Raw genomic sequence first — 115,343 nt, forward strand, 5'->3', positions numbered from 1 at the left:
ACAAGTGACAACTGCTGAAACATCAACTGATTGCCCATAGTTGTGCTTGGCTTTAAATTATTTACCGTAACATTCGGATTATTATTCTGCATCACATTCAGGGTGATGGAATTGACATTGGAAGAAAGATCTCCGCCCCCGGAAACAGCTTTTACTTCTACCCTTTGATTCGCATCAGGATTTCTGGCATCAGCAAACCGCGATACGCCTACAGCAAGTGTTGCAGCATTTTCTACCAGATAAAATCTTCTTTTAAATAAAGGTTTATCAGCAGAATCTTTATAAACGATAATTTCATAATTCCCGGAGATTTTAAGCTGCATTTTATCATTCGGGAAATTCAGTTTATAATGGGTGTAAGACTGAAGCGTGTTGAACGAATACTGAAAACTGTCCAGCAAGCCGTTTAAACTTCCTGTCGCATATTCTGTGAAAAACAAATTGTCATCTTCCCAGTTTCTGTTGTAATGCTTAATGGTATACCTGTAAATCTGGCTCGAATTGGTAAGATCGTCAAAACTTAACACCAACTGCTGATTCAAATAGATCACCGGAGTTTCATCGTTGGTCTGTGGATTAAACAGCTGGATGCTCTGGATGTTTTGTCCAAAAACAAATCCGCTCAGTGTAAGTAAAAGTATTCGCAAGGTTTTCATTATGACGAAGATAAAGAAAAATCGTTTTAAACCATAACAGATGAGAATCTTTATTTCCTAAAATATCAAAGTTCTCAGCGTTGAAAATGTCTGATGCTATTTTTAAACTCAAACTTTTGTGCCTAACTTTGTTTCTGTAAAAAATAGACATCATATGCTACAGATTCAAGGTTTCGTATTCAATTTTGCGAGCGAAAACACCTATATTCTTTATAATGGAAATAAAAATGCCTGGCTGATCGATCCGGGAAACATGAGCGAACAGGAAACGAAAGTTATCGGAGACTTTATTGAAGAAAACCAGTTGAAAATCGAGAAAATCCTTTTGACCCACGCTCATATTGATCATGTTCTTGGGCTTCAGTGGGCTTCGGACACCTTTAAAGTTCCTGTCTATATGCACCAGGAAGATCAGGAGATTTTAGATATGTTCCAGATCAGCGGCATGCGGTTCGGGATGAATCTTGAGCACATCCATGCGGACATCCGTTACATCAGTGAAAACGATGAGCTGGATCTTGATGGGGAAAAATTCAAAATCTATCACGTGCCGGGGCACTCTCCGGGAAGCGTGGTGTACCATAACGAAGACCAGAAGTTTATGATTTCGGGAGATGTTCTTTTTGAGGGAAGCATCGGCAGAACCGATTTGTTTAAAGGAAATTATGAGCAACTGATCGAAGGTATAAAAACAAAACTTTTCATTCTTGATCCCGAAACAAAGGTTTTCTCAGGCCACGGAAATCCTACCACCATTGGGTTTGAGAAAGAGTATAATCCGTTCTTCAGGTAATAAACGATCAAAGTCCGGACTGTCCCATCCGCACCGTCCGGACACTGCCATCAGTACTGTCCGTTTAGTGCCACTCGGGCGGACCGGTCAGTACCATAGGTATGAGGTCTAATTATTAGTATAATGAACTCCGGTTTGGAAAACATTTCCTGCCGGAGTTTTTTTGTTGGGAGGTGCGTAAGTATTTGAGATTGGGAATACGAATAGTCTTGAAAGCCTTCATTTTTCCGGACAGAATATTTCCCTATAAAATCTTAAAAAATGTAGTCTGGGTTGGACTACTTTTTCTCTGACAAATGTAAACAAATTCTCATAATTTCCAAATAATAAGCTATTGTTTTTTAATATGTTAATCAACTCAAAACGCTAATTCTCTTTAAAAAATAGACGTTTAAGAAGAAGAGAAACTGCCCTCGTTTTTACCATGAAAAAATAAAAGAATCCTGATTCCTAGATCATTGGTTCTGAAAGTAGTCCAACCCAGACTACCTTTTTGAACACAATGAAAATACAAATGATGACCCTTATACAGTTCCCTCTATCCCTGCGTTTTAGCGTAAGGATGCTGTGTTTGCAGGTATTTTTCATTGCTGTTTTTATCAGTTCCCAGACTCCTTTTTCCTATTCCGACTCAACAATTTTTATCTCCGAAGATTCCTATTTGTATGTTGAATCACCAGTTGACATCTCTGATGCAGCCTCTTTTTCAGGGACAAATAATGAGGTAAAAAAGGGCAATATAACTCAACGTAAAGCCTTCTGTAAGTTATACTCATCTACAAGCAAAAATCATATCAATCCATCAACCCAGACTTGCTCCACAGTTCCGAAGAGTTCCCATTATGTTGGAAACTTCACCAACCCTTTATCAACAGCTGTTCTGGGAAATCCTTCTCCGGTAAAACAACATCAGAAAATGATGGGCTCCGCTCTAAGATTTTTACTGAATATAAATTCTTCAGAAAAAAAACTTCTATGTAAACATATTAACCATTTCAACCTTTTAGAAATTATCACCAACCACTTCAGCCGTCCTCCGCCTATAATGGCGATATTTTATTAAACACAAATGACACGAATTATTTAAACACAAATGAGCACAAATATCTTTGCACGAATAACACGTATGATTTACACAAATAACAGAAAAACCCTAATGCACAGGCCACTTCCCACGCCGTTTGTCATCCCGTAGGGATCTAAGCAAAGCATTTTCACACAACGTTTGTGAAATTAGTGTCCATCCATTAGTGCCATTCGTGTTTAAGAACAATACCGCACTCTTATAAGTGAAATCGAAGATTCGACGTAGTCAAACGTCTTTGTGAAACTCAATAAGCATATCATATTAAAGAAATCTCTGTGTGCTCTGTGTTACCATAAGCTTACATTATTAAACAACAAACAAACTCATAAATACAATACAATGAAAAATATACTAACAACTGCTGCTCTGCTATTCAGCATGATTGCATTCGCACAAGTGGGGATTAATAACACTTCCCCAAAAGCGACACTCGACATTACTCCCAAAACAACTGATGGAAGCAAGCCCGAAGGACTTTTAATTCCACAATTGGATGGCAATTCGCTCAAAACCACAGCTTACGGAACTTCTCAAAAAGGAGTGATTGTCTATGCGAAGTCAGCAGCTAGTCCCACCGATACCAAAACCGTGAATGTTACTGCGGAAGGCTACTATTATTTTGATGGAAGTGTGTGGCAGAAAATGACCGGGGCTTCCGCCGCCGATGCTACTACAACGGCCAAAGGGATCGTAAAATTGGCAGGAGATTTATCCGGAACCGCTGCATCACCAAGTATTGCCAGCAGTGCCGTGACCTCTGCTAAAATAGCAGACGGTACCGTAGCCAATGCAGATTTGGCTTCAGGAGCAGGTGGAATTTACAAAGGGGACGGCTCCTTATCCGGGAATACAACTGTAACCCAAGGGACCAATACTTTGGCTTTTACTTCTACAGCCAGTACGGGAACCAGCCATTTTACTGTGGATGGAACTACGCTAAATGTAGATGCCGTCAATAATAGAGTGGGAATCGGTACTAATACTCCGGCAGCAACATTAGATGTTGTTGCGAAAACAACAAATGGAACGCAGCCAGAAGGATTTATCGCTCCTAGATTGACTGGTGATCAAATTAAGTCAGGTGATGGACAATATGGTACATCTCAAAAAGGAGCAATCATTTATGCTTTATCAGCAGTCACAACAGCTAGTACAAAAACAGCTAATATGGATGCTGAAGGATATTATATTTTTGATGGTTCAAAATGGATTAAATTATTATCTCAAGCTCAAAGTGTACCGCAGCAAATCCTCAATGTATCTGTACCAGGAACTCAGAATATTAAAAATACAACTGTAGTTACAGAATTTACTACTGAGAATATAGATACATACAATGCATGGAACAATAATATATTCACTGTGCCCTCGAATTTAGGTGGCATTTATACTGTTAATTTTCAAATATCAAATACAAGAGTTATGGGAGGTACTGGAAGTCCTTCATGGTTTGTAATATCAACACTTCAGAGAAGTGCTGATGGAGGTGCTTCTTGGACTGATTTAATTAGAGATACAAGAACTGCTCCATCTCTTTATGATGTAGATAATGGAAATATCCTTTTCTGGAGTGGAATTTTAAATGGTGGCGATCTAATGAGAGTTTATACGCAATGTAGCAGTCCAACTGATAATATCATTGGTAAAGGGAGTCTAGTCATTACAAAACTTTAAGCTCACAATATTTTGTTGTGCAATCGCAATCCATGACTCCGGCTCGTACCAGTTTAAGCAATGCTCGGATAGGTTTTGGTTACAAGCAGAACGTTTTAGCCAGCCAGCTGATCTTACTTATAATCTATGACCGAAAATCATAAACCAACAATAATTTTAAAACCAATACTAATGGCAACAATTCTTCATCGCATCAAAGCGTATTTGTACGATAACGTTTTAACCAAAGACAATCCCAATGATTTCACGGCGCGCACGGCGAGCGAGCGCAGCCTTACTGTTCAGCAGATCTGCCAGGCAGCCGTGTCCCGTGGCGGGGCAGACATCTCTGCCTCTTCCATGGAGCACGCCACCGAACTTTTCCTGAAAGAAATGGCCTACCAGCTTTGTGATGGCTTTTCAGTCAATACCGGTTACTTTACTGCAAGCACAACTATTAGAGGTGTATTCGACAGTCCTTCGGAGACTTTTAACAAAGGCAAGCACAGCATTATTTTCCAGTTCAACCAGGGAGAAAAGCTACGCGCAGAGATTCCCAACATCGAGGTGAATATCTTAGGCGTCGCAGAAGCTTCAGCAGTGATCTTACAGGTTACGGATGTCAAGAGCGGTTCGGTCAACGACCTGCTTACACCAGGAAGAAATCTGAAGATTATGGGCAGCAAGATTAAAGTCGCAGGTGATGATGCTTCGGTAGGGATTTATTTTGTAGACACTGCTACACAGGGAAGAACGAAAGTAGAGCAGAGTGATATTGTGACCAATAATCCTTCGGAGGTTATGGTGGTAATTCCTGCATTAGCAGCGGGAAGTTATATTATTGAAGTGCTGACGCAGTATTCAGGCAGTCAGACTTTAAAAGAGTCCCGTACTGCTACCCTGGATAAGCAATTGACGGTAGAGTAAGAACAAGAGGCTTGCTTCGGTGCAAGCAAGGTGATTGTTAGGTAGCAAGCAAGAGTCTTACTTCGAGGCTAACAAGACACTTGTTTGGTAGCAAGCAACCGGCTTGTTCTGACAAATCTATCCTAATCCTGAAATTCTATTATACAGTTAAGGTATATATCAGCGCAAAAGCATTCCATCATGAGGGATGGGTATTTTCATCAGTGTGTGATACTCCGGTCTGGGAACTCTTTCCCAGCCGGAGTTTTGGCTTCGGCTCCGCTCAGCCACCATTGGGTTGGAGGGTTTGAGTTGAAGGACTGGTGGCTGAGCGGAGCCTCAGCCACTGGGAAGGAAAGCGTAAGGGCTGGTAGCTTCGTGTGTGGCAGCGTAATAAACCACCCCGTCGCAAATTCCGTTGGAATTTTCGCCACCCCTCCGGAGGATGGGAATTGGGAATTGGGCGGTTTTAGATAGCGAATGCTCCTGCTACTGTGGCTTCGGCTCCGCTCAGCCACCATTGGCCTAGAGAGTTGAGAGTGGAGTACTGAAGGGGTTAAGGCGGTACAAAATTCCCCTCAGTGGAGGGGTGGCAAAAATTCAAAGAATTTTTGACGGGGTGGTTTAAGAAGAATTGCGGGACTGGTGGCTGAGCGGAGCCGAAGTCACCATTGAACAAATGTCATTATTTGTATGCCATGATAATTGATAACTACCAGAAGTAAACCAAGGTTAAAGCAAATGCTTTGCATTCCGATAGCGTAACAGACCACCCCGTCGCAAATTCCAATGGAATTTCCGCCACCCCTCCGGAGGAGGGGAATTTAGAAGCGGTCGAATGGCGGCGCCTGAGCGGAGTCGAAGGCCCGCATTACTCTGGAAGGACTGGTGGCTTCGGCTCCGCTCAGCCACCATGGGTTTGCAGTGTTTTCAGGATTCGATATGAGAGTTTAAATAAGATTCGCTATCATTTGCTGAGTGTTTAAGTTTATGCTGAGCCTGTCGAAGTACCTTTGCGCTCAAAAGAATATGCATAATATAAAATCTCTTGCAGACATAGCGTTAATGATAAAAGCTAACAGTTACAAAAGATGCCGAGATTCCTACGGAACGACAAAAGTGTGTGGTAGTGTGTGAGGGATTAGAGAGTTTTAGGAGTATATGAGTATAGATATTCTACTGAGCGACAAAAAGTAGTCGAATGCCGGCCAACCACTGGAGTATGTACAAAAAAACCGTCGAAATCTTCCGACGGTTTTCTGATTGTATGAAAAAGATTTATTAAAAATCTAATGTAATCGATCCTCTTACTGCTGCTCCCATAATCGGTCTTGCCATGATTATGGTGCTTCCGGCTGCTTGTATTGAAGGTGATCTCGGATCCCCTTCGGTAATGCCGATCGTATTGAAGATATTGGTTCCGTCTACTGCAAAGCGTATTTTTCCCAGCTGATAAGACATTCCCGCACCCACTTCACCAAATGCAGGCAATGTATCCTGATTGGTCTGATCCTGAAAACGTTTTCCATAGTAATTGTAGCTGACATACGTTCTCCATTCTTTTGTAATGTTGACTGCCGGTGAGATATTAAAATACAGCTTCGGCATTCTTCTTACCACATTTCCTTCCAGGGTACTTGCTGATTCCAGCCCTTTATATTTAGGATTCTGAATGGTTCCGTTGAAGGTAAGCTCAAGGATGTTATTAAATAACCTTGCATATCCTTCCAGCTCTACCCCGAAGTTTCTGGTATTGGCAAAGGTATTTTCAGAAGTTCCATCAGAGAAAACATCGGTAAAAGAAAGATTCTTCAGCGTAGAATAAAAAGGAATTACCCCGATATCAAACGTTCTTGAATAATACTTATATCCGACTTCCAGCTGATTGGTAGATACAGATTTTAATGGCTGATCCGGTGTAGGGTTTGAAAAATAATTATAATATGCCTCTTCGTTTGGAGATCTGAATCCGTTTGAGAAACGGGCATATACTGCATTTTCCGGATTGATTTTATAATTAGCAGCAACAGTGAACGAAACTTTATCTACGTTAAAATTCCAGTAAGTATATCTGTTTCCCAGCACACTCATATTATCATCCGCTGTAGTTGTCGCAAATCCGTGAGTTCCATCCGTTGTCAGCCCTGAATTGTTGAGATTGGAAGTTGTGGTATTGACAAAATTTCCTTTATAATAATCATGGCTGTAACGGATTCCTGCATTTAAGCTTAAATTATCCGTTACATTATAATCAAGGTTTGCATAGAGATCATTGAGGCTTCCCTGTGTTTGCGTATCTCTTTGCAGGAATGTCATATCAGTAACTCCATTATATGTTTTGGAATATCCCACACTGGTCGGCGTAAGTGAAGTATCCACAAGGTTAAGCAGTTCCGGTCTGTCGGTTGCCGTGGTTAAAATATTACTCCAGTTCCAGTATTGATGGGATTTCCAGTTAGATTTATAGAAGCCAGCCGTTACATTTCCTTTATCAAATTTATAGCTGAATTGCAAATCATTCACAAAATTATTCATTTGCTTATCAATAGCCCAGAATCCTAGTTCCTGAACGTAAGCCGGGTTGACTACCGCTCCGGAACTCACTAACGAATACTGGAAAGTATTTCCTGCAATCCCATTGCTGTTAGCAAATGCTGCTGCCGTTTTAGGCCCGCCTGCCGGGAAAATTCCGGTATAATTCATATTGATATTGGTATATCTTGTCTTGTTTAAAACAGAGAAATTATTTCCAAGATCATATTTGAATTCCGCTCCTACGACATCCACTTTCGGATGAATTCCGTCTTCAAGATTTCTGCTGAAGAATCCTCCACCGGCCTGCGGTATATTGAGCTGACTGATATTTCTGTAGCTGTACGTTCCGTAATTGGCATCAAAACCGGAAAACTCTTTCACATCATTTCCGTCCCGTACCAAAGGAATCGGAAGGAAGAATGTATTTCTGTCGTCCAGCTTTTTATAATAAACTTTAGCATATCCTTTATCGAAAACATATTTCAGATTCATTCTGATTTGTCCGCCCTGATTGGCTTTAAATCCTGTTTTCCTGATTCCGTCATCTGTTCGGTAAAAACCTCCGACGTTGAAAAATAATTTATCCTCCACCAAAGCTCCGCCAAGGTTTACATCCGTACGCATCAGCCCGTATGTACTGGTTTCGAGTTTTGCTGTTCCCCTGAACTCATTCCCTCCTTCTTTGGTAATAAAGTTAATTAAACCTCCCGGTGAATTGTTCGCAAAAATAGAACCTGAACCTCCTCTTAAAGCTTCCAGCCTGCTTACCGAATTATCGACACGGAAGAAATTATCTGCGTTGGCAAACTGTAAAGCGCCGTCTTCAAACACAGGAAGGCCGTCTTCCTGCACCTGTACAAATTCATAAGCCCCTGCGGAAGGAATCCCTCTTGCAAAAAGGTTATTCCCCACTTCGCCTCCTGAAGTTTCTACCGCAAAACCAGGCACTCTCTGCAGCAATGCAGCAGCACTGATCGGGTTTTGCTTTTGAATTTCTTTTGCGGTAAAAGTAGAAATCGCCGTACTCGATTCTATCTTTTTCTTCGGATTCGAGTTCCCGGTAATAACGACCTGCTCGATAGATGCCGATCTTGTGGAATCCTGTGGAGTTTCCTGAGCATACGCATTATTGAAATACAGCGTTGCAATCCCGGCAAGTAAGAAAATCGATTTTTTTTTCATAGCCATATGATTTTATTGTTAGTTTTAAGTTTAGTTATTTTTCAATTTAAGATAAACGCCATTCGTCCAGCCAAAGCCATCCTGATTAGGATATTCTCCACCTCCCGCAACCGTTTCTATATCCAGGGCATTGTATTTTTCCATTAATTTTCCGGTGTTTTGATAGACTCTTTCTACATTCGCACACCAATTATTTTTAATTTTTACCGCTAAATCATCAAAGCCATAGTTTTTCATTGCTTTAAAGCCCATCCACTGATACGGCGCCCATGCATTCGGAAGATCCCACTGTTGTCCGGTTTTCTTAGTAGTCGTCACCAATCCTCCTGGAAAAAGAAACTTCTGCTCGATATGGTCTGCGACAGATTTTGCCTGCTCCGGTGTCGCTAAACCAAGAAATAGAGGATAAAGAGCAGCAATATGTTCAGACGAGGTTGTTGTGTTTTTTTTCGTATGATAATCTTTATATATCCCGGAATTTTCGTCCCAGAAATACTTAGTTATCAATTGTCTTCGGTTTGCTGCTCTTCCAGAATAATAATCTTCCTTTTCAGCCAAGTTCTGAAGTTTTGAAGATTTTGCCAGTGTATTTTCCAGATGCCATAACAGGCAGTTCAGATCGACCTCAGCCAGATTCAATGTTTCAATGGTCTGTATATGTTCACCGTCTGCAAACCATCTGCTTGAAAAATCCCATCCTGATTCACAGGCGCTCCTGATGTTTCTGTAGAATTCTTTCCCTGCATTTTCACTATCTTCAATATCAATCAAATAACTCTCTGGGCGTGGTTCGTTTTCAGCATCATAATACCTGTTCAGAATGTCACCGTTAATTGTTTTCACCACTCTTTTTATACCTGAACCATTTTCAAGATGCCCTATCCCACTCATCCAGAAAGCATATTCTTTTTCCAACGTGTCATAATATTTGAGATAAATATTTTTGTCCTTTGTCGTTTCAAAAAGCAGATCCAACATCAATGAAAAGTAGGGTGGCTGGGAGCGGCTTAAAAAATGAGTACGGCTGGCATTCGGTACAAACCCGACCGTCTGAATCAGATAAGAACAGTTCTCAATAATATTTTCCATCATCTCCATTCTTCCTGAAACCTGAAGTCCCAGCATGATAAAATAGCTGTCCCAATAGAAGAATTCATTAAAGCGTCCCCCCGGAACAACATAAGGTTTAGGTAGTTTTAGTAATGTACCTTTTTCCTCGTAAGCCGTTCTGGTCAGTTCATCCCAAAGTTTTTCGATATGCTCTTCTATTGGCAAATGATCTTCTCTTTGTATAGAAATTTTCGCCCCTAAAAAGTCGAAATTCGATAATACGAATGCTTTCAGGTTAAATCCGTTTACCTGTTTTTCATCTTCATATTTTGCATTGATTTCTTCGATTGGAAATAACGGAACCGCGTCGGTCATCATCTTCTGATCTTCAAAAATTTCCGATCGCTGAACATCGTCAAAAAGTGACTGAATATCTTTTATGTATAATTGCTTATTCATTATTGTTTAGGATTTATTTTTAATTTATTCATGAACATTGCCGAAATTATCAGTAATGAAAGTGGAATTAACGAAAGGTAAAATGCCTGCTGACCGCTGAACTCCTGAAACACAAAGCCAGTAATAATGGATCCTATCGTTCCGCCGATGGCAGAGAAAACCACGATCAGTCCCGACATTGCACTATGTAAATATTTGGGAATTGATGCTAAAATGACTGAATTGATGCTTGGATAAATGGGAGCTAATAAACCACCCATCAACGGAAACAGATACACGACAAGCGGAGCATTCAACCACGTGGTATTGATGTCAATATGAATATTATGCGTTAAAGGCAATACCAATACAATACTCACGGCGAAACCAACCGCACAGAAAGAAACCATATAAATCCAGCTGAATTTTTTCGAGAAAAAGCCTGACAGAAATCTTCCCAGCGCAAAGGCACCCGCTAAAACGGCACCCGCCTGAACACTCATCGAAGTTGGAACTTTTAGAATTTCCTTATAGAAAGTCGGTGTCCACGTCTGAAAGCTCTGTTCTACCAAAACAAAAAGGAAGGCGCATAATAAAAAGAACAATACTTTTTTATAACTAAACAGACTTGCACTGTTCTTCAGATCGCCAAGCAGATCTGTTTTTTCACTTTTTGCTTCGTGTTCGTCTAATTTTGTAAAGAATAAAAACAGGAAGGAAAATGCGGAGATTCCTCCTAACACCCAATACACATTCAGCCAATGGGTTGATCTTGGATTATGGTCATCGATGAATAAGCTGAATAAAACATTTCCCATTAATACGCCGATCATGAAAAACCCTTCCAGATAACCCATAAAACTTGAATGTTCTTTATCGGTATTCGTCACCAATCCGATGGAGGTGAAGACTGATATTTTAATTAACGCAAAAGAAACTCCGACAATGGTAAATAATAATTTGAAAAACCAGAAATCGTTGGCAAAAGGCATTACAAAACACATACAGCTCACGAGAAATAAAGCGGTAAGCATAGAATTTTTGATTCCTATTTTGGGTAAAAAAGATGCCAGAATGAAAGAGCAAATTGCAATCGGCAGATCTTTAAATCCTTCAAGAACGCTTGCCCCGGATTTTGATATTCCGAAATTTTGCTGCACCTGCAGGATCACTGTTCCCACGGAATTCAGCAGAATAGCAAAAACGAAATAGTTTAAAAACAATACCGCTTTTATGTTTAAATTTTTCATTCAGTTATTTTCTTGTGGGCTAAGATAAAGGCATTTGACTTAACGTTAATTTAACATGGTAAATGAATATTTGAACTATATTAATATAATTATTATTTTAGGGGAATATATTTACATTAATTCAATGAAAGTTACTTTTGAGAGAGTGATCCCCGATGAAAAGAGCTCATTCCGCACGATTCATAACAACTCGCCTATTTCAGAATTCAAATGGGAATATCATTATCATCCGGAAATCGAGCTTGTGTGTGTAATTTCCGGGAGCGGAACCCGCCACGTGGGATACCATAAAAGCAATTATACCAACGGAGATCTGGTGCTCATCGGCTCGAATATTCCGCACTCCGGATTTGGTCTGAATTCTATTGATCCGCATGAAGAAATTGTACTTCAGTTTAAAGAAGAAATTTTGCAGTTTCCCCAGCAGGAAGTGGAAGCAAGATCCATCAAAAACCTCCTGGAATTATCAAAATATGGGATTCATTTTCATCATAAAATCAAAAAGGCCATGCTGCCGAGACTTAAATTAATGCTTGAATCGGAAGGTTACAAAAGATATTTATTGTTGCTGGAGATTCTTTTTGAGCTTTCTAAATGTACAGATTATGAGCTTTTAAATAAGGAAATTATGCCCTACACGATTATTTCTAAAAATAAAACCCGACTGGAAAACATTTTTACTTTTGTTGAGCATAATTATGATAAGGAAATCAATATCGAAGAGGTTGCAAAATTAGCCAACCTAACGCTGCCTGCTTTCTGCAATTTCTTTAAAAAAGCGACACAGATTACGTTTACGGAATTTGTAAACCGATACCGAATCAATAAGGCCTGTCTGCTGATGGCTCAGGATAAAAGTATTTCAGAATGCAGTTATAGCTGTGGTTTTAATAATGTAACGTACTTCAACAGAATGTTCAAAAAATATACAGAGAAAACGCCTTCGGAGTTTATGAAGAATTTTGCACCTAAGGTGAATGTTGATTTGAAAGTGGAGAATGAGGTGAAAATTAAGGCTGGTTTTTAAGATATTGAGATGCTTCGACAAGCTCAGCATGACAGCTCTAATACTAAGTGTTTTTATTAGCAATTAATATGTAGCGTTGTCATCCTGAGCGCAAAGCAGTCGAAGGATCTCATCAACCAAAAAAGCTGTCCAAAAACAGCTTTATATATTATATAGTTAAGTTGCAAAAAACCATCAATCAACAGCTTGCAATCATCAACTAAAATCACTTCCATTTAATATTACAGCCCATGCTCGGTCTTTGAATTTCTTCCTGTGGTTCTCCTGCCAGAAGATTCTCAAAAGCAATAATTAAATCTTCACCAGTCACATCCTTATGATTTCCCGGTCTTGAATCATCCATTTGCCCTCTGTAGATCAAATCCAATTTTTCATCAAAGAAGAAAAAATCAGGGGTACAGGCAGCATCATAAGCCTTCGCAATAGCCTGGCTCTCATCATATAAATATGGAAAATCAAATTTTCTTTCAATCTGAAACTCGATCATTTTTTCCGGTGAATCTGCAGGATATTTTTCTACATCGTTAGAATTTATAGCAATAAATTCGATCCCTCTTTCATTATAGTCTTCGTATAGCTCATTTAATTTATCAATGACATGAAGAACGAACGGACAATGGTTGCACATGAAGATCACCAGTGTGCCCTTCTCTCCTTTAAGGTCATCCAATGACTGAATTTCATTACTTTTTGACGGGTTCGGCAGCTCAAAAAAAGGTGCTTTTGTACCCAAATCAATCATATTTGAGGGAGTATTCATAACTTTTTTATTTGATCACAAAGATAAAGATTTTCTTGATTATTTGGATATGGAAGATGGATGCGGGAAGTTGAAAGTTATTAATTGAGCTAGCCTATAAACCTCATTAATTTTTACAATAATTTTAAAAATAATAACAAACATACCAGCAAGCCCCCATTCGTCCGGCTTTCAGCTAAAATGAAAAATTTATCAAAGCTCTCCCTTAAAAGTTAAACTCTAAAATTTGTTTGGAAGTTATGTTAAAAAGTTTGTAGTTTTGCTAACACTGTTAGTAAATAAAAATCATGGGGTTACATGAACGTCGTCAAAGAGAAAAAGAAAATATACGTACCAGTATTCTGGATGCGGCTTTTTCTTTGGCTAAAACCGAAGGTTGGGCTTCACTTTCCATGAGAAAAATTGCTGATGCTATTGAATATAGTGCACCGGTAGTTTACGATCACTTTGAAAATAAAGAAGCTATTTTATACGAAATTTCGTTGAATGGTTTTCATTGTTTACACATCGAATTGTTGAAAGCTCAGAGAGGACACGACAATCCGGAAGACCAGCTGAAAGCTATTGTGGATGCTTATTGGAAGTTTGCATTCAAAAATAAAGAATATTATCAGCTGATGTTTGGATTGGGAATGCAATGCAGCGGAAAGGGAATGATGAAAGAAGAATTTTCGTCGTTTCAGGATATGCTTTACGATTGCACGTATAAAATCATTAAGAAAAACGGATCAAATCCTGACAATGCCTGTCATATGTCGCATGCTTTATTTTCTGCCGTACATGGATTGATCTCAATTATGATGATGCGTAATGATGATATTCCTTCTACAATGAACAAGACTACTTTGGATGAAACGGTTTCTGCTTTCATTAAGTCTTTATAAATTTTTTTACAATTAAAATTAACACCGTTAGGATTATTAACACTGAATTAATGTAAGTTATTCATTTTAATTAAATTTAAATTAAACTACTTTATGTAAGATTAGAAAATTAAAATTTTTTTTACCATAGCAATTAACACCGTTAGTAAAAATAACACGCCTTACACCTCATCTAATATACTTAAACCAACATTAAAAGCAACCTCAATTATGAAAACAACGATCTAAATCGAGTATTAAGAATTCTGAATTTTTTTTTGAATCAATCATTAACACTGTTAGAAAATATAACGGAATTCGAATTAAAAACAACATTATTTAATTTAACACTTCATTAAAAATTTAAACTCAAAATGAAAATATTTGGAAAAACGAGGATCATTGTACTTATGGCAAGTATTATCCTTTTACAAAATTGCACGAAAGCGGCCGAAGGATCAAATGCTGCTCCGCCGGCTCCAGAGTTACCGGTTTATACTGTTATCACCTCTCCTGCTACTGTTTACCAGGAATTCCCAACAGCTTTAGAAGGAAAAAACAATGTTGAGATCAGATCTCAGGTTGACGGATATTTAGATAGAATTTATGTAGAAGAAGGCGCTTATGTAAGAGCGGGACAACCTTTATTTAAAATAGATTCAAGAAGTTATGGCGAGCAGATGAATATGGCAAGTGCTAACTTACAAGTTGCTAATGCGAATATTCAGAGAGCAAAAGTTGAGGTAGACAGATTAGAACCTCTTGTTGCTGCAAAAGTAGTTTCAGATGTACAATTGAGAACGGCAAAAGCAAATTACGCAGCCGCAGTGGCAGCCGCCTCACAGGCAAGAGCATCCGTTGGAAGCGCTAAAATCAATGTAGGATTTACAACCATTACAGCACCGGTAAGTGGTTATATCGGAAGAATCCCGTACAAAAAAGGAAGTTTGATTTCAAGAACAGATCCTAATCCATTGACTCTATTATCTGATATCAGCGAGATTTATGCGTACTTTTCTTTAAGCGAACTGGATTTCATTGCTTTCCAGAATAAATATCCGGGAGCAACATTAAACGAAAAACTGAAAAATATGCCGATGGTAGATTTGGTTATTGCAGACAACAGCACGTATCCCGAAAAAGGAAGAATGAGCATCGTTGACGGACAATTCGACAAAACGACCGGAGCCATCAGTGTCCGTGCCGTATTCCCGAATGCCAACGGCGTATTGAGAACCGGAAATACGGGTAGAGTTCGTATGCCTCAGTTATTTGACAAAACACTGGTTATTCCGCAGGAATCTACTTATGAGATTCAGGATAAAACGTACGTTTATGTAGTTGGAAAAGATAAAAAGGTAACCGGAAAACCTGTAACAATTTCAGGGAAAACGGATAACTACTATTTCATTTCTGAAGGACTTTCTGCAGGCGATAAAATCGTATTCACAGGAATCGGCGTATTGAAAGACGGAGTTGCCATTCAGCCAAAAGTTATCTCTTCTGATAGTTTGCTTAAAGCAAGACCTTTGTAAACTCCTTCCAGGACTATTTATAAGAACTGTTTAAACCTTTCTTTTTTTTAAACACAAAAGTCACAAAAGCTTTTTGTGTTTAAATAAAAAAGTTTAAGCAACATTAAAAAATAAACTTCTTATGTTAAAACAATTTATAGAAAGACCGGTACTTTCAACGGTCATTTCCATCATACTCTTATTATTGGGTGCCTTGTCACTCTTTAATTTACCGATCGCCCTCTTTCCGGATATTGCGCCGCCAAGCGTTCAGGTGACGGCCTTCTATCCCGGTGCGAATGCGGAAGTGGTAGCCCGTTCGGTAGCAACCCCGATTGAAGAGGCCGTAAACGGAGTGGAAAACATGACCTACATGACTTCCAACTCCAGTAACGACGGTACCATGACGCTGAGCGTATTTTTCAAACAGGGATCTGATCCTGATAATGCGGCAGTAAACGTTCAAAACCGTGTATCGAAAGCCATGAGCCAGCTTCCACAGGAAGTTGTGCAAGCGGGAATTTCAACACAGAAAGTTCAGAACAGTATGATCATGTTTATGGGATTAACCAGTAATGATCCTAAACAATACGACGAGCTTTTCTTACAAAACTATTTGAAAATCAATATCATTCCGCAAATCCAACGTATTCCCGGGGTTGCACAGGCACAGGTTTTCGGAACGAGAGATTATTCCATGAGACTTTGGCTGAAACCGGACAGATTAGCAGCTAACGGACTTTCGCCTCAGGAAGTTTTAAATGCTGTAAAAGATCACAACTTGGAGGCTGCTCCGGGACGTCTGGGACAGGGAAGTAAGGAAACTTACGAATATATTTTAAAGTATAAAGGTAAATTAAACAAAAACGAAGACTACGAAAATATTGCCATTAAAGCCAACAGCGACGGTTCTTTCCTGAGACTGAAAGATGTGGCAAGGGTAGAATTCGGTTCGTATACGTATACCGCAGCCAACAGAGTTGATGGCAAACCGGTTTCAGGTTTTGCAATAATGCAGACGGCAGGATCTAATGCCAATGAAATCTTAACTGAAATTGAAAAGCAGGTTGATCAATTTAAAACCACCCTTCCAAAAGGTGTTGAGCCGATCATCATGTACAACTCCAAAGACTTTTTGGATGCTTCAATCCATCAGGTTGTTGAGACATTGGTCATTGCATTTATCCTGGTATTTATCGTAGTATATATTTTCCTTCAGGATTTCAGATCTACTTTAATTCCTGCGATTGCCGTTCCGGTAGCTATTATCGGTACCTTCTTTTTCCTTCAGCTATTTGGATTCAGTATCAACATGTTGACCTTATTTGCTTTGGTACTCGCCATCGGTATTGTGGTGGATGACGCAATTGTTGTGGTAGAAGCCGTTCACTCCAAAATGGAACATACGGGAATGCCTGTAGAACATGCCACAATGAGTTCAATGAATGAAATTTCCGGGGCTATTATTTCCATTACCTTGGTGATGTGTGCCGTATTTATTCCGGTTGGTTTCATGCAGGGTCCTGCGGGAGTTTTCTACAGACAGTTTGCCTTTACATTGGCTATTGCGATCATGATTTCTGCGATTAATGCCTTAACATTAAGTCCGGCTTTATGTGCCATGTTCTTGAATGATCCTCAGGGTGAACACGGAGAACACGGTAAAAAAACAGGCTTCGGAGCAAGGTTCTTCAATGCATTTAATGTAAGCTTTAATAATTTAACTAAAAAATACATTTACAGTCTTAAGTTTTTAATTAAAAATAAATGGGTTGCCGTAGGAGGATTAGTATTGATTACTGCTGCAAGTATTTTCTTAATTAAAAAAGCACCATCAGGATTTATTCCTACAGAAGACCAGGGATTCATTTTATATGCGGTGAACACGCCTCCGGGAAGTTCATTGGACAGAACGCACAGAGCGACTGAGCAAATTGATAAAATCATCAACGGTGAAAAGGCTAAAAATCACCTTTGGGTGGCAGATGGTCTGAATTTTATCAGTAATGCCAATGCATCACCCTATTCTGCAGGTTTTATTAAATTAAAAGATCATGACCAACGTGGTGAAATTACCGATCCGGATCAGATTGCAGCAGGATTGACAGGAAAAGTCTCCCAGGTAAAAGATGCCAGTGCATTCTTCTTCAACTTCCCTACGGTTCAGGGATTTGGTAACGTTTCCGGTTTCGAATTTATGCTTCAGGACAAAACGAACGGTTCTCTGGAAAATTTAGGAACAACAACACAAGCATTCATCGGAGAATTGATGAAACGTCCGGAGATTGCATTTGCTTTCACAACCTATGCAGCCGGAAATCCACAATTCACGATCGAGGTTGATAGTGATAAAGCCAATCAGCTTGGAGTTTCCATTACAGAATTGATGCAGACGATGCAGATTTATTACGGAAGTAGCTTCGTTTCGGATTTCAACAGATTCGGAAAATACTACAGAGTAATGGCTCAGGCGGATATTCCTTACAGAACAGACGCGAATTCTCTGGAAGGAATTTATGTTAAAAATAAATCTGGCGAAATGGTTCCTGTAAAAACATTGGTGACTTTGAAAAGAGCTTTTGGACCTGAAACAGTGACCAGAAATAACCTGTTCAACGCAGTGACGATCAACGGAACACCAAAACCTGGTTACAGTACCGGAGATGCGATTAAAGCAGTAGAAGAAGTTGCGGAAAAATCACTACCAAGAGGTTTTGGATACGAATGGACAGGAATTACCCGTGAGGAAATTAAGACCAGCGGACAGACAGCATTCATCTTTATGTTAAGTATCTTGTTTGTGTACTTCTTATTAGCGGCTCAATATGAAAGTTATATTCTTCCGTTCGCAGTTATTTTAACGATTCCGACAGGTATTTTTGGGGTGTTTGCATTCACAGGTTTAGCTGGAATTGATAATAATATTTACGTTCAGGTTGGTTTGATCATGCTCGTCGGATTATTAGCGAAAAATGCGATCCTAATTGTAGAATTTGCGGTTCAAAGAAGAAACGCAGGAAGATCATTATTAGAATCTGCACTTCAGGCTTCAAGACTACGTTTGAGACCGATCTTAATGACATCATTTGCCTTCATTGTCGGAATGTTGCCGCTTGTCTTCACACAGGGAGCTTCTGCCAAAGGAAATCATTCCATCGGATTCAGTACGGTTGGCGGGATGTTGACGGGCGTTGTATTTGGAATCTTCATTATTCCGGTGATGTTTGTGATTTTCCAGTATCTACATGAAAAAATGCCGAGCAGAAAAAAGAAAAGACTTCAAAGACAAAAATTGGAAGCCGAACTTTTAGCTACAACTCATTAATAAAAAATGAATGACAAAACTTTGAGAGATTTGATTCAATTTTAACGTAAAGCTATTTAAACATTAAGAAAATTAAAGGATTAAGATTAGTTAAAGAAATATCAAAGATATTTATAAAGCATAACGCTTATTATTTGACTTGTCAATTTCTTAATTCTCCTTTTAAAGGAAAAGATTCTAAACTTCTTAATGTTAGAAAATAAAAATATTATTCTGTTAAAAACCAAAAATAGAGAAGCAAACTATATCATAAAGCAAGGCATTATCCTACTAAAGACACTTTGCAACAATAACTCTCAAAGTTTTGTATTCAATTAAAAATTAACTTATGAAAAAAGTAAAAAATATCATCATCACTTTTGGACTGGCTTTAGCTTCGGTCTCCTGTGTGTCCAAACTGGCATACAAGGAGCCTGAGCTCGAGCTGCCCGAAACGTTCAAATATACAGTAACAGCCGATACGGCAAGTGTTGCAAACCTGGAATGGAGACAATTTTTCAACGATCCAATGTTACAGTCATTGATTGAAAAAGGAATTAAAAACAACTACGATTTACAAATTGCTTTAAAGCAGGTTGCTTCGTCACAGGAAAAACTCAAACAGGCAAAATATCTTCAGTATCCTGATGTTGGTTTCGGCGTTTCTGCACAGATCTCAAAGCCTTCGAAAAACAGCATGAACGGGCAAAGCTTAAATTTATTTTTAGGAAAAAGCTATGTTGAAGATTATAATGCAGCGTTCAATTTATCCTGGGAAGCTGATATTTGGGGTAAAATAAAAAACCAGCAGGAAGTCTCAAGAATGCAGTACCTGCAAACGTATGAAGCGACAAAAGCCATTCAGACACAGGTTGTTGCAGCAATTGCTCAGGGATATTACAATTTATTAATGCTTGACAAACAATTGCAGATTGCAAATTCAAATTTAGAATTAAGTAAAAATACCCTTGCCCTTACAGAAAAATTGTGGCAGAGTGGTGATACAAGTTCTCTGGGAGTTCAGCAGGCCACTGCTCAGAAGCAGTCTACCGAATTGTTGATCACCCAATTGGAACAAAATATTGCCATACAGGAAAATGCATTGAGTATTCTGGTGGGAGAAAATCCGGGGAAAATCAGCAGAACGATTGAAATGTCTGAAACCTCTTTACCACAGGATATTTCCGCAGGGCTTCCGGCTGCAATGGTAAGCCGTCGTCCGGATGTCCGTCAGCAGGAATTGGTTTTATTGGAATCAAATTCAGTAGTGGGAATTGCCCAGGCCAATATGTATCCGTCATTGAAAATAACAGCCAACGGAGGCGTAAACTCATTTAAAGTTGATAACTGGTTCCAGATTCCGGCTTCATTGTTCGGGTCTGTTTTGGGAGGTTTGACACAACCTATTTTTCAGAAAAGACAATTGAAAACAGATTTGAATGTTGCTAAAATCCAAAGAGAGAAAAATGTATTGGCATTCCGTCAGTCTGTTTTGAATGCAGTGGGTGAAGTTTCTGACGCTTTGGTTTCAAACGAAAGCTTAAAAGTTCAGGAGCAAAAAGCAACTGAGCAGGTTGCAACCTTAAAAGACGGAATTAAAAGTGCAGAAATGCTTTACAAAGGCGGAATGGCAAATTATTTAGAAGTAATAACAGCTCAGGGAAATTCTTTGCAAGCAGAACTGAATCTCGCATCCGTAAAAAGACAGAGATTAAGCAGTATTGTAGACTTGTACCGGGCGTTAGGAGGCGGTTGGAAGTAGTAAATTTAATTATATTGTTAATGGAATGCAGTCTTTCGGGGCTGCATTTTTTTGTTTTTGAATTAAATCTTTAAACGAATGCTTTTCCGTTCTGTCATTCTGAACGGAACAACGTGCAGTGAAGAATCTATAAGTATTAACAAAGATTCTTCCTTCGTCAGAATGACAAAAAATGCTACAAAAAATTATCCACAAAGTTTGTCATTCAGAGCGAAACGCAGTGTAGCGTGGAATCTAAGCAATATTTATAAAATTTTAAAATTCTTGTCGAGATTCCTACGGAATGACAAAGTGTGTGTTACATTTATTTTTGGAACTGTTCATTAATATACCCAATCAACCCGTTAAAATCCTCCTGCGAATATCCCAACGGCAAATAATGAATATCATCCGCTTTCCGGTACCAGGTCAATTGACGTTTTGCATATCTTCTACTGTTTTTCTTAATTTCAGAAACCGCAAAATCCAGATCCCATTCGCCATCAAAATATTTGAATAATTCAGCATAACCAACCGTATTCAGAGCAGTTAGGTGTTTAAATTTTTCTAAGCTTTTTGCTTCATCCAACAAACCTTTTTCCATCATCATATCCACTCTTCTGTTGATTCGGTCATACAATTCTTCCCTTGGTGCTTCAATTCCGATTCGGATGGTTTTAAAATCTCTTGAATCTTGCGAAACAGCAATTAATTCAGAATATTTTTTATTGGTTTGCCAGATCACATCGATTGCACGCAAAAGCCTTCTGTGATTATGAATGTCAACAACTGAAAAGTATTCAGGGTCGAGTTCCTTTAAAATTTCCTGAAGTTTATCGATTCCTTGATTTTCAAAAATTTCATTTAATTTTTTCTGATTTTCTTCGTCAGCTTCCGGCAAATCATTTAAGCCCTCAATCACAGCTTTTTCATACATCATGCTTCCACCAACCAAAATGACCGTATCATGATTTTCAAAAAGTTTATGGAGTTTTTTTAAAGCATCTTCTTCATATTGCCCGATTGAATAATAGTCTTCAACCGAGAGATTTCCGATAAAATGATGAGGTGCTTCCGCCAGTTCTTCCTCTGAAGGTGAAGCGGTTCCGATCTTCATTTCTTTAAAAAACTGCCTCGAATCACAGGAAATAATTTCTGTGTTGAAATGTTTAGCCAGATTAATTGCGAGTCTCGTTTTACCAATTCCGGTGGGTCCTACAACAGAAATTAAATTTTTCTTTTTCACGGGGCTAATTTACAAAAATGAGTTTACTTAATTGGCTGGAAGATGGAGGCCTGAAGATGGAAGTTAAAATTGGAGGCCATTTATATCCAAAACGATCTTCCCGCTTCCTGCATCCAACTTCCAGCCTTATTACTTTAGCTAAACTATACACTTAAATGTTTATCTTTGTACAACAATAAAAAACTATGATTTTATCAATGACCGGCTTCGGTAGAGCCGAAGGTGTTTTTGAAGGAAAAAAAATTACCATAGATATTAAATCACTGAATAGCAAAAGCTTTGATTTGAATATTAAAATTCCTTTGCGTTATAAAGAGAAAGAATTCGAGATCAGAAAAATTCTTAACGACAGGATCATTCGTGGAAAAGTAGACTGCTACATTAATCTTGAGAACCTTGAAGAGTCTACCGATGTAAAAATTAATAAAAATTTAATTGATTCTTACATCAGCGAACTTCGCCATATTGCTGCAGACGGACCGGATTTCGAATATCTTAAAATGGCAATCAGGCTTCCGGACGCGATTACTTCAAGACCGGATGAGCTGTCAGAAGGAGAATGGGAAGCATTGGCAAAAATTGTAAATGCATCACTTGACCGTTTTGAGGAATTCAGAAGAACAGAGGGAAAAATTCTTCACGAAGAACTGGAAAGAAATTTACAGAATATTGATAAAAATCTTTCTGAAGTTATTCCTTTTGAAGAAGAAAGAATCAATGCGGTGAGAGAGCGCTACCAAAAGTCATTAAAGGAATTTGAAAATGTAGATGAAACCAGATTCTACCAGGAAATGGCTTATTTCACAGAAAAGCTTGATATTTCTGAAGAGAAGGTAAGACTTGCCCAACACCTGAAATATTATAAAGAGGTAATGGATAACGAAGATTTCAACGGGAAGAAACTGGGCTTTATCTCTCAGGAAATCGGCCGTGAAATCAATACGTTGGGATCAAAGGCTAATCATGCACAGATCCAGAAACTGGTGGTGATGATGAAGGATGATTTGGAAAAAATTAAGGAACAAACACTTAATGTTTTATAGAACCAGGTAAAAAGAATCAGGTAAAAAGTGAAATATTTAGTAAATCAATCATCATTTATCGCTTATCATTCATGAATAAAGTTATTATATTTTCAGCGCCGTCGGGAAGTGGAAAAACGACATTGGTAAAACATTCTCTGGAAGTATTTAATGAATTGCAGTTTTCAATTTCCTGCACTACAAGACAACCGAGAGGCAGTGAAATGCATGCGGTGGATTATCATTTTTTAAGTCCTGATGAATTCAGGCAGAAAATTGCAGAAAATGCTTTTGTGGAATATGAAGAAGTTTATACCGATAAATATTACGGAACCCTGAAGTCAGAAGTTGAAAAAATCTGGAGCCAGGGAAAAGTAGTGATTTTCGATGTTGATGTGAAAGGCGGGATTTCGCTTAAAAAATATTTTGGTGAACAGGCTTTATCTATTTTCATCGAACCACCATCTATTGAAGAACTGGAACGAAGATTGATCTCAAGGAATACGGATGATGCTGAAACCATCAGAACACGTGTAGCAAAGGCAGAAGAAGAAATGTCTTACGCGAAAGAATTCGATAAAATCGTGATCAATTCCGATTTAGATATTGCAAAAAAAGAAATAGAAAGTTTAATAAAAAATTTTATTGGAAGTTAGAGAAATTTGATGATGGAAGCTGGAAGCATGAAGTTTAAAGATATGAAGTTCCAATTTCCACATTTCGATTTAATTTCCATCTAAAACATTGAGGTAAATATGAGTACCGAAACATTAGAAAAAGCTAAATCTACAATTCCGGTAAAGGGATTTTTAGATATAAAAGATCTGGTGATTCCTCAAGGCGAAGAGCTGGTGAAGGCCATTCTTCAGTTGAAAGAAGAAAAAAATGCTGTGATTCTGGCGCATTATTACCAACCCGGAGAGATACAGGATATCGCTGATTTTCTTGGAGATTCCCTGCAATTAGCAAGACAGGCAAAAGATACGGATGCAGATATGATCGTATTTTGTGGGGTGCATTTTATGGCTGAAGCGGCAAAAATCCTGAACCCTACCAAAAAAGTAGTTCTTCCGGATACCATGGCAGGATGTTCTTTGGCAGACGGCTGCTCCGGAGAAGGATTGAGAAAAATGCGTGAACAGCACCCAAATGCTTTAGTAGCAACATATATCAACTGTAACGCTGAAACAAAAGCAGAAAGCGATATCATTGTAACAAGTTCAAATGCTGAAACTGTGATTGAAGCACTTCCGAAAGATAGACCAATTATTTTTGCACCAGATAAGAATCTGGGAAGATATTTATCTCAGAAAACCGGTCGAGATATGATCCTATGGGCCGGAAGCTGTATTGTCCACGAGGCTTTTTCAATGGAGAGAATCGCAAAACAATTGGCAGACAACCCGGATGCTAAACTTATTGCTCATCCGGAAAGTGAAGAGGCTGTATTAAAATTGGCCCATTTTATCGGCTCTACTTCTGCACTTCTGAATTATGTTGAAAAAGATGATTGCCAGAAATTTATCATTGCTACGGAAGAAGGAATTTTGCACGAAATGAAAAAACGTGCACCTCACAAAGAATTGATTCCGGCATTGGTTTTTGATGAAACCTGCAACTGTTCAGAATGTTTCTACATGAAACGCAATACGATGGAAAAGCTGTATTTGTGTATGAAATATGAGCTTCCGGAAATTATTCTTGATGAAGAATTAAGATTAAAAGCATTAAAACCTATTGAAGCAATGCTTGAACTTTCGAAAAGTATAAAATAAAACTAAAAGCCCCAACAAGTCAAGACTACTTATTGGGGATTTTTATTTTCATCGAATTTCATATTTAAAGATCATTCGGAACAGGAACATAACATTCCGAGTTAATAAGAACACAGTTTCTGCAAAACTCCGAAAGTGCCCAGTATTCTTCACAAGTAAAATTAGAACCCGTAGGGCATTCATTACAGCTCTTAGGGCCTGCACCTCCATTAATTTGCTCTAAATTTCTTCTGTTTAATTTTTTAAAATTTTTCATAATAAACTGATTTGGTTTCTTTTATAAATTTAATATTATTTTGATAAATCAGAACATGATGACAATAATAATTGAATTATAAATTATTTTATATTTCAAAATAATTTGTACATTTGTTCAAGTAACAATGAATTTTTTAAGAAACATATCTGATATTTCTGCTCCGAATTTCTCTATTTCGGAAGTATCTTCTGTTTCCATTATTACTACAACAACTACAACTACCCCATAACGGGGTAAATTTTCACATATCAACCACGGCATCTACTCTTTTTCTGAAGAGTAAAGTTTCATTTTTCTTAACTTAAAATAAAACATAATGAAAGTTTTAAAATTTGGCGGAACTTCTGTTGCCAATGCCCAAAATATATTACTGGTCGAAGATATTATAAAAAAAGAATCTCTCAAAAATAGAATTGTTGTTGTAGTTTCAGCGCTTCATGGCGTAACCGACCAATTGATAAAAGCAGCAGAATCAGCTTCTCAAAATGATGAAAATTATCTTCAGATTATTAAAAATCTTGAGGAAAAGCATTTGAATTTAGTCAAAGAATTAATTCCTATTCTGGATCAAAGCTCGTGGCTGAGTTTTGTTAAAAAACATTTTAACGACATCGAAGATATCTGCAACGGAATTTTCGTATTGGGAGAGTTTACCGATAGGATCAAAGACAAAATCACTTCCTACGGCGAATTTCTTTCATCAAATATTATTGCAGCAAGATTACAATTAAAAGGCCTTGATGTAGCGTGGATGAATTCTGCTGAAAACATTGTAACGGACAGCAATTACACTAACGCAAAAGTAAATTTTGAAGCCACAGAAAAGAATTTGATACACTTTATACATGAAAACAAAAATCAGATTATCATTGCTCCCGGATTTATTGCTAAAGATGGAAAAGGTAATTCCACAACATTGGGACGTGGTGGCTCAGATTACACTGCCTCAATCATTGCTTCAATCATCAATGCTGATGACCTTCAGATCTGGACAGATGTAAGTGGGATGATGACTTCCGATCCGCGACTAGTTTCCAACGCAAAACCGATTCCTGAAATTTCGTATGCAGAAGCAATGGAACTTTCTCATTTTGGAGCAAAAGTTCTGTACCCTCCTACCCTTCAGCCAGTCATGGTAAAAAATATTGATGTAAGAATTAAAAATACTTTTGAACCAGATGCATTCGGAACATTAATTTCCCATCAATTACAAAAGAGCGACTTTGAAAATCAGCAGATTGCAGTCGGAATTTCAAATATGAGCAACATTGCCTTATTGACTTTAGAAGGAAGCGGAATGATTGGAATTCCGGGATTTTCCGCAAAATTATTTCAATGTTTAAGCAGTGAAAAAGTGAATGTTATTCTCATTACGCAAAGTTCATCTGAGCATTCTATAACCGTAGCCATTCACGAAAAAGATATTATTAATGCAAAAAATGCAATTAATTACGCTTTTGAAGATGATTTAAAACTCAAAAAAGTTGAACCTGTAAAAATCGAAACCCATCTTTCGATTATTGCCTTGGTCGGTGAAAACATGAAAAGCAGAAGCGGAGTAAGCGCAAAAATGTTTGGATGCTTAGGAAATAATGGCATCAATATCCGTGCGATTGCACAAGGTTCGTCGGAGAAAAACATCAGCATAGTCATTTCAGAAAAAGATATTAGAAAAGCCGTGAATGTTTTGCATGAAGAATTTTTCGAATCGGAAATCAAACAGGTTCATCTTTACATCTGCGGAACGGGAAATGTCGGAAAGAAATTAATTCAGCAAATCTATAATCAGAACGAATATCTTAAAGAAAATCTTTCCGTTAATTTAAGAATTTCAGGACTTTCCAACAGCCGTAAAATGATTTTCTCTGACAAAGGAATTTCAGAAAATGAATGTAAATATTTTAGCCAAAATGGTGAAGATGCTTCTGCAGAAAAATTTGCTAAGGAAATTATTTCAAGAAATTTAAGGAATTCTGTTTTTGTAGATGTTACAGCTAGTCCGGTAGTTCCTGACATTTATGAAAAATTGTTGAAAAAGAGTGTAAATATTGTGGCTTGTAATAAAATTGCAGCCTCATCAGATTTCGAAAATTATAAAAATTTAAAAAATATTGCCAGAAATCACAGCTGCAAATTTTACTTTGAAACCAATGTCGGAGCCGGACTTCCCATCATCGGGACGATTAATGATCTGATAAGAAGCGGTGATAAAATTACCTCTATTCAAGCGGTTTTGAGTGGGACTTTAAATTTTGTTTTTAACAATTATGATGGTGAAAAGTCTTTTTCTGAAATTGTTGCACAGGCTCAAAAAGAAGGTTATACAGAACCCGATCCAAGACTGGATTTGGCAGGAACTGATGTTGCCCGGAAAATTTTAATTCTGGCGAGAGAAGCTGGTTATCCTTTGGAATTTAATGAAATTGAAAATGAAAGTTTTCTTCCGGAAGAATGCATGAAAGGTAGCGTTGAAGATTTTTACAATTCCCTTTTTAAATATGAAAATCATTTTAAAAATTTGCTTGAAAAAGCTAAAAATGATGGAAAGATTTTAAAATATGTCGCCGAATTTAAAGATGGAAAAGCGAAAGTCGGATTACAGCACATCGCGCCTGAAAGTGATCTTTTTCATCTGTACGGAAAAGATAATATTGTGATTTTTAAAACATTGAGATATTCTGAACAGCCTTTGGTGGTAAAAGGTGCCGGCGCAGGAGCCGAGGTTACGGCAAGTGGAGTTTTTGCCGATATTGTTCGTTCTGTTTAAAAATTTAATTATGAAAAAAGTGAAATTACAAGTTCCCGCAACGGTTGCTAATTTGGTATGCGGATTCGATATTTTGGGAATGGCCATTCATGAGCCGTATGATGAAATGGAAATCAAATTATTGGAAACTCCTGAAATTATTATCAAACACCTTGACAATTTTGGATTACCTGAAGATCCTTCAAAGAATGTTGCCGGCGTTGTTTTATTAAAAATTCAAGAGTATTTAAATCTGAAAAATGGCTTTGAAGTCATCATCAATAAAAAGATAAAACCTGGAAGCGGACTGGGATCAAGTGCGGCAAGTGCGGCTGGAGCAGCTATCGGAGCCAATGCATTACTGGGAAAAATTTTTACCGAAGAAGAACTGGTTTACTTTGCCATGTTTGGTGAAGAACTGGCTTCCGGCGTGAAACATGCGGATAATATTGCACCTTGCATTTTTGGTGGGATAACTTTAGTTAAATCTTCAAAGCCTGTTGATATTATTCCGTTGAATGCTCCTGATTTATTCGTGACGGCAGTTCATCCGCAGGTTGAGGTAAAAACTTCCGATGCAAGGCAGATTTTGAAGAAAAATATTCTTCTGAAAGATGCCATAGAGCAATGGGGAAATATCGCCGGATTGGTTGCCGGAATTCAAAAAAATGATATTGCGTTAATTGGCAGAAGTTTAAATGACGTGATTGTAGAACCAATTAGAAGTATTCTGATACCGAAATTTAATGAAATCAAAGAAAAAAGTTTGCAATTAGGAGCTTTGGGTGGGGGAATTTCAGGTTCGGGACCATCGATTTTTATGCTTTCTGAAAAACAAGAAACTTCACAGAAAATAGCAGAAATGATGAAATCTGTTTATGATGAAATCGATATTGAAAGCTTCGTATATGTTTCAAAAATAAATCCGTCAGGAATTAAAATCATTGAAAATTAAATTTAACCCATGAAGTATTACAATTTAAAAGATAAAACAGAAGTTGTTGATTTTAAAACAGCTACCATAAAAGGACAGGGAAAAGAGAAAGGTTTATTTTTTCCTGAATTCATTCCGCAATTTGATGAGGATTTTATTGAAAATTTACATCAATATCCCGACGAGGAAATTGCTTTTCAATGCATGAAAGATTTTGTTGAAGATGAAATTCCGTCTGATATTTTAAAGCAGATCGTTTCAGAAACCATCAATTTTGAAATTCCTTTGAAAAAAATTCATGAAAAGATCTATTCCTTAGAACTTTTTCACGGGCCGACGTTAGCTTTTAAAGATGTCGGCGCAAGGTTTATGAGTCGCTGCCTTTCCTATTTTCTGAAAGATGAGGACAAAAAGGTAACGGTTTTGGTTGCAACTTCAGGAGATACAGGAGGTGCGGTTGCCAATGGATTTTACAAAACTGAAAATATTAATGTGGTCATTCTTTATCCTAAAAACCGGGTGAGTGAAGTTCAGGAAAAGCAATTGACAGCTCTTAGCGAAAATATTTCCGCACTGGAAGTCGACGGCAGTTTTGATGATTGTCAGCGTTTGGTAAAACAGGCCTTCTCGGATGAAGAAATAAACTCAAAACTGTTTTTAACTTCAGCTAACTCTATAAATGTAGCGAGATGGCTTCCTCAGCAGATTTATTATTTATTAGCTTTAAAACAATGGAAGAAATTAGAAAAAGAAAATCCTGTAATTTGTGTTCCCAGTGGGAATTTCGGAAATATTTGTGCCGGAATTCTGGCCCATTTCAGAAGACTTCCTGCTGAACATTTTATTGCTGCCTGCAATAAAAATGATGTTGTTCCGCAATATTTAAAAACACAAAAATTAGAATCGAAAGAAACGGTTGCTACTCTTTCTAATGCGATGGATGTAGGAAATCCGAGCAATTTTGTGAGAATTTTAGAACTCTTTAAAAATCAATTTGAAGATTTAAAAAGTAAAATTTCAGGCTATTCTATCAATGATGAGAAAACGATACAGACCATTAAAGAAGTTTACGAAAAATATAATTATCTGCTTGAGCCTCACAGCGCAGTTGCCTACAACGCGCTGCAACAGTATTTGAGTGAAAATCCGGGTAAAAAAGGTATTATTTTGGGAACCGCACATCCCGTAAAATTTCCTGATGCAGTGGAAAAGGCAATACACATAACGATCGACTTTCCGGAATCTTTAGAAAATTTAATGAAAAAGGAGAAAAAAAGTACCGAAAAACAAGCGGATTTTGCAGAATTAAAACGATTTTTGCTGTATAAAAATTAACAAAATATGAGTAAAATATTTCTCGAAGACGTAAAAATATACGCCTATCACGGTGTTTTACCTGAAGAAAATATAATCGGTACGTACTACATTTTAAATCTGGAAATTCATACAGATCTTTGGAAAGCCGCGGAATCTGATGACTTGAATGATACGATAAGTTATGCGGATATTAATGAAATCATCCATAATGAGATGAAAATTAAATCTAAATTGCTGGAGCACGTTGCCGGGAGAATCATTGCCAATATTCATGAAAATTTTTCACAGATTGATTATATTAAATTAAAAATAACCAAAACAGCTCCGCCAATGAAGGGCGAAATGAAAGGCGCCAGTATTGAGCTGGAAAAAAGTTTTAAGCCGAATAATTAAAAAATATTACTATTTTCGTTTAAATATCTTATAGAATTGAAATTCATTAGCATATTATTTCTTTTAGCTTTTGTCAATATTTTCGGACAGACAGAAAATCAGGTTGCTTCCTATAATTTTCCGAAGATAAGATCCAGCATAACCATGCCGGTGACTATTCCTCTTTCGGAGATCAGCAATATGGTGAATGCTTCAGTAAAAGATCTCATTTATCAGGATGATTCTTACACCGACAATAACAATGATCAATTCAAAGTAAAAGTCTGGAAAACCCGACCGATAAGGCTTGTAGGCGGCACCAATCAAAATATCCTGATTGAAGTTCCTCTAAAAATATGGGCAGAGAAAGGAATCGGAACACTGGGACTCTATACCTACCAGAGTACGACTTTTGAAACCGTCATGTCTTTCAATACTTCGATAAATTTAAAAAATAACTGGACAATCCAAACCCAAACCCAAACCAATGGTTTCAGATGGGTAACTCAACCCGTTTTGGATTTTGGAAGAATAAAAATCCCGATCACCTCTTTGGTTGAAAAAAGCCTGAAGGAACAGCAGGAGAAATTCTGTAGAACCATCGATCAGCAAATGGCCGGTCAGCTCAATTTTCAGAATTACGCAGTAGCAGCATGGAATGCTTTTTCCAGCCCTTTTCATATTTCGGAAGAATTTAATACATGGCTTAAAATCACACCGATCAACGTTCATATTACACCATTGAAATTTTATGGCAATCAGATCAATACCAGCTTAGGAATTGATATTTTCTCTGAAACATTTACAGGAAGCAAACCGGAATCTTCACAACTTGTAAAATCTGCTTCTGATTTTGGTTTTGTTTCTTCGCTTGCAAATCAGTTTTTGCTTCAGACAACAGCTAATGTTCCGTTCACAGAAGCGACTTCTATAGCCCGTACTATGTTTTTAAATAAAGAATATGATGTGAGAGGCTCATCTGTTAAAATCACTGACATCAAAGTTTACGGTGTTGATGATCGTATTATGATTGAAGCACAAACAGAAGGCTATGTTAACGGTACCGTGTTCATTTCAGGAATCCCTGTTTATAGCGATCTCAAAAAGAAAATAGTATTATCCGATACCAAATTTAAACTGAAAACTTCAAATATTCTACAAAAGACTGCCACTCTGCTTTTCCGTGGAAAGATTATAAAAATGATCGAAGAAGAATACGGAATCCCTACTCAGGATCTTGAGAATAATTCTAAGAAAAGTATTGAAGAGGCATTCAACAAAGAATATTATAAAGGATTAAAAATGAGCGGACAGGTTTTTAATTTAAAGCCGGGAAATATCCTGATGAATCCTTCAGGAATCACCGCTGTTATTGATACCAATGCCTCTTTGAAACTAATGTTAAACGGAATGTAAAAACTAATATATTTAACCATGAAAAAAATATTAAGAGTTGTTGAAAACAACAGAGCAGGCTCGTGGCTTCGTTTTGGTAATCTTATCATTGACAGGATTGTTGTTCTTATCCTTTTTATGATGTTCGGATTTTTTGCTTCTTTAAGTTATGAAATTTTCGGAATCGAATACTTTATTAACCTGGCTACAGCTTTAGGAGCGGTAAATAAATTTATGGATATAGTCATTACCTCAACTGTGTATTTTTTATATGCTTTACTGATGGAATATTTTACCAAAGGAAGAACAGTCGGAAAGTTTATTACAGGTACCAGAGCTATTTCAACAGATGGTACAGAACCAACTTTTATGGACTATTTTATCCGTAATATTTCCCGTCTTGTACCTTTTGATGCACTTTCATTTTTAGGAGGAGGAAACGGATGGCATGACAGCTGGAGTGATACACGGGTAATTAATATTAAAAATTATAAAGCTGAAACCCAGATCAAAAGCGAGATTGAAAGCATAGGCACAAAAGAAATTGCCTGAAAAATTTTTGTTAAATCATATATTTTGTTATATTTGCACACCTAAAAATGGTAAAGACAGGGTACTTTGGCCGAGCGGCTAGGCAGTGGTCTGCAACACCATCTACAGCGGTTCGAATCCGCTAGGTACCTCTTCGCTTCTCTATATAAACTGATGATCAGTGATTATAGAGAAGCTTTTTTGTTTTGTGTCTATTTCTGTGTCAAAAACTCAGAAATTAATATTTACTAACATTTAAAACTAACAACTATGGAAGTCATTAAAAATGGAATAAGAACATAACTGATTCTATCAAAGATAACTTCAACAGCTTCAACTTTAATTTTAGACCGACTAAAACATCCATTAATTGCCGCTTTTCAATATTTGATCATTTTTAACTGGAAACCTATGAAAGTGGGACGACTAATTTGATGAAATTAACTTAACTTCTTTTGCTTTGCAAATGCTAGACAAATAAGATATATCTAACTAGAAGTATATAAATTACAATTGCGTCAATGGATTTAGATTTTTTGTATATTAGCTCCTAACTACAAAAATAAATAGCTATGACAAAACATTTTGAAGAAAAAGATTGGATACAGGTATCTGACGGGTTTAAGTTTGAAGTTGAAATGCAAGAACATGACAAAAAACCGATTATTCAAACCTATCAAACAGATGGGAATACTTTTAGACATATGACAGTCCCGACAATCATAGTTGAAAATATTATTAGATTAGAGGTTAATCGTCCATTCAACGGCTATGTTGTGGTTATTTTTGACAAAGAATAATAGTAAAAAAGGCTGGCTTACTTTTGAGCCAGCCTTTTTTATTTTGCAAAGAATAAATCTGCTTCTGTTTTTCTACGGCGAATCAAACCCTTAGTTATACTCTATTTATATCTAATATTCTTTTTAGCCCATTGTATTCGTTGCAGTTTGGTGTTCTGAATTGTAGCCCTGATGTTAGGTTTTGAAAGGTTTTCTGAAGCTATTTGCGCATTATAATTGTAAAAAATCTTCTATAAGCCAGTACAAAATACATAATAAAAAATTATACTAGCATGATCTACTTAAGATATAACCAATTCACTTTCAAGACATTCTTAAAAAGATTGATCTCGACTCGGAAAACAATTTTTATTTCGATGCAGATTGAAAATATCCCCACCTAATAAAATGGGGAATTTAATTTAATAGCAACTGCTACAGTTTTTTTTATCTACATATTCTTTATTGCCTGAAGAATTAACATAATAGCAGCCTCCTTTTTCTCCGACATATAATGTGTGTCCTTTATAAGAACATCCTCCTGAACCATCACTACATGATATTGCAATTAAAAAAATTGCACTAAGTAAAATTATTTTTTTCATGATAAATTATTTAATGATACAAAAATATTCTATCATCTTATAAAAAAATTACGGCTTCCCGTAGTGATATTCGTAAAGAACAAATCCGTTTTTACTTTTCTATATCCTGAAACAGATCTTATCAGCCTAAAAGTTTGTATAAAAAATCCCCGAACTACTCCGGGGATTAAAAACTTATAACCATGAAAAACTCAAAATTGAGCTGTAATTTTAATAATTTAAACCTAATTTATCAGCCTTTTAAAGGCTAAAGATATTGCCTTTGGTTTTATATACGACAAATCGATGAAAACGGTTTTAATTTTTAACTCAGTTCTTTTGAATTTCTGTTATACTCTGTTATTAATGCCTATTTGCTGTAATGCTGAAGGAGTAAGCTCAATGCCCAAATCTGCATAAGCCAAGGCTTCAGTTGTTTCTCCAAACAAATCTCCACCCCCTAAACAGTTTTGCCGAACTTGCACAAATTGATACATAGACAGAAATAGGGTGAGTTTTAGTGAATTATTCTTAACTTCATTTGCAGCACTTAAATGGAATCCATGAAACAAAACTTTCTTTTCCGCTTCATCATATTTGTAAAAATGTAATTGATTAGTTCCGTCGAATTCAAGAGGTTCCGGCTCTATAATATTTCCATCTTCAAGACATGGCACAAACATTTCCTGCTTTAGGGGTTGTTTTAAAAGCTTTGTATAATTTGTTACTCTAACGATGAATTCACGCCGCGCAAGATCCAATTCATCTGATTGGTTGCAATTGTCGCAAACTTTTAGAAGGTCGTCTGCTTGTTCCAGAACGAAATCTGAAAGAGGCATTAGTTTCATGATTAATAATTTGAGTTATCTTACAAATGTATACGACATTGGTATACAATCCAAACTTTTTTTTATTAAAAACACAATTGTGGTACCTGTTTTTTATCTATCTTTACGTAAAACTAAGAAATGGCAAAAAAGCAAACATCCGTTAGAATGACCGATGAGGTCAGAATGCTTTTGGAAATATTGTGTGAAAAAAGAAATCACAACCAGGTTGAAGTTATTGAGGCGGGAATTCGAAGCGAGGCACGGAAAGAAAAGATAACAGCAAAGGAAATTCAGAATTTTAAGAATAAGAATAAAATATAACCATGTACGAAATTAATATTTATACCATTTTAGGAAGCATAATTATTGGTGCTGTTATGGGACTAATAGTAAAATACAACCTTTCGAAAAAAAACTAAAAAATAGAATTCTACATTTCAATAAAATATAAAATATTTAAAAAAATAGCTGCCGTTCAAGAAAACTATTTTTTTAAATATTTATTAACGTATGATCTTTTCTATACCGGCTTTAGCAGCATTGAATGCTTCTTCTGCTTCTTCATAAAGTATATTTACGGAAATTTCAAAGCCGCTTGCCATAAAAAAAGTCACATTACCATCAATATTAAAACTAAGGAAACCAATATGATTTACATTAATAACTAATGGTTTACCTAATACTTTTGCACCTTCAATAGAGTTCGGCTTTTTTACATTGATGATGTTAGAAGCCTTTATATATATTAACCCTTCTGATGTTGTTTTTGTGATATAAGACACTCAGTAATTTTTATGTAAAGATAGATATTTCAAGATTATCAAAAAAAATCCCCAGCCACGGCAGAGGATTAAATGAAAAAATTAATATTTAAGTGATGGTGTTTTTCTTTAAAATATTCTCAGATTTCTCTGAGAATATTATAAGTTTAAGTTCCTTTAAGGATTTTTTAATAGTTGTTTTTAGATATTCAAGTTTTATGCCATGATATTATAATCTTTGATATTGTTGATTATAATTAATTGTTGATTATAATTATACGATATAGATGAAGGATAGTAATTGTTATATCAATAAAAAAGCCCCTGAGTAACAGGGGCTAAAAACTAATAACCATGAAAACTCAATTAAACATGAGAATCAGTGCAAATGTAAATATAATTTTCTTTAAAATTGATGATTATAATCTATATTTTTTTTCTCTTTTTTTCATAGGATTTATATGGTTTTAATTACATTTGTAAAAAAACTGATAACATGACATTCAGCAAAGCCTTAAAACACAAGAAAACGATGTTAAAAACTCGAGTAATTTTACCAAAACCCTTTATGATTTTATCATCATTCCTTCTATTGAAGAAGAGGGAAAAAAGTATCTTGATGATTTTAGAAAATGTCCATCTTCATTTGTTGACGAAAGCTGTAAAGACTACAGCAGTGATTCCAGATTTAAATTATATCTATACTGTAAAAATCAAAACAATGCATCATAATGCACAGGATGGTATAGGAACTTTAAAAATTATTTTCATTAAAAAAAGTCCTCATATTTCTATGAGGACTAAAAACTAATAACCATGAAAACTCAAATTAAACATGAGTGACTGCAAATTTAATAAATGTTCAGGTTATAAAAAGTCTTTATCATTATATATTTTTTTGATTTAACAAATTTTATTAATAATTAAGAATGGCTTTAAATTACATTTAAGCATGAATCGACCTGTGTAAAAGGGATTCCACCAGATAATCCATTGTTTAATTCATCTAATAAAATTAAACAAGCATTTAATATATGTTAAAATTTATCCATAAAAATAGCTCTCATTTTGAGAGCTATTGTAAATTTATAAGTTGAATAATAAGATGCTATTCTTTAATAAATTTCTTTTGTGCAGTTACCTGATTATCGTCGATATCAATTACGTATACCCCGTTGATAAGATTATGCACATCAATTTTGTTGTTTAGTATAATTCCTGAAGATACCATCTGTCCGGCAGTATTATAAATTTTATAATTCGCCTTTTTACTGATGTTTTTCACGTTCAGTACAGTTCTTACTGGATTTGGATAAATAAGAATATCAGTCTGATTAACCGGATTCGGAACTATAGGTTTAGAAATTCTTACTGTATAATCTTCAACTTCACCATCAGGGAAATTTGTACAGTTCACAGGAATTCCATCCTTTTGCATAGCCACTCTCATCACTACATATTTGAAGTCTGTCAGACTGACAAATGCATCAGCAGGTACAGAGAAAGTTCCGCTTACAGTCTGTTCGTTATTTGGTCCCGAAACAAAAACTCTTTCATTGATATCAAAATATCCGTTTCGGTTGAAATCAATCCAAACAGCTACTCCTGCATTTGTATTACCCGATATTTTCTTTTCAATAGTAATTTTGTTATCAGAAGACCCTTGAATCATTTCTATAAACTTATCTGAAATTCCGGTATAATCCGTATAATTTGAAGCTAGAGATGCGTTGATCTTTTCAGGTTTCCCATTTGGCGTTACAGTTACTTTTGAAATATATTCAGAAGTAGAACCTGTGGAGGCCATCTGGCAATATACAACTGTTGGTGTCGTAAATAAGTATGGCAATGTATACGTACCTGTTGTACCGCTACAAACATTCGCAACCTGCATTTCATACTGTGTTAATTCTAATAAGCCTGACAAAGTTACTGTATTGGTATTAGAAGTAATGGTTGTCCAGCTAGGAATACCTACTTTTCTATATCTAAGTACATAAGTAGCACCTGGGAAAGGATCCCATGTTACCTCAGCAGTTGTCGTTGTAAGATTAGTAATAGTCAATCCCGGAGGAGCAATATTACAGGTCCTAAGAGTTGTAAATACTTTAGGGTTAGACCAAGGATTTAATGTACTCTCGTTATCACACATATTGGCAATCTGCACTTCATAAGTAGTATATACATCCAATGATCCAAGAGGATATGTATTGGCAGGCGCTGCAGGTAGAGGAATATTAGGGCTCCATCCTCCGGCACCACTTCCTACGATTCTATATCTCATGAAATAATGCGAACTCGCTGCTAATGGAGACCAGGTAATTAAAGCAGAGTTCGTAGTGATATTACTGATCATTACATTTGGCGGCGTAGGATCACATCTCGTAGTGAATGTATTATTGGAAGGTACTCCCTGACTGCCATTACAAACTGCAACTATCTGTACTTCATATAATGTTGCAGATAAAAGATTGTTTAATGTAGTTGTATTTGTAGGCTGAGGGTAAGGAGCTGCAGCAACACTTACTGTTTGCCATGCTGCACCGGATCCCTGTGGTCTGTAGCTAACGATATAACTTGCCCCACCACTATCCTGATTCCAAGTCAATACTACCGAGTTATGCGTTGGGGTACCCACTGTTACAACAGGAGTAGCTTTGCTACACACACGTAAATTAATATTGTCAATTGCCGCAGGTGGTTGTGTACCGCCACCGCCGTCATTTCTCCATTCGAAAACAAGACGCATTGTGCTACCTGCAAAACTTGAGACATCCAATGTTGGATTAAGGACGTTTTGCCATGTCGTCTGCTGTTGATAATTACCTCCAATCTGAATTCTTCCTGTTCCGGCAGTAATTTGTACTCCCGAAGTAGGCATAAACGTAGCAGGTACCAACCAAACTCTTAAATAATCCCAGTTATTTTCACCAGCTGATTTCCAGTCGAAAGAGAAGGTTGCTGTAGTTGTTGCTGCGGGAATAGCAATATCCCTGTATGCATGCACTACACTTGTTGAGCTCGTATTATATGCGTTCGTTGTACCGTTGGTATTGGAAATATAAAGTGAATTGGCAGGATTTCCTGTTGCACTTCCGTAAGTCCATTTATTTACCTGTGTACCGTTGGTATATCCTAGGTCGCTTCCTGTAGTAAATTGCTGTACATAAGGGAGTGTAGCAGGAATCTGAGTGGTTGTAAAGCTAGGCCCAGCAACCCAGAAGCTTCTGTCTGATCCTGCACAAACTGAACGTACCCAGAAGTAATAAGTTGTGTTTGGTGTCAGAGGAGATAATGTTGTAGAAGTACCGGTAGCACTTGAAGTTGGTATACTTGAAGACGTTGGAGGAACGTTAGTCGTTGTCAGGTAGATCTGATATCCTCCAGCTGGTGCCGGTGAAGGTGCCGTCCAACTTACTGATGCTGTATTTGATCCTACACTTGTAACCTGAATATTTTGAGGAACCTTACACGTAGGAATACTTAAATTAATATTATCAATAGCAACAGGAGGCTGCGTACCACCAAATCCATCATTTCTCCATTCAAAAACAAGACGCATTACACCTCCTGCAAAAGAGCTTAGGTTAAGCCCTGGATTGAAATAATTTTGCCATGTAGTCTGTTGTCCAAAGTTACCTCCGATCTGGATTCTTCCCCCTCCGGTAGTAATCTGAGCTCCAACAGTCGGCATATAATTTACAGGTACCATCCATACTCTTAAATAGTCCCAGTTATTTTCTCCGTCTCCTTTCCAGTCAAACATTAATGTTGCATCGGTAGTTCCTGCAGGTACAATTATATCCCTAAATGCATGAACCACACTAGAAGAACTTGTGCTATAAGCATTGCTTGTACCGTTTGTGTTGGAAATATATAATGAATTGGCAGGATTCCCTGTTGCAGAACCATAGAACCATTTATTGGTCTGCGTTCCGTTAGAAAGCTGAAGGTCATTTCCTGTCGAAAAATTCTGAGTATAAGGTATCGTCGCAGGTATCTGAGTTGTAGAAAAGCTAGGTCCTGCTACCCAAACACTATTGTCGGTCCCACTACATACAGATCGCACCCACCAGAAATACGTAGTGGCAGTTGCCAAACCACCTGGACTTGCTGTTGTTCCTGCAACAGCTGTTCCTGAAGTTGAAGAAGTTGGTGGTGTATTTGTCGTACTAAGGTAATACTCATATCCTACTCCCGGAGCAGGCGTAGGAGCCGTCCAGTTTAAAGTGGCTGTATTTGGTGCTACTGCAGACACGGTCATACCTGAAGGCATTATACATGTAGGAATACTTATATTAATATTATCTATTGCAATTGGAGGCTGAGTTCCGAATGAAGTATCATTAGTCCATTCAAATACCAGTCTCATCGTTACTCCTGCATATGAATTTATATTCAAACTGGAAGTACTATAAGTTTGCCATGCAGACTGCTCACCAAACTCACCTACCTGAAACCTTCCTGTTCCCGTAGTAATTTGATTACCTACAGTAGGTGTATATGTAGCTGGAACTAACCATACCCTCAGGTAATCCCAGCCACCTTCTCCTTCACCTTTCCAGTCAAATGAAAAGTTAGCAATCGAAGATCCTGCAGGTATTGTAAAATCTCTGTAGGCATGTACTATACTCGATGATCCGGTAGAGTAAGCATTACCAGTTCCATTGTTATTGGAGATGTAAATAGAACTTCCCGTATTCCCCGTAGCAGAACCATAAAACCACTTATTGGTTACAGACCCGTTTACGAATGTGAAATCATTTGAGGTATTAAAGTTTTGTGAATACGGTAATGGCGCAGGTGTTTGTCCGTAGGCATCTGGTATGGCGCCGAGATTTAACAAACACAGAAGAAGTACTAAAAAAGTAGAAATTTTCTTCATAAGTTATCATTTAATATTAATCATTGCAAATCTATTTGTTTTTTGCTAATAAATAGCATATAAGATGATGTTTTTTTATATATATACTGTTAAAAATTATCAGGAATTTATAAAAAAGAATAAAATCTTATCTTAAAACGAACGGTTTATTTTATACTTTTATTATATAATGGCCAATAATTACAAATAAAATAAGGTCTCCAAAAATGGAGACCCTAAAAAAACACAAATGATGAAAAAAAATTTTTATAGAATCAATTAATTAATTCTGAAGCAAAATTAATTATGAATTTTAATTGAATTTTATGACCCGAATCACAATATATTATAATATATAGAATAACTTTACTAGATGACAAAAAATAAACTCCTCAAGGGTTGTGAGGAGTTTAAAAGGGTATATGGGGTCTAAAAAAGTATCTTATCTTGCGGAATCAGTGCTGCTGCCCGAACCTTGTGCATTACGGTTAGATCCGCTTGTCGGTGTTGTAGCCTGACTGCCATTTCCGGATCCCTGATTCATCGCACTGTCTCGTACGCTGGCTGTTGTATCCATTGATGTTCCGGTACTTGTATTATCAGGAGAAATTGTTCCTGTAGTTGCAGAATCACTCATTGAGTTTTCATTCTGTGTTTCCTGCTTTTTGCAACTTACTGCAAATAGACTTGCTCCCAGCATTAATAGCATTACTTTTTTCATATAATAATTTTTGATGTGTGATATATTTTTCAAAATTAGACACTATTAAATGATAATTATATGAGTAAGATCATAATATGATGAAATCTTTGCAATTCTATTAAAATGATCGTATTCTTTTTAATAGATAATATTCTTAACCCTTTATTCATAGGATGTCTACAATGATAAACGCATATTATTATGATTATTTTTAAAATTTTAACATTACTTAACTGAATTTTGGCTTCATAATTGAAAATACCATATTACAAAAGTTAAGTCTTTTGGACCCTATTAAAATTTGAATTATGAAAAGTATAGTGTTGACAGGTTTATTATCAGTTTTTTTACTGACAGCCTGTAAAAAAGATGATCAGATCGCCGAAAAATCATTGGAACAACAGAAAATGGAATTCCAGATGAGACAACTTGAAATTGAAAAGCAGAAATTAGCTATTGAAAAAGAAAAAATGGCTTATGAAGCGCAGAAAAAGGCAGACAGCATCGCTGAAGTTCAACAGGCTAAAACTGCTGCAGCCAATTCAAAACCTCAGGTAATCAGAGAAACACATACAGTGTACAGAGACAGACCGAGCTCAAGTTCAAGTAACGGAACTTATGCAAACAATGGAAGCAGTGCCTCTCAGGGTACTACCCAGAAGAAAGGGATGAGTGAAGCTGCTAAAGGTACTATTATCGGTGCCGTAGGTGGAGCTGCGCTGGGAGCAATTGTTAATAAGAAAAGTCCGGGTGCGGGTGCCGCAATCGGTGGTGTAATTGGTGGTGCAACTGGGTACACACTTGGTAGAGCACAGGATAGAAAAAGCGGAAGAGTACAGCCACGTAATTAATTATTTTTCACAATAATTTAGAAAGATTGCTTAATTTTAAGCAATCTTTTTTTATGTTTTTAATTCTCCTTTCCAGTATTTTTCTGATTCCGGTTCTGATAGGTTGCGGAAAAGTATTTGATTGTGTTTTACCCAATCCTTTCGATGGGGTTTATGCTAAAGCTTTACACGGAATTTTTGGCATTTGCATTATCTGGACTATTCTGGCATTTTTTACTCCTTTAAATTCACCTGTAGAGATTAGCACAATGTTGATAGGTTTATTCTTTTTCTTTAAAGGAATAACTTACAAAGAATTTAATATTTTTTCTAAAAAAGATTATATTTTAACAATAGTCATTTCAGTGATCATTTTATTTTGCGGATCTTTTTATCCCTTCATTTTAGATCATTTCGGATATTACGTTCCAACCATAAAATGGCTGACTGAATTTGGAATAGTAAGAGGAATTTCAAACCTTGACCTTACTTTAGGACAAATATCTGTCTGGCATATATTTCAGGCTGGATTTTCAAATATTTCAGATCCTTTTCTGAGGATGAATTCAATATTACTCATCATCTATGCTTTGTATATTATTAAAGAAAAAAGCTGGATTCAGTTATGCTTCCTGCCTGTTTTGCTGTTATTTTGCCAGTCTCCAAGTCCTGATCTACCAGTCATTGTGTTTTCACTTATTATTTTAATGGAAATTTTAAAAGGAAACCAATCAACGGCTTCATTGTTTGCATTTTCTGTCTTTGTATTTGCCATCAAACCAACAATGATATGGCTGCCGATAGTAAGCTTCCTGTATTCTTTATTCATTATAAAATCATCATTAAAGATATTGATACCCGGCTTTTTGATCCTTATATTGTTTTTCGTTAAAAATATCTGGACATTCGGCTATCCTATTTTTCCAATTTCTATAGGCGATGTTTGTGTAAGCTGGAAACCCAATAAAGAAGTTTTACGGATTTCCTCCCAGTTTGCCATTCAGAAAACGTATGATATGCAGTACTCTTATCAGGAAATTTCCCGGTTTACTTTTGCAGACTATATTAAAAACTGGCTTTTTTTAGATGGGATAAAATCCGTAATTAATATTTCTTTTATAATAAGTATTATTGCACTTATCATTTTTAGCTTTATTAAAAAGAATAAGATCATTAGCCTGATTTGTTTTTCTATAATCATTAAAAGTATTTTGGTTATTTTATTCTCAGCTCAATACCGATTTTTTATTGATGTATTTTTTGTCATTTTCCTTCTGTTCTTTTTCAATTTCTTTAATAAAAAAAGATCAATTATAGTCTTCTCGATATTCAGTATAATAATCATCGGATTTCTTACTGTGCCCTCTATTCTTCAGACATATATTCCCAGCTTCAGGCTTGGAAATTTTATGGGGAGGATGAAAAAAGAACAGATTTACGTTCCTTCACAATATTCAAATCAGGAATTCAATAATTATAAAGTAGGAAATCTTTCATTTCACGTTTCTAAAAGATATCCATATAATTTTGATACTAAATTACCCGCTATTTCCGAAAGTTATATTTTTGATGATATAAAGGCCGGTATTTTCCCACAGCTGGCAGATAAAAAAAACATAAGAAAAGGTTTTACCTGGAAAACACTAGACGCAAAGGAAAGAGCACAAGCCGAAAAAGTAATTAATTCTATAAAAAATACCTATCAACAGAACAAATAGCCTTCATTCTATTTCTAAAGAAAAAGCTGTAAATTTGTATCATGTTAAATACTTTAGGTAATCTTCTCAGCCTTACAACATTTGGAGAAAGTCATGGCCCGGCTTATGGGGGTATCATCAATAATTTTCCGGCAGGTTTAGCTGTTGATCTTGACAAAGTACAATATGAGCTTGACCGTAGAAAACCGGGACAATCAGCCATCGTCACGCAAAGAAAAGAAAGTGACACCGTACAATTTCTTTCAGGTATTTTTGATGGAAAAACAACTGGAACTCCTATTGGTTTTATTATTGAAAATGAAAATCAGAAATCAAAGGATTATGATCATATTGCCAACTCATATCGCCCGAGCCATGCAGATTTCACCTATGACCAAAAGTACGGATTGAGAGATTATCGCGGCGGCGGAAAATCATCGGCACGTGAAACGATGAATTGGGTTGTTGCCGGAGCATTAGCAAAACAACTTTTAGCAGGAATTGAAATTAATGCTTACGTTTCTTCCGTAGGCGAAATTTTCTGTGAAAAACCTTATCAGGCTCTTGATTTTTCGAAAACGGAAAGCAATGAAGTGAGATGTCCGGATGCAGAAACTGCGGAGAAAATGATCGAAAGAATCAAAGAAATCAAAAAAGAAGGAAATACCATCGGTGGAACGATTACCTGTGTTATCAAAAATGTTCCGGTGGGAATCGGGGAACCTGTATTTTCAAAGCTTCAGGCAGAACTAGCCAAAGCAATGCTGAATATCAATGCCGCAAAAGGTTTTGAATACGGAAGCGGATTCTGCGGCGCTAAAATGACAGGAAAAGAGCACAATGATCTTTTTAATGAAGATTTTACCACAAAATCCAATCTTTCAGGAGGAATCCAGGGTGGAATTTCAAACGGAATGGATATTTATTTCCGGATAGCCTTCAAACCTGTTGCCACAATTTTAAGACCTCAGGAAAGCGTAGACAAAGACGGAAATCCTGTCATTGTTGAGGGAAAAGGGCGCCATGATCCTTGTGTACTTCCACGAGCAGTTCCTGTGGTGGAAAGCCTGGCAGCCTTTGTACTGGCGGATCTGTTTCTGATCAACAAAACAAGAAATATCAATCATTTTTAACATATAAATAGTAATGAAAAATTACTGGGACCAAAGTATTTCTTTTGAGGAGTACATAAAGATCGGAAAGCAAAGATTAGAAAATCCTGCCAATCAGCAGGATGTAGAATATAAAAAATATTACGAACTGGGGTTGCAGAGAATCGACCGCACATTAAAGAAATATATTCCGGACGAAGACCAGCTGAAAGAACTGGACGCAAAAAACTTTGACGGAAAAATTCTCATTATCTCTGAAGTTTGGTGTGGTGATGCGAGTGCGACCGTTCCGGCTTTGGTGAAATTTTTCGAAGGAAGAAACGAAGTTAGAATTTTCCTCAGAGACCGTGATAAAAGTTTAATTAATCAATTCCTGACCAACGGAACAGAATCGATTCCGAAAGTGATTATTCTTGACAATGATTTTAATGTTAAAAATTCATGGGGTCCGCGTCCTAAATTCGGTCATGATTTGTTGATGAAATATAAAGCTGATCCTGTAGCCTATCCGAAAGATCTTTTTTATAATGATCTTCAGATCTATTATGCTAAAAACAGAGGGAAAGATGCCGTGCAGGAAATTTTGGAATTGCTATAGTTTAAATCATTTAAAATGAAAAAAAATCTCATTTATCTCATATTAATCGTCATTATTGCAGTGATCGCTTTTGTTCCGGGAGTTAAAGAAAAAATTCAGGATACCTTCTTCCCTATTGCCACGATTGAAAATGCCGTTCATGTCAGTGATGAAGATTATGACATCGACCTTCAGGGAATCAATGTGCCGAGTACAAATCTTAAGGCATTTAAAGATAAGGCTGTATTCCTGAACTTCTGGGGGACCTGGTGCCCACCATGCAGAAAAGAATGGCCTTCGATACAGAAACTGTATGACACCCGAAAAGATCATGTAGATTTTGTTCTGATTGCCATGAATGATCAGGAAGACGCCGTAAGAAAATTTTTAAAGGAAAATAATTACAATGTTCCTGTTTATATTGCACAAAGTCCGATTTCAGAGAAGATCCTTCCGAAAGCGTTCCCAACCACTTACCTACTTGATAAGGACGGAAGAATCATCATCAAAGAAGATGCATCCAGAGACTGGAATACAGAATCTGTACATCAGTTTATCGATAATATCATAAAATAATTTAACTTTTAATAAGAGTTACTTGGTATAAATTTTGTGAAATCTGTACCATTGCAGAATTATTAAATTAAGCACAAAATGAAATATTCAAAATTAAGCCTGGCGAAAGAAGCCATTAATCATAAAGGTTTTGTAAGAAAAATTCCTGACATTTTCAGAATGGTAAGAATGTGGAGAAAAGGAGAATACCCAATGAGATCCATTGATATTATCCTGCCTCTTTTGGGAGTTTTATATATTATCTCACCGATTGATCTTCTTCCTGAAGTAGCAGTCCCTGTAATCGGAGTTTTGGACGATCTGGCAGTATTGTCAATTACGATTCCAAAACTTATCAAAGAAGTGGATAAATTTCTGCTTTGGGAGGCCGAACAAAAATTCAACGGCGGCAATACGAAAGTAATCGACGCCGAAATCGTAAAATAATCAAAACATCCTTTGGGATGTTTTTTTGTGACTAATGAATAAATTTATTATTTTAAAATTTACAATTCACTTACGAAGTAAAATTCACAATTGACTTTCAAGTTCATTTCCTTAAATTTGCAACATCTAATAAAAAATAATGGAAAGTAAAAAAGAATTCTTTTTAGAGTGCTATAAACTGGGCATCATCAAATTTGGAAGATTTACATTAAAAAGCGGCATCGAAAGTCCTTTTTATGTAGACTTAAGACCTTTGGCTTCAGATCCGAAAATTTTAAAAAACTTAGCCAATTATTTACTGGAAATGCTTCCTTTAGATAATTTTGATCTGATTTGTGGGGTTCCTTACGCTGCTCTTCCAATGGCTACAGCAATGTCTCTTGAAAGCTATATTCCATTAATTATAAAAAGAAAAGAAGCCAAAAATTACGGCACCAAGAAACTGATTGAAGGAATTTACCAGAAAGGACAAAACTGCCTTTTGGTGGAAGATGTTATCACTTCAGGAAAATCTTTAATTGAAACAATCGCAGAAGTTGAGCAGGAAGATCTAAAAGTTGCGGATATCGTTGTCGTTCTTGACAGGGAACAAGGCGGAAAAGAACTTCTGGAAAGCAAAGGATACAGAGTTCATACCCTTTTCAACATTTCGGAAGTGTGCTCGATTCTTCAGGAAAACGGAGAATTATCTGACGATGAAGTAAAAAGAATACAGGATTTTTTACAGGGAAATCACATTCAGTTTGAAGAGGTTACAAGAGCATCTTACGAACAGAAACTCAATACGGCACAGCATTCCGTATCTAAAAAACTACTGGAAACAGCATTGTCAAAGCAATCTAATCTAATTGCTTCTGCCGATGTCACAACAACGCAGGAATTACTGGATTTAGCTGAAAAGGTTGGGCCTCATGTAATTGCTTTAAAAACTCATATTGATATTATTTCCGATTTCGAATACGAAAAAACAATTACTCCATTAAAAGCTTTGGCTGCAAAGCACAATTTCCTGCTTATGGAAGACCGAAAATTTGCAGACATTGGTAATACGCAGGAACTTCAGTTTACAAGTGGAGTTTTCAAAATTACAGACTGGGCAGATTTTGTAACATCCCAGGTTATCGGAGGGTTTGAATCTTTGGATTGCTTTAGAAATGTAGGTGTTGTGGCTATCATCGGAATGTCTTCGAAAGGAGCCTTAACGACAAGTGCTTACAGAGAAGAAGCCCTGAAAGTAGCGGCATCTCACCCCAACGTAATTGGAGGTGTTTCTCAAAACCCGCTTCCTGAAGAAATGCTGTTGTTTACCCCGGGTGTTAATCTTGCAGATTCAGGTGACGGAAAAGGCCAACAGTACAATACGCCTGAGCATGTATTCAAAACACTTCATACAGACTTTATTATTGTAGGAAGAGGAATCTACAAATCTGAAAATCCTGCCGAAGCCGCAGTTACTTACAAAAACGAAGGCTGGAATGCTTATTTGAATTCTTTGAAAAAAAACTAACTGAGAGTTAATTTAAATTCAACAGACTTTCTGCAAAATACGTTATATTTGAAACCATATCACAGTTAATTGAGAAATATTTGTATTGGTCTTGCTTTGTTTTTGGGTGTTGCAGAGATTTCTGCACAGAAAGACAGCATTTATATTGAAGCCAGACTTTCTCCTGACAAAAAGCGGCTCAGCATCAATCAGGAGATGGTGTATTATAATAACTCGAAGCATGACCTTAATACGGTAAAGCTTCTCAACTGGGTTTCTGCCTATAATAAAAGAGGAACTTCACTGGTTTACCGAAAACTTGAAGACCGAAATACAGATCTCCATTTTGCAGAAAAAAGCGAACTGGGAAAATTACTGAACTTAAATATTAAAAACGCTGATCAGGAAATTCCTGTAAACAATATTTCAGATGAAAATTTTTTCCTGCCATTAAAAGAAATTTTAAAGCCGGGAGAAAAGGTAAAACTAAAGCTGCAGTATGAAATTCAGCTTCCTGATAAAAAATTTACAGGATATGGAACTTCTAATACCAATGTAGCCCTAAAATATTTCTTTATTGTTCCGGATCACTTTGATCCGGACAATATTTCCAAAAGGGATTATCACGATATCGAAGAATCGGTAAGTTTTAATACGTACTGGACCGTAAATTTTGATCTTCCGGTCAATTCATTTATTGAAAGTAATCTTCAGCAGTTTCAGATGAATTCTTTTAAAGGATATCTTGATTCTGATCCTGAATTCCTTATTTCACAAAACGAATATCCTTCGATCAATATCAACACAGAAGATATCAGGACGGAAATAAAATTCGGATACAATTTAAAACCTGAAGAGAAACAAAATCTGGAATTTTACCTTCCTTTACATTTAAAATTCATCAAAGACAGGATAGGCAGTATTCCTGAAAGAATTTTTATTTCAGATAAATTCCGGGCAAAAGAAGATTTTTTCGGTAATAACGATATTACATTCTGGAAATTCAGGTTCCAGCTCTTTACTGATGAGCAGAAAACAGATCTGGATTATTTTGGAATTGTCGCCAAAAAGGTTTTGGATGAAAGCATTATTACAGACAAGCAGAATTATCACTGGTTTAAAAATGGTTTAAAATCTTACCTTGAAATTCAGTATTTAAAGAAATTCTACCCAGAGACCAAATTATTAGGCACATTGCCGGAAACAAAAATTTTCGGAGTAAAACCTCTGAAATTATTTCACGCCTCGGATGTAAAGCTGATCGAGCGTTACGGACTTACGTACCAATATATAATGTCCCAAAACCTTGATCAGAAGATTGCTGAGAAATACGCAGTTCTGAGCAATTTTAATGACATGGCCATCAGCAGTTTTGAAACCGGAACATTATTTAATTATTCTGCCGACAAAATGGGCTATGAAAATTTTGATGCTTTGGTTCAGAATTTCATTGCAAAAAACACAGATAAAGAAGTCAATCCGAATGATTTTATAAAAGAACTGGCTGAAAAAGATAAAAGAACAGCTTACTTATCAGAGTTTTTACAACATAAGAACAGGGTAAATTTTAAGCTTAAAAGGTTTAAAAAGGAAGGAGATTCTCTCACGGTAAGAATTCAGAAAAATACACTTTCCAATATTCCTGTAAAGCTTGAAACCGAGTCGGAAGAAGGAAATAAAAACGAATATTGGGTAGAAACTGAGGAAAATAAAAAAAATACAACAATATCAATTCCTGATTTCAATACGCATAAAATCACACTTAACAACGAGTATATTTTCCCGGAAGCGAATTACAGGGATAATTTCCTGTATGCAAAAGGTTTTTTTTCCAACATGAGAAAAATTAAGCTTAAGCTGATCAAAGACATTCCGAATCCTGAATTTAATGAAATATACATCAGCCCGAGAGTTCGTTTCAATAACACGTATGATAAATTTTTAATTGGATTCAACTTTAAAAATCAGTCTTTTTTTGATCAGAAGTTTTTATATTCTTTTACACCAACATACAGTACGGGAACAGGACAGCTTACCGGTTCGGGGGCTGTCGCCTACTCTTTTCTTCCTGCAGAAAGTATTTTCAGAAGTCTGACCTTCGGAGTTTCAGGATCGTATTTCCACTATGATTATGACCTGGCTTACCGTAAAGGTTCAGTATATTCAAATTTAAATTTCAGAAAAAATCCGAGAAGTACTGTGGGCAGAAGCATCGGAATATCTTACAATTATTTTGAGAGAGATCTGAGTCCGCTTATGGTCGCCAATAATGACTATGATAAGTACAGCCTCTGGAGTGTGGGATATGGATACAACGACAGCCAGAGTATTCATGAGAAAAGCCTCGGTGTAAGTACACAGTGGATGGAAGATTTTCAAAAAGTAACTGCAGAAGGTTTTTACCGTTGGGAGTTTGCTCCCAGACAAAAGCTTAGTGTAAGATTGTTTGCCGGATATTTTGTGAAGAATAATACAAGAAATAATACCTTTAACTACGGAATTTCCAGGGTTTCAGATTATTCTTTTTCCTATAATCTCCTGGGACAAAGTGCAACTGGCGGAATTCTTTCACAACAGTTTATTCTGGCTGACGGTGGCTTTAAATCTTTTATTCCGGGAAGTGTCAATAAATGGATCACTTCAGTGAATGTAGATACCAGCGTATGGAAAATTTTTCACGTTTATGCAGACGCCGGAGTGTATGACAATAAAAATCAGTCAACCAAATTTATATGGGACAGTGGTATAAAAGTACGTGTCATTCCTGATTTCCTTGAAATCTATTTTCCCGTCCAATCTTCGTTAGGATTTGAGCCTGGTTTTAAAGATTATGCAAGACGCATTAGATATACATTAGTACTTAATTTAAATTCTATTATCAATGCCGCCAGAAGAGGCTGGTACTAAAAGAACAAAAACACCTCAGATTAAATTGTCTGAGGTATTTTTTTAAGTTTAAAGATTAATCTTTCAGTATTTTTTGAGAAACCGGCTTATTGTTTACAGTTGCTGTTACGATGTAATTTCCTTTTTGTAATTCAGCAATATTTAGTGACTCATTTTCTTTTGCCGAAGCTGTTTTTACGACCTGTCCGTACATGTTGAATATTTTCACATCGTTAGCCTGAGCTCCAAAAGTTATTTCTTCATTATTCACGAAAGTATTTTTCAAGACAGAGCCTTTTGTCTTTGTCAGATTATTAACTGCCAGACTTCCGGAATACTGCGTCCATAAAACATCGTCCAGAACAATTTGTTTTGATCCAGTTGACCTGAACTCAATAAGAACATCACCGGAAACATTTACATTTACCGTTCTGGTGTAGTTTGTATTCATTAGTGCCAGCGTATAAGTATCGACATTAATTCCATTTACATAAACCCCTATAGTTCTGTTAGAAGCAGTACCTGATGTAAAATATGACCGGACGGTATATGTCAGGGTACCTACTCCATTAGCTCCGGAATTTGCACTTAATGTTCTTGTCCCGCTATCACTGAATCCGATTGATGTTGCAGTAACATTATCAGTACTTGTTACTTTTCTAGCGCCAGAAAAAGCCCAGGTTACCCCATTATCTCCTGTGTAGCTGCCACTGGTGTATGAGGAAGAAGTAGCTGATAAATTAGTAAATGATTCGGAACCTTGTGCAGATAGAAAAGCCGTAAATGCAATAACGGCAATTAGAGAATAACTTTTTTTCATGTGTTAAAATTTAATTATTATTAATTTTCGGCGCGAAAATACATCAATTTTTCAATATTATACAATAAATTCATTAATTTTTTGTTAATAGCATTAAAACCAATTACATAAGCAATTTTTAAGTATTTTTACCGATTATTTCTAAAGGCTTGCGGAATTACATTCTGATATTCGTGTTATTTTTTATGGGTATATTCTCCGGAAATGCTCAGATATTCACGTGGAAAAATCCCAACCTTCCCCAAGACAGTCTGAAACAAGACAACATCAGACAGGACAGTATACTTGCCGCTAAATTTGAACAGGATATTTTTGCAAAAGACACGATGGATTTTGTAAAAACCAGCAACAGAATTATTGTTGACGAAGCTGTTCTCGCCAGAAATGATAAAAAAAGATTTTTAGGAGAATTAAACTCCAAAGGTTCCATCATCCGCGGAATTACGTTTGGTAATAACCAGGGACAGTCGGTACAAAGCTCTATGGATCTCCAGATTTCCGGAAGGCTTTCCAAAGACGTAACCATTCTTGCCAGTATTTCGGATCATAACCTGCCGATTCAGGCAGATGGATATACACAGACCCTCGAGGAATTTGATAAAATTTACATGCAGCTTAATATTAAGGATAAATCTATATTAAGAGCAGGACATCTGGACCTTGTTGAAGCCAAGAATTATTTCGCAAAATACCAGAGACGGAGTATGGGACTTGAGTTCCAGACAGAATTCGGGAAAGACAATAAAACATTTGTCGATGTATCGATGGGTGTTGCACGGAGTGAATTTCACCGAATTCGTTTTCAGGGTGTTGAAGGAAACCAGGGACCTTACCGTCTGACCGGTAAAAACGGGGAACAGTTCATCACGCTGATTTCCGGATCTGAGCAGGTTTTCATTGATGGGATTTTAATGAAACGTGGTGAAAACCAGGATTACATCATCAATTACAATACAGGTGAAGTTACTTTTACCAGTTTCCGCCCTATTTTCCAGCAGAATTTCATTACCATTTCCTACAATTACACCAACAGGAATTATTCAAGATATCTATTCACCGGAAAAGTTGAGCATAAAAGAGAAAAATTAAAGCTCGGACTCAACTGGTTTATGGAGAATGATAATAAAAATGCTCCGCTTGCTTTAAACCTTTCGCCGGAAGATCAGCAGATTCTGGCAGATGCAGGAAACGATCCTAACCTGATGTATGCGCCTTCCGGCGTCGTAACTGAATATGATGTGAATAAAATTCTTTATCGATTGGTTCAGAATTCTGGTGGAAACTACTATCAGTTCTCTACAGATGCATCCCAGACATTATACACGGTTTCCTTTACCTATTTTGGAGCAAATCTGGGAGATTATAAAATTACACAAACCACTAATAATGGTCGTGTTTTTGAATATGTAGGACCAAATATGGGAGATTACCGGGCGGTAAGAAAACTTCCTTCCCCGGAAAAATCACAAGTCTTTTCTTTCAATTCCGAATATGCATTAAAGGATGGAAAAATCGGAGCAGACATCTCATTAAGCAACTATGACGTCAATCTTTTTTCTTCTAAAGATTCCGATCAGAATATTGGATATGCATGGCGGATTTTCGGAAATAAAACTTTTACCAAAAACAACTGGAAAGGTACCCCGAACTTTGAATATCAATATATCGACAGGCAGTTCCATATTTTAGACAGGATCAATGATGTAGAATTCTCCAGAGATTTTAACCTTGCACAGGAATTCAGCGGAAGAACACAAAACAGATTTATTTTCAGTTTTTTAAATAAATGGAATAATAAATCGACCTTAAATTACAGGATAAATTACCTTGACGAACAGGATTCTTATAAAGGGATCAAAAACGATCTCGATTTCGGCTGGATCAGTGGAAAGTTCTTTACAAAAGGAAACCTGTCTTATCTGAATACAACTGCCATTCTTCAGGATACAAAATTCATCAGAGGAGGAGTTTCAACAGAATTTACAGGAAAAAAAGGCAGCTGGGCCGTCGGCGGAAGTATGGAGCACAACGAGAAAAAATATAATGATACCCAACTGATGGATGTAACGAGCTTTAGTTGGAGAGAAATTTTCGTTCAGAAAAAAATTGGAGACAGCGCCAGAACAAAATTACTGACCAAAGTATATATGCGGGACAATGACTCTGTACGCGACAACAGGCTTCAGAGTATGAATAATATTTTAGGTTTTATGGCAGAAAGCCAGATCATTAAAACTGAAAAAACAACGCTGAACGCACTCCTTCACTACCGTAAGTTCTTTTATCAGAATCAGGATATTGATGCTTCTAAAAATAATGACTTTGTGGTAGGAAACATCCTTTACAATCAGCAGCTTTTCAGAAACGGAATGCGGCTTCAGGCTTTCTATGAACTAGGAAATGGTCAGGAAGCCCAGCGTGAATTTCAATATATAAAAGTAACCGATGGTCAGGGTATTTATAAATGGACCGATTATAATGGCGATGGAATTCAGCAGCTTGACGAGTTTGAAATCGCGGAATATTCGGATCTGGCACAATATATCAGGATTTACACCAATTCTGTCCGGTATATTCCTTCCAATAAAAATAAAATTCAGCTGGCTTTATTTGTCAATCCTTCGATTGTTTTTAATTCGGAAAATAAATTTTTAAAGCGCTGGAATTTTAATATTTCACTCAATTCACAAAACTCATTTTACAAAAAGGATAAAGTTCTGGTGCTAAATCCTTTCGAAAAGAATGATGATCAGATTCTGAAGAATCAGAATATTCTGGCATCCGCACAATTCAGTCCGACGGAAAAATCCGGTTGGAACGGAAACTACAGGTTTATATCCAATGACAACCTCATCAATGCCAATTTCAGTAATGAAGAGCGGGAACAGATTTCACACTTTTTAAATATTGGATATTGGTTTAATAAAGAATTCAGGATCGACTGGGAAAATTCCGTACATGACATCAGAAACTCTTCGCAATTATTTGCAACGAGAGATTACCGTCTGAATAATTTTGAAACCAAGCCTAAAGCCACCTATAAATTCACTGATGCAATACAGGCCGAGCTTTCTTCTGCTTTCCGGCAAAAAGACAGAATTGACGGGGAAGAACTTCTCAAGGCTTTCGATATTACCGGAACCATCCAGTGGGAACGCCGGAAAACTTCTATCCGGGGAAACTTTTCATTTATCAATAACAATTTTACGGGAAACAATTTCAGTATCGTAGGAAACCAGATGCTGGACGGACTTAAACCCGGAAAAAACCAGGTTTGGAGTGTATTTATCCAGCAGGCGATCAATTCTTTTCTTCAATTAAACTTGAACTATGAAGGCAGAAATTCCGGAGATCGAACCATTCACATAGGAAGCATGCAGGTGAAAGCGAGCTTTTAAGTTTGAGAGTATCAGGGTTTGAGAATTTGATCGTGGATATTTTACTTATGGCTTTATCATCATTTACGCTCATAGATATTATCATATTTTCAAGTGGCTGGAATTTTGTAAATTTGTACCATGATAAAAATTGGCAACATAGAACTGCCGGAATTTCCGCTTTTACTGGCACCAATGGAGGACGTAAGCGATCCACCTTTCAGGAGGTTATGCAAAATGCATGGTGCAGATTTGATGTATTCTGAATTTATCTCTTCAGAAGGGTTAATTCGTGATGCCATCAAGAGCAGAAAAAAACTGGATATTTTTGATTACGAAAGACCTGTCGGAATTCAGATCTTTGGCGGAGACGAGGAAGCAATGGCCATGTCAGCGAGAATTGTCGAGACCGTAAATCCTGATCTGGTAGATATCAATTTCGGATGTCCTGTAAAAAAAGTAGTTTGCAAAGGTGCCGGAGCCGGAGTTTTAAAAGATATTGATTTAATGGTTCGCCTTACAAAAGCTGTTGTTAGCTCAACCAGCTTGCCTGTAACCGTTAAAACCCGTCTGGGCTGGGACAGCACCTCCATTAATATCGATGAGGTTGCTGAACGTCTTCAGGAAACCGGTATTAAAGCTTTGACGATTCATGCCAGAACCCGTGCGCAGATGTATAAAGGTGAGGCAGACTGGGAACATATTTCACGAATTAAACAAAATCCTAATATTGAGATTCCGATCTTTGGAAATGGTGATATTGATTCTCCTGAAAAAGCTTTAGAATATAAACAAAAATATGCCTGCGACGGCATCATGATTGGCCGTGCAGCTATCGGATATCCTTGGGTATTTAATGAAATCAAGCATTTCTTTAAAACAGGTGAACATTTACCAGCGCCAACCATCGATGACCGATTATTAGCGGTTCGCCAACATGCAGAGTGGAGTGCGGAATGGAAAGGGGAAAGATTAGGATTAATTGAAATGAGGCAACACTACAGCAACTATTTCCGTGGAGTTCCTCATTTTAAAGATTTCAGAAAGAAGTTTTTGGAAGTATTTACTTTGGAAGAAATGGATGCATTAATTCATGAGACAAAAGAATTTTACTCAGAATATTTAGCCTCACAACAAGCATAAAAAACAAAACCATCAGTATATTTCTGATGGCTTTTTATTTTAATATCCTTCTTCCGAGGATTTATTTTTTATTAGCGCTAACGCCGAGGAAGTTCCTATTCTTTTAACGCCCATGCTGATCATTTTTTCGGCATCTTCAGGCGTTCTTACCCCGCCTGCTGCCTTTACGGGAAGTTCCCCGGCATTGTCAAGCATAATTTTTACACCTTCAAATGTAGCACCGTTTGGTTTGCCGTTTTCTGTTTCGAAGAATCCCGTAGAAGATTTTACAAATATTTTAGGCCATTCATTTTCGGAAAAATTTTCTTTCGCCCAGTTTGAAATATTTTTAGTGAGATCCGCAATCTGATCATCATGCAATGCTGCAATTTCTATAATCCATTTTGCAATTTTATGATGCTGCATGCACAATTGTGTACACTTTATAAATTCCTCTTTTACTAGATTCAATTCTCCTTTCAGATAGGCATTATAATTAATCACAAAGTCCAATTCATCAGCTCCGTCGGCAATCGCCTTTTCAGCTTCCGCAATTTTTTCGTTTATGGAATATGTTCCTTCATGGAAACCGATTACCGTCCCTACTACAACATTTGAATGCCTTTCCTGAATATACTTTTTGATTTCAGATACATAATCCGGACGGATCATGACGGCGAAAATTTTATTGTCGATCGCTTCCTGTGCAAGATCTTTATCTTTCTGTAAAGTTTCTTCAGCTGAAAGTCCTGATTGTTCCGGAGTTTTCAGATAGGTTGAATCCAAATATTGAGCAATGTTCATCATAATTTATACTTTCAGTTGTCTGTAAATACCTTGTTCCAAAGATATGAAAGTTTCTGTTCTTGTTACGCCTTTCAGCTTCTGAAGTTTGCTGAGGATCTGCATCAGGTGATCATTATCCTTACAGAGCACTTTCAGGAAAATGGTATAATTTCCGGTGGTATAATGAGCTTCAACAACCTCATTAATTTCCTTTAATGCTTTTACCATATCAGGATAATGACTTGGTTTATCGAGAAATACGCCGATATACGAAATAACTTTATAGCCGATCTTTTTAGGATTAAGAAACGAAATAGAATTTTCAATCACGCCCGCCTGCTCAAGTTTTTTTATTCTTTGATGCACTGCAGTTGTTGAAATGCCTACGCCTTTAGAAATATGTGATAAAGATGTTTTGGAATTATCCATCAACATATAAATAATTTCTTTGTCGATCGAATCTAACTGATAGCTAGTGTTGTCTGAATTTTTCATTCTCTACTTAATTTATATTTTCACATTTGTTTTTTCTTTACCGAGTGTCACAAAAACCGGAAAATGGTCGCTGTAACCACCCAAATACCGTGTTCCGGAATAGGTACGGAACGGCCTGCCCTCAAATCTTTTGTCACGGCTGCTGATTTTTGCAGATTTAAATATTTCAGCGCTTTGAAAAAAAAGCGTATGATCTTCCGTAAAAAAAGATTCAGATAATATGATCTGATCAAACAGCAATCCTGATTTGTAATGAAAAGTAGAATAATTTCCTGTAGAAAACAATTGCTGAAAAGGATTTTCTAATATCTTTTCTTGCGCATTGCCATAGAGAATTTTTGCTAAATTTTCATCATCTGGGTTTTCGTTAAAATCACCACACAGGATCACATTCCCATTATCATTCGCAATATCCAAAATCCTTTTACGGATCTCATTGAGTATAAAAAGTCTTTTAGGTTTATTGATATCTTTTTCGCGCTTGGAGGGAAGATGCACTACAAAGACATGGATAACCTCTTCTTTATACTTTAGTTTTGAATAAAGCACATCCCTTGTCGTATCGTAATTTTCTGTGTTTTTATTTTCTATTTCAAAGAAGAAAGTAATAGCTTCCGAGCTTATCACCTCCACTTTGTTTTTATCATACAGCAGGGCTACATCAACTTTTCTTTCGTCCCTGGAATTGTAATGCACAATGCCATATTGTGAATTGAAAGGCTCCAGCTGTATAAGCTCCTCCAGAACCTTCCTTCCGGAAACCTCTGAAAGACCGATAATAAAGGGGAGAACGGCACTCTGTTCCTTTATCATCTGAAAAACATGTGCGATTTTAAAAAGTTTGTTTTTATATTTTCTCTCATCCCAGTTCCTCAATCCTGAATTGGTAGGATCCAGTTTGTGCTTAGGTTTAGGATCAGGTAAGAATAAATTTTCAACATTATAAAAACTAAACAGTTCCATCAACACGCTTTTCTAATTATTAAAACTTTCATTTTAATTTTCAGGATGTAAATTTATTATTTTATTTAATAAATCATTAATTATTTCGTAAAATTTTCGCATTAATTTTAGATTTAAATAAACACATTTAGATGAAAAATTTAAATTATAAAGCACATAAAGCATTAAATATTTAAACTTTTAAAAACTTTCATTCTAAAAAAACAAAACAATCAAGTACGTAAATTTAACATTTTATAGAATAAAATACTATTAAAAATTCAAAAAGATTAATATTTTAAACTATAAAACACTCAAAAGCAAATATTATTCCGATTTAAATCATTTAATTAAACATAAAATTTATAAACGGTAATATTTTAATCAAATAAGTACTTTTAAAGTAAATCCGGCCGCTTTTCTTTTGTTATCCTTACTGCTTCATCGTGACGCCATTCCTCTATTTTTGCAAAATTTCCACTGAGAAGAACTTTCGGTACTTCAAGTCCTTTATAAACTTCGGGCCTTGTGTAAATGGGAGGAGACAGAAGATCATCCTGAAAACTATCAGTAAGAGCACTCTGTTCATCATTTAAAACACCGGGAAGCAGACGGATTACAGAATCCGCAAGAACACAGGCCGCGAGCTCGCCACCCGTAAGTACATAATCCCCGATCGATATTTCCTTTGTGATGTGAAGATCTCTCACACGCTGGTCAATTCCTTTGTAATGACCACATAAGAAAATAAGATTCTGTTTAATAGAAAGTGTATTGGCAATTTTCTGATTCAAAGTAATGCCGTCGGGAGTAAGATAAATAATTTCATCATACGTTCTCTGTGATTTTAACTCAGAAATGCATTTATCCAGGGGTTCCACCATCATCACCATACCTGCACCACCGCCATAGGGTTCATCGTCGATTTGTCTGTGCTTATTAATTGCCCAGTCTCTCAGATGATGGAAATGTACTTCTGCAAGCCCTTTATCCATTGCTCTTTTTAAAATAGAAGTTTTAAAGGGGCTTTCCATGAGTTCCGGAAGCACGCTTATGATATCAATTCTCATTGTAAAGTTTCGTTTTTCTTATTTGGCGAAATTATTAATCGTAAGGAAGAGTCTTTGTTGAAATAGCTCCACATCCAGTTGAAGAATACGGCAAGTTTGTTTCTGACGCTCAAAATTAACATTAAATGTAAAAACATCCAGAAATACCAAGCCAGAAATCCCTGAAATTTAATGAAAGGTAAATCGACAACCGCTCTGTGTTTTCCGATAGTTGCCAGAGAACCTTTATCAATATATTCAAATTCTTCCCAGTCGGCTCTATTTTTCTTTAAAAGATTTTTACCTAAATTTTTCGCCTGATTAATCGCTACGTTTGCTACCTGCGGATGGCCATGCGGATATTTCGGAGTTTCCATATAGGCAATATCGCCAATCGCAAAAATGTTTTCGTAGCCTTTTATTTTATTATATCGGTCGGTTGTATATCTGTTTTTTACCAATATTTCCTGAGGAAAACCGTCTACAACATTTCCTGTTACACCCGCCGCCCAGATCACGTTGTTGGAAGGGATTGTTTTTCCGCTTTTCATATACACTTTATCACCATCATAATCGGTGACATATTCCTGGCTCAGAAAAGTAACTCCAAGATCTTTAAGATATTCTTCGGATTTATTCTGCGCTTCGGTGCTCATCACGGCAAGTGGCTTTTCTGTAGAGCTCACCAGGATGATCTGAAGATGATTGAAGTTCATGTAAGGATAATCTCTCGGAAGAATTTCTTTTTTCATTTCCGCGAAAGCGCCGGCGAGTTCAACCCCTGTCGGGCCACTTCCTACAATCACGATATTCCAATTTCCGTCGTCACTTCTGCTTTTTTCAAGAATCAGCTTTTCGAAGGTCATCAGCACATGATTTCTAATTCCGATCGCTTCCTGTGTATTTTTCATTCCGAAAGCTCTGCCTTCGAGATCTTTATTTCCGAAAAAATTGGTTTTGCAGCCGGTAGCGATAACGAGCTTATCATAACTGAATTCCGCTTCGTCTGTGATTACCTTATTATTGACCGTATCAATTTCTTTAACTTCCGTAAGCCTGAACTGTGTATTTCTGGAACGCTGAAAGATTTTTCTGAACGGAAAAGAAATATTGGAAGGCTCAATCCTCCCACACGCTACCTGATAGAAAAGAGGCTGAAACATATGATGGTTTACTCTGTCTAAAACAATTACTTTTTTGTTTTTGTTATTCAATGTTTTCGCAAGTTGCAGCCCCGCAAAACCTCCTCCTATGATGATGATCTTTTCGCGTGTTTCCATAGTACACAAATTTACTGATTTTATTTTAGCATTTGGCAGCGAAAAAAGTTAGTTTTGCAAAACTTTATGCCACCCAAAAAGTACAGCAAAAAAACCGCCAAAAAGATTCATCACAACCGACGGAAGAATTATTTTTTCCGGCGCAAAGTGGTATTGGCAATTTTAATCATTGCCCTTATAGGAACAGGTTTTTATCTGAAACAAACAGTAAGCTATTATTATGCGCTGTATTTTAATAAATTCGTACACAAAAAACTACATAATACAGAAACAGAAACGCAAAGAATCCAGAAGATCATTTCTGACAATTTGGATAAAACGTATGGCTTTGACATCTCTCATTATCAGAATAAAGAAGATATCAATTGGGACAGCTTAAGCATCGGCAATAAGACCATTCCTTTAGAATTTGTTGTCATGCGTGCAACAATGGGAAACCGCCACGCAGATAAACATTTTGATGATTTCTGGGAGATTGCCAAAAAGCAGAATCTGATCCGGGGTGCTTATCATTTTTACAGAGCAGACGAAGACCCCGTGATGCAAGCCAATAATTTTCTTGAAAATGTAAAGCTTGAAAGCGGCGACCTTCCACCAATTCTTGATATCGAAAAAATTCCCAGACGTAAAACCAATAAAAAATTGATTGAAGACCTTAAAGTCTGGTGTAGGATTGTAGAAGAAACTTATGGTGAAAAGCCTATCATTTACACCTATTATCATTATTATAAAGATTTTCTGAAAGGAGAATTTGATGATTATCCGCTATGGCTGGCCAATTACAATGATGTTCCTACTCCGTCGCCTGATAGTGACTGGAATTTCTGGCAGTTTACTGAAAACGGAATCGTTCACGGAATTAATACAAAAGTTGATTTGGATATCTATAACGGAAGTTCCTGGTCACTGAAGAGACTTACTTTGGATTGATTTAGTTTTTCAGCAGATTTCAAGAAACTTACCCAGAGTTATTTAGATCATTTGAACGGTTTTCTCTGAATCCACTCTGTTTTTGGGGCAAATGAAGTGAAAATTTTACCTATATATTTATTTAGTATTCCATTCCGGTGTTTCATTAAAACATAAATTTCTGTAGGTTCTGCTCCGATTGTAGATTTTATTTCTAAAGCTGTTCTCCCGAAAATAATTGTTTTAAACCGATGATTAATCCCAAATTTCACCATATCCAGCAGCATGTTTAGGTAAACTTGTTTTTCTTTCTGACAGTTTTTATCATATCCTAAAAAATAGGTATTAGCATCATTATTATTTAAAATTAAAGTATAAAATCCGACAAGCCTCATCTCAGAAAAATATCCGAAAACTTTAAATTTCTCTGCTAAATTTTCCTTCATTTTTTCAAAATGATTTTCAGCAAGAAAAAAAGTGTTGAAAGTTGCATTTTCTACAACATACTGATAAAGAGCATTCATTTCCTGCTGGTATTTCTTTATTAAATCCAAGCTCAATTCAACCTTTTCAATATCGTTAAGCTTCTTTTTTGCGGTTCTAACGCGCGCCCTGTATTTTTTAGAAAAGTCATTTACATAATCATCAAATGTTTTCCAGTGTTCCTTTATTTCTAATTTCATATCAGGCTGAACAGAAAACCGGAAATATTTTCCACATAGATTTTTTTCGAAATGATCTGCAAATCCCTGCTGATAATCTTTACAAACCACTAAAGATGTTTTTCTGATCTCATTCTGCATTTTTTGAACCGCTTTGTCCAAAAGCATAGTAATATGGTCTGAAGAGATTTTCGAAAGGTCAAAATAGAATCCGTTTTGTCCGGTAAGCATATTGTTACCAAGAATCATCGTATCTTTTAAAAAGATTCTTGCAAACAAATTTTTGATAAATAATGTAATTTTATTTTCCTCAGCTCTCTGATAACTTATAAAATCAAGATATTGAAAAACTGCACCGCCAATCAGCCCGTCTTCATTAAAAAAACCAACCATAAAACACTCCATATTTGAAGGTAAGGACTTCTGAAGAGCACGAAAATATTCTACGGAAAGCAAAATATTATGTTCCCCTACTATCGATGTCCAACTTTCCGGTAAATCAGAAGCTGATCCGTATATTTTTAAATAATATGACATATAAAAGGCTACAAAAGTAGCCTTATCTTTTAATTCCTTACAATTTATTTTGGAGTTACCCAATGAAAACCATCAGCCGCGTACCATCCACAGATGATTCCACCCATTATGGTAATAGTGACCGTCCAGTATCCTGCAGTGATCATTGTGTACTTCCATGACTTTCTTTCAAACATAGCATTAATAGCAACAATAGGAAAAACAAACAAAAATCCTGTCATGAAAGAATGTAATGCTCCATGCCCAAATGACCGGTAAGCCTTGCCATAATCTTTCATAAAATCATAATAAGACTGATTGGCATTCATTTCATCACCTCCAATCATTCCCAGCGCACCAAACTGATGTATGGAAACAAATTGAAGAAAGAACGCCATCAACAAAGATAAAATAACAGAAAATACAAAAACGCCTACCATCTGTCCTTTCATTTTATCTTCAGACAAACCTGATTCCTGCATCCATATTTTCCCGAAAAGCCGGGGATTATACCATATAAATCCTGTTATGAGTGGTACAAGGGCTGCTAATAAAATAGCCCAAAAGTTAATTTGCATCATAGTTATAAATTTTTAGATTAAGAAAGTGAAATTAATAAAAAATCCAAAACAAATGCATTAATCACAAAAAAAATCTAAAATAATTTACATTATATTAAATATTACACTACTAAATGATTAATAATTTAAAAACTATAATGTTTTATTTATAAAAATTAAATACATATTTCAGCGAATATGTTATTTGTTAACCAAGAAAATTTATTATTACAATTTCGTACTTTTGCGGCCTGATAAGTTTCAATCTAAGTATAAATCATCATGAATTACGTTTCTGCAGAAAATCTTACAAAATCCTACGGCATAAAAGTTTTATTTGAAAACATTTCTTTTCATGTAAACGAAGGTGATAAAATTGCCATTGTTGCCAAAAACGGAAGCGGAAAGTCTACTCTGCTCAAAATTTTAATGGGGAAAGAAATTGCAGACAGCGGAACCGTGATCATTAATAAAGATATTCAGGTTGTTTTATTTGATCAGGAGATTGATTTCGATCCCAATCTCAGCATAGACGAATTTATGATGACCCTGGATTCTGCACCCATTAAAGCTTTAAAGGATTACCATAAATCACTGCATTCTACTGATAATGATTTTATCGAAAAAGCTTTAGCCGGAATGGAAGCTCATAAAGCATGGGATCTGGAAAATGAAATGAAGCAGATTCTGTCTCAGCTTAAAATCACTGATCTTGATGCTAAAATGGGAACGCTTTCCGGAGGACAGATTAAACGTGTTGCTTTGGCCAAACTTTTAACGGAAACCAGAGCTGAACACCGCCACACTTTATTGATCATGGATGAGCCCACCAATCACCTTGATGTAGAAATGGTGGAATGGCTTGAGAATTATTTAAACAAAGCAAAAATTACACTTCTGCTGGTAACCCACGACCGATATTTCCTAGACAGTGTCTGCGATATCATCTGGGAAATGGAAGATAAAAATCTGTATGTTCACAATGGTTCTTACGCGACTTATCTCGAAAATAAAATGATCCGCGAAGATAATTTAAACGCCACAATAGACAAAGCAAACAACCTTTACCGAAAGGAGCTCGAATGGATGCGCCGCCAGCCAAAAGCCAGAACGACCAAATCAAAATCTAGAATTGACGCCTTTTACGATACAGAGAAAGTTGCTAAAACTGACACCCGAAAACAAGGTCTTGAACTTGATTTTGAAATGAAAAGGCTTGGAAATAAAATTCTTGAACTTAAACACATCGATAAAAGTTTCGGAAATAAAGTTTTGCTGAAAGATTTCAGCTATCAATTCCAACGTGGTGAAAAAGTAGGAATCGTAGGAAAAAACGGAGCCGGAAAATCTACTTTACTGAACATTATTCAGGGATTTGAAAAAGCGGATAAAGGAGAAATTGAAACCGGAGAAACCATTCATTTCGGATATTTTTCACAAAAAGGTCTTACTTACAAAGAAGATGAAAGAGTTATTGATTTCATTAAAGAAGTTGCAGAATATTATCCGTTAGCAAATGGGAAAAGTCTTTCTGCATCACAGTTTTTAAGATTATTTTTATTTGATGACCAGACCCAGTACTCTCCTATTTCAAAACTTTCGGGTGGTGAAAAAAGAAGATTACACCTCATGTATATCTTATATCAAAATCCGAATTTTCTGATTTTTGATGAGCCTACCAATGATCTGGATCTCCCAACTCTTACGGTTCTTGAAAACTTTTTGCAACAATTTCAGGGCTCTCTTATTATTGTTTCGCACGACCGATATTTTATGGACAGAATTATTGATCACACACTCGCTTTTGAAGGTGATGGAAAGATCAGGGATTTTGTCGGCAATTTCTCCGAATATCGTGAAGCAAAAAGTAAAGAAGATGCTTTGGGAAAATCAGTTTCAGTAAAAACTGAGAATCCGAAAGAAGATATTACACCATCTGTAAACACACAAATCCCGACAAAAAAGAAAAGACTTTCCTTCAAGGAACAAAGAGAGCTTGAAACCATTGAAAAAGAAATGCCCGAACTGGAAGAGCAGCGGGCAAAAATTCTTGATCAACTGAATAACGAAAGTGATTATGAAAAAATCTCAAAGCTATCTGCAGATCTGGAAAATATCTCAGAAAAATTGGAAATCCAAGAAATGAGATGGCTTGAACTACAGGAGATTTTAGGCGAAGGCTGATTGAGGTGTAGGGTTTGAGAGTCTTAGAGTTTGATGGCGTAACCCTTTACGCTAAAACCCTCACACCCTAATACACTAAAACTCTCTTACAAATACACCACTCTTCCCTCGTTGGAACTTTCCACAGCGGCATCGATAATTTTCATATTCCTTATAATTTCTCCGGCTGGCGAAGGTAACGCATATCCGAAAACGATGAATTCATAAATTTGCTGATAATAATTCATGTAATTTCCGGGCTCACTGGAAGTAAGGATTCTTTCGGTTTCCTTATTTTCATTTAAATAATTCAGAATACCGTCGGTTTCTTTTAGTGGTTGTGTCCAATCCTTGCCATATTCAGGAATTGCCCCTGCTGCCAATTCATTTTCCTGATTATCTGTTCTTTCCTGTAAAAAACTTCCCTTTTCCCCATGAACAGTGTACGCATAATGCGCTTCTTTTGTAAATACAGAAGATTTCAATCTCACTCTTAAATCATTTTGATAAAATAAAATGAGTTCAAAATAATCATTGGAGAATTCTTTTCCTTTCATTGAAAAAACATCTGCAAACAATTTCTCCGGCAAACCAAAATATTGTGTTGCCTGATCGATCAGATGAGATCCTAAATCATGCAATGATCCGGAGCCTGTAGCATCAGGATTTTCTTTATGAGCTTTTCCGCTAGGTTCTGTCCTGAATCTGTCAAAACGGATTTCAACCTCTTTGATATTTCCCAATTTGCCTTCGTTAATGATCTTCTGAACCTGAAGGTAATCCCGGTCGAATCTTCTGTTCTGATAAACACTTAAAAACAAACCTTTCTCTTCCGCCAGTTGCACCAGTTCTTCCGCTTCGGAAACATTTACTGTAAAAGGCTTTTCTACGATCACATTTTTTCCTGCCTCAAGAGCCATTTTAGTGTATTCAAAATGAGTCTGAACAGGAGTATTTACAACAACCAATTCAATATCTGCATGATTCAGCATTTCTTCTACTGAACGATAGATGGTTGCATCGGGGTATTTTTCTTTAGAGTCTTCCTTACTTCTTTCAACAACTGCAGACAAAAAAAATCCCGGATGTTCTTTTAAAAATGGTGCATGAAATATTTTTCCGCTCATCCCGAATGCACAAAGTCCTGTTTTTACCAATTGCATAATCTTAATTTTTAACAAATTTATCTATAAACCTGCAATATTTTCATCAAAAACCAAATCAATATGAACTTTTAAAATTTAAAGATGATAAATATCACATTTTAATTTTTATTAATTCTAAATAATAATATACTTTTGCACTTATTTAAAACCACTCTAAATAAAATAAACTATCATGAAAAAACAGCTAGTTACCTTAGGATTATTATTCACAGCCATATCCTTAGGTGCACAAATGAAAAATACAGAAGCTGATACCGTCAAGATCCAGACGATCGAAGACGTTAATCTTCATAAAACGGGAAATCCCAACAAGGCAAGACCATTATCGACCAAGTCAAATCTTACGATGATGGAAACCCCACAGCCGATTGCCATTGTCACTCATGAAATTATTGAGCAGCAGCAGGCAAAACAGTTGAGCGATGTTCTACAGAATGTTAATGGGATTTATCTGACTTCATCAAGAGGAAATTCCCAAGATAGTTTTGGTGGACGTGGTTTTATTTTAGGAAATGATAATATTTTCAAGAACGGGTCGAGAATTAACAGTGGCGTTTTTCCTGAAGTAAGTGGTTTGGAAAGAGTTGAAGTTTTAAAAGGTGCCAATGCCATGCTTTATGGAAATACTGCTGCAGGAGGTGTCATTAATATGATTACGAAAAAGCCAAAATTCAACTTTGGAGGAAGTGTAGGAATGAATGCCGGAAGCTGGAACTCTTACAAACCAATGGTTGATATTTATGGTCCGCTATCAAAAAATATCGCATTTCGGGTAAACGGAACTTACGAACATGCCGAAAGTTTCAGAGATGTTGTACAATCAGAAAAATATTATTTTAATCCTTCATTTTTATTTAATTTAAGTGATAAATCTCAATTAATTGTAGAGGCTGATTATCTTAAAAATGATTTCACCCCCGACTTCGGGATCGGATCTATTACTGAAAAAGATCAAAGCTATAGATTAAACGATGCTGTTTCCAGAAATGTTTTCTTCGGAACAGACTGGCAATATCAGAATGTACAGCAGGCTTCCACCAATGTTACTTTCAATCATCAGTTCAATGAAAGATGGTCATTAAATGCCACTGCGTCGTATCAGAATTATACTAAAGATTATTTTTCTTCAGAAAGGGTTCAATGGACTTATAGCGGAGCTAATCCTAACCGACTTTCATGGAACAGACCTTTTGGTAAGACATATAATGAACAAAATTATACTTCTGCACAGGTAAACTTAAACGGTGAATTCAATACAGGAAAAATCAATCATAAAGTTTTGATTGGCTCTGACGCAGATTATAACCAGGCAGATTCTTATGCATACACTTTGGCTACTACGTCTAACACTTTATTTTTAGATGACCCCTCAACCTGGGAAAGCATTGATATGCCAAATTCAACTCTTACTACAAGAAATAGAATCAATACAAGAAGAATTGGAGTATATGCACAGGATTTTATCAGTTTAACAAAACAAATAAAAGTAATTGCAGGAGTAAGATGGTCATATATAGAAAATATGCCGACATTAACCACCCGCTTTGCATCAAATGAAAAATTTGAAGTCGCAAATTCTTCAACTTCAGACAATGCTTTTTCTCCAAAAGTAGGTTTGGTTTATGCACCAAATGAAAACCTTTCTGTGTTTGCAACCTATACTAATTCATTTGCTTCAAATGCAGGTTATACTTCAGATCAATTTGGTACCGTAAATACAAATCAATCTGCTACACAAATTCAAAATCAGCTGGCAACTTTATCAAGACAAAGTATAAAACCATCAACAGTTGATCAGTACGAAATTGGTATTAAAAAGAATTTCTGGAATAATGCTTTAGCGGTTAATTTAACAGCTTACCAGATCATGTATAATAATTATTATCAAACGTATTGGTTTATTCCTACATCAACACCGAATGCAGCACCAGTAAATTCAACAGACACCAATCTTAAAGAATTTGCAGGAGATATGAGAAGCCGTGGGGTTGAATTGGACATTACAGGAAATCCGACAGACAATATATCAATAATAGGAGGTTTCTCTTACAATAACTCTGTTTATGTAAATACTCCTGAAAAGGGATATATTGAAAAACAAAGATTGGTAAGAACTCCTGCAACTACTGCAAATGCTTCTATTTTCTACAAATTCACAGATTATTTGAAAGGGCTGAAAGTTGGAGCGGGCGTTTACTACATTGGTGACAGAATTGCAGGTTGGAATGATACAAAATCTACCAATACAAGCAGAGGCAATGTGACCAGAATGTTTGATCTAAAGGATTACACAACAGTTTCATTATCTGTAGGCTACGAATGGAAAAAATTCATGATCCAAGGAAAAGTAGGAAATTTGTTTGATGTAGTGAACTACAATGTTCATGAGAATTATTCCGTGAATCCGATTACGCCTAGAAACTATTATTTCACACTAACTTATAAACTGTAAAAAGTTTAACAATAATTTCTTTATATAAAGTGGGAATTGCATTTTTGCAGTTTCCACTTTTGAACTTTAAAAACAATACTAAAATATGGATAAAATTAAGGACACAAGAAGTTTTATGAGAATCACGCACCGCTACCTTGGATATTTTCTGGCGGGAATCATGGCGATTTATGCAATAAGCGGCGTTTTGCTGGTATATAGAGATACCGATTTTTTGAAGAAAGAGATGAAATATGACAAAATCATAGACAAAAATCTTGACGAAAAAGCATTAGGTAAAGAATTAAAAATAAAAAACTTTGAAGTTAAGGAAACTGAAGGCAATATCTTGAAATTTAAGCAGGGGACTTATAATTCTGCTACTGGTGAGGCTAAATACACAAAGAAAGAACTTCCTTTTGTTTTAGATAAAATGACAAAACTTCACAAAGCACAATCAAAAGATACGTTATCTCCTTTAAATACTTTTTTCGGTATTTCATTGTTCTTTTTTGTTATCTCGAGTTTTTGGATGTTTAACCCTAAAACAAAAGCTTTCAAGCGGGGAATGGCATTTACTGCAGCCGGACTTATCATATCGATATTATTATTGCTGATTTGATAAAAATATCATTTTCATTAAATACTGAAATCTTTACTTTAAAACTTTGATAAATGCAGTTATTTGCAGGTAAATTCACTAAACATTGATTAGTATGGCACATTTATTGTTTTTTGAGATAGCACAAATGATAAACATCAAATATTAAAATAATAAATTATGAAAAAGCTAATTTTATCAGGAATACTAGCAGTGGCAGGTTTAGCTACAACCATGAATGCTCAAATCCAAAAAGGAAACTGGCTGGTAGGTAGTAGTTTAATATCCAGTAACTTCGGTTTAAATACTGGTGGAGGTTACAATATTGCTATTCAGCCTAAAGGAGCATATTTTATTGAAGATAATGTTGCATTGGGAGGTTATGTAGATTTAGGATTTAATAAAGTAACCAATGGTAGCCCGACAGAATTTACTTATGGAGTTGGTGCATTAGGACGTTATTATCTCTCACCAGGAGAAAAAGGTGTTGATAATTTATTAAATCATGGACGTTGGTTCCTTGAAGGAAATGTAGGAATTGGCGGAAGATCTGTTGAAAATGCAGATTCTACGACAGGTTTAGACTTCGGTGCAGGTCCAGGATATTCTTATTTTATTACACCGAACATCGGTATTGAAGGTTTGGTAAAATACAGAGGAAGAGCCGGTTTCGGTAGCGAAGGACTTAACTCAAACATCACATTCAACGTAGGTTTCAGTATCTATATTCCAACTTCAAAAGCCAGACAGGTGGCTAATGATGTTAGACAATAAGAAATCATTTCACACACATTATATACACGTAAAAATCGAAATCGCCTCGGAAACTTTTCCGAGGCGATTTTCTTACAAATTAAAACTAAACTATAAAAAATCAAATAAATCATGTATTAGGTTGTGGCGTATATCTCAGATATGGTTTTATTTCTGTTACGCCTTTCGGGAAAATCTTTCTGGCTTCTTCTGTAGAAACCGTTGGAGGAACGATAACATCATCACCATCCTGCCAGTTCACCGGAGTTGCTATTTTATAATTGTCAACTAACTGAAGAGAATCAAGCACTCTCAGAATTTCATTAAAGTTTCTTCCTGTTGAAGCGGGGTAAGTAATAATTAATCTAACTTTCTTCTGCGGATCAATGATCAATAAAGAACGTACCGTAGCCGTTGCTGAGGCATTCGGGTGTATAAAATCGTACAATTCAGAAATTTTACGGTCTTTATCTGCAATGATCGGAAACTGTACATCTGTATGCTGGGTTTCGTTAATATCTTTAATCCAGTTTTGATGATCTTCCACTCCGTCTACACTTAAGGCAATTACCTTGGTCCCTCTTTTATCAAATTCAGATTTCAGTTTTGAAGTAAATCCCAATTCGGTTGTACAAACTGGTGTATAATCTGCCGGATGAGAAAAAAGTATTCCCCAGGAATCTCCTAGAAATTCGTAAAAGTTAATATCTCCCAAAGACGTTTCCGCCTGAAAGTCTGGTGCTGTATCTCCTAGTTTAATTGACATAATATTTCGTTCTTATTAGTCTACAAATTTAGTAGAGTTTTTGAAACTGGCAAAATTTTTGTTGAAAAAATGTATAATTATTTAAAAATTTATTATGCTGAAAAATGGTTTAAGCTATGTTGATGTTGTTTATAATGTTCTTGAAAACTGGTATGTGAAATTTGCTGAAATTACCCCTAAACTTATTGTCGGGATCATTGTATTTTCTTTCTTTCTTCTCACCAGTAAATATTTAAGTCAGTTTTCTGTTAAAATATTTCATAAATTTTTTCCAAAAAGTAAAAAAGAAAGTTCTCTGGTAACGCTTATAGGTGTTTTCAGATTCCTGATCATGCTGATGGGAACTTTTATTGCCCTTGAAATCATGGGATTCAGTGGCTTCTTATGGAAATTTATAGGAAGTTTAGGGGTTGCCGGGGTCATTGCCGGAGTTGCCTTAAAAGATCTTGTATCCAGTATTTTTTCCGGATTACTGATCGGCATCGATAAAGCTTTTAAAGTGGGAGATTATGTTACGATCGGTAATAATTCGGGAACGGTGTCCGAGATTGGTTTTTTAACCACAAAAGTAATTGGCGACGACGGAAAAAAGGTATATATTCCTAACCAGGTGATTTTCAATTCGCCCTTTTATAATTTTACGGCCTCTCCACAGAGAAAAATATATTTAAATTTTGAAATTCCTGCAGACCAGGATGTAGCAAAGGCACAACAGGCTGTTCTCGAAGTTGTGCAAAAACTGGATAATATTGATCGTCCGGAAACTGCAACAGCCATGCTTACGGATCTTAAGCAAGGTGTTTTCAATCTCCAGGTAAAATTTCCTATGGTGGTAGGTGCAGATATGATGCTGCTAAAAAGCATTGCCTATTTTGAAATCAAGAAACGTCTGGATTCAGAGGGTATACAGCTTGTAACTCCAACAAGCATCAGTATTACAGGAGGTGAAAATCTCAATACCGATAAAAAAATATAAGCATAAAAAACCGTTGCCTTTGAAAATTCAGACAACGGTTTTTATTTATTTTAATTGAAGTATTAAGCTAAAACTTCTTTTACTTTGTTTGCAGCCTCTTCAAGAGTAATTGCAGAATGTACAGGCAGACCTGAATCATCAATTAACTGCTTAGCTTCAACAGCATTTGTACCTTGTAGTCTTACGATCAAAGGAACAGGAAGGCTTCCCATCGCTTTGTAAGCATCTACAACCCCCTGAGCAACTCTGTCACATCTTACGATACCTCCGAAGATATTGATCAAGATTGCTTTTACGTTCGGGTCTCTTAAGATAATTCCGAAAGCAGTCTGTACTCTCTGAGCATCGGCAGTTCCACCCACGTCAAGGAAGTTAGCAGGGTTACCACCTGATAATTTGATGATATCCATCGTTGCCATAGCAAGACCAGCTCCGTTTACCATACAAGCAACGTTACCGTCAAGTTTCACGAAGTTAAGACCAGCTTCACCAGCTTCAACATCCATTGGATCCTCTTCTCTCGTATCTCTTAATTCCGCTAAATCTTTGTGACGGAACAATGAGTTGTCATCCAAAGTCACTTTAGCATCTACTGCGATAATTTTATTATCAGAAGTTTTTAATACAGGGTTGATCTCAAAAAGAGAAGCATCGATTCCTGTATAAGCATTATATAAAGCGGTGATGAATTTTACAAATTCTTTGAATGCATTTCCTTCAAGACCAAGATTGAAAGCAATTTTTCTCGCCTGAAATCCCTGAAGACCTAAAGCAGGATCAATGATTTCTTTATGGATCAAATGAGGAGTTACTTCAGCAACGTGCTCAATATCCATTCCTCCTTCAGTAGAATAAACCACTGTATTTTTACCTTCAGCTCTGTCTAAAAGAATAGAAACGTAAAATTCCTTAGTTTCAGATTCTCCCGGATAATATACATCTTCTGCAACCAAAACAGAATTTACTTTTTTACCTTCAGCAGAAGTTTGTGGTGTTACCAACTGCATTCCGATGATATTCTGAGCGTTTTCTTTAAGCTTATCCATGTTTGGAGAGAACTTTACACCACCACCTTTACCACGACCTCCTGCGTGGATCTGTGCTTTTACCACCCATCCCTGAGCTCCGGTTTCAGCAGTCAGCTTTTCAGCAGCAGCTACAGCTTCATCTACGTTGTTTGCAACGAAACCACGTTGGATAGCTACTCCATACTTTGATAAAATCTCTTTTGATTGATACTCGTGAAGATTCATATTATTTTTATTATTTTATTTTAAAATTTAAAGGTTGACAAATTTAATAAAAAGACATGGAAGTTCAAGTTTATTGGCTTAAAAATTCATTCTTCCTGTATTTTTTCTGAACCATATGATTTTAGGGGTTGCTGTAAATCTGTTTTGGTTTAAAATACCAGTTTAAATTAAAACAGTTTTCTGTTTTTGCCTAATCTGTTGGATTAAAGAAAAACAACTTTCCGTTTTTGTCTAATCTGTCGGTTTAAACTAAATAAGTTTTCCATTTTTGTCTAATCCACCGGTTTAAAGTAAATCAGTTTTCCGTTTTTGTCTAATCTGTCGGTTTAAAGAAAAATAGCTTTCCATTTTTGTCTAATCTACCAGTTTAAATTAAATCAGCTTACCGTTTTTGTCTAATCTGTCAGTTTAAAGAAAAATAGCTTTCCATTTTTGTCTAATCTACCAGTTTAAATTAAATCAGCTTACCGTTTTTGTCTAATCTGTCAGTTTAAAGAAAAACAGCTTTTTTGACTTTATTTAAACTATTAAAAAGAATTACAAAAAATGCCTAAGCTATCACAGAACAGTATATTTCAATTTCACTGTATGAAACTTCTGTTACATATAAAGATGCTTTGTAAATATAATAACGCTAATACTAACAGCTTTGCCGCTCGCTTCGCTCGCGCTCTATTTTATTTAAATCCTATTTTTAGCAACATAAAAAATCAGCAATGCCCAGCTTACGATCATCAGTAAACCTCCCAGCGGAGTGATTGGCCCGAGAAACTTCAGATTTATCCCGAAATAATCCTGCATGCTCAAACCATAAATACTGAAAGAAAAAAGCATCGTTCCTGCAATCATCAGAATAGAAATCCATTTCTGAGAAGAAGTGTCAAACTTTAGCATGTATCCTACAATTAATAAAAAAAATGCGGCATACATCTGATATCGTACTCCTGTTTCAAAACTTTCCAGTCTTTCCACAGACAAAATTTTCTTTAAGGCGTGCGCGCCGAATGCACCCAGAATCACGGATAACATTCCGTAAACGGCACCAAAGACTAAAGTAATTGTTTTCATTTATAATTTAAAATCTTGAATATTAATGATACCAGTCCTATTCCTATAAAAATCCATGCAAACTTTTTATTCCGGACAAAACCTGGATTTTTTGTCAGTTTCAGAAAAATTCCGAAAGCCAGCATAAATGCAGATACAATAATTCCAAACATTATTGTGCTCTTAGCCTGTTAAACTCACTGATCACCTCGTGATGGCTCACCGTCTTATCTTTAAAGTACGTCACGAAATATTGCTTCTCTTCTTCCGTCGCACCCATTTGATTTAAAATATTCAGCAAATGCATTTTCATGTGTCCTTTCTGAATTCCGGTGGTTATTAAAGAACGCAGCGCTCCGAAATTCTGAGCCAATCCGGAAACAGCTAAAATACTCATTAATTCCTGAGCAGAAGGTTTTCCCAATAAAGCAAGAGAAAATTTAACCAAAGGATGCAGATTGGTAAGACCGCCCACAACCCCTACAGAAATCGGAAGATCGATCCAGAATCTGAAAATTCCGTTATCTGTCGTACAATGAGTAAGAGAAGAATACTTCCCGTTTCTTGCGGCATACGCATGAGCACAGGCTTCAGTTGCTCTGAAATCGTTTCCGGTAGCAATGACTACAGCATCTACTCCATTCATAATTCCTTTATTATGGGTAGTGGCCCGGAACGGTTCAATTTCGGCAATCGTTACAGCCTGCTTGAATTTCCTGGCAAATTCTTCGTTGGAAATTCCGCTGTCATCATTGAGTTCTTCAATTTTACACGAAACCTCAGCTCTCACGATACAATCGGGTGTAAAATTGGAAAGGATGTTCATAACGATCTGCAGAGAATCCTTTTCTTCCTGTGTAAAGTCAGTACTTTCAGCGACTTCCTGTCTTAATGTTTTGCCGAACTGTTCCAGACATGAATTAATAAAATTCGCTCCCATAGAATCTACCGTATCAAAGCTGGCCTTCAGTTGGTAGTAATTCGGCATTTCGGAGGTTTTATCAATTAATTTAATATCTAAAATTCCTCCGCCTCTTTTTCTCATATTAGAGGTGATATCCTCCGTCGCTTCAAGAAGCTTTTTCTTAAGGCTGAAGTTAAAAAAATGCAATAATTTATGGGATTCAACGTTAAATATAAAGTGGGTGTGCCCCAGTTTTTCGGTATTGATGATCGTGGTTTTAAAACCTCCTTTATCGATCCAGAATTTAGCAGCCTTAGAAGCTGCTGCAACCACGGAGCTTTCTTCAACAGCCATCGGTAAAGCCAATAATTTTCCATCGATCAGGAAGTTGGGAGCAATTCCGTAAGGCATGTAAAAGTTGGAAATGGTATTTTCAGAAAATTCTTCGTGGAGCTTCTGCAGTTCGGCACTATTATTCCAGTATTGTTGTAAAATCTGTTCGTAACTGCGGTCGTTACTAAGGTATTCTGAGATTAGCCAATCGATTTTTCGCTGCTTTGAAAGTTTAGAAAAACCTTCAACCGGTTGATGATTCATAGTATAACTTTAATGAAGCGTAAATATAGTGATTTTGTAACTTTCTGTTGTTGATAACTTCGATCAAAAAAGATTGACATTTATCAATTTTGGAGCTAACTTTGAAGCATTAATCTTATCTAACCTTAAGATTATCAAATTAAAAGAATGAATTTTGACCGTCTGAAAGAAAAGCTTGAAATCCTTGCGGATGCAGCCAAATACGATGTTTCCTGCTCATCAAGCGGGGGCACAAGAAAAAATAAGAAAGGTGCTTTGGGAGACAGCTCTGCAAGCGGAATCTGCCATACTTATACAGAAGACGGACGATGCGTTTCGCTTCTCAAAATTCTTTTAACCAACCATTGTATTTACGACTGCGCTTACTGCGTTTCCCGAAGTTCGAATGATATCAAAAGAGCTGCTTTCACGGTGGAGGAAGTGGTCGATTTAACGATCAATTTTTATCGCAGAAATTATATTGAAGGATTGTTTTTAAGCTCCGGAATTTTCAAAAATGCGGATACGACCATGGAACGATTGGTTCGTGTGGCGAAAAAACTTCGACTTGAGGAAAATTTTAACGGTTATATTCATTTAAAATCGATTCCTGGTGCCAGTGATGAGCTGATGCAGGAAGCCGCATTGTACGCAGACCGATTATCCATAAATCTTGAAATCCCTACAGAAAGCGGATTAAAACTTCTGGCCCCCGAAAAAAACCGTCAGGATATGCTGAATCCGATGAAATATATTCAAAACGGAATTGCTCAGTATAAAGATGAAAAGAAAATTTTCAGAAAAGTTCCGAAATTTGCTCCTGCGGGTCAATCGACTCAGATGATTGTAGGAGCGACCAATGAGAATGACCTTCAGATTATTAAAGTAGCCGATCATTTCTATAAAAATTTCAATCTTAAAAGAGTATATTATTCAGGATATGTTCCGGTACTGGAAGACAAACGCTTGCCTTCTTTAACAACGGAAGTACCGATGCTAAGGGAAAATCGCCTTTACCAATCGGATTGGCTCATGAGATTTTATGGTTTTAAAGCAGAAGAAATCCTTGATCCGAATATGCCATTCCTAGATCTTGAAGTTGATCCAAAAATGAGCTGGGCCTTGAGACACCTTGATCAGTTTCCGGTAAATCTGCAGACTGCGGATTATCAAATGATTTTAAGAATTCCCGGAATCGGGGTGAAAACCGCAAAAAAAATTGTCAGCGCCAGACGTTTCCAGGTTTTGACGATGGATCATCTCAGCAAACTGGGAGCAGCTGTTAACCGTGCGCGTTATTTTATAGATTTTAATGCAGGAAATGCTTATCTGAAATATTTAACAGACAAAAATTTCAGGAGATTGCTGATCGGTGGAAGTTCTTCTAAGTTTCACAATCAGTTTTCGCAGCAGTTGACTTTGTTTTAAGGCTTCGATTGAATTCTCAATTTATTAGAATTAAACCTCAGTATAGTCCATATTTGCTAAATATAGATATAATTTGTAATTTTAGTGAAAAGAAATAATAATGAATGTCAGTTTTACAAAAAAACAGGAAGACTATATTGCAGAGCAGATAAAATCAGGAGATTTCCAAAATGCAAGTGAAGTCGTGCGGGATGCATTAAGGCTCCATGAGGTCTATCGTCATCGAATCATTGAAGAGTTGAAAGCTGAAATTGAAAAAGGCTGGAATAACAACAGTTCTCGATCTGTAAAGGATATTATTGAATCTAAGAAAAAATAATGCCTGAAAATTACATCTTATCCGAGGCAGTGGACAGATTTGGAAGATATTTTTGATTATACATTAGATCATTTTGGTTTTGATCAGGCTGAGAAATATCTTTTGGAGATCGAAGAAGTTTTTCAAATTTTAGTTGTACATCCAGAATCAGGCAAAACACGAAATGAAATAAAAGAAGGTTTATATAGTTTCCCGAAGGATAATCATATTATTTTCTACAGAATTTTAGATAAATATATTCGTATTGTAAGAGTACTGCATGGAAGCAGAGATCTCCCGAATTATTTTTAAACCTTGTTTTCAGTTTACATATATACATTTTCAAATTGTTACATTGTTAAATTATTAGATTGTTACATTAAAAATGACAACCCTACTCTACGACGGCAGTTTCGACGGACTTTTAACAACAATATTCGAGGTTTTTGAATATCGTTATAAAGATGTGGAGATTGTGAGCAGGGAAAAATTTCATCAGGAAAATATTTTCGCTGATATTCATGAAGTTATCACGCAGAATGATAAAGCAGAAAGGGTTTTAAATAAACTCGAAAAAAATATAGGAAAACCGGGAATTCACGAACTGCTGAAAGTATATTTATCCGAAGATCCGGAAGCAGAACAACTTATTTTGTCTGCGGTAAAGCAATCCGTAAAATATGGTGATGAAAATATTCTTCAGAATTATGCCGATCCGGATATTTTAAAAATTTCAAAAATCAATAAATCCGTCAGCCGTGAAAGACACAGAATGACCGCTTTTGTGCGTTTTGAAAAAATGCAGGATGATGTTTTCTTTGCTAAAATTGATCCTGACTTCAATGTCCTTCCACTGATCAGGAAACATTTTAAAGACCGATACCAAGATCAGAAATGGATGATCTACGACTTACGAAGAAATTATGGGCTGCTATATGACCTGGAAAGCTGTGATTTCTTTTATCCTGACGAAAAAATTGATCTGAAAAAATATGAGGAGAAATTCCATGATCAGGAAAAAAATTACCAGACCCTCTGGCAGCGGTATTTTACCAAAACCAATATTGTTGAAAGAAAAAATTTAAAACTGCACATTCAGCATGTCCCGAAAAGATACTGGAAGTATTTGACGGAAAAGTGGTAATCCGCCAATTGAGAGATTAAATTGTTAGTTTAAATTTTCAACAGCTTAATAAACAAATTTACGTATTGACATTTTTAACATGTGAGGAGCAGATTAATTTTTCAACCTTATAAATTTTAGACATTTTTAATCATTTATATTCAAACTCTTATTAAGTTACTGTTATTATCTGAACTTGTTTTTGTAAATTTGTGTTCGAAATTTTTTACTAGATGAAAGAGAGTGCTGTAAAAAAAATTGCAGTTCTTACTTCAGGAGGAGATTCTCCGGGTATGAATGCAGCATTAAGGGCGGTGGTAAGAACCGCAAATTATTATAATATCGAATGCTACGGAGTAAGAGAAGGCTACAACGGCCTTATAAACGGAGATTTTCTTAAAATGGGTCCCCGTTCCGTAAAAAATATAATCAACCAGGGCGGAACTATTCTTAAATCTGCCAGATCCATGGAATTCAGAACCAAAGAAGGACGTCAGAAAGCGTATGACAATTGTGTAAGGCTTGGTATTGACGGTTTGGTTTGTATCGGCGGAGACGGAACTTTTACAGGTGCCAAGATCTTTAATGAAGAATTCGGAATCAGAGTTATCGGAATACCGGGAACTATCGATAATGATATTTTCGGAACTGATAATACGATCGGCTATGATACTGCATTGAACACTGCTATGGAAGCTATTGATAAAATCCGTGATACAGCTACTTCCCACAATAGAGTTTTCTTTGTGGAAGTAATGGGTCGTGATGCAGGTTTTATCGCTTTAAACAGTGGACTGGCGACTGGCGCCTTGGATATTTTAATCCCTGAAAGAAAAGACAGTATTGATGAGCTTTTCAATAATTTCAGAAATGCTGAGCAGACAGGAAAAGCTTCAAGCATTGTGGTGGTAGCAGAAGGTGAAAAATTAGCCAACGTTTATGAATTAGCTGAAAAAACCAAGCAGGAATTTCCGGATTATGACATTCGTGTTGCAATTCTAGGACACATGCAGAGGGGAGGCTCACCAAGCTGTGCAGACAGAGTATTGGCCAGCAGACTGGGTTATGGAGCTGTAACCGGACTGATGGAAGGACAAAACAATGTAATGGCCGGAATGCGTTCTAATGATCTGGTGTATACACCGATCGAAGAAGCCATTAAAAAACATAATGAAATCAATAAAGATCTTTTGCTGATTTCAGAAATTTTAGCAATCTAATATTTTTAATATAATTTAAAACAAACTATTATGTCAACAATTAAAGTAGGTATCAACGGGTTTGGTAGAATTGGACGTCTTGTTTTCAGAGCAATGACTGAAAGAGATAACATCGAAGTAGTAGGAATCAATGACCTGATCAACGCAGAATACATGGCTTACATGTTAAAATACGATTCTGTACATGGTATTTTCCCGGGTGAAGTTTCTGTAGAAGGAAATGACCTTGTGGTAAACGGAAAAAGAATCAGAGTAACTGCAGAGAGAGACCCGAACAACTTGAAGTGGAATGAAATCGGTGCTGATTACATCGTTGAATCTACAGGTTTATTCTTAGATAAAGAAAATGCTGCAAAGCACATCAATGCAGGGGCTAAAAAGGTAATCCTTTCTGCTCCTTCTAAAGATGATACGCCAATGTTCGTAATGGGTGTAAACCACACTGAACTTACTGACGATATCAAAATTTTATCAAACGCTTCTTGTACAACAAACTGTTTAGCTCCTTTGGCTAAAGTAATTCACGATAACTTTGGAATCGTAGAAGGTTTGATGACTACTGTACACGCTACAACGGCAACTCAAAAAACAGTTGACGGTCCTTCAATGAAAGACTGGAGAGGTGGTAGAGCTGCTTTGAACAACATCATCCCTTCTTCTACAGGTGCTGCAAAAGCGGTGGGAAAAGTAATTCCTTCATTAAACGGAAAATTAACAGGAATGTCTTTCAGAGTACCTACTGTTGATGTTTCTGTAGTAGATTTAACGGTAAGATTAGAAAAAGCGACTTCTTACGATGAAATCTGTGCTGCGATCAAAGCTGCTTCTGAAGGTGAATTGAAAGGTATTTTAGGATACACTGAAGATGCTGTTGTTTCTCAGGATTTCGTAGGAGATAAGAGAACTTCAATCTTCGATAAAGATGCAGGTATTATGCTTTCTCCAAACTTTGTAAAACTTGTTTCTTGGTATGACAATGAAATGGGTTATTCTAACAAATTGGTAGATATGTTGATCCATGCTGCTTCTTTGTCTAACTAATATAGTTTTTAATTTAAATATAAAACAACCTTCAGATGAGAAGGTTGTTTTTTTGTTTCTATTAATCTTATTTTTTAGTAAATATTCCAAATGGAATACCCAAGCTAATTTTAACCATGAAATTATCCAAAACCTTGGTTTTATATGGTTCATTTTCAACGCCTCCTAAAATTCTGAATGTAGCTTTATTAATATCTTCCGTATTATTAATTTTAAAAACAAGCCCTGCCATCAATGAATATCGATTTCTATAATCAGTATATTCCATATTTTGCAATGCAAATGTATGTGAGGCATATCCAGTAAAACCAAAACTATCCGTAATAAAAAAAGAACCTTGAGTTCCCGATTGCAGCGTCCAAAAAGCTCGTTTCAAATATGAATACTTGCCTAATTGCCTTCCCATAGAATCAAATATAAAAACATCATCATCTTTTTGTTGTAAAACGGGTCTTTCACTTCCTATATTTGCTTCTAATAAGCTACCCATAGTAACTTTAAAAAAGCCTTGAACATTTAATAATGTTTTTTTATGTCTATTAAAGTTATATGACAATTCAACCGAAAGTTTGGGAAAATTTTTAACTTCTCCATCTTTTAGTATAAACTTAGCAACACTTACAGTATCTAATTCTACATTCTGGTTAGAAATATCCACAGTAGTCTTAAGCCAATGTAATTTATTTCCCTCAAGAATATCATTTTTTTTATCAAATGAAATCATAAGACTATCTATGTACCCATCTGGATTTGATACTATTTTTTCATAAAGAGTTATTTTTTCTTTTAACTTCGAAACTTCTATCTCATACTCCTCAAGTCGTTTAACATTAGCAGCCGTAAAATCACCACTCCCCTTTTGTATATTTTCTTGTAATATTTTAAGAGAGTCTAACATTTCATCATAAGCTTTCTTACTTCTTCTTAAAGTTTCAAAACTATAAGAGCCTTCTTCGATAATGGAATTTTTATACCTAATTCTTTTACGTTCTAATTCATCACAGGCTGTATGTGATTTAGGGTATTGAACACCAGGGAATACTTTATTGAAAGTAAGTAGAGCTCCTATATTATCTTTCCATGATTTATTTGAATAAAGAAAACCTGTTTTTATATTTTCCGTATAAATTCCAAGGTTAAAAAACCAATCTTGTCTATAGTTAAAATTAGCTCCTATACTAATTTTAGTATCATTTGAGCCATTGGTAAAAGCAATCGCATTATTATTAGTTACATTATCTGAAGAACTTAAAATAATCGCCTTTTTTATTATATTAAACTTTTCATCAAATGCTGATGTATGCATAGCTTTGATATTTTTACCGTCGCAATTATAACCTATATTTTCATAAGCTTTATTTAACCTATCTTTAATAAGACTTTTTGATACTTTTTTATTTGTATCTACTAAAAAAAGTCCATTTTCAATATAAAAAAATAATTTTCTATTATCTTTTCCATTTATAACAAATACCTTTGTTTCTTTTAAATTTACAAATACAGAGTCTGATTCTTTCCCACATATTTTATAAATATTTTCACTTTTCAATTCTTCCTTCTCTGGAGAAATGATATTTTCATTTATTTCTAATAAATTCAATCCTGTATTTTTTTTGATTAAATCTTCTAATTCTTTTTTATCATCATTCTCTTTTAATTTTCGAAAAAAATTATCACTAGTTCCGGATTTCCCCAAATATAAAAACTCTTTTGAAGTACATTCAGACAGTAACTTTACTTGTCCACAGACCATTCCCACAGACCCGAGCAGAAATAGCAATAATAAATTTATTTTCATAATAACTAATTTTTATTACAAATTTTCAAAATCTATAAACACAAGAAAATTACCCGTTTGTAGTATTTTTCAGCCTGATAAATGACAAATCTCATTCTCTTTCTTCGGCTCAAAAATTGTAAATTTATTTTAATGGAAAGGACAATTGTACAGCCGCGCTTTAAAGACGCTCCGCATTTCAAAGACTTCTGGACAAAAGGAAACGGTAAGAAACTGATTGAATTTTCCGGGGCAGAAGTAAGTTTTAAAAATTTCGATAAATTCTCTCCCTATTTTTATCATGTCGATGAGCTTGGAGATATGGTGGTAAAAGATATTTATCTTACTAAAAACTTTCGGGAAGCATCCAGAGAGATTGAGGAATATATTCGAAATGGCATTCCGGACAATGAAAAAAATCCTGAAAGCATCAAACAAATGTTTTCCCAGACAGAAACCATACCCGAGTGGCTCAATAATGATCTGCTAAAAAGTGGTGCCGAACTCTGTATGAGAGCCAATCTGGATTCCTTGATTTCACTCCGGGACTATTGCCTGATCGGAGGCTATGATTTTGCTTACCTCAACAAGCCTCTTATTGTAACTGAAGCCTTAAAAAAAGGCGCTGTAAAGAGACTTTCGGAAACACTTGACTTTTGGGTCAATGTAACAAGGTATAATGCATTAGAAATTCATCATAAAGGCTATGAGTTTGCAATTAAAACAAGGATAATCCATTCTTATGCAAGACTTTCGATAAGAAAACATTATAAAGACTGGGATACGGAGAATTGGGGCGAACCTATCAATTCATGGGACATGATGGCAACGTATATAGGATTCAGCTTGGTTTTTCTGCATAGCCTTCATAAGCTGGGTAATACTTTTTCTGTACAAGAAGAGCAAGGCCTTTTTCATCTTTGGAAGTATATAGGATATCTTTTGGGCATTCCGGAAAACCTTTTACCTGAAAACAAAAAACAGGCTACTGAATTTTTCTACCTTTGGACTTCCGTTCAACCACCAGCGGATAAAGATTCTGTACTTTTAGCTCATTCTTTACTGAACGAATCACTTGAGAATCCTATTTTAAAATATAAATTTCAAAGAAGAAACCTCCGCTATTTACACATCTGCTGTACATGGTTTTTACTGGATGAAGATGTTTGTAAAAGACTCCAGATTCCTGAGGTCAGCAATAAAAAAGTATTTCCTGTCTCCAAAAGAATTATCAATAAAATCTATGATAAAATGGTGAGCCGCAATCAAAGAATAAGGAAAGGAAACAAAGACCAGATGAAAGTGCTTACAGACTATTTAAGCATCACTAAAAACTCAAATTTTCATTAGATAAACATCTGACAATCTTTACAATTCAATTTTTAAAAGATAACCAGAACAATGATTAATATACCTTTTAAACGGCAAAATATCATTATTAAAATTTTATAATTTTTTAACTATAAAAACAGTTTTTAATGGTAGACAATATTAGTTTTTCACTGTAATTTTTTGTATTTTTGATAAATTATTTAAACAACAGATGAGTAATATAGAAGACAAGAAAAAAGCGCTCGCGTTGGTGCTTGACAAACTAGATAAAACATACGGAAAAGGAACAGTGATGACATTGGGCGACAGTTCTGTGGATAATACGATTGAAGTAATTCCTTCCGGTTCATTAGGATTAGACATCGCTCTAGGAGTGGGTGGCTATCCGAGAGGAAGAATCATTGAAATCTATGGTCCTGAATCCTCCGGTAAAACAACATTAACCCTTCATGCCATTGCAGAAGCTCAGAAAGCAGGTGGAATTGCTGCATTTATTGACGCAGAGCACGCCTTCGACAGAACCTATGCCGCAAAGCTTGGAATTGATCTGGAAAACCTAATCATTTCGCAACCGGACAACGGAGAACAGGCTTTGGAAATTGCTGATAATCTGATCCGTTCGGGAGCAATTGACATTGTAGTTATTGACTCCGTAGCCGCTCTTACGCCAAAAGCTGAAATTGAAGGAGAGATGGGAGATTCTAAAATGGGTCTTCATGCAAGATTAATGTCTCAGGCGTTGAGAAAATTAACAGCTACGATCTCAAGAACAAAATGTACGGTAATTTTCATCAACCAGTTGAGAGAAAAAATCGGGGTAATGTTCGGAAATCCGGAAACAACAACCGGTGGTAATGCCCTGAAATTCTACGCTTCTGTAAGAGTAGATATCAGAAAAGCTAGCGCACCGATCAAACAAGGCGATGAAGCGATCGGAAGCCGTGTGAAAGTGAAGATTGTTAAGAATAAAGTAGCACCTCCTTTCAAACAGGCAGAATTTGATATTATGTATGGTGAAGGTGTTTCCAAAACGGGAGAAATTCTTGATCAGGCTGTAGAACAGGGAATTGTTAAGAAAAGCGGATCATGGTTCAGCTATGAAGAGACAAAGCTTGGACAAGGCCGTGATGCTGTAAAAGATGTATTGAAAGACAATCCTGAACTTGCGGAAGAACTTGAAAATAAAATCAAAGAAGAACTGAAAAACAAATAAGTTTTTTAGTTTTAAAATATCGAAGGCAGTCTGAAAAGGCTGTCTTTTTTATTGTCATTGAATATAACTTACAACAGTCCATTTCTCTCGATGATTTTACAGATCAAGCAGATTGTTTTTTATCAATAAACTAATTTCTAATAAAAAAAAATGCCAAAATGTCACTATCTGTCAAACGGTATTTTTTTTGAGAAAGAATAGAAAAATCAAAACTAAATATTATGACTAAAGGAAATATTAATGTATCAGTGGAAAATATTTTCCCGCTTATTAAAAAATTTCTTTACAGTGACCACGAAATATTCTTAAGAGAATTAATTTCCAACGCAACGGATGCCACTTTAAAACTTAAGCACCTGACTAGTATCGGTGAAGCAAAAGTTGAATACGGAAACCCAAAAATTGAGGTTAAGGTTGATAAAGAAAATAAAATACTTCATATTATCGATCAGGGAATCGGGATGACGGGTGAAGAGGTTGAGAAATACATCAATCAGGTTGCTTTTTCAGGAGCTGAGGAATTTTTGGAAAAATACAAGGATACGGCAAAAGATTCAGGAATCATCGGACATTTCGGACTTGGATTTTATTCAGCGTTCATGGTTGCGGAGAAAGTTGAAATTATTACCAAATCCTACAAAGATGAACCAGCAGTACGATGGATTTGTGATGGCAGCCCGGAATTTACTTTAGAAGAGACAGCTGACAAAACCGAGAGAGGTACAGAAATTATTCTTCATATTGCCGAAGATTCTACTGAGTTTCTGGAAGAAGGTAAAATCCGTGAATTGTTGTTGAAATATAATAAATTCATGCCTGTTCCTATTAAATTCGGAACAAAAACCCATACGCTGCCTTTACCGGAAGACGCTCCGGAAGACGCCGTTGCAGAAACGGAAGAGGTTGACAACATCGTCAACAATCCTACTCCGGCCTGGACAATCGCTCCAAGTGAACTGACGAATGAAGATTACATGAAGTTTTACCATGAATTGTATCCTATGCAATTTGAAGAACCTTTGTTTAATATTCATCTGAATGTAGACTACCCTTTCAACCTGACGGGAATTTTATTTTTCCCGAAGCTAAGTAACAATTTAAACATTGAAAAAGATAAAATCCAGCTTTACCAGAATCAGGTTTTCGTGACCGATGAAGTAAAAGGTATTGTTCCGGATTTCTTAATGCTGCTTCGTGGAGTTATCGATTCTCCGGATATTCCGTTGAATGTTTCGCGTTCTTATCTGCAGGCTGACGGTGCCGTGAAGAAAATCTCTTCATATATTACAAAAAAGGTAGCTGACAAGATGGCTTCACTTATCAATGAAAACCGTGAAGATTATGAGAAAAAATGGAACGATATCAAAGTGGTGATTGAATACGGAATCGTTACCGAAGAAAAGTTTGCTGAAAAGTCTGATAAATTTACCCTTTACCCTACAACTGACGAAAAATATTTCCTTTGGAGTGAACTGGAGGAGAAAATAAAGCCTAATCAAACCGATAAAGACGGTAATCTTATCATTCTTTACGCTTCCAATGCAGATGAACAGCACAGCTATATTCAGGCAGCAAAGGATAAGGGATATGATGTTCTCCTTTTAGATTCACCGATTATTCCTCATGTGATCCAGAAACTTGAAACTTCAAAAGATAAGATTTCATTCGCGAGAGTTGACGCTGATCATATCAATAATTTAATTAAAAAAGATGAGCCTGTTATTTCTAAATTAAATGAAACTGAAAAAGAATCATTAAAGAAATATGTTGAAGAATCGATCAATGATAAAAAATTCACTGTTCAGCTCGAAGATCTTGACAGTACGGATGCGCCATTCACAATTACACAACCGGAATTTATGAGAAGGATGAAAGACATGCAGGCAACCGGCGGAGGCGGAATGTTCGGCATGGGAGGCTTCCCGGAAATGTATAACCTGGTGGTAAATTCCAACAGCGAATTTGCAGGCCAGATTCTTAAGACGGAAAATGAGGAAGAAAAGGCAGGATTAATTCAATATGCTCTTGATCTGGCCAAACTTTCTCAGAATTTACTGAAAGGAAAAGAACTGACGGATTTTATCCAGAAAAGTTATAAGCAGTTGGAAAAATAATAAAACGGCTTAGTTATCTAAGCCGTTTTTCTTTTTTCTTCTTTTCCACTCAAATATTGAGAAAATACATAATAATATTAAACAAACTATCTGTATATAAAAATAGTCATCATTTTTATCAAATATTTGAATTGCAAATATAATTATTAGGAAAATATAAGCTATAAAATCATATCTCATAAGATGTTAATTATGGTTGGCCACCTCCTTTAACACAGTCATGATAATCTTCATCCGCGTCAGAATTACACATAACCATCATAGTAGTAGCCACGGCACCACCTACTACTGTACTTACTCCAAATGAAAAGAAACCACTAACAGCAACACCTGTCATCGAAATTGCATAATTTCTCATACATCTATTTGAGGCTTTAACAAAATTAGCATGACAATTTACTCTTGCCGCTAAATTGTCATCATAGCCAAGTTGTCTGTCAATTTCTTCGATTATAAGTGTAGATCTCTGATCTTGAGTATATTTAGTATAAAAATCTTTATTATTATTAATAAAGATCTCAGAATTCGAATTCATCTCATTGTACAAAGAAATAAGTTCTTCTCCATGCAAAATATTTGCATTTCTATAAAGTAATTCTAATTGTTCAATAGTTTCAACATTCTGCAATTCAGACTGAATTAAAGAATAATCAACATTTTTTTCATTATCTAAAAGATTTCTAACTTCCAACTGTAAGGCAAGCTGATTAGAAATATATCCTGATAAAGACTTTGAATCAAAAGATAACTTAGCTAAATTATTTCCTTTTGAGCTTGAAACTTTAACAGTTTCATTCTGAGAGGATAATTCTTCACTAGCTCTATTATCACATGATTGAAATACAAGCAAGAATAATATCCCTGCTATTGATAATTTTGTTTTCATTTATTAGTTTACGTTTAAATATTTATTCGCAAATATAAAAAACTTTTATAAAAATAAAATTTCATTGTATCATTATATGTAATCCTATACACTTTTTCACATATTTATTTTTACAAATAATGATGTCAAAAAGAGAAAAAGAATAAACTCAAAATTGCAAATATTTGACCACAGATTTATTCAATTACAACAGGAATAAAACAAAATGTAAGGCTATAGTCACTCTAAATAATGAAAATAATCCCACAAGAGATGGTTTTGTAATTATAATATTGCAAGTTCAATTATAGAAATCTTCAGGATTATATTGCTCTGTTGATTAGGCAGACAAGATGTTATGGAAAATAATAGAAGAAATAAGAAAATAATTAATACATTTCGTAAAAAGTGATTGAATTATATCATTTAATAGAGCTTAAGTCTCTATATTTATCATTAATATTATAACTCATTTAACGGATCCCAAAACAATTTTTTAAAATCTTTAATTCTAAAATTCTCAACAACAATTCCTTCTGCTTCCAGCTTTTTCTGAAATTCGGGAACCGACAAAGTTCCGGAACTTGAAATAACACGATGGGCGGGAACATCCGGAGGACAGCCCCCCATAGCTTTACCGACATGCCGGGAATGGTTAGGAAAACCCACTGCTTTAGCAATTGCTCCATAACTTGTCACTCTTCCTTTGGGAACTAATTTCGTAATTTCCCAGACTTGCTGTTTAAAAATTTCATTCATGTTATGAATTGTTGAAAACCAAATTTATGAAATTAAATTATTACGATTTACTTATCATAGATCAAGATACAGCCTATTTTTATTATATAACTTTAATCCATCAATAGAGAATCCAAATACATACGGAATTCGTAAATAGTGTGATGAAGTGTAATGTTGCCTGCAGAAATGCGGGCAATTTTTATCTACTGCATGTTCTGCTGACAATTTATCGTTGCATAATTTTTGAATGTTACTATCAAAATCTACGTTATGAAAAAATCATTTTTCCGTTGGCTGAACAAAGTGAATAAAACTGTTCTTCCCAAATTGAGTGATAAAGATCCCAATAAGCTGACAAAGCTTCAAAAACGAATTCTGGCATATCGGTATTTCGTGCTGATCAATTCTCTGGACTGAAATGCGTGAGGGATATGAAGGGCGCGAGCGCAGCGAACAGTCTCTTGAGACCGGAACGAAGTGGAGCCCGGAGAAGCCCGACCCGAGTGGTTGCCAAGCTTTGGACGAGGGGCACGCCATTATCTTAAGCTTGTGGATTTGCAGATTACACAGATCTTTGAAAGGCAATAAAAAAACGTCCCAAAAATTGGAACGTTCTATATTTTAAGCTTCTGACTTTCGTCTTCCGGCATTAAGAATTTTCTAAAATATATGAGAACATCAATGGTGCACAGATGGTTGCATCACTTTCAACGATAAATTTCGGTGTCGTAATATCCAGTTTACCCCATGTAATTTTCTCGTTTGGCACCGCTCCCGAATAAGAACCATATGATGTTGTAGAATCTGAAATCTGGCAGAAATACGACCAAAACGGAATGTCATGCATTTCCATATCCTGATACAACATTGGTACTACACAGATCGGGAAATCACCGGCAATCCCTCCACCAATCTGGAAGAAGCCTACTCCTTTTCCTGATGAGTTTTTAGTGTACCAATTGGCAAGATAGGCCATGTATTCTATTCCTGATTTCATTGTAGAGAATTTAAGATCTCCTTTTATACAGTACGATGCAAAAATATTTCCCATCGTAGAATCTTCCCATCCCGGAACAACGATCGGTAGGTTTTTCTCAGCAGCAGCAATCATCCATGAATTTTCTCTTGGAATTTCGTAATACTGCTCAAGAACTCCTGAAAGGATCATTTTGTACATGTATTCATGAGGGAAATATCTTTCTCCTTTGTTATCTGCATCTTTCCAGATTTCATAGATGTGTTTCTGCAGTCTTCTGAAGGCTTCTTCTTCAGGAATGCATGTATCTGTTACCCTGTTAAGTCCTCTTTCCAGCAGATCCCATTCTTCCTGTGGCGTAAGATCTCTGTAGTGAGGCACCCTTTCATAGTGAGAATGTGCTACAAGGTTCATCAGGTCTTCTTCAAGATTGGCTCCCGTACAAGAGATAAAATCTACTTTATCCTGACGGATCATTTCAGCAAGAATTTTTCCTAACTCTGCCGTAGACATCGCTCCAGCCAAAGTGATCATCATTTTTCCACCATCCTTAAGATGCGCAACATATCCTTTTGAAGCGTCTACCAATGCCGCTGCATTAAAGTGCAGATAATACTTTTCTATGAATTCAGTAATCGGTTTGCTCATTTAATTATTTTTTGCAAAGATAAAACTTAAAAACGGAATGTAGCCGCTGCACTTAAAGAAACTCTGTGTAAACCTTCCTTTTGATCATCATCAAAATCATAGGTAACTCCGTTAATTTTCATTTTGTTGAGCGTCCCCGCAGTAAGTCCGAGTTTCGGACCGATTAAAATATTTTCCGTGATTTGATATTGATAAGCAAAATTAAGCTCGGCACCAAGATTTGATCCCGTTCCCTTTACATCTGCTGTTTTAGTAGCATAGGAAATAACTCCTAATCCCATGTCAATGAACATTTTATGTCTGGTTTCTTCATTAAAGTTGGAAATCATCACGGCAGGTCCGTAAAAATTGATCTGATCTTTGGTTGTTACCGGAACTGAGACAGGCATATTATTTACATACCCCAGAATATATCCATCGCTGGATGCACTGTAATTGGAATATTTTAATCCGACTGATAAAATATTATTTACCTGATAGTATGCAGAAATATCGAAATTCATCCCGCTTTTCAATCCTTTTACATAGTCTTCCTCCTCTCTGGAAAGCCCAGAAACCGTTTTGGCTGTTCTCCACGCATATCCTACGGATGGAATAATTGAAAATTTCTGCTGTGCGAAAGATATTGAAGCGATTGAAAACAATCCCAGTGTTATTAGTTTTTTAATCATTAGTTTAAAATTTCCGCAAAAATAACACGAATCTGCGAAACGCTGAGTAAAACAATTAAAATTTAACAATTATTCCTTGAGGGTTTAACTAAAAATTATTTTTAAAATTTAAATTTCCGGTTCTCTTTTTTCTCCGATAATTTCTTTTTGGTATCCAGTCTTTTCTGCTTCTGCGATTTGGAAGGTTTTGTTGCCAGACGTTTTTTAGGAATAACTAAAGCTTTATCAACAATTTCGAGAATTTTTTCGATGGCTTTTGTTTTATTCATCAGCTGCGTCCTGCTTTCGGAAACTGTCAGGAATAAAAAGCCTTCTGCATTAATTCTGTTTTTTAATTTAGTGTGAATTAAATTTTTCTGGTCATCATTAAAAAATTCAGACTCATCGACTTTCCAGAGAACCGTTACAGAAGTTTCAACTTTATTTACATTCTGTCCTCCTGCTCCGCTGCTGCGGGAAGTTTTAAAAGTAAGTTCTTTAGAAAAATCTTTCATTTATTTAATTGTTAATATTGTTCTGCAATATATTTTTCAGCTCGATTCTGTTGACTTTTCCATTTGGAGTTCGCGGAATTTTTCCAATGAAAGCAATCTCTTTTGGTTTATGGAAATTTTTCTCAAAAGGAATTTCTGCAATTTTATCGAGGATTTCCTGAGATTTCTCTCCTTCAATAACCAATATCAATTTCTGGCCCAACGTTTCATCTTCTAATCCCAAAAACACCACCTCTCGTGGAATTTCCTTCTTTACCAGCGCTTCCAACTGTTCGGGAAAGATCTTTGCCCCTCCGGAATTGATCACATTGTCAATTCTTCCTAAGAATCTAAACTGATTATTTTTTTTAATTTCAACTAAATCATTCGTTTGCAAAACTTCGGTATTCAGATGCGGGGCAAAAATTTTTAGGCATCCTCGTTCATCCGTCGAAATTTCTACATTTTCAAACGTCGTAAAAAAGTCCTCTGGATCAGGAAAGATTTGTTTTAAAGCAATATGAGATAATGTTTCAGACATTCCGTACGTCTCAAAAATACGTTGGGAATCTGTTAATTCATCCGATATTTGAAAAATTTTCTTCTTTAAACTTTCCGAAACGGCCGCTCCTCCGATGATCAGGTTATTCACAAGGTGCAGCTTATCTAAAGAATTTTCCACCTGAAGTGGAGTCATCGCACAAAAATCAACCTTACAATCAATATCACGTAAAGGATTTATATTGGGTTCGGTAATTATTAATTTTAGTGTTCTAACAATGGACCGTACGACCATCATTTTTCCTGAAATGTATTCAATGGGAAGACATATCAAAGCCGTATTGCCTTCAACTAAATCTAAGAAATTACAGGTCATTTCTGCTGAAGCGATCATTTTCTTTTTCTCAATATCAAAAACCTTTGGAGCACCTGTAGAGCCGGAAGTCTGCACTTGTACTGTTTCTATTTCAGAAAACCATTCTTTTAGAAAACCTTTGATTTTATTTTCAAACTCCGTTTCAGAAGGTAATTGATTAACATTGAGATTTTTGAAGTCTATCAGCATAATGATCGTAAATAAAGACTCAGTAAATTTAAAAAAAACTTCAAAAAGTTCTTGCAAATAATGAAAAAAGCTGTAAATTTGCACCACTCAAACAGAGAAAGACTCATGGTGTAGCGGTAACACTACTGATTTTGGTTCAGTCATCTGGGGTTCGAATCCCTGTGAGTCTACAAAACGGGAAAAATGATATCATTTTTCCCGTTTTTGTTTATTTATTTAACTTTTCTAATTCTGGTAGCTCATTCTTATATTTTTCAACATCCCAGATCAAATTCCAATTTTTAACATAATCAGACATTAAACCTAAGCCCACTTCTTGTCTTCTTTTATCTACATTGTCCGGATCAATTAAAGGTAAAACATATTGAATATTAGTATCTGGATATGTTCCTATTTGACTTCCATATATTTGTTTTCTGCCTTCTCGAATTTCTATCCTGTCAATTAACAAAGCTAAAGAACCCGGATTGGCATTTCCTTTTGTTACAGCTTCTTTCATCATTGGTAAGTATTTTTTTTGTGTTTCCAAATCTGAATGCTGAATAACAAGAAATAATGCGCTATTGGCTTGTGCACCTACTTTGTCTTTGCCTACCCAACCTTTTTCATCCAATATTTTTTTTACTTTTAATAAGTTAATAGAATCTTTCTGAATTATTATTTTCCAAAGGTCTTGCATTTCTTTAGAATCTTGAGCGAATTTTTTCTGAGTTTCATTGATTTGCATTCTATATTTTTGGTCTTCATCAAGAATTGTTAATAATTCAGCCTGCAAGGGTTTGTCATAATTCGCTTCTGTTAACTCTATTTTTCTTTTTAATTTTTCAATTGTTTTTCCCCACTCTTTTTTTGAATGTAAATTTTCTAAATCAATATCAGAATTTAAGTGCTTTAAATTTGTCCAGCCATTTTCTATTGATAAATTCAACCATTTAAATGCTTTTTTTGTATTTCCTGCCAAAGAAGATGCGCATGCGCCATTATACAAGTGATTTGGATTTTTACTTTCGATTTTAAATGCTTTATTATATAAGTCCGTAGACATTTTATAATCTTTTGTCCTATATAACTGATCTGCTTCACTTATTAATTTTGAATATTCCTGAGCATAAGCGCTTGTGAATAAAAGTAATAACAACAAAGTATAAATATTGTTTCTCATTTTCCTGTTTTGTTTTATTTTTTATGAGAGTTCAACAGATAATTTTAATTTAAACCCTGTAACAAAATTAGTATTATTTCTTCTGAATCAACCGATAATGATTACCAATACTAACAGCCATAGAAATCATCAACCCTCTTACAAATGACCAAAACAAGATTTCATTGACATTGTCTTTGGTAAAATCAGAATCATTGTAAAAATTAATATCAATGTAAAATAAAACAATCGTCATTGCCAAAGCTCCCAACAAAAAAACTCCTGATCTTTTTAACTTCATTTTGAAATTAGTTTAATTATAATTATTTACTGAAAATCATCCGGGAGAGATATTCCTTTTTTCTTCATATATTCCAGCAGTCCATTATATTTCTCTTCATAATCATTAGTTCCGCATTTATCAGAAATACTGCAGATCTCAGAAGGCTTTATCTCTAAAATATCAGAAATTTTAGTGAGAATTTCCAGATTGATTTTCACTTTAGAATTTTCAATGTCTGAATACGCTTTTTGTGATATTCCCATTTCAAAAGCCATATATTCCTGCGTAAAATCCTTGCTCCTTCGGATTTTCCTTATGTTTTGACCACATATTTTCATACCATGCCGTTTTAGTAGTTTTCGGTATATTTTAGAAGTATATCTATTAGACTTACACAAAGTTAGTGAATACCTTTGGCAAAACATTATTACGCTACATGATATTTTTATTTATTGAGACTTAAGTTAAAAATTTACATTAAAAACTTCAGTTTTTAAAATAAGAGATATCACTTCAGGACAACACTTTAGGAATTATGGAGACGCAAAAATTTAATTATGACAATAATATTGTCAGAGCATTTCTCTATGCTACAATTGCATTCGGTCTGGTTGGTTTTTTACTCGGTCTTACCGCTGCACTGATGCTTTTTTATCCCGAACTTCCCGAATTTTTATTCGGAACGGATGATACCACCATCAAAAGTCTGGCTTCAGGAAATATCCAGGGATTAATTAACACGCAAGGAGCTTTAGGCTTCGGAAGAATCAGAATGTTGCATACAAGTGCCGTGATTTTTGCCTTTGTATGTAATTCCTTTTTCTGTGGTGCTTACTATAGTATGCAGAGGCTACTTAAAACGAGAATGTACAGCGATACCTTATCGTGGATGCATTTCTGGACATGGCAAATCATGATTGTCTCTGTAGTTATTACCTTCCTTATGGGAATTAATACTTCTAAAGAATATGCCGAACACGAATGGCCGATCGATATTTTGATTACTATTTCTTGGGTAATTTTTGGGATCAATATGTTTGGAACTATTGCTAAACGAAGAGTGAGACATTTATACGTAGCCATCTGGTTCTACATCGGAACCTGGCTTGCAGTGGCAATGCTTCATATTTTCAACAACCTTGAAGTGCCTTTATCATTTACAACATGGAAATCATATTCCATCTACGCAGGAGCTAAAGACGCTTTGGTACAATGGTGGTATGGCCACAATGCGGTTGCATTTGTACTGACTACTCCGGTCTTAGGTTTGATGTATTATTTCTTACCAAAAGCTGCGGACAGACCCGTATTCTCTTATAAATTATCAATTATTCACTTCTGGTCATTGATCTTCGTTTATCTTTGGGCAGGTCCTCACCACCTTCAGTACACCGCGTTACCAGCATGGGCGCAGGCAGTGGGAACAGGATTCTCAATTATGCTTATTGCCCCATCCTGGGGAGGAATGCTTAACGGACTTCTGACATTAAGAGGAGCCTGGGATAAGGTAAGAGAAAATCCGATATTAAAATTCTTTGTTGTGGCAGTTACCTGTTACGGTATGGCAACTTTCGAGGGACCATTATTGGCTACAAAATCTTTAAATAAAATAGGCCACTACACCGACTGGGTAATCGGTCACGTACACATCGGAGCATTGGGCTGGAACGGTTTCATGGCATTCGGTATCGTATATTATCTGATTCCTGTAATGTGGAGAACCTCTCTTTGGTCCAAAAAACTCGCCAACTGGCATTTCTGGTTGGGAACATTAGGAATTATTTTCTATGCAGTTCCAATGTATATTTCAGGTTTCACGCAAGGATTAATGTGGAAACAGTTCAACCCGGACGGAACGTTAGTTTGGAAAAACTGGCTGGATACCGTAACAGCAATTATCCCATACTACAAAATGAGATTTTTAGGCGGTCTGTTCTATATTTCAGGTGCAGTATTAATGGTGGTAAATGTGATAAAAACCATTAAAGCCGGCTCGTTCCAGAAAAATGTTCCTGCAGAAGCTCCGGCTTTGGCAAACATCGGAAGCGCAAGAAAAGAAGGAGAAGGATTACACCTCTGGATCGAAAGAACCCCGAGAGTAATGGCAATCCTTGCGTTCATTACCGTTGCAATCGGTGGTTTGGTAGAAATCATTCCTACATTAACATTAAAACAAAGTGTACCAACCATTACAGCTGTAAAACCATATTCTCCGCTGGAACTGGAAGGAAGAGACTTATATATAAGAGAAGGATGTAATGCCTGTCACTCTCAGATGATCAGACCTTTCCGTGACGAAATCGTAAGATTTGAAGGTAAAAACGGACAATATTCAAAAGCAGGAGAATTCGTATACGACAGACCATTCCTTTGGGGATCAAAAAGAACCGGACCAGATCTTCACAGAGAAGGCGGAAGAAACCCCGATTCATGGCACTTTAAACATATGTATAATCCAAGAATTACTTCAGCGGGTTCTATCATGCCTCGTTTCCCATGGCTGATTACCAATAAACTGGATAAAGGTCAGATGGCAGACAAAATGAAACTGATGAAAAACTATTTCGATGTTCCTTACACAAAAGCTGAAATCGATTCAGCCAATCAGTGGGCTGATAATCAAGCGAAAGGTATTGTTAAAAGAATTTATTCTGAAGCAGCAGACGTAAAGCAACAGATAGAAAAAGACAGAATAGCAAAAGGATCTTCTTTCGTTCCGCTTGAGAATAGAGAAATCGTAGCAATGATTGCTTATCTGCAGAGACTCGGGACAGATATTAAAACGACTCAGATCCAAACTGCAAGTGTAGAATAATTTAAATTAATTAGCAATGAAAACAAGAACCCCAATTTCAATATACATCATTGTCACAATAGGTTTGACGATCATGGCGTTCGAAATGTTCGCGCACGATTCAGGATACTTTTCTTCTCCTTTTTTCTGGGGACTCATGCTGATCGCAGTTATTCTTCTTTTGATCATGAATTCTATCGGAGACCTGATCGAAAACCAGAATTTCACCAACCTGTCAGATGAAGAGAAAGCTTTATACCTAAAAGAAAAAAGCACCCCTTATTTTCAGAAGCTTTGGAATTCAGCATTTAAAAAACAGTCTGCAACAGAGGAAAAAGACATTCTTATTGATCATGGATTCGACGGGATCACAGAGCTCGACAACTCACTGCCAAAATGGTGGATCGGTCTTTTCTGGTTCGGATGTATTTTCTGTGCCGTGTATCTTACCGCATTTTCTTTCACCGATTATGCACATCCTGACGCAGAATTGGCGCACGAAACAAAAACAATGCTCGCTTCAATTGCAGAATATGAAAAGACTGCGCCTCAGGTGAATCTTGAAACAGCAAAATACAGCGCCGACAATATTGCAGAAGGTCAGGAACTCTTTAAAACCAATTGCGCAACCTGCCACGGAGAAGGAGGAAAAGGAGGAATCGGGCCCAACCTCACCGATAGCCACTGGATCAATGTAAAACAGAAAAGCCTCTTTAAAAATGTAATCTGGATGCTTGAAAACGGATCTCCAAATAACCCAACAATGCGCCCTCTGATTAAAGAAGGAACCATTACCGGAAGAGATGCCGAAAAAATCGCGGCCTATATTTATCATATCAACCAAGAAACAGCTCCTATCACACCGGCTCAGGGAGGGGCAGCTCCGCAGGGAGAAGAAGTACATTGGGAAAACGGAAATAACTAAACTTATAATATTAAAAATATAGTCTTTAAACCATGCCAAGCCCCCTTTTGAATAACTAAACTAACATTTATAAATTCATTTTTGCTAAAACCTTTTCAATTAAAAGAAAATGAAAAAAGGGGGCTTTTTACAACATAAAATCCAGGCTTTGACTGTCAGCATCAACTATTCACTTGACACTCAACTAAACTAAATTCCATTAGATTGGCAGTCAAGGCAGGATTTTTGCATACGCAAAGCGTACCACAACAAATAAGCAGTACAATTAGTATTGCTATATTTGTTTTAAACCCAATCACTCTTGAAACTGAAAATCAACAAAAGAAAACTCTTACGGCGTTTTATAATTACCATTATATCCATTTTGGTATTTATTACGCTACTTATTCTTAGCTTAAGACTTCCGGCAGTTCAGAACTTTGTTAAAGACAAGCTGGTTGTTTATCTCGAAAAGAAAATTAAAACAAAAGTAAGCCTGGAAAGGGTTTACATAGGTTTCCCTAACAGTCTTGTTATGGAAAATCTTTATTTAAAAGGTCAGAATATTGATACCCTTCTCGCCGTAAAAAAGCTTGATGTAGGTTTAAATATGCTTAAACTTATCAATTCTACAGCAGACATCACATCCGTGGATCTGGAAGGTGCACGCGCCAATGTGGTAAGAAAACCTGACGGCACTTTCAACTTCGATTATATTATTGATGCTTTTGCCACAACCGACAAAGAAGAAAGCCCTTCAAAACCATTCATTATCTCATTAGATAAAATAAATCTGAAAGATATTGGTGTAACCTTTAATGACCAACAGTCCAGAAATGATATTAAACTTTACTTTAAATCCTTCGATACGAGGGTGAAAACTTTTGACCTGCAAAATAATAAGTACGCCGTCAATGACATTAACCTTGACGGCTTGAAGCTTAAACTGAAACAGGATCTTGTGGAGGAAGTTTCCAAAAAAGTTGAAAAGAAAGTTGATTCTCTCAACAATAAAAAGCCGATGCAAATCGGGCTTCGTGGGATAAAGCTGACCAATTTCGATATTGATTATGACGATGATAATACAAAGACTTTTGCAAAAGTGCTGTTTAAAGAACTTAGCACAAAGGTCAACAAACTCGATCTGGAAAATAACGCTTACAACGTTGACAATGTTTTCCTTTCAGGAGCCAACATCAATGCTAATCTTTACCTCCCAACAAAAAATGCTGATCCTAAAGCAGATCATAACAATGAAGATTCTAAAACCACTGATCAAGAGAAAGCTTTAAGCCTTTTACTCGGGAAGCTGGTTCTTAATGATGTAAAAGTCGCTTACAACAATACCGCTATCGCTCCTACAAGACAGGGAATGGATTTCAATCACCTTAACTTTTCAAAACTGAATGTCGAGGTGAAGGATTTTAAAATGCAGAACAATACGTTTGCAGGGTCTGTGAATTCTGCAGAAATACAGGAAGCCAGAGGCCTTGATATCCGTGAATTCAATACCGATTTTGTGTACAATGAAAAAGAAGCTTATCTCAAAGATCTCTACCTGGAAACATCGAGAACGGTTCTTCGTGATGAAGTGGTGTTAAATTATAATTCTATCGAACAGCTAAGTTCAAATTTAGGAGCCGTAAAGATTTCTGCAAACATTAAAGATTCAAAAGTAGGTTTCGCAGACATTTTAAATCTTGCTCCGGATCTTCGTAATACCGCACCATTCAACAAATATCCGAATGCTATTCTAAATGTTAATGCTAATGTAAAAGGCAATGTGAATGATCTCTTGATCAACAATCTTAAAGTATCAGGTCTTGATCAGCTGAGAGTGGCAGCATCGGGAAGAGTAAAAAATGCAACCAATCCCAACAATCTGTACTATGACCTGAAAATTGCGGAATTGTCGTCTTCAGCCAGAACAATTTATAATCTGGTCCCGAAAAACACCATTCCAAATAACATTTCCCTTCCCTCAAACATGAGTATTAAAGGAACGGCGAAAGGAACAACCAAAGTTGTAGATGCCAACCTCAACCTCTACTCTACTTCCGGAAATGCGGCTGTGGTGGCGAAGGTCGACATGCGCAGAAAAAACCGTGAACTCTATGATGTAAAAGCCAATCTGCAGGGATTACAGATCGGCAGAATCATTAAAAATAAAGACATCGGGCCTATTTCGGCTCAAATTTATGCTAAAGGAGAAAGCTTTGACTTCAAAAATGCCAATGCAGATCTCAGAGGACACGTTGCTTCTGCCGTTTACAAAGGCTATCGTTACCAGAATATGAACCTTACGGGAAAAATAAGACGTGGAGCATATAACATTATATTGAATTCCAAAGATCCTAATGCCAATATGCAACTGACCGCATCAGGAGTTTACAACGAAAAAAATCCTACAGTAAAGGTTAACGGAAACATCCTGAAGCTTGATCTTAATAAACTTGGATTCTATAAAGATCAGATGATCCTCGCAGGAAAAATTGACGGCGACTTTACCAATCTGGATCCCGATCATCTGAATGGATATTTAAATTTAAAAGATTTTGCCTTCTCGGATACAAAAGAAATTTATCCTATTCAGGAAATTAATTTAAAAGCCTCATCAACCGCTGATTCCACGAATATCATTTTCAATTCGCAAATCGCTGATGTGGAATTAAAAGGAAAATACAGGCTTACCCAAATATTCGGAGCGTTGAGCCAGACGATCAATCAATATTACCAGTTCCAGAAGCCGGCGAAAAATGAAAAAATCGAGGCAGGACAGTTTTTTACTTTTAATGCAAAAATTAAAAATGATGATCTGATCAGGAAATTTGTTCCGGATTTGAAGAGTTTTGAAACCATTAATCTGACTGGAAATTATAATGCTGATTCCCAGAAAATAGAAATCGATGGACAAATCCCGCAACTGCTGTATGGAGAGAATTCTATCGAAAACGCAACCTTAAAAGTCACCAATGAAAATCAGGCGTTACAGTATAACCTGAACGTTGCTGCATTGAAGAGTTCAAGTTTTGCTTTGAATAAAGTGAATATCGGGGGAGACGTTGCCAACAACATTATCAATTACAACATCACGACAAAAGATGCGAAAGATGAAACCCAATTCCTGATCGCCGGAAATGCAAAATCACTGAATGACATTACTGAAATTTCGTTGAATCCGGATGGTTTAAAACTGAATTACACCAACTGGACCGTTGCAGAAGGCAACAAAATACAGATCAGCAGCAAAGGTATTGTGGCAGACAATTTCAGATTGTCCAATTCAGGAAGTGAAATCCTTTTACAATCGGAAACCCAGTCGCCCAATGCTCCGTTGAACGTTTCTTTGAAAGATTTTAAAATCGAAACCATTACCGAGCTCATTAAAAAAGACACCTTGCTGGCAAGAGGAACCATCAATGGAACGGCTCAGTTACGTGATCTGACCAAAAATATGACCTTCACATCAGATTTAAATATCACCAATCTGATCGTTTATGAAAATCCTATCGGTAATCTTGCTGTAAAAGTGAATAATACTTCACCGAAGATTTTAAATGCTGATATTGCCCTTTCCGGAAATAACAATGATGTAAAAATTTTGGGAGACTACAATACTTCATCAAGCACATTTGATCTGAACATGGCGATCAATCAGCTGCAAATGAAATCTGTACAAGGTTTTTCGATGAATGCTGTAACAAATACCGAAGGCTATCTTTCCGGGAATTTAAAGATCACCGGAACAACTTCGCAACCGAATATTTTAGGTAAGATAAAATTCAATAATGTCGGACTGGAAATTGCCAAAACAGGAAGTGACTTCCGAAAACTTAATGACGAAATTGATTTTACCAGCCGCGGAATTGAATTTAATAACTTTAAGATCAACGATAAAGATGGTAATTCTTTAAATATTGACGGGCAGGTTCTTACGCAGACGTACAGGGATTTCGCCTTTAATCTCGATCTGAATGCCAAAGACTTTAAAGTCGTTAATTCCGAAAAGTCCAATGATGCGATCATGTACGGAATTCTTTCTATTGATGCCGCATTACATATCAAAGGGAACCTGGATCTGCCGAAAGTCGATGGCCGTCTTTCTGTTGCCGATGATACCGATTTCACATTTGTTCTTCCTCAGTCCTCTCCTACGTTACAGGAAAGAGAAGGTATCGTAGAATTCATTGATCAGGATCAGGTAGCTTTAAATAAAACCATTAAGGCAGACTCTTTAAATTCTCAAACCAGGATTAAAGGAATGGATGTCAATGTAAATATTGAGTTGAGCAAAGAAGCCAAATTATCTTTATTAATTGATAAAGCCAACGGAGATTTTGTAAAACTTCAGGGTGAGGCCGAGCTTACCGGCGGAATTGATCCTTCAGGAAAAACCACGCTTGTCGGAGTTTATGAAGTAGAATCCGGAAGCTATGAAATGTCGGTAAGTGTACTGAAAAGAAAGTTTGATATCCAGAAAGGAAGCACCATCACCTGGACCGGCGAGCCTACGACTGCTACACTCGATATTACGGCTGTCTACAAAACCGAAGCCGCACCGATCGATCTCGTAGAACAGCAGATCAGTGGAGAAAGCGCCGCAACGCTCAACCAGTTTAAGCAGAGAATTCCTTTCAACACCTTATTAAAAATGAAAGGCGAACTGCTAAAACCTGTGATCACTTTTGATATTACCACGGACGAGAAAAACAATGCTGTTTCTTCTAATGTTACCGATATTGTAGACCAGAAGCTATCACAACTGAGAACGCAGGAATCAGAAATGAACAAACAGGTTTTTGCTTTATTATTGCTCAACAGATTCATCGGTGAAAATCCTTTCGAATCCGGAGCCGGGCTTTCAGGAGAAATGATGGCGAGACAGAGTGTGAGTAAAATTCTTTCACAGCAATTAAATAATCTTGCCTCTGATCTTATTAAAGGGGTTGATCTGAATTTCGATCTTGAATCTTCCGAAGATTATTCTTCCGGTGCCAAAAATACAAGAACCGACCTGAATGTAGATATCAGTAAAAAACTCTTGAACGATCGTCTGAAAGTTTCTGTGGGCAGCAATTTCGGACTGGAAGGTGAAGCACGTCAGAATGAAAACATGACCAACATTGCGGGAGACGTAACGGTAGATTACAGCCTGTCCAAAGATGGCCGATACATGCTTCGTGCTTACCGTAAGAACGAGTATCAGGTAGCACTTCAGGGACAGATCGTTGAAACGGGACTAGGATTTATCATTACGCTGGACTATGATAAGTTCCGTGATATCTTCCAGAGATCAAGAAATAAAAAACAAAGAGAAGAAAGAAAAAACAAACAGAACCAAGCCGTAGAATTTAAATAATGAAAAGAAATTATCACATATACTTCAAATATGCGCTTACCTTCGGGATTGCCTCTGCTGTGGTCTCGTGCAACACACGATACCTGAAAGAAGGTCAGATGCTGTACACCGGTGCAGAAATCAATATCGAAAATGATACGATTTCCAAAGGAGAAAAGAAAGACTTAAAGGCCGGGCTGGAAGCGAATCTTACTCCGAAACCCAATTCAAGCTTTCTTGGTTTAAGGCCGAAACTTTTTTTCTATAATATTGCCAAAGAGCCTAAAAAAGAAAAGGGATTCAATTACTGGCTGAAATACAAATTGGGTGAAAAGCCTGTGCTTCTCGGCGATGTAGATCGTGAATTCAACAAAGATATTATTGAAAATTATTCTGAGAACAAAGGTTATTTTAATGCGCGGGCAACATACGACACGGTTGCCAAAAACAAGAAGGCGAAGGTGATCTACACTGTAAGGCCCGGAGCAAGATACCTCATCAGCGATGTAAAATTCCAACAGGATTCTACTTTGGTTAACCGGGAAATCCAAAATCTTACTGACAAAACCTTTCTGAAAAAAGGACAGCCTTTTGATCTTGATGTGATAAAATCTGAGAGAGAGCGTATTGATAACGGATTAAAGGAAAGAGGCTTTTATTATTTCCATCCCGACAACATCATCGTTCAGGCAGACAGTACGGTAAGCAAGAACCATAAAGTTGAGATGAATGTAAAGCTGAAGGACAATACACCGGAACTTTCTACCCAGCAGTTCAGCATCGATAAGGTGATTGTCTTCCCGAATTACAATATTCAGGATGTGAAAAACGGGAAATACAGCGTTCCGATGGATACTGATTCTCTCGGTAAATATGCCTATAATGACATTTACGTCATCGATCCTCAGCATAAATTCAAACCCAGAATTTTTGACAGGGCGCTGTACTTCAAAAAAGGAGACCTTTATAACAGAACCAATCATAACCTTACCTTAAACAGGCTTATCAGTCTTGGTGTTTTCAAATTTGTAAAGAATGAATTCATTGTTTCAGATTCGTTACAGCATAAATTTGACGCTTATTATTTATTAACACCAAGAGAACTTCAGTCGCTACGCCTGGAAGCATTGGGAAGAACGAATTCTGCCAACTATGCAGGAAGCGAGCTCAACCTCAACTGGACGCACAGAAACTTTTTCAGAGGTGCAGAACAATTCAAAGCATCGGTGTACGGAGCTTTTGATGTACAGATCGGAGGACCGGAAAATGCTAAAAACATATTCAGGGCCGGAACCAATGTACAGCTTTCCATTCCGAGGATTGTGGCGCCATTCAGGTTTAACTCATCCAGTGCTTTTGTTCCGAGAACGAATATCACCTTAGGCTATGAATTCCAGAACCGTACGGAATATTATACTTTAAACACGTTCAGCGGATCATTCGGCTATGTCTGGAAAGAAAATGCAAGAAAGGAGCACGACTTGAAAATCCTTGACGTCACTTATGTTTCACCAGCCAACATTACCCCTTTATATGATTCCATTTCGCGAAAAAGTGATGCGATGAGAAGAGTGGTAGAGCGCCAGCTGATCTTTGGACCGACTTATTCTTATACGTACACCAACACGATGCTGTCTAAACCCAGCACCATCTATTATAAAGGAACCCTGGATCTTGCGGGAAATATTACCGGACTGCTTACGGGAGCGAATGTAAAAAAAGACAAGGAAAAAACGATCTTCGGGGTACCATTTAGTCAGTATGCAAAAATTGAAAACGATTTCCGTTTTTATCATAAATTCAACGAGAAAACATCATTGGCCACACGAGCAATTGCCGGACTCGCCTATCCTTACGGAAACTCTGATCACATTCCTTTTTCAAGACAGTTTTTTTCGGGAGGTAGTAACAGTGTAAGAGCATTCAGGGCAAGAACTTTAGGTCCGGGAAGCTTTGATCCGAGAACGATAGAATCCGGATATTATTTTGATCAGTCGGGAGACATAAAGCTTGAGCTGAATGCCGAATACAGAGCCAATTTATATAAATTTTTAAACGTCGCCGTCTTTGCCGATGCAGGAAACGTGTGGCTGGTAAATGAAGATCCCGACAGACCCGGCGCAAAATTTTCGAAAGAATTTTTAAGCGAAATTGCCGTAGGAGCCGGAGTTGGTCTGAGACTTGATTTCTCTATTTTAATTCTGAGACTTGACCTCGCCATGCCACTGAGAGTACCTTACTATGAAAGAGGCGACCGATGGACTTTCGACAAAATTAATTTCGGAGATTCGAGCTGGAGAAGAGATAATCTTATCCTGAATATTGCGATCGGATATCCTTTCTAAATTTTTATACATGATAAAAAGAATAAAATTCTTCTGGGAAGCTTTAAAAGAAACTTATACAAAATGGAACGATTCGACCGCTTCCAATGATTCTGCGAGTCTGGCATATTATGCTATTTTCTCAATTCCTGGTTTGCTGATTATTATCATATGGATTGCCGGATATTTCTTCGGTGAGGAAGCGATTCGGGGACAGATCACCAGCCAGATCAGCGGTCTTATGGGACAGGATGCAGCCAAAAGCGTGCAGGATATGATTGCAGGAGCTTTGATTGATAAGGAAAATATATTCATGAAAGCAATTGGTGTAGGTTCTCTTGTTTTTGGTTCGACAACATTATTCTTTCAGCTTCAGCGTTCCCTGAACAGCTTATGGGACGTACAGCCTGCACCAAAAAAAGCTTTTGTTAAATTTCTCCTCGACAGAGCCAACTCCTTAGGAATGATCCTGATCATCGGCTTTTTACTCATGATTACCATGGTGCTTTCGTCTTTAATCAGCTTACTTAATAACTGGATCACGAATTATTTCGGACTGGAGACCTATATGGTGGTAGAGCTTGTGAATTACCTCATCGGGTTTACTGTGACTATGCTTTTATTCGCTTTAATGTTTAAAGTATTACCGGATGTTGAGATCAGCTGGAGGCCCGTATGGAGAGGTTCCTTTCTTACGACGATCTTATTTACCTTGGGAAAATTCCTTTTAAGTCTTTATTTCGGAACAGCCAAACCTACTTCAGCGTTTGGGGCAGCGGGAACTGTTATCCTGATTATGATGTGGATTAATTATTCGTGCATGCTCATTTTCTTCGGAGCAGAATTTACCAAAATATACGCTAACAAAAGAGGCTTTAAAATCGTCCCTTCCAAACATGCGAAATGGAGTGATGCCAAATTGTATGAAGACAGCCAGAGAATGAAAGACCCGTCTGAAAGCTAAATAAAGCTATATGCACGTATCTTTTTCTACTGTAAATAGCGAATATTTTGGGTTCTTATTAAAAGAAATTCACAAGCGTTACAAAAATAGATGCTGAAGAGTTACTCAACTCTTGCTGTAGAGTTGCTCAACTTCTGCTGTAGAGTTGTCCAACTCCTGCGCAGGAGTTGAATGAAAGATGCGCAGGTTTCGGGCGAAACCTGCGCATCTTTTTTTTATATTCAGAATACATGATTAAATATCATATACTAATTCTGAGAATCCTTACATTCTGTTTACCGTTGTGATCCCGAGAAGATTCAGCGATTTCTTTATGGTTTTGGCTGTAAGATCTGAAAGATTTAATCTGCTCTGCTTTACATTTTCATCCTCATGATTCATGATCGGATTGCTCTGATAGAACGAGTTGTACGTTTTCACCAGATCATATACATAATTGGCCACCAGAGCCGGACTTAATACTTCTGCTGCTTTCTGAACAACAACTTTATAATTGGCCAGCTGCATCACCAATGCCTTCTCATATTCATTTAAGACAACGCTATCCACTGCTTTATATTCAAAATCAGCCTTAGCCAATAAAGACTGAATACGCGCATAAGTATACTGAATGAACGGCCCCGTATTTCCGTTGAAATCAATACTCTCTTCAGGATTGAAGAGCATTTTTTTCTTCGGATCCACTTTCAGCATAAAATATTTCAGCGCTCCCATTCCTACACTTTCGTAGTTTTGGGCTTTTTCTTCCTCCGTTAAATTCTCCAGCTTTCCAAGTTCTTCTGCTGCTGACTTTGCGATGTTGTGCATCTCCTGCATCAGGTCGTCTGCATCAACTACCGTTCCTTCACGGGATTTCATCTTACCGTTCGGAAGCTCAACCATTCCGTAAGACAGGTGATACAATTGATCTGCCCATGAATAACCAAGTTTCCCTAATATTTTAAATAAAACCTGGAAATGGTAATCCTGTTCGTTTCCTACCGTATAGATCAGCTTTTGAATATCGTTTTGTTTAAAACGCTCAACAGCCGTACCCAGGTCCTGGGTCATATATACTGAAGTTCCGTCAGAACGCAATAGTAATTTCTGATCCAGGCCTTCATCCGTAAGATCGCACCATACCGAACCGTCTTCTTTCTGATACAGCACTCCTTTATCCAAACCTTCCTGAATAAGGTCTTTCCCTAAAATATAGGTATTGCTTTCGTACTGAACCTGATCGAAATCTACTCCCAGTCTTTTATATGTTTCATCAAAGCCTTTGTAGACCCATGAGTTCATTTCATTCCATAGGGTGCGTACTTTTTCGTCTCCTTTTTCCCAATCGAGAAGCATTTGTTGCGCTTCCTTCATGAGAGGCGCCTCCTTTTTCGCCTGTTCTTCTGTGATACCTTGTGCGACAAGTTCAGCAATTTCCTTTTTATATTCTTGGTCGAACTTTACATAGTAGTTTCCGACAAATTTATCACCTTTAATACCAGTGGTCTCAGGAGTCTCTCCATTCCCGAACTTTTCCCAAGCCAACATTGATTTGCAAATGTGGATCCCTCTGTCGTTGATAATCTGTGTTTTGATCACGTTATATCCGGCTTCTTCAAGAATTTGTGCAACAGAAAAGCCTAATAAATTATTTCTGATATGTCCAAGGTGAAGGGGTTTGTTGGTATTCGGTGAAGAATACTCCACCATTACTGTTGAATTTTTCTTTTCCACGGCATCAAAGTTTTCTGCCAATCCTTTAAAGTTATCGATAAAGAATTGATTTTTAACTTTAATATTAAGAAAGCCTTTCACGACATTAAAACTTTCGACAAGTTCCGTCTGCTGAGTTAAAGCATCTCCCAGTTCAACCCCGATGGCTTCGGGATTTTTTTTCAGCTGTTTCACCAAAGGAAAAGTTACGATGGTAAAATCTCCTTCAAACTCCGTTTTATTTTCCTGAACTTCCAAAGCAATGCCTTTCAGCTGATAGACATTAAGGATCACTTCCAAAAGTTTTTCTTCTATGATATTTTTAATATTCATTATCTGTTATTTTACAATAGCCGACCGGCCATATTCTGAACCGCAAATATACGGAAATAAAAAAACCGCCCGAAGGCGGATCGATATGAATATTAAAACTAGAAGATTAATTGGCCCACCACACCGGGGTGTACATGGATGACACTACAGTGGCGTTTTGATTCAATATCCTTTCTGACTTTGGAGTCATTAATCTCAATGGAATCTTTTTCGTCTGGCTGTTTTGGTTGGGAGTTAAAGTTGGGAATCCTGTTCGTCTCCAGTCGTTGTATGGCTCCATCGTCGTAAATAAAGCAATATACTTTTGATTCATAATATTCTCCAGAGTAACTGTGGATGACACCGATGTGGCATACGTGTCATTTGCCGTTCCTGTAACCTCCTTGATGGAAGAAGCGACGGCATCTTTCAACGCAGCCTGGGCTGAAGCAAGATTTCCCAATCTGAAGTAGGCTTCAGCCTGGATAAATTTGATTTCGCTATACCCAAAAATAATATTTGGGGTTGAGGGTGAACCAGCAAAATAACTTCCGAAAGGTGAAGCATCCGAATCTGCATCTTCAGGCGCAGATCCTGAATACCCTTGTGGGTTATGGCTATCCGGAGACACAAAAAAAGGAAGTCTGGGATCAGCATTATTTTTCAGAAGGTCAACAAAATATTTCCCCATAGACATATATCCAGACCTTGCATTGTTAAATCCATACCAGAGATTCTGGTTGTTTCCCCCATCAAATGTTGCTACCAGGTTATCACTGTCTGAAGCCAGTGAAAGCTGTGAATAATCTAAGGCTTTCTGTGCGGCTGTATTGTCTTTTTTTGATAATCTGAGGGCATATCTTGCTTTTAAAGCATATGCCAGTTTTTTCCACTGTAATACATCACCTCCATAAAATAAATCGTCAGTCTTCGGTAAACTTTTATTGGCATTTTGAGGTTTTTCAAAATCGGCAATGGCTTTATCCAGGTAAGATTGAATCTGTGTGATCACCTGTTGTTGCGTATCATACTTTGGACTTAGATTGACAGTTCCCTGAAAAGCCTGAGAGAAAGGGACATCTCCCCAGGCATCTGTGGCATATCCTATATTCATGGATATCAACACTCTTGCAATGCCGTCGTAATATGGATTTTCTGCACCAAACTGATTGATGATCTGGTTAAGATTCACACCAGCCTGATAGATATTCGCCCAGTCGGTTTCAACATCGGTTTCGGTAAGGAAATAATTGGTATAATCTAAGGACTGTAGCTGATTCCCATTCGTATGCTGTGTAAAAAGACTTAATGTTCTGGGCAGATTGCCTGTTGAATTGCTGATCGTACCAATTTCTGCTCCGGTAAGTAAAGTTTTCGGGCTTGATAATTGTGTAGGGCTGTTGGGGTTATCATTAAAAGTATCCAGTTCATGCTCGCAGGAGAGCAGGCAAGATATGATCATCAGTGATGCCCCTGCTGTATAGATAAATTTTTTCATAATTAAAATCCGAATTTGAATGTTAAAAAATAGCTTCGTGTATTAGGATTATTAAAATAATCAAACCCTAACGTGTTGGATGCTGATCCGGCGAATGAATTTTCGGGATCAATCCCTTTATAATTGGTTATTAGGAATAAATTTCTGGCACTGAAGGTCACTTCTGCACTTCTGATAAATGTTAAGCCTGCCGATTGGGAAAGAACTTTACCTATATTGTAACTAAGGCTTACATCTCTTAATCTTACCCAGTTAATATCTTTTTCGATAGCGGTTTCATTTGCGCTGAACGATCCGTCTCCGAGATAGCTTACATAGTATGCTTTATTTGAAATGGCAATATTGTTGGGCTGTCCATTTTCCAATACTCCAGGAATGATATATGTACCTTGTCGGTTATCTGCCGATGCCTGGGTCATTCCCAACCTGTTCAACCTGGCTAAAGTACCATTCCAGATATCTCCTCCTTTTCTTACATCTAGCAAGAAACTCAGAGATATATTTTTATATCTGAAATTATTCCTGAAGCCACCAGTCCAATCAGGATTTGGATTTCCAATCAACTGTGCTCCTTCCGCCAATATTGGGAGACCGTTTGATCCTATAATTAAATTACCGGCATTATCTCTTTGATAAGCTGTTCCATAAAATACACCTAACGGCTGACCGAGGGTAATAGTAGGCGTTAAATTTCCACTAAAATAATCACTTCCTTGCGGCGCATTATCGTCAACACCATTTAAGTCGGTAACTTTATTTCTGTTGAGCGTCCAGTTAGCTGTAAAATTCCAGTCAAAGTTTTCATTTTTAAGAATATCATAACCTAGACTAACTTCCAAACCTTTATTTTCTACAGTAGGACCATTCGTATAATAAATCTGATAGCCGTTAGATGCGGCAACAGGACGTCTGATCAGGAGATCATAATTGGTTGATTTGTAAGCACTGGCGTTAAAATGTAATCTTTTAAACATTTCTAATTCCAACCCTAGTTCGAACTCTTTGTTGTGCTCCGGCTTCAAATTATTGTTATATAAAGTTGTTGAAATTCCATAGGCTCCTGTGCCGTTATAAGGGGAAGATAATTGCGGGCCGAAAGAATCGTAAAAAGTAGGGGTTACATAAGGGGTTATAATACTATATGGGCCGGGAGATGCATATGTACTAGAATAAGCAGCTCTTAATTTTCCAAGATTTACCCAATCCGGCATTCCCAGTGTTTTATTGAAAATCCAGGAAGCAGATAAGGAGGGATAAAAATAAGATCTGTTTTGTTTTGGGAGAGAAGAACTCCAATCGTTCCTGCCGGTAACTGTTAAATAAAACTGATCATAAAACGCAAATTCTAAAGAAGCAAAGACCCCTCTTTTCAAATATTTGCTGTCCCCATTCTGCGCTTTAAGGGTAGAAAAATTACTTAAATTAAATTGATTGGGTTCAAGCATAGATGAACCGACACTGTACTGATCATTTGAAAATATCGAGTTTATCTGGCCTCCGATATTGTAATTAAGATTAATATTATCCGTAAAATTTACGATTCCGTTGAATATCAAATCTAAGTTATACAGGCTTTTAGTAAAGCTGTCGACAATGACCTGTCCGGATCCGTCTGCAGTAGAGTTTCCGTTACTCGTAAAAGAATAATTCTGCTGTGCATGGGTCGTGTAAGTATCTACTCCGGCTCTTACCAATACATTCAACCATTTGCTGTAGTTGTAATTAATATGTCCATTAAAGATCACACGATTCGTTTCATCCTTATAAGGGTTGTTATACACTGTATAAAGAGGATTATCATAGGCCGCGAAATAATTTTTATTGTATCCCTGATCCGTTTGATAGTCTCTCACATCATAAGAAGAAGGCATACGCAATAGGGACAACATGATTCCCGCAGTATTACTTCCCTTTTGTGCTCTGACTCCCAACGTATTGGTATATAGAACATCTGCACCAACTTTCACTTTATCGGTGAGCCTGTATTCACTATTGAAATTGAATGATGTTTTTTTCAGGCTTGTATTCGGAACGATACCTGTTTGATCTATATGTCCGAAGGACGCTCTGAAATTGCCATTGTCTCCACCCCCAGATAATGCTAAATTATAATTATTGGTAACTCCTGTCTGATAGAAATTTTTAACATTATCATACGCTTTCAATCCTTCAACACTAGAAATCAGCGGGCCCCAGCTTTGATTGGTTCCGGAGGTAACGGCAAATCCGTCTGAGCTATATTGGGCAGGCTGAATATAAGTGGTTCCATTGGTACCTGCAGCATAACTTTTCTGTAGATTTATCATATTGCTAAGCTGATCAAAACCTACAGAGGTTGAGAAATCGATACCTATACCTTTTCTTTTTCTGCCCTTTTTAGAAACATAGATAATTACACCGTTCCTGGCTCCTTCACCATAAAGTGCGGCGGCTGCCCCACCTTTTAAGACAGAAACACTTTCTATATCATCCGGGTTGATATCCACAGCCCTGTTTGAATCATCTACTCCACCGATATTTGTTCCTGATCCCGCATTGTTGTTGTAGGAGTTGTCGATGATCTGACCATCCAATACAATTAAAGGCTGACTGGTAAGCTCGATTGATTTTTGTCCCCTGATCACAATTCTACTTGATGCCCCGGGTGTTCCGGAGGCTCCGGTAACCTGTACACCGGCTACTTTCCCGGCCAATCCCTGGATAACGTTTGATTCACCAGACTTTTGCAGGTCTCCTCCTGCTACCTGTGAGACGGAATAGCCGATTGCTTTTTTCTCTCTTTTAATGCCTAGCGCAGTAACGACTACGCCTTCAATTTCACCTGTTCTCAGCGTATCACTCTTTTTTTGCTGTGCCTGGGCTAGGGCCACAGAAGAGGACAGAACCAATGAAAGTACACTGATTGATAATTTCTTCATATACATCTAATTTTTGCAAAACAAAGTTTAAAAAGTTTATCAAAAATTCAAAGAAAAACATGAAAAAATTACAATATATTCAATAAAAATAAATAAAAATTATATAAAAATTAAAAAACAAAGATCATATATAATTATGACACAATATATCATTTTAATAATTTATTATGATTACATTAAAAATAATATTTTAAAAGTATGTAATTCATTTAAATATTACTCTACAAGAAGGAAATTATATACTGATAACCAGTTTATTACCTCTTGATCCAGATTATCAAGCATTATTTTAGCATGTCATAATGAAATGCCTTGCATAGTACTTCATTTTTATTAAAATAAAATTTTAACACTTACGCAAAAAAAAACCGCCCGAAGGCGGATCAATATGAAGGTTAAAATTAAATTTATTTATTGTTTCACGAAAACGAGACTCGCTTCATCATTTCCAGGCACATTATCCAAATCTTTTGAAGCGTCAAGAATCTTTAGTTCGTTATCTGAAAAGTCAAGTATCTCTTTTTTTAATGTCTGGGCTGTTCCGTTCTCATTATAGGTAAGCGTTAAATCTTTTGTAACTTCATCATATACCCACTTTCCGGCAAAGGAATCATCCAGATTGCAGTTTCCGGTGGAAGCAGACACTCCGTATCTTTCGTAAATTCCTGAAAGACTAGCATTGACGACGATCTGGCCCTTTCTTTCACATTCTGTTAAAGGGTATGTTTTACCTTTATACTCATATCTCTGAGGTTTCCAAGTTCCGGTCAGGTTGGGCTTTTCGATAATTGTGTCTTCTACAGCATCATTACCTGAACACGATATAGCAACCACCATGATTATAATTATTTTAGAAAGTAATTTCATATTTTATTGTTTATAATATTCCTATAATGATACAGTAATAATTTTATATTATCAATATACATCCCAGAAAACTTTTGTTGTTACCTGATCCCCACCAATTTTTTGTGCTGCGGCCGTGACGTTATTTTTATTTAACAAATATTCCTGATCAGAATATTTCATTCTTACCGGAACTCCATCTACTGTAGAGTCATCGGGATTCACAAATACAGGATAATCAAGTCTTCTTGCAAAATTCCACGCCTGGAATCCTTTATTAAACATGGCTACCCATGCCTGAAAGCCAATAGATTGCTTCCAGTTTGATGCATTGAATGGATTGGCCGCAATAAAAGCCGTTGCATTTGTACTTGCGATTCCATATTCTGTCATTGAAGCTGTTATTGCCTGAGCATATAAAGCCGAAGCTGATCCTCCTACACTATAGCCCCTGGCTGCTGCCTCTGCTCTTAAAAACATGATTTCAGTATAATCTAATAAATAGCCCTGAGCATTTTCCGTAATTAGCATATATCCCCCATCTTCTCCTACGTCCGGATTTCCATTTGTAACTTTTGGCGACGTCATGTGCGAATAACCTAAAAATGAGTTATTGCTACCATAAATTCCTCCTTTATATACACCTTCTATTTTTGTAAACCAGCGATCTCTTCTCGGATCTGCAGTAGAATTCATATAGTCTACAATTACGTCTGAAGGAATAAAGTCGTTTCTCCCTGACTGTATCGCTTCCTGATATACCGGATTAGCAAATAACCCTGAAGGAAATGCGGATAATCCCCAACTGTCTTCTTTGCTATCGAAAAGTCCGGCATTATAGGCAGCTTCTGCATTGGTCTTTGCGATAGCCGGTTCTACATCTGACAAGGTAACTGCTAATCTGAATTTCAGAGAATTGGCCATTTTTTTCCACTTCGCCATATTACCATTGTAAAAAAGATCTTCCGTATAACCCGCCTGATTAATATTAATCATAGCACTCGCCGCATCAATTCTTTTCAGCAAATCCAGATAAATAGTCTTGGCATCATCATAAGGGATCTCAGACACTCCTGGATTTCCAGGTACAGCTTGCAAGGCTCCGAAGTATGGAATATCGCCGTAAGTATCAACAAGATTTGCCCACGCATAAACATTTATCAATTCTATAATGGCCATATTGTTATTTTTCTTTGTGGCATCCAATCCTTCATTCTCTAAAGACTGTTTTGCATCTCTCAGCGCAGATAATACTCCTGGCGAATGAACAATTGCGGAACTTGATGCCATCATCCTATTATAATGATTTCTAGGAATAGGTCTTGTTACCATATCATAGTTGGATTCATCAATATAGGTTGTCTGAGCCCATTGTTGCGTAAAAAATCTTGCTATATTGTTATTTACATTGGGCGTAAGTAATTGCGAAATCAATTCCTGCTGAGCACTTGCGACCAATAGTCCTGATGGAACTACGGTAGGGTGTTTCGGGTCTTCATTCAGTGAGGTAATATCACTTTCACAAGAATTTGTGACCACTGTTAAAGAAAGTATGCTGAGTATAAAAAGTATTTTTTTCATTTTCTAGAATTTTAAAGTTACGTTAATACCTAAATCACGTGTAGTAGGGAGCACTCCGATTGAATTTCCTTTTGAAGAAAGACCATTTCCTGTTCCTGCCTCGGGATCTGCATAAGGTAAATTTTTATGAATGATCCATAA

Annotated in this window: 94 protein-coding genes and 2 tRNA genes (2 of these 96 cut by a window edge); 55 read left to right on the forward strand and 41 right to left on the reverse strand. The window is 36.5% G+C overall.

Translation table 11 applies throughout. The features are described 5' to 3' along the window. Positions 1-656, reverse strand: partial view of a type IX secretion system plug protein gene (locus tag BMW64_RS01930; RefSeq protein ID WP_089998158.1) — the 5' portion only. It extends 556 nt beyond the left edge of the window; 656 of the gene's 1,212 nt are visible here — the first part of the coding sequence; its start codon is at positions 654-656; the stop codon falls past the left edge of the window. Between the two features lie 154 nt (positions 657-810). On the opposite strand from BMW64_RS01930, the gene BMW64_RS01935 reads away from it, so the two are divergent. The 4 genes from BMW64_RS01935 (at position 811) to BMW64_RS01950 (ending at position 5,116) form a co-directional block, all read left to right on the forward strand. After that, positions 811-1,449 (forward strand): MBL fold metallo-hydrolase, encoded by a 639-nt coding sequence (locus tag BMW64_RS01935; protein WP_089998159.1) that lies wholly within the window; start codon positions 811-813, stop codon positions 1,447-1,449. Positions 1,450-1,963: 514 nt separating this feature from the next. After that, positions 1,964-2,512 carry a hypothetical protein gene (locus BMW64_RS01940; RefSeq protein ID WP_143052624.1) on the forward strand — a complete coding sequence of 183 codons (549 nt, stop codon included), beginning with the start codon at positions 1,964-1,966 and terminating at the stop codon, positions 2,510-2,512. A 363-nt stretch (positions 2,513-2,875) separates the two neighbouring features. Next, complete coding sequence (locus BMW64_RS20555; RefSeq protein WP_089998161.1) at positions 2,876-4,210, forward strand: hypothetical protein; 1,335 nt, start codon at positions 2,876-2,878, stop codon at positions 4,208-4,210. Between the two features lie 171 nt (positions 4,211-4,381). Beyond that, positions 4,382-5,116 carry a DNA-binding domain-containing protein gene (locus BMW64_RS01950; protein WP_089998162.1) on the forward strand — a complete coding sequence of 245 codons (735 nt, stop codon included), beginning with the start codon at positions 4,382-4,384 and terminating at the stop codon, positions 5,114-5,116. A gap of 1,260 nt (positions 5,117-6,376) precedes the next feature. Here the strand turns inward: BMW64_RS01950 and BMW64_RS01960 are convergent. The 3 genes from BMW64_RS01960 to BMW64_RS01970 are packed head-to-tail and all read right to left on the reverse strand — an operon-like array spanning position 6,377 to position 11,550. Then, on the reverse strand, positions 6,377-8,812 hold the full coding sequence (locus BMW64_RS01960) for a TonB-dependent receptor (RefSeq protein WP_089998505.1): 2,436 nt from the start codon (positions 8,810-8,812) through the stop codon (positions 6,377-6,379). A 30-nt stretch (positions 8,813-8,842) separates the two neighbouring features. Then, entirely contained in the window at positions 8,843-10,321 is a 1,479-nt protein-coding gene (locus BMW64_RS01965) for a trehalase family glycosidase (protein ID WP_089998164.1), read from the reverse strand. Then, complete coding sequence (locus BMW64_RS01970; RefSeq protein WP_089998165.1) at positions 10,321-11,550, reverse strand: MFS transporter; 1,230 nt, start codon at positions 11,548-11,550, stop codon at positions 10,321-10,323. The genes BMW64_RS01965 and BMW64_RS01970 overlap by 1 nt, the downstream gene beginning before the upstream one ends. Before the next feature lie 124 nt (positions 11,551-11,674). On the opposite strand from BMW64_RS01970, the gene BMW64_RS01975 reads away from it, so the two are divergent. Then, entirely contained in the window at positions 11,675-12,577 is a 903-nt protein-coding gene (locus BMW64_RS01975) for an AraC family transcriptional regulator (protein ID WP_089998506.1), read from the forward strand. 205 nt (positions 12,578-12,782) lie between these two features. Here BMW64_RS01975 and BMW64_RS01980 read toward each other — a convergent pair whose 3' ends face one another. Beyond that, positions 12,783-13,337, reverse strand: a complete 555-nt coding sequence (locus BMW64_RS01980; protein WP_089998166.1) for a thioredoxin family protein — start codon at positions 13,335-13,337, stop codon at positions 12,783-12,785. 287 nt (positions 13,338-13,624) lie between these two features. Between BMW64_RS01980 and BMW64_RS01985 the strand changes: the two genes are divergently transcribed. The 4 genes from BMW64_RS01985 to BMW64_RS02000 all read left to right on the forward strand — a co-directional run bounded on the left by BMW64_RS01985 (position 13,625) and on the right by BMW64_RS02000 (position 20,780). After that, the gene (locus BMW64_RS01985) at positions 13,625-14,221 is read left to right on the forward strand and encodes a TetR/AcrR family transcriptional regulator (RefSeq protein WP_089998167.1); all 597 of its coding nucleotides are present in this window, start codon (positions 13,625-13,627) and stop codon (positions 14,219-14,221) included. Between the two features lie 353 nt (positions 14,222-14,574). Then, positions 14,575-15,735, forward strand: coding sequence for an efflux RND transporter periplasmic adaptor subunit (locus BMW64_RS01990; protein ID WP_089998168.1), 1,161 nt, complete (start codon positions 14,575-14,577; stop codon positions 15,733-15,735). Positions 15,736-15,856: 121 nt separating this feature from the next. Next, complete coding sequence (locus BMW64_RS01995; protein WP_089998169.1) at positions 15,857-19,039, forward strand: efflux RND transporter permease subunit; 3,183 nt, start codon at positions 15,857-15,859, stop codon at positions 19,037-19,039. A 328-nt stretch (positions 19,040-19,367) separates the two neighbouring features. Beyond that, entirely contained in the window at positions 19,368-20,780 is a 1,413-nt protein-coding gene (locus BMW64_RS02000; RefSeq protein ID WP_089998170.1) for an efflux transporter outer membrane subunit, read from the forward strand. A 304-nt stretch (positions 20,781-21,084) separates the two neighbouring features. On the opposite strand, the gene miaA is transcribed toward BMW64_RS02000, so the two are convergent. Beyond that, entirely contained in the window at positions 21,085-22,005 is a 921-nt protein-coding gene (gene miaA / locus BMW64_RS02010) for a tRNA (adenosine(37)-N6)-dimethylallyltransferase MiaA (protein WP_089998172.1), read from the reverse strand. A gap of 17 nt (positions 22,006-22,022) precedes the next feature. On the opposite strand from miaA, the gene BMW64_RS20560 reads away from it, so the two are divergent. The 4 genes from BMW64_RS20560 to nadA all read left to right on the forward strand — a co-directional run bounded on the left by BMW64_RS20560 (position 22,023) and on the right by nadA (position 24,802). Continuing rightward, complete coding sequence (locus BMW64_RS20560; RefSeq protein WP_177175217.1) at positions 22,023-22,160, forward strand: hypothetical protein; 138 nt, start codon at positions 22,023-22,025, stop codon at positions 22,158-22,160. 30 nt (positions 22,161-22,190) lie between these two features. After that, complete coding sequence (locus BMW64_RS02015) at positions 22,191-23,048, forward strand: YicC/YloC family endoribonuclease (RefSeq protein ID WP_089998173.1); 858 nt, start codon at positions 22,191-22,193, stop codon at positions 23,046-23,048. A 71-nt stretch (positions 23,049-23,119) separates the two neighbouring features. Next, positions 23,120-23,683, forward strand: a complete 564-nt coding sequence (gene gmk, locus BMW64_RS02020; RefSeq protein ID WP_089998174.1) for a guanylate kinase — start codon at positions 23,120-23,122, stop codon at positions 23,681-23,683. 99 nt (positions 23,684-23,782) lie between these two features. Beyond that, positions 23,783-24,802, forward strand: a complete 1,020-nt coding sequence (nadA, locus tag BMW64_RS02025; RefSeq protein WP_089998175.1) for a quinolinate synthase NadA — start codon at positions 23,783-23,785, stop codon at positions 24,800-24,802. 64 nt (positions 24,803-24,866) lie between these two features. Here the strand turns inward: nadA and BMW64_RS02030 are convergent, their stop codons facing one another. After that, a complete protein-coding gene (locus BMW64_RS02030; RefSeq protein ID WP_089998176.1) occupies positions 24,867-25,058 on the reverse strand; it encodes a bacteriocin-like protein in 192 nt (63 codons plus the stop codon). A gap of 319 nt (positions 25,059-25,377) precedes the next feature. Between BMW64_RS02030 and thrA the strand changes: the two genes are divergently transcribed. The 8 genes from thrA (at position 25,378) to BMW64_RS02070 (ending at position 33,156) form a co-directional block, all read left to right on the forward strand. Then, entirely contained in the window at positions 25,378-27,828 is a 2,451-nt protein-coding gene (gene thrA, locus BMW64_RS02035; protein WP_089998177.1) for a bifunctional aspartate kinase/homoserine dehydrogenase I, read from the forward strand. A gap of 10 nt (positions 27,829-27,838) precedes the next feature. After that, on the forward strand, positions 27,839-28,762 hold the full coding sequence (locus BMW64_RS02040; RefSeq protein ID WP_089998178.1) for a homoserine kinase: 924 nt from the start codon (positions 27,839-27,841) through the stop codon (positions 28,760-28,762). A 9-nt stretch (positions 28,763-28,771) separates the two neighbouring features. Then, a complete protein-coding gene (gene thrC, locus BMW64_RS02045; RefSeq protein ID WP_089998179.1) occupies positions 28,772-30,076 on the forward strand; it encodes a threonine synthase in 1,305 nt (434 codons plus the stop codon). 6 nt (positions 30,077-30,082) lie between these two features. Next, positions 30,083-30,451 (forward strand): dihydroneopterin aldolase, encoded by a 369-nt coding sequence (gene folB / locus BMW64_RS02050; protein WP_089998180.1) that lies wholly within the window; start codon positions 30,083-30,085, stop codon positions 30,449-30,451. Between the two features lie 36 nt (positions 30,452-30,487). Further along, the gene (locus tag BMW64_RS02055) at positions 30,488-31,846 is read left to right on the forward strand and encodes a DUF4403 family protein (RefSeq protein ID WP_089998181.1); all 1,359 of its coding nucleotides are present in this window, start codon (positions 30,488-30,490) and stop codon (positions 31,844-31,846) included. 18 nt (positions 31,847-31,864) lie between these two features. Then, the gene (locus BMW64_RS02060) at positions 31,865-32,377 is read left to right on the forward strand and encodes an RDD family protein (protein WP_089998182.1); all 513 of its coding nucleotides are present in this window, start codon (positions 31,865-31,867) and stop codon (positions 32,375-32,377) included. 60 nt (positions 32,378-32,437) lie between these two features. Then, positions 32,438-32,508: transfer RNA gene (locus BMW64_RS02065), tRNA-Cys, on the forward strand. Between the two features lie 420 nt (positions 32,509-32,928). Then, on the forward strand, positions 32,929-33,156 hold the full coding sequence (locus tag BMW64_RS02070) for a hypothetical protein (protein WP_089998183.1): 228 nt from the start codon (positions 32,929-32,931) through the stop codon (positions 33,154-33,156). Positions 33,157-33,557: 401 nt separating this feature from the next. Here the strand turns inward: BMW64_RS02070 and BMW64_RS20385 are convergent, their stop codons facing one another. Together BMW64_RS20385 and BMW64_RS02075 are read right to left on the reverse strand one after the other, a co-directional pair. Next, complete coding sequence (locus BMW64_RS20385) at positions 33,558-33,740, reverse strand: hypothetical protein (protein ID WP_143052625.1); 183 nt, start codon at positions 33,738-33,740, stop codon at positions 33,558-33,560. Positions 33,741-34,069: 329 nt separating this feature from the next. After that, positions 34,070-34,567 carry a hypothetical protein gene (locus tag BMW64_RS02075; RefSeq protein ID WP_089998184.1) on the reverse strand — a complete coding sequence of 166 codons (498 nt, stop codon included), beginning with the start codon at positions 34,565-34,567 and terminating at the stop codon, positions 34,070-34,072. Positions 34,568-34,687: 120 nt separating this feature from the next. Between BMW64_RS02075 and BMW64_RS20390 the strand changes: the two genes are divergently transcribed. Further along, positions 34,688-34,870, forward strand: a complete 183-nt coding sequence (locus BMW64_RS20390) for a hypothetical protein (protein ID WP_143052626.1) — start codon at positions 34,688-34,690, stop codon at positions 34,868-34,870. Between the two features lie 182 nt (positions 34,871-35,052). Here the strand turns inward: BMW64_RS20390 and BMW64_RS02085 are convergent, their stop codons facing one another. Further along, positions 35,053-35,331, reverse strand: coding sequence for a hypothetical protein (locus BMW64_RS02085; protein ID WP_089998186.1), 279 nt, complete (start codon positions 35,329-35,331; stop codon positions 35,053-35,055). Positions 35,332-35,806: 475 nt separating this feature from the next. Between BMW64_RS02085 and BMW64_RS02090 the strand changes: the two genes are divergently transcribed. After that, entirely contained in the window at positions 35,807-36,121 is a 315-nt protein-coding gene (locus BMW64_RS02090) for a hypothetical protein (protein ID WP_089998187.1), read from the forward strand. Between the two features lie 297 nt (positions 36,122-36,418). On the opposite strand, the gene BMW64_RS02095 is transcribed toward BMW64_RS02090, so the two are convergent. Together BMW64_RS02095 and BMW64_RS02100 are read right to left on the reverse strand one after the other, a co-directional pair. Beyond that, on the reverse strand, positions 36,419-40,195 hold the full coding sequence (locus BMW64_RS02095; protein WP_089998188.1) for a fibronectin type III domain-containing protein: 3,777 nt from the start codon (positions 40,193-40,195) through the stop codon (positions 36,419-36,421). Positions 40,196-40,616: 421 nt separating this feature from the next. After that, positions 40,617-40,895 carry a hypothetical protein gene (locus BMW64_RS02100; RefSeq protein WP_089998189.1) on the reverse strand — a complete coding sequence of 93 codons (279 nt, stop codon included), beginning with the start codon at positions 40,893-40,895 and terminating at the stop codon, positions 40,617-40,619. A gap of 290 nt (positions 40,896-41,185) precedes the next feature. Here BMW64_RS02100 and BMW64_RS02105 point away from each other — a divergent pair, with 290 nt between their 5' ends. The 8 genes from BMW64_RS02105 (at position 41,186) to BMW64_RS02140 (ending at position 50,488) form a co-directional block, all read left to right on the forward strand. Next, positions 41,186-41,728, forward strand: a complete 543-nt coding sequence (locus BMW64_RS02105) for a YMGG-like glycine zipper-containing protein (RefSeq protein WP_089998190.1) — start codon at positions 41,186-41,188, stop codon at positions 41,726-41,728. Between the two features lie 53 nt (positions 41,729-41,781). Then, a complete protein-coding gene (locus tag BMW64_RS02110; protein WP_089998191.1) occupies positions 41,782-43,425 on the forward strand; it encodes an LIC_10190 family membrane protein in 1,644 nt (547 codons plus the stop codon). A gap of 41 nt (positions 43,426-43,466) precedes the next feature. Further along, positions 43,467-44,537, forward strand: coding sequence for a chorismate synthase (gene aroC / locus BMW64_RS02115; RefSeq protein ID WP_089998192.1), 1,071 nt, complete (start codon positions 43,467-43,469; stop codon positions 44,535-44,537). Positions 44,538-44,550: 13 nt separating this feature from the next. Further along, a complete protein-coding gene (locus BMW64_RS02120) occupies positions 44,551-45,114 on the forward strand; it encodes a thioredoxin family protein (protein ID WP_089998193.1) in 564 nt (187 codons plus the stop codon). Positions 45,115-45,129: 15 nt separating this feature from the next. Beyond that, the gene (locus tag BMW64_RS02125; protein WP_089998194.1) at positions 45,130-45,669 is read left to right on the forward strand and encodes a TlpA family protein disulfide reductase; all 540 of its coding nucleotides are present in this window, start codon (positions 45,130-45,132) and stop codon (positions 45,667-45,669) included. A gap of 78 nt (positions 45,670-45,747) precedes the next feature. After that, complete coding sequence (locus tag BMW64_RS02130; protein WP_089998195.1) at positions 45,748-46,095, forward strand: YkvA family protein; 348 nt, start codon at positions 45,748-45,750, stop codon at positions 46,093-46,095. A gap of 139 nt (positions 46,096-46,234) precedes the next feature. Next, positions 46,235-47,602, forward strand: coding sequence for an orotidine-5'-phosphate decarboxylase (pyrF, locus tag BMW64_RS02135; RefSeq protein WP_089998196.1), 1,368 nt, complete (start codon positions 46,235-46,237; stop codon positions 47,600-47,602). Between the two features lie 69 nt (positions 47,603-47,671). Further along, positions 47,672-50,488: a gluzincin family metallopeptidase gene (locus BMW64_RS02140; protein ID WP_228400819.1), complete on the forward strand. Its 2,817-nt coding sequence runs from the start codon at positions 47,672-47,674 to the stop codon at positions 50,486-50,488. Positions 50,489-50,543: 55 nt separating this feature from the next. On the opposite strand, the gene BMW64_RS02145 is transcribed toward BMW64_RS02140, so the two are convergent. Further along, positions 50,544-51,287 carry a T9SS type A sorting domain-containing protein gene (locus tag BMW64_RS02145; RefSeq protein WP_089998197.1) on the reverse strand — a complete coding sequence of 248 codons (744 nt, stop codon included), beginning with the start codon at positions 51,285-51,287 and terminating at the stop codon, positions 50,544-50,546. A 185-nt stretch (positions 51,288-51,472) separates the two neighbouring features. Here BMW64_RS02145 and BMW64_RS02150 point away from each other — a divergent pair, with 185 nt between their 5' ends. Both BMW64_RS02150 and dusB read left to right on the forward strand, forming a co-directional pair. Continuing rightward, positions 51,473-54,685 carry a hypothetical protein gene (locus BMW64_RS02150; protein ID WP_089998198.1) on the forward strand — a complete coding sequence of 1,071 codons (3,213 nt, stop codon included), beginning with the start codon at positions 51,473-51,475 and terminating at the stop codon, positions 54,683-54,685. A 120-nt stretch (positions 54,686-54,805) separates the two neighbouring features. Beyond that, the gene (dusB, locus tag BMW64_RS02155) at positions 54,806-55,807 is read left to right on the forward strand and encodes a tRNA dihydrouridine synthase DusB (RefSeq protein ID WP_089998199.1); all 1,002 of its coding nucleotides are present in this window, start codon (positions 54,806-54,808) and stop codon (positions 55,805-55,807) included. A gap of 39 nt (positions 55,808-55,846) precedes the next feature. On the opposite strand, the gene deoC is transcribed toward dusB, so the two are convergent. The 5 genes from deoC to BMW64_RS02180 all read right to left on the reverse strand — a co-directional run bounded on the left by deoC (position 55,847) and on the right by BMW64_RS02180 (position 60,338). After that, a complete protein-coding gene (deoC, locus tag BMW64_RS02160; RefSeq protein WP_089998200.1) occupies positions 55,847-56,593 on the reverse strand; it encodes a deoxyribose-phosphate aldolase in 747 nt (248 codons plus the stop codon). A gap of 3 nt (positions 56,594-56,596) precedes the next feature. Beyond that, a complete protein-coding gene (locus tag BMW64_RS02165; RefSeq protein WP_042720690.1) occupies positions 56,597-57,067 on the reverse strand; it encodes an Lrp/AsnC family transcriptional regulator in 471 nt (156 codons plus the stop codon). Between the two features lie 12 nt (positions 57,068-57,079). Next, on the reverse strand, positions 57,080-58,030 hold the full coding sequence (locus BMW64_RS02170; protein ID WP_089998201.1) for an endonuclease/exonuclease/phosphatase family protein: 951 nt from the start codon (positions 58,028-58,030) through the stop codon (positions 57,080-57,082). A 377-nt stretch (positions 58,031-58,407) separates the two neighbouring features. Continuing rightward, positions 58,408-59,079 (reverse strand): tRNA (guanosine(37)-N1)-methyltransferase TrmD, encoded by a 672-nt coding sequence (trmD, locus tag BMW64_RS02175; RefSeq protein ID WP_089998202.1) that lies wholly within the window; start codon positions 59,077-59,079, stop codon positions 58,408-58,410. After that, a complete protein-coding gene (locus tag BMW64_RS02180; protein ID WP_089998203.1) occupies positions 59,076-60,338 on the reverse strand; it encodes an NAD(P)/FAD-dependent oxidoreductase in 1,263 nt (420 codons plus the stop codon). Before BMW64_RS02180 ends, trmD begins: the two co-directional genes overlap by 4 nt. A 66-nt stretch (positions 60,339-60,404) precedes the next feature. Here BMW64_RS02180 and BMW64_RS02185 point away from each other — a divergent pair, with 66 nt between their 5' ends. Beyond that, positions 60,405-61,268, forward strand: a complete 864-nt coding sequence (locus BMW64_RS02185) for a glycoside hydrolase family 25 protein (RefSeq protein WP_089998204.1) — start codon at positions 60,405-60,407, stop codon at positions 61,266-61,268. Positions 61,269-61,315: 47 nt separating this feature from the next. On the opposite strand, the gene BMW64_RS02190 is transcribed toward BMW64_RS02185, so the two are convergent. Next, entirely contained in the window at positions 61,316-62,446 is a 1,131-nt protein-coding gene (locus BMW64_RS02190; RefSeq protein ID WP_089998205.1) for a hypothetical protein, read from the reverse strand. A gap of 44 nt (positions 62,447-62,490) precedes the next feature. Beyond that, positions 62,491-63,006, reverse strand: a complete 516-nt coding sequence (locus BMW64_RS02195; RefSeq protein WP_317048307.1) for a DUF1761 domain-containing protein — start codon at positions 63,004-63,006, stop codon at positions 62,491-62,493. Positions 63,007-63,267: 261 nt separating this feature from the next. Here BMW64_RS02195 and BMW64_RS02200 point away from each other — a divergent pair, with 261 nt between their 5' ends. Then, positions 63,268-65,169, forward strand: coding sequence for an ABC-F family ATP-binding cassette domain-containing protein (locus BMW64_RS02200; RefSeq protein WP_089998206.1), 1,902 nt, complete (start codon positions 63,268-63,270; stop codon positions 65,167-65,169). An 86-nt stretch (positions 65,170-65,255) separates the two neighbouring features. Here the strand turns inward: BMW64_RS02200 and BMW64_RS02205 are convergent, their stop codons facing one another. Continuing rightward, positions 65,256-66,311, reverse strand: a complete 1,056-nt coding sequence (locus tag BMW64_RS02205; RefSeq protein ID WP_089998207.1) for a Gfo/Idh/MocA family oxidoreductase — start codon at positions 66,309-66,311, stop codon at positions 65,256-65,258. Between the two features lie 175 nt (positions 66,312-66,486). On the opposite strand from BMW64_RS02205, the gene BMW64_RS02210 reads away from it, so the two are divergent. The 3 genes from BMW64_RS02210 (at position 66,487) to BMW64_RS02220 (ending at position 70,120) form a co-directional block, all read left to right on the forward strand. Further along, positions 66,487-68,766, forward strand: a complete 2,280-nt coding sequence (locus tag BMW64_RS02210) for a TonB-dependent siderophore receptor (RefSeq protein ID WP_089998208.1) — start codon at positions 66,487-66,489, stop codon at positions 68,764-68,766. An 85-nt stretch (positions 68,767-68,851) separates the two neighbouring features. After that, on the forward strand, positions 68,852-69,367 hold the full coding sequence (locus BMW64_RS02215; RefSeq protein ID WP_089998209.1) for a hypothetical protein: 516 nt from the start codon (positions 68,852-68,854) through the stop codon (positions 69,365-69,367). A 159-nt stretch (positions 69,368-69,526) separates the two neighbouring features. After that, positions 69,527-70,120 (forward strand): hypothetical protein, encoded by a 594-nt coding sequence (locus tag BMW64_RS02220; RefSeq protein ID WP_089998210.1) that lies wholly within the window; start codon positions 69,527-69,529, stop codon positions 70,118-70,120. Between the two features lie 109 nt (positions 70,121-70,229). On the opposite strand, the gene BMW64_RS02225 is transcribed toward BMW64_RS02220, so the two are convergent. Next, positions 70,230-70,865, reverse strand: coding sequence for a peroxiredoxin (locus BMW64_RS02225; protein ID WP_089998211.1), 636 nt, complete (start codon positions 70,863-70,865; stop codon positions 70,230-70,232). A gap of 94 nt (positions 70,866-70,959) precedes the next feature. Here BMW64_RS02225 and BMW64_RS02230 point away from each other — a divergent pair, with 94 nt between their 5' ends. Continuing rightward, positions 70,960-71,841: a mechanosensitive ion channel family protein gene (locus BMW64_RS02230; protein ID WP_177175218.1), complete on the forward strand. Its 882-nt coding sequence runs from the start codon at positions 70,960-70,962 to the stop codon at positions 71,839-71,841. A gap of 62 nt (positions 71,842-71,903) precedes the next feature. On the opposite strand, the gene sucC is transcribed toward BMW64_RS02230, so the two are convergent. The 3 genes from sucC to BMW64_RS02245 all read right to left on the reverse strand — a co-directional run bounded on the left by sucC (position 71,904) and on the right by BMW64_RS02245 (position 75,642). Further along, a complete protein-coding gene (gene sucC / locus BMW64_RS02235; protein WP_089998212.1) occupies positions 71,904-73,094 on the reverse strand; it encodes an ADP-forming succinate--CoA ligase subunit beta in 1,191 nt (396 codons plus the stop codon). A 681-nt stretch (positions 73,095-73,775) separates the two neighbouring features. Further along, positions 73,776-74,162 (reverse strand): DUF423 domain-containing protein, encoded by a 387-nt coding sequence (locus BMW64_RS02240; RefSeq protein ID WP_089998213.1) that lies wholly within the window; start codon positions 74,160-74,162, stop codon positions 73,776-73,778. A 151-nt stretch (positions 74,163-74,313) separates the two neighbouring features. Continuing rightward, positions 74,314-75,642, reverse strand: a complete 1,329-nt coding sequence (locus BMW64_RS02245) for a hydroxymethylglutaryl-CoA reductase, degradative (RefSeq protein ID WP_089998214.1) — start codon at positions 75,640-75,642, stop codon at positions 74,314-74,316. Between the two features lie 147 nt (positions 75,643-75,789). On the opposite strand from BMW64_RS02245, the gene BMW64_RS02250 reads away from it, so the two are divergent. The 6 genes from BMW64_RS02250 to gap all read left to right on the forward strand — a co-directional run bounded on the left by BMW64_RS02250 (position 75,790) and on the right by gap (position 80,731). Continuing rightward, positions 75,790-77,049 (forward strand): putative DNA modification/repair radical SAM protein, encoded by a 1,260-nt coding sequence (locus BMW64_RS02250; protein WP_089998215.1) that lies wholly within the window; start codon positions 75,790-75,792, stop codon positions 77,047-77,049. Between the two features lie 100 nt (positions 77,050-77,149). Further along, positions 77,150-77,368: a type II toxin-antitoxin system ParD family antitoxin gene (locus BMW64_RS02255; protein ID WP_089998216.1), complete on the forward strand. Its 219-nt coding sequence runs from the start codon at positions 77,150-77,152 to the stop codon at positions 77,366-77,368. Positions 77,369-77,407: 39 nt separating this feature from the next. After that, a complete protein-coding gene (locus BMW64_RS02260; RefSeq protein ID WP_228400820.1) occupies positions 77,408-77,659 on the forward strand; it encodes a type II toxin-antitoxin system RelE/ParE family toxin in 252 nt (83 codons plus the stop codon). A gap of 73 nt (positions 77,660-77,732) precedes the next feature. Then, positions 77,733-78,491: a TIGR03915 family putative DNA repair protein gene (locus BMW64_RS02265; RefSeq protein ID WP_089998218.1), complete on the forward strand. Its 759-nt coding sequence runs from the start codon at positions 77,733-77,735 to the stop codon at positions 78,489-78,491. Between the two features lie 212 nt (positions 78,492-78,703). Beyond that, positions 78,704-79,690: a 6-phosphofructokinase gene (pfkA, locus tag BMW64_RS02270; RefSeq protein WP_089998219.1), complete on the forward strand. Its 987-nt coding sequence runs from the start codon at positions 78,704-78,706 to the stop codon at positions 79,688-79,690. Positions 79,691-79,720: 30 nt separating this feature from the next. Next, positions 79,721-80,731 (forward strand): type I glyceraldehyde-3-phosphate dehydrogenase, encoded by a 1,011-nt coding sequence (gap, locus tag BMW64_RS02275; protein ID WP_072883624.1) that lies wholly within the window; start codon positions 79,721-79,723, stop codon positions 80,729-80,731. Between the two features lie 67 nt (positions 80,732-80,798). Here gap and BMW64_RS02280 read toward each other — a convergent pair whose 3' ends face one another. Beyond that, positions 80,799-82,529: a hypothetical protein gene (locus tag BMW64_RS02280; RefSeq protein WP_089998220.1), complete on the reverse strand. Its 1,731-nt coding sequence runs from the start codon at positions 82,527-82,529 to the stop codon at positions 80,799-80,801. Between the two features lie 132 nt (positions 82,530-82,661). Here BMW64_RS02280 and BMW64_RS02285 point away from each other — a divergent pair, with 132 nt between their 5' ends. The 3 genes from BMW64_RS02285 (at position 82,662) to htpG (ending at position 87,167) form a co-directional block, all read left to right on the forward strand. Continuing rightward, a complete protein-coding gene (locus BMW64_RS02285; RefSeq protein WP_177175219.1) occupies positions 82,662-83,858 on the forward strand; it encodes an oxygenase MpaB family protein in 1,197 nt (398 codons plus the stop codon). 193 nt (positions 83,859-84,051) lie between these two features. Next, positions 84,052-85,053, forward strand: a complete 1,002-nt coding sequence (gene recA, locus BMW64_RS02290) for a recombinase RecA (protein ID WP_089998222.1) — start codon at positions 84,052-84,054, stop codon at positions 85,051-85,053. A 221-nt stretch (positions 85,054-85,274) separates the two neighbouring features. Continuing rightward, on the forward strand, positions 85,275-87,167 hold the full coding sequence (htpG, locus tag BMW64_RS02295; protein ID WP_089998223.1) for a molecular chaperone HtpG: 1,893 nt from the start codon (positions 85,275-85,277) through the stop codon (positions 87,165-87,167). Between the two features lie 190 nt (positions 87,168-87,357). Here the strand turns inward: htpG and BMW64_RS02300 are convergent, their stop codons facing one another. Both BMW64_RS02300 and BMW64_RS02305 read right to left on the reverse strand, forming a co-directional pair. After that, positions 87,358-88,053: a hypothetical protein gene (locus BMW64_RS02300; protein WP_089998224.1), complete on the reverse strand. Its 696-nt coding sequence runs from the start codon at positions 88,051-88,053 to the stop codon at positions 87,358-87,360. A gap of 441 nt (positions 88,054-88,494) precedes the next feature. Then, positions 88,495-88,791 (reverse strand): MGMT family protein, encoded by a 297-nt coding sequence (locus BMW64_RS02305; protein ID WP_089998225.1) that lies wholly within the window; start codon positions 88,789-88,791, stop codon positions 88,495-88,497. A 252-nt stretch (positions 88,792-89,043) separates the two neighbouring features. Here BMW64_RS02305 and BMW64_RS20565 point away from each other — a divergent pair, with 252 nt between their 5' ends. Next, the gene (locus BMW64_RS20565) at positions 89,044-89,190 is read left to right on the forward strand and encodes a hypothetical protein (RefSeq protein ID WP_177175220.1); all 147 of its coding nucleotides are present in this window, start codon (positions 89,044-89,046) and stop codon (positions 89,188-89,190) included. Positions 89,191-89,422: 232 nt separating this feature from the next. Here the strand turns inward: BMW64_RS20565 and BMW64_RS02310 are convergent, their stop codons facing one another. The 4 genes from BMW64_RS02310 to BMW64_RS02325 form a co-directional block, all read right to left on the reverse strand. Beyond that, a complete protein-coding gene (locus BMW64_RS02310) occupies positions 89,423-90,397 on the reverse strand; it encodes a deoxyhypusine synthase family protein (RefSeq protein ID WP_089998226.1) in 975 nt (324 codons plus the stop codon). A gap of 26 nt (positions 90,398-90,423) precedes the next feature. Further along, positions 90,424-91,068 (reverse strand): hypothetical protein, encoded by a 645-nt coding sequence (locus BMW64_RS02315; RefSeq protein WP_089998227.1) that lies wholly within the window; start codon positions 91,066-91,068, stop codon positions 90,424-90,426. Positions 91,069-91,169: 101 nt separating this feature from the next. Beyond that, on the reverse strand, positions 91,170-91,562 hold the full coding sequence (gene arfB, locus BMW64_RS02320) for an alternative ribosome rescue aminoacyl-tRNA hydrolase ArfB (protein ID WP_089998228.1): 393 nt from the start codon (positions 91,560-91,562) through the stop codon (positions 91,170-91,172). Positions 91,563-91,566: 4 nt separating this feature from the next. After that, on the reverse strand, positions 91,567-92,607 hold the full coding sequence (locus BMW64_RS02325) for an AMP-binding protein (RefSeq protein ID WP_089998512.1): 1,041 nt from the start codon (positions 92,605-92,607) through the stop codon (positions 91,567-91,569). Between the two features lie 99 nt (positions 92,608-92,706). Here BMW64_RS02325 and BMW64_RS02330 point away from each other — a divergent pair. Beyond that, positions 92,707-92,777: transfer RNA gene (locus tag BMW64_RS02330), tRNA-Gln, on the forward strand. Positions 92,778-92,815: 38 nt separating this feature from the next. Here the strand turns inward: BMW64_RS02330 and BMW64_RS02335 are convergent. From BMW64_RS02335 to BMW64_RS02345, 3 genes are all read right to left on the reverse strand, one after another. Then, positions 92,816-93,769, reverse strand: coding sequence for a DUF6624 domain-containing protein (locus tag BMW64_RS02335; RefSeq protein WP_089998229.1), 954 nt, complete (start codon positions 93,767-93,769; stop codon positions 92,816-92,818). 73 nt (positions 93,770-93,842) lie between these two features. Continuing rightward, positions 93,843-94,049 (reverse strand): hypothetical protein, encoded by a 207-nt coding sequence (locus BMW64_RS02340; protein WP_089998230.1) that lies wholly within the window; start codon positions 94,047-94,049, stop codon positions 93,843-93,845. Between the two features lie 26 nt (positions 94,050-94,075). Further along, positions 94,076-94,369, reverse strand: coding sequence for a helix-turn-helix domain-containing protein (locus BMW64_RS02345; RefSeq protein ID WP_089998231.1), 294 nt, complete (start codon positions 94,367-94,369; stop codon positions 94,076-94,078). Positions 94,370-94,566: 197 nt separating this feature from the next. Here BMW64_RS02345 and ccoN point away from each other — a divergent pair, with 197 nt between their 5' ends. The 5 genes from ccoN (at position 94,567) to BMW64_RS02370 (ending at position 106,355) form a co-directional block, all read left to right on the forward strand. Beyond that, positions 94,567-96,846 carry a cytochrome-c oxidase, cbb3-type subunit I gene (gene ccoN / locus BMW64_RS02350; RefSeq protein WP_089998232.1) on the forward strand — a complete coding sequence of 760 codons (2,280 nt, stop codon included), beginning with the start codon at positions 94,567-94,569 and terminating at the stop codon, positions 96,844-96,846. A gap of 16 nt (positions 96,847-96,862) precedes the next feature. After that, complete coding sequence (locus tag BMW64_RS02355) at positions 96,863-97,750, forward strand: cbb3-type cytochrome c oxidase N-terminal domain-containing protein (protein ID WP_089998233.1); 888 nt, start codon at positions 96,863-96,865, stop codon at positions 97,748-97,750. Positions 97,751-98,051: 301 nt separating this feature from the next. Further along, a complete protein-coding gene (locus tag BMW64_RS02360) occupies positions 98,052-103,088 on the forward strand; it encodes a translocation/assembly module TamB domain-containing protein (RefSeq protein ID WP_089998234.1) in 5,037 nt (1,678 codons plus the stop codon). Next, entirely contained in the window at positions 103,088-105,412 is a 2,325-nt protein-coding gene (gene tamL, locus BMW64_RS02365; protein ID WP_089998235.1) for a translocation and assembly module lipoprotein TamL, read from the forward strand. The genes BMW64_RS02360 and tamL overlap by 1 nt, the downstream gene beginning before the upstream one ends. A gap of 10 nt (positions 105,413-105,422) precedes the next feature. Further along, on the forward strand, positions 105,423-106,355 hold the full coding sequence (locus tag BMW64_RS02370) for a YihY/virulence factor BrkB family protein (RefSeq protein ID WP_089998236.1): 933 nt from the start codon (positions 105,423-105,425) through the stop codon (positions 106,353-106,355). Positions 106,356-106,619: 264 nt separating this feature from the next. On the opposite strand, the gene argS is transcribed toward BMW64_RS02370, so the two are convergent. From argS to BMW64_RS02400, 6 genes are all read right to left on the reverse strand, one after another. Next, positions 106,620-108,380, reverse strand: coding sequence for an arginine--tRNA ligase (gene argS / locus BMW64_RS02375; RefSeq protein ID WP_089998237.1), 1,761 nt, complete (start codon positions 108,378-108,380; stop codon positions 106,620-106,622). A gap of 106 nt (positions 108,381-108,486) precedes the next feature. Next, positions 108,487-109,857, reverse strand: a complete 1,371-nt coding sequence (locus BMW64_RS02380; RefSeq protein ID WP_089998238.1) for a SusD/RagB family nutrient-binding outer membrane lipoprotein — start codon at positions 109,855-109,857, stop codon at positions 108,487-108,489. A 2-nt stretch (positions 109,858-109,859) separates the two neighbouring features. After that, positions 109,860-112,775, reverse strand: coding sequence for a SusC/RagA family TonB-linked outer membrane protein (locus tag BMW64_RS02385; protein ID WP_177175221.1), 2,916 nt, complete (start codon positions 112,773-112,775; stop codon positions 109,860-109,862). A gap of 411 nt (positions 112,776-113,186) precedes the next feature. Beyond that, positions 113,187-113,642, reverse strand: a complete 456-nt coding sequence (locus BMW64_RS02390) for a lipocalin-like domain-containing protein (RefSeq protein ID WP_089998240.1) — start codon at positions 113,640-113,642, stop codon at positions 113,187-113,189. 51 nt (positions 113,643-113,693) lie between these two features. Then, complete coding sequence (locus BMW64_RS02395) at positions 113,694-115,202, reverse strand: SusD/RagB family nutrient-binding outer membrane lipoprotein (RefSeq protein ID WP_089998241.1); 1,509 nt, start codon at positions 115,200-115,202, stop codon at positions 113,694-113,696. Between the two features lie 3 nt (positions 115,203-115,205). Then, positions 115,206-115,343: the final stretch of a SusC/RagA family TonB-linked outer membrane protein gene (locus tag BMW64_RS02400; RefSeq protein WP_089998242.1), read on the reverse strand. Its footprint extends 2,871 nt past the window's final position; 138 of the gene's 3,009 nt are visible here — the last part of the coding sequence; its start codon lies beyond the right edge, outside the window — the gene reads right to left on this strand; the stop codon is at positions 115,206-115,208.

The organism is Chryseobacterium taichungense (assembly GCF_900109935.1).
Classification (GTDB): domain Bacteria; phylum Bacteroidota; class Bacteroidia; order Flavobacteriales; family Weeksellaceae; genus Chryseobacterium; species Chryseobacterium taichungense.

Coding starts and splice junctions, on each gene's coding strand:
- BMW64_RS01935 (WP_089998159.1), top strand. CDS start 811: ATGCTACAGATTCAAGGTTTCGTATTCAATTTTGCGAGCGAAAACACC.
- BMW64_RS01940 (WP_143052624.1), top strand. CDS start 1,964: ATGATGACCCTTATACAGTTCCCTCTATCCCTGCGTTTTAGCGTAAGG.
- BMW64_RS20555 (WP_089998161.1), top strand. CDS start 2,876: ATGAAAAATATACTAACAACTGCTGCTCTGCTATTCAGCATGATTGCA.
- BMW64_RS01950 (WP_089998162.1), top strand. CDS start 4,382: ATGGCAACAATTCTTCATCGCATCAAAGCGTATTTGTACGATAACGTT.
- BMW64_RS01960 (WP_089998505.1), bottom strand. CDS start 8,812: ATGAAAAAAAAATCGATTTTCTTACTTGCCGGGATTGCAACGCTGTAT.
- BMW64_RS01965 (WP_089998164.1), bottom strand. CDS start 10,321: ATGAATAAGCAATTATACATAAAAGATATTCAGTCACTTTTTGACGAT.
- BMW64_RS01970 (WP_089998165.1), bottom strand. CDS start 11,550: ATGAAAAATTTAAACATAAAAGCGGTATTGTTTTTAAACTATTTCGTT.
- BMW64_RS01975 (WP_089998506.1), top strand. CDS start 11,675: ATGAAAGTTACTTTTGAGAGAGTGATCCCCGATGAAAAGAGCTCATTC.
- BMW64_RS01980 (WP_089998166.1), bottom strand. CDS start 13,337: ATGAATACTCCCTCAAATATGATTGATTTGGGTACAAAAGCACCTTTT.
- BMW64_RS01985 (WP_089998167.1), top strand. CDS start 13,625: ATGGGGTTACATGAACGTCGTCAAAGAGAAAAAGAAAATATACGTACC.
- BMW64_RS01990 (WP_089998168.1), top strand. CDS start 14,575: ATGAAAATATTTGGAAAAACGAGGATCATTGTACTTATGGCAAGTATT.
- BMW64_RS01995 (WP_089998169.1), top strand. CDS start 15,857: ATGTTAAAACAATTTATAGAAAGACCGGTACTTTCAACGGTCATTTCC.
- BMW64_RS02000 (WP_089998170.1), top strand. CDS start 19,368: ATGAAAAAAGTAAAAAATATCATCATCACTTTTGGACTGGCTTTAGCT.
- BMW64_RS20560 (WP_177175217.1), top strand. CDS start 22,023: ATGAGTTTACTTAATTGGCTGGAAGATGGAGGCCTGAAGATGGAAGTT.
- BMW64_RS02015 (WP_089998173.1), top strand. CDS start 22,191: ATGATTTTATCAATGACCGGCTTCGGTAGAGCCGAAGGTGTTTTTGAA.
- gmk (WP_089998174.1), top strand. CDS start 23,120: ATGAATAAAGTTATTATATTTTCAGCGCCGTCGGGAAGTGGAAAAACG.
- nadA (WP_089998175.1), top strand. CDS start 23,783: ATGAGTACCGAAACATTAGAAAAAGCTAAATCTACAATTCCGGTAAAG.
- BMW64_RS02030 (WP_089998176.1), bottom strand. CDS start 25,058: ATGAAAAATTTTAAAAAATTAAACAGAAGAAATTTAGAGCAAATTAAT.
- thrA (WP_089998177.1), top strand. CDS start 25,378: ATGAAAGTTTTAAAATTTGGCGGAACTTCTGTTGCCAATGCCCAAAAT.
- BMW64_RS02040 (WP_089998178.1), top strand. CDS start 27,839: ATGAAAAAAGTGAAATTACAAGTTCCCGCAACGGTTGCTAATTTGGTA.
- thrC (WP_089998179.1), top strand. CDS start 28,772: ATGAAGTATTACAATTTAAAAGATAAAACAGAAGTTGTTGATTTTAAA.
- folB (WP_089998180.1), top strand. CDS start 30,083: ATGAGTAAAATATTTCTCGAAGACGTAAAAATATACGCCTATCACGGT.
- BMW64_RS02060 (WP_089998182.1), top strand. CDS start 31,865: ATGAAAAAAATATTAAGAGTTGTTGAAAACAACAGAGCAGGCTCGTGG.
- BMW64_RS02070 (WP_089998183.1), top strand. CDS start 32,929: ATGACAAAACATTTTGAAGAAAAAGATTGGATACAGGTATCTGACGGG.
- BMW64_RS20385 (WP_143052625.1), bottom strand. CDS start 33,740: ATGAAAAAAATAATTTTACTTAGTGCAATTTTTTTAATTGCAATATCA.
- BMW64_RS02075 (WP_089998184.1), bottom strand. CDS start 34,567: ATGAAACTAATGCCTCTTTCAGATTTCGTTCTGGAACAAGCAGACGAC.
- BMW64_RS20390 (WP_143052626.1), top strand. CDS start 34,688: ATGGCAAAAAAGCAAACATCCGTTAGAATGACCGATGAGGTCAGAATG.
- BMW64_RS02090 (WP_089998187.1), top strand. CDS start 35,807: ATGACATTCAGCAAAGCCTTAAAACACAAGAAAACGATGTTAAAAACT.
- BMW64_RS02095 (WP_089998188.1), bottom strand. CDS start 40,195: ATGAAGAAAATTTCTACTTTTTTAGTACTTCTTCTGTGTTTGTTAAAT.
- BMW64_RS02100 (WP_089998189.1), bottom strand. CDS start 40,895: ATGAAAAAAGTAATGCTATTAATGCTGGGAGCAAGTCTATTTGCAGTA.
- BMW64_RS02105 (WP_089998190.1), top strand. CDS start 41,186: ATGAAAAGTATAGTGTTGACAGGTTTATTATCAGTTTTTTTACTGACA.
- BMW64_RS02110 (WP_089998191.1), top strand. CDS start 41,782: ATGTTTTTAATTCTCCTTTCCAGTATTTTTCTGATTCCGGTTCTGATA.
- aroC (WP_089998192.1), top strand. CDS start 43,467: ATGTTAAATACTTTAGGTAATCTTCTCAGCCTTACAACATTTGGAGAA.
- BMW64_RS02120 (WP_089998193.1), top strand. CDS start 44,551: ATGAAAAATTACTGGGACCAAAGTATTTCTTTTGAGGAGTACATAAAG.
- BMW64_RS02125 (WP_089998194.1), top strand. CDS start 45,130: ATGAAAAAAAATCTCATTTATCTCATATTAATCGTCATTATTGCAGTG.
- BMW64_RS02130 (WP_089998195.1), top strand. CDS start 45,748: ATGAAATATTCAAAATTAAGCCTGGCGAAAGAAGCCATTAATCATAAA.
- pyrF (WP_089998196.1), top strand. CDS start 46,235: ATGGAAAGTAAAAAAGAATTCTTTTTAGAGTGCTATAAACTGGGCATC.
- BMW64_RS02145 (WP_089998197.1), bottom strand. CDS start 51,287: ATGAAAAAAAGTTATTCTCTAATTGCCGTTATTGCATTTACGGCTTTT.
- BMW64_RS02150 (WP_089998198.1), top strand. CDS start 51,473: ATGGGTATATTCTCCGGAAATGCTCAGATATTCACGTGGAAAAATCCC.
- dusB (WP_089998199.1), top strand. CDS start 54,806: ATGATAAAAATTGGCAACATAGAACTGCCGGAATTTCCGCTTTTACTG.
- deoC (WP_089998200.1), bottom strand. CDS start 56,593: ATGATGAACATTGCTCAATATTTGGATTCAACCTATCTGAAAACTCCG.
- BMW64_RS02165 (WP_042720690.1), bottom strand. CDS start 57,067: ATGAAAAATTCAGACAACACTAGCTATCAGTTAGATTCGATCGACAAA.
- BMW64_RS02170 (WP_089998201.1), bottom strand. CDS start 58,030: ATGGAACTGTTTAGTTTTTATAATGTTGAAAATTTATTCTTACCTGAT.
- trmD (WP_089998202.1), bottom strand. CDS start 59,079: ATGAGAATTGATATCATAAGCGTGCTTCCGGAACTCATGGAAAGCCCC.
- BMW64_RS02180 (WP_089998203.1), bottom strand. CDS start 60,338: ATGGAAACACGCGAAAAGATCATCATCATAGGAGGAGGTTTTGCGGGG.
- BMW64_RS02185 (WP_089998204.1), top strand. CDS start 60,405: ATGCCACCCAAAAAGTACAGCAAAAAAACCGCCAAAAAGATTCATCAC.
- BMW64_RS02190 (WP_089998205.1), bottom strand. CDS start 62,446: ATGTCATATTATTTAAAAATATACGGATCAGCTTCTGATTTACCGGAA.
- BMW64_RS02195 (WP_317048307.1), bottom strand. CDS start 63,006: ATGATGCAAATTAACTTTTGGGCTATTTTATTAGCAGCCCTTGTACCA.
- BMW64_RS02200 (WP_089998206.1), top strand. CDS start 63,268: ATGAATTACGTTTCTGCAGAAAATCTTACAAAATCCTACGGCATAAAA.
- BMW64_RS02205 (WP_089998207.1), bottom strand. CDS start 66,311: ATGCAATTGGTAAAAACAGGACTTTGTGCATTCGGGATGAGCGGAAAA.
- BMW64_RS02210 (WP_089998208.1), top strand. CDS start 66,487: ATGAAAAAACAGCTAGTTACCTTAGGATTATTATTCACAGCCATATCC.
- BMW64_RS02215 (WP_089998209.1), top strand. CDS start 68,852: ATGGATAAAATTAAGGACACAAGAAGTTTTATGAGAATCACGCACCGC.
- BMW64_RS02220 (WP_089998210.1), top strand. CDS start 69,527: ATGAAAAAGCTAATTTTATCAGGAATACTAGCAGTGGCAGGTTTAGCT.
- BMW64_RS02225 (WP_089998211.1), bottom strand. CDS start 70,865: ATGTCAATTAAACTAGGAGATACAGCACCAGACTTTCAGGCGGAAACG.
- BMW64_RS02230 (WP_177175218.1), top strand. CDS start 70,960: ATGCTGAAAAATGGTTTAAGCTATGTTGATGTTGTTTATAATGTTCTT.
- sucC (WP_089998212.1), bottom strand. CDS start 73,094: ATGAATCTTCACGAGTATCAATCAAAAGAGATTTTATCAAAGTATGGA.
- BMW64_RS02240 (WP_089998213.1), bottom strand. CDS start 74,162: ATGAAAACAATTACTTTAGTCTTTGGTGCCGTTTACGGAATGTTATCC.
- BMW64_RS02245 (WP_089998214.1), bottom strand. CDS start 75,642: ATGAATCATCAACCGGTTGAAGGTTTTTCTAAACTTTCAAAGCAGCGA.
- BMW64_RS02250 (WP_089998215.1), top strand. CDS start 75,790: ATGAATTTTGACCGTCTGAAAGAAAAGCTTGAAATCCTTGCGGATGCA.
- BMW64_RS02255 (WP_089998216.1), top strand. CDS start 77,150: ATGAATGTCAGTTTTACAAAAAAACAGGAAGACTATATTGCAGAGCAG.
- BMW64_RS02265 (WP_089998218.1), top strand. CDS start 77,733: ATGACAACCCTACTCTACGACGGCAGTTTCGACGGACTTTTAACAACA.
- pfkA (WP_089998219.1), top strand. CDS start 78,704: ATGAAAGAGAGTGCTGTAAAAAAAATTGCAGTTCTTACTTCAGGAGGA.
- gap (WP_072883624.1), top strand. CDS start 79,721: ATGTCAACAATTAAAGTAGGTATCAACGGGTTTGGTAGAATTGGACGT.
- BMW64_RS02280 (WP_089998220.1), bottom strand. CDS start 82,529: ATGAAAATAAATTTATTATTGCTATTTCTGCTCGGGTCTGTGGGAATG.
- BMW64_RS02285 (WP_177175219.1), top strand. CDS start 82,662: ATGGAAAGGACAATTGTACAGCCGCGCTTTAAAGACGCTCCGCATTTC.
- recA (WP_089998222.1), top strand. CDS start 84,052: ATGAGTAATATAGAAGACAAGAAAAAAGCGCTCGCGTTGGTGCTTGAC.
- htpG (WP_089998223.1), top strand. CDS start 85,275: ATGACTAAAGGAAATATTAATGTATCAGTGGAAAATATTTTCCCGCTT.
- BMW64_RS02300 (WP_089998224.1), bottom strand. CDS start 88,053: ATGAAAACAAAATTATCAATAGCAGGGATATTATTCTTGCTTGTATTT.
- BMW64_RS02305 (WP_089998225.1), bottom strand. CDS start 88,791: ATGAATGAAATTTTTAAACAGCAAGTCTGGGAAATTACGAAATTAGTT.
- BMW64_RS20565 (WP_177175220.1), top strand. CDS start 89,044: ATGAAAAAATCATTTTTCCGTTGGCTGAACAAAGTGAATAAAACTGTT.
- BMW64_RS02310 (WP_089998226.1), bottom strand. CDS start 90,397: ATGAGCAAACCGATTACTGAATTCATAGAAAAGTATTATCTGCACTTT.
- BMW64_RS02315 (WP_089998227.1), bottom strand. CDS start 91,068: ATGATTAAAAAACTAATAACACTGGGATTGTTTTCAATCGCTTCAATA.
- arfB (WP_089998228.1), bottom strand. CDS start 91,562: ATGAAAGATTTTTCTAAAGAACTTACTTTTAAAACTTCCCGCAGCAGC.
- BMW64_RS02325 (WP_089998512.1), bottom strand. CDS start 92,607: ATGCTGATAGACTTCAAAAATCTCAATGTTAATCAATTACCTTCTGAA.
- BMW64_RS02335 (WP_089998229.1), bottom strand. CDS start 93,769: ATGAGAAACAATATTTATACTTTGTTGTTATTACTTTTATTCACAAGC.
- BMW64_RS02340 (WP_089998230.1), bottom strand. CDS start 94,049: ATGAAGTTAAAAAGATCAGGAGTTTTTTTGTTGGGAGCTTTGGCAATG.
- BMW64_RS02345 (WP_089998231.1), bottom strand. CDS start 94,369: ATGAAAATATGTGGTCAAAACATAAGGAAAATCCGAAGGAGCAAGGAT.
- ccoN (WP_089998232.1), top strand. CDS start 94,567: ATGGAGACGCAAAAATTTAATTATGACAATAATATTGTCAGAGCATTT.
- BMW64_RS02355 (WP_089998233.1), top strand. CDS start 96,863: ATGAAAACAAGAACCCCAATTTCAATATACATCATTGTCACAATAGGT.
- tamL (WP_089998235.1), top strand. CDS start 103,088: ATGAAAAGAAATTATCACATATACTTCAAATATGCGCTTACCTTCGGG.
- BMW64_RS02370 (WP_089998236.1), top strand. CDS start 105,423: ATGATAAAAAGAATAAAATTCTTCTGGGAAGCTTTAAAAGAAACTTAT.
- argS (WP_089998237.1), bottom strand. CDS start 108,380: ATGAATATTAAAAATATCATAGAAGAAAAACTTTTGGAAGTGATCCTT.
- BMW64_RS02380 (WP_089998238.1), bottom strand. CDS start 109,857: ATGAAAAAATTTATCTATACAGCAGGGGCATCACTGATGATCATATCT.
- BMW64_RS02385 (WP_177175221.1), bottom strand. CDS start 112,775: ATGAAGAAATTATCAATCAGTGTACTTTCATTGGTTCTGTCCTCTTCT.
- BMW64_RS02390 (WP_089998240.1), bottom strand. CDS start 113,642: ATGAAATTACTTTCTAAAATAATTATAATCATGGTGGTTGCTATATCG.
- BMW64_RS02395 (WP_089998241.1), bottom strand. CDS start 115,202: ATGAAAAAAATACTTTTTATACTCAGCATACTTTCTTTAACAGTGGTC.